General features: G+C 39.0%; 83 protein-coding genes and 3 pseudogenes. 36 read left to right on the top strand and 50 right to left on the bottom strand.

Annotated elements, in window-relative coordinates:
• Window positions 1-73 precede the first annotated feature (73 nt).
• The 3 genes from ABDW32_RS09500 to ABDW32_RS09490 all read left to right on the top strand — a co-directional run bounded on the left by ABDW32_RS09500 (window position 74) and on the right by ABDW32_RS09490 (window position 3,633).
• Window positions 74-640, top strand: coding sequence for a K(+)-transporting ATPase subunit C (locus ABDW32_RS09500; protein ID WP_343561739.1), 567 nt, complete (start codon window positions 74-76; stop codon window positions 638-640).
• Window positions 641-770: 130 nt separating this feature from the next.
• Window positions 771-1,892 (top strand): sensor protein KdpD, encoded by a 1,122-nt coding sequence (locus ABDW32_RS09495; RefSeq protein ID WP_343561737.1) that lies wholly within the window; start codon window positions 771-773, stop codon window positions 1,890-1,892.
• A gap of 1 nt (window position 1,893) precedes the next feature.
• Entirely contained in the window at window positions 1,894-3,633 is a 1,740-nt protein-coding gene (locus ABDW32_RS09490; RefSeq protein WP_343561735.1) for an ATP-binding protein, read from the top strand.
• A gap of 306 nt (window positions 3,634-3,939) precedes the next feature.
• Here ABDW32_RS09490 and ABDW32_RS09485 read toward each other — a convergent pair whose 3' ends face one another.
• A complete protein-coding gene (locus tag ABDW32_RS09485; RefSeq protein ID WP_343561733.1) occupies window positions 3,940-4,860 on the bottom strand; it encodes a pentapeptide repeat-containing protein in 921 nt (306 codons plus the stop codon).
• Between the two features lie 428 nt (window positions 4,861-5,288).
• Between ABDW32_RS09485 and ABDW32_RS09480 the strand changes: the two genes are divergently transcribed.
• The 6 genes from ABDW32_RS09480 (at window position 5,289) to ABDW32_RS09455 (ending at window position 11,729) form a co-directional block, all read left to right on the top strand.
• Window positions 5,289-5,591, top strand: a complete 303-nt coding sequence (locus ABDW32_RS09480) for a hypothetical protein (protein WP_343561731.1) — start codon at window positions 5,289-5,291, stop codon at window positions 5,589-5,591.
• 82 nt (window positions 5,592-5,673) lie between these two features.
• Window positions 5,674-6,450 (top strand): GLPGLI family protein, encoded by a 777-nt coding sequence (locus tag ABDW32_RS09475; protein WP_343561729.1) that lies wholly within the window; start codon window positions 5,674-5,676, stop codon window positions 6,448-6,450.
• A complete protein-coding gene (locus ABDW32_RS09470; RefSeq protein WP_343561727.1) occupies window positions 6,431-9,124 on the top strand; it encodes a hypothetical protein in 2,694 nt (897 codons plus the stop codon). Before ABDW32_RS09475 ends, ABDW32_RS09470 begins: the two co-directional genes overlap by 20 nt.
• Window positions 9,125-9,848: 724 nt before the next feature.
• Window positions 9,849-10,070, top strand: coding sequence for a transposase (locus tag ABDW32_RS09465; RefSeq protein ID WP_343561725.1), 222 nt, complete (start codon window positions 9,849-9,851; stop codon window positions 10,068-10,070).
• Between the two features lie 831 nt (window positions 10,071-10,901).
• Window positions 10,902-11,441, top strand: coding sequence for a TonB-dependent receptor plug domain-containing protein (locus ABDW32_RS09460; protein WP_343561723.1), 540 nt, complete (start codon window positions 10,902-10,904; stop codon window positions 11,439-11,441).
• Between the two features lie 30 nt (window positions 11,442-11,471).
• Window positions 11,472-11,729 carry a hypothetical protein gene (locus tag ABDW32_RS09455; protein WP_343561721.1) on the top strand — a complete coding sequence of 86 codons (258 nt, stop codon included), beginning with the start codon at window positions 11,472-11,474 and terminating at the stop codon, window positions 11,727-11,729.
• Between the two features lie 305 nt (window positions 11,730-12,034).
• On the opposite strand, the gene ABDW32_RS09450 is transcribed toward ABDW32_RS09455, so the two are convergent.
• From ABDW32_RS09450 to ABDW32_RS09410, 9 genes and pseudogenes are all read right to left on the bottom strand, one after another.
• Window positions 12,035-15,619, bottom strand: coding sequence for a glycoside hydrolase family 2 TIM barrel-domain containing protein (locus ABDW32_RS09450; RefSeq protein ID WP_343561720.1), 3,585 nt, complete (start codon window positions 15,617-15,619; stop codon window positions 12,035-12,037).
• 342 nt (window positions 15,620-15,961) lie between these two features.
• Window positions 15,962-16,576, bottom strand: a complete 615-nt coding sequence (locus tag ABDW32_RS09445; protein WP_343561718.1) for a DUF1565 domain-containing protein — start codon at window positions 16,574-16,576, stop codon at window positions 15,962-15,964.
• Between the two features lie 66 nt (window positions 16,577-16,642).
• The gene (locus ABDW32_RS09440) at window positions 16,643-17,959 is read right to left on the bottom strand and encodes an IPT/TIG domain-containing protein (protein ID WP_343561716.1); all 1,317 of its coding nucleotides are present in this window, start codon (window positions 17,957-17,959) and stop codon (window positions 16,643-16,645) included.
• A 30-nt stretch (window positions 17,960-17,989) separates the two neighbouring features.
• Complete coding sequence (locus ABDW32_RS09435) at window positions 17,990-19,858, bottom strand: RagB/SusD family nutrient uptake outer membrane protein (protein WP_343561714.1); 1,869 nt, start codon at window positions 19,856-19,858, stop codon at window positions 17,990-17,992.
• Window positions 19,859-19,878: 20 nt separating this feature from the next.
• The gene (locus ABDW32_RS09430; RefSeq protein WP_343561712.1) at window positions 19,879-23,253 is read right to left on the bottom strand and encodes a TonB-dependent receptor; all 3,375 of its coding nucleotides are present in this window, start codon (window positions 23,251-23,253) and stop codon (window positions 19,879-19,881) included.
• 163 nt (window positions 23,254-23,416) lie between these two features.
• A complete protein-coding gene (locus ABDW32_RS09425; RefSeq protein ID WP_343561710.1) occupies window positions 23,417-24,562 on the bottom strand; it encodes a FecR domain-containing protein in 1,146 nt (381 codons plus the stop codon).
• A 121-nt stretch (window positions 24,563-24,683) separates the two neighbouring features.
• Window positions 24,684-25,250 (bottom strand): sigma-70 family RNA polymerase sigma factor, encoded by a 567-nt coding sequence (locus tag ABDW32_RS09420; RefSeq protein WP_343561708.1) that lies wholly within the window; start codon window positions 25,248-25,250, stop codon window positions 24,684-24,686.
• 194 nt (window positions 25,251-25,444) lie between these two features.
• Window positions 25,445-26,565 (bottom strand): annotated as a pseudogene (locus ABDW32_RS09415) (IS3 family transposase).
• Between the two features lie 118 nt (window positions 26,566-26,683).
• Window positions 26,684-28,192 (bottom strand): carboxylesterase family protein, encoded by a 1,509-nt coding sequence (locus tag ABDW32_RS09410; RefSeq protein WP_343561706.1) that lies wholly within the window; start codon window positions 28,190-28,192, stop codon window positions 26,684-26,686.
• A 435-nt stretch (window positions 28,193-28,627) separates the two neighbouring features.
• Between ABDW32_RS09410 and ABDW32_RS09405 the strand changes: the two genes are divergently transcribed.
• Window positions 28,628-29,593 (top strand): IS110 family transposase, encoded by a 966-nt coding sequence (locus ABDW32_RS09405; protein ID WP_343561704.1) that lies wholly within the window; start codon window positions 28,628-28,630, stop codon window positions 29,591-29,593.
• A gap of 152 nt (window positions 29,594-29,745) precedes the next feature.
• Here the strand turns inward: ABDW32_RS09405 and ABDW32_RS09400 are convergent, their stop codons facing one another.
• From ABDW32_RS09400 to ABDW32_RS09390, 3 genes are read right to left on the bottom strand one after another with little or no spacing between them, the layout of a single operon-like run.
• Window positions 29,746-30,654 carry an IS3 family transposase gene (locus ABDW32_RS09400; RefSeq protein WP_343561702.1) on the bottom strand — a complete coding sequence of 303 codons (909 nt, stop codon included), beginning with the start codon at window positions 30,652-30,654 and terminating at the stop codon, window positions 29,746-29,748.
• Complete coding sequence (locus ABDW32_RS09395) at window positions 30,651-31,055, bottom strand: hypothetical protein (RefSeq protein ID WP_343561700.1); 405 nt, start codon at window positions 31,053-31,055, stop codon at window positions 30,651-30,653. Before ABDW32_RS09395 ends, ABDW32_RS09400 begins: the two co-directional genes overlap by 4 nt.
• A gap of 45 nt (window positions 31,056-31,100) precedes the next feature.
• Complete coding sequence (locus tag ABDW32_RS09390; protein WP_343561698.1) at window positions 31,101-32,465, bottom strand: IS110 family transposase; 1,365 nt, start codon at window positions 32,463-32,465, stop codon at window positions 31,101-31,103.
• A 1,185-nt stretch (window positions 32,466-33,650) separates the two neighbouring features.
• Here ABDW32_RS09390 and ABDW32_RS09385 point away from each other — a divergent pair.
• Window positions 33,651-34,790, top strand: coding sequence for a TlpA disulfide reductase family protein (locus tag ABDW32_RS09385; RefSeq protein ID WP_343561697.1), 1,140 nt, complete (start codon window positions 33,651-33,653; stop codon window positions 34,788-34,790).
• Window positions 34,791-35,326: 536 nt separating this feature from the next.
• On the top strand, window positions 35,327-35,980 hold the full coding sequence (locus ABDW32_RS09380) for an aminotransferase class I/II-fold pyridoxal phosphate-dependent enzyme (RefSeq protein ID WP_343561695.1): 654 nt from the start codon (window positions 35,327-35,329) through the stop codon (window positions 35,978-35,980).
• A gap of 395 nt (window positions 35,981-36,375) precedes the next feature.
• On the opposite strand, the gene ABDW32_RS09375 is transcribed toward ABDW32_RS09380, so the two are convergent.
• On the bottom strand, window positions 36,376-36,687 hold the full coding sequence (locus tag ABDW32_RS09375) for a winged helix-turn-helix transcriptional regulator (protein ID WP_343561922.1): 312 nt from the start codon (window positions 36,685-36,687) through the stop codon (window positions 36,376-36,378).
• Between the two features lie 1,014 nt (window positions 36,688-37,701).
• Here ABDW32_RS09375 and ABDW32_RS09370 point away from each other — a divergent pair.
• Window positions 37,702-39,480: a hypothetical protein gene (locus ABDW32_RS09370; protein ID WP_343561693.1), complete on the top strand. Its 1,779-nt coding sequence runs from the start codon at window positions 37,702-37,704 to the stop codon at window positions 39,478-39,480.
• A gap of 125 nt (window positions 39,481-39,605) precedes the next feature.
• Here ABDW32_RS09370 and ABDW32_RS09365 read toward each other — a convergent pair whose 3' ends face one another.
• The gene (locus ABDW32_RS09365) at window positions 39,606-39,752 is read right to left on the bottom strand and encodes a hypothetical protein (RefSeq protein WP_343561691.1); all 147 of its coding nucleotides are present in this window, start codon (window positions 39,750-39,752) and stop codon (window positions 39,606-39,608) included.
• A 135-nt stretch (window positions 39,753-39,887) separates the two neighbouring features.
• Here ABDW32_RS09365 and endOF3 point away from each other — a divergent pair, with 135 nt between their 5' ends.
• The 3 genes from endOF3 to ABDW32_RS09350 all read left to right on the top strand — a co-directional run bounded on the left by endOF3 (window position 39,888) and on the right by ABDW32_RS09350 (window position 46,567).
• On the top strand, window positions 39,888-40,856 hold the full coding sequence (endOF3, locus tag ABDW32_RS09360) for an endo-beta-N-acetylglucosaminidase F3 (protein WP_343561689.1): 969 nt from the start codon (window positions 39,888-39,890) through the stop codon (window positions 40,854-40,856).
• Between the two features lie 942 nt (window positions 40,857-41,798).
• The gene (locus ABDW32_RS09355; RefSeq protein WP_343561687.1) at window positions 41,799-45,065 is read left to right on the top strand and encodes a SusC/RagA family TonB-linked outer membrane protein; all 3,267 of its coding nucleotides are present in this window, start codon (window positions 41,799-41,801) and stop codon (window positions 45,063-45,065) included.
• A 5-nt stretch (window positions 45,066-45,070) separates the two neighbouring features.
• Window positions 45,071-46,567: a RagB/SusD family nutrient uptake outer membrane protein gene (locus ABDW32_RS09350; RefSeq protein WP_343561685.1), complete on the top strand. Its 1,497-nt coding sequence runs from the start codon at window positions 45,071-45,073 to the stop codon at window positions 46,565-46,567.
• A gap of 500 nt (window positions 46,568-47,067) precedes the next feature.
• Here the strand turns inward: ABDW32_RS09350 and ABDW32_RS09345 are convergent, their stop codons facing one another.
• Window positions 47,068-48,309 (bottom strand): S41 family peptidase, encoded by a 1,242-nt coding sequence (locus ABDW32_RS09345; RefSeq protein ID WP_343561683.1) that lies wholly within the window; start codon window positions 48,307-48,309, stop codon window positions 47,068-47,070.
• A gap of 78 nt (window positions 48,310-48,387) precedes the next feature.
• On the bottom strand, window positions 48,388-49,116 hold the full coding sequence (locus tag ABDW32_RS09340; protein WP_343561681.1) for a porin family protein: 729 nt from the start codon (window positions 49,114-49,116) through the stop codon (window positions 48,388-48,390).
• Between the two features lie 998 nt (window positions 49,117-50,114).
• Between ABDW32_RS09340 and ABDW32_RS09335 the strand changes: the two genes are divergently transcribed.
• The 3 genes from ABDW32_RS09335 to ABDW32_RS09325 all read left to right on the top strand — a co-directional run bounded on the left by ABDW32_RS09335 (window position 50,115) and on the right by ABDW32_RS09325 (window position 52,645).
• Window positions 50,115-50,765: a hypothetical protein gene (locus ABDW32_RS09335; RefSeq protein ID WP_343561679.1), complete on the top strand. Its 651-nt coding sequence runs from the start codon at window positions 50,115-50,117 to the stop codon at window positions 50,763-50,765.
• 873 nt (window positions 50,766-51,638) lie between these two features.
• A complete protein-coding gene (locus ABDW32_RS09330) occupies window positions 51,639-51,830 on the top strand; it encodes a hypothetical protein (RefSeq protein ID WP_343561677.1) in 192 nt (63 codons plus the stop codon).
• A gap of 218 nt (window positions 51,831-52,048) precedes the next feature.
• Window positions 52,049-52,645 (top strand): hypothetical protein, encoded by a 597-nt coding sequence (locus tag ABDW32_RS09325; RefSeq protein WP_343561675.1) that lies wholly within the window; start codon window positions 52,049-52,051, stop codon window positions 52,643-52,645.
• A gap of 198 nt (window positions 52,646-52,843) precedes the next feature.
• On the opposite strand, the gene ABDW32_RS09320 is transcribed toward ABDW32_RS09325, so the two are convergent.
• Window positions 52,844-54,304: a hypothetical protein gene (locus ABDW32_RS09320; protein WP_343561673.1), complete on the bottom strand. Its 1,461-nt coding sequence runs from the start codon at window positions 54,302-54,304 to the stop codon at window positions 52,844-52,846.
• 430 nt (window positions 54,305-54,734) lie between these two features.
• Here ABDW32_RS09320 and ABDW32_RS09315 point away from each other — a divergent pair, with 430 nt between their 5' ends.
• The 8 genes from ABDW32_RS09315 (at window position 54,735) to ABDW32_RS09280 (ending at window position 65,162) form a co-directional block, all read left to right on the top strand.
• Window positions 54,735-55,331: a sigma-70 family RNA polymerase sigma factor gene (locus tag ABDW32_RS09315; RefSeq protein WP_343561671.1), complete on the top strand. Its 597-nt coding sequence runs from the start codon at window positions 54,735-54,737 to the stop codon at window positions 55,329-55,331.
• Between the two features lie 106 nt (window positions 55,332-55,437).
• Entirely contained in the window at window positions 55,438-56,562 is a 1,125-nt protein-coding gene (locus tag ABDW32_RS09310; protein WP_343561669.1) for a FecR family protein, read from the top strand.
• 11 nt (window positions 56,563-56,573) lie between these two features.
• On the top strand, window positions 56,574-59,945 hold the full coding sequence (locus tag ABDW32_RS09305; protein ID WP_343561667.1) for a SusC/RagA family TonB-linked outer membrane protein: 3,372 nt from the start codon (window positions 56,574-56,576) through the stop codon (window positions 59,943-59,945).
• Window positions 59,946-59,959: 14 nt separating this feature from the next.
• Entirely contained in the window at window positions 59,960-61,447 is a 1,488-nt protein-coding gene (locus ABDW32_RS09300) for a RagB/SusD family nutrient uptake outer membrane protein (protein ID WP_343561665.1), read from the top strand.
• A 2-nt stretch (window positions 61,448-61,449) separates the two neighbouring features.
• Entirely contained in the window at window positions 61,450-62,229 is a 780-nt protein-coding gene (locus tag ABDW32_RS09295) for a DUF4843 domain-containing protein (RefSeq protein WP_343561663.1), read from the top strand.
• Between the two features lie 7 nt (window positions 62,230-62,236).
• Window positions 62,237-63,706, top strand: a complete 1,470-nt coding sequence (locus ABDW32_RS09290) for a PKD-like family lipoprotein (RefSeq protein ID WP_343561660.1) — start codon at window positions 62,237-62,239, stop codon at window positions 63,704-63,706.
• A 501-nt stretch (window positions 63,707-64,207) separates the two neighbouring features.
• Window positions 64,208-64,498: a hypothetical protein gene (locus tag ABDW32_RS09285; protein WP_343561658.1), complete on the top strand. Its 291-nt coding sequence runs from the start codon at window positions 64,208-64,210 to the stop codon at window positions 64,496-64,498.
• Window positions 64,494-65,162, top strand: a complete 669-nt coding sequence (locus ABDW32_RS09280) for a TonB-dependent receptor plug domain-containing protein (RefSeq protein WP_343561920.1) — start codon at window positions 64,494-64,496, stop codon at window positions 65,160-65,162. The genes ABDW32_RS09285 and ABDW32_RS09280 overlap by 5 nt, the downstream gene beginning before the upstream one ends.
• 298 nt (window positions 65,163-65,460) lie before the next feature.
• Here the strand turns inward: ABDW32_RS09280 and ABDW32_RS09275 are convergent, their stop codons facing one another.
• On the bottom strand, window positions 65,461-66,171 hold the full coding sequence (locus ABDW32_RS09275; protein WP_343561656.1) for a TlpA disulfide reductase family protein: 711 nt from the start codon (window positions 66,169-66,171) through the stop codon (window positions 65,461-65,463).
• A gap of 77 nt (window positions 66,172-66,248) precedes the next feature.
• The gene (locus ABDW32_RS09270) at window positions 66,249-67,247 is read right to left on the bottom strand and encodes a glycosyl hydrolase family 18 protein (RefSeq protein ID WP_343561654.1); all 999 of its coding nucleotides are present in this window, start codon (window positions 67,245-67,247) and stop codon (window positions 66,249-66,251) included.
• Between the two features lie 369 nt (window positions 67,248-67,616).
• On the opposite strand from ABDW32_RS09270, the gene ABDW32_RS09265 reads away from it, so the two are divergent.
• Entirely contained in the window at window positions 67,617-68,765 is a 1,149-nt protein-coding gene (locus tag ABDW32_RS09265) for a peptide-N-glycosidase F-related protein (protein WP_343561652.1), read from the top strand.
• Between the two features lie 68 nt (window positions 68,766-68,833).
• Here ABDW32_RS09265 and ABDW32_RS09260 read toward each other — a convergent pair whose 3' ends face one another.
• Window positions 68,834-69,661 (bottom strand): glycerophosphodiester phosphodiesterase family protein, encoded by an 828-nt coding sequence (locus ABDW32_RS09260; RefSeq protein WP_343561650.1) that lies wholly within the window; start codon window positions 69,659-69,661, stop codon window positions 68,834-68,836.
• 520 nt (window positions 69,662-70,181) lie between these two features.
• Window positions 70,182-70,376 carry a hypothetical protein gene (locus ABDW32_RS09255; protein ID WP_343561648.1) on the bottom strand — a complete coding sequence of 65 codons (195 nt, stop codon included), beginning with the start codon at window positions 70,374-70,376 and terminating at the stop codon, window positions 70,182-70,184.
• A 1,144-nt stretch (window positions 70,377-71,520) separates the two neighbouring features.
• On the opposite strand from ABDW32_RS09255, the gene ABDW32_RS09250 reads away from it, so the two are divergent.
• Window positions 71,521-73,662 (top strand): fimbrillin family protein, encoded by a 2,142-nt coding sequence (locus ABDW32_RS09250; protein WP_343561646.1) that lies wholly within the window; start codon window positions 71,521-71,523, stop codon window positions 73,660-73,662.
• A gap of 122 nt (window positions 73,663-73,784) precedes the next feature.
• On the opposite strand, the gene ABDW32_RS09245 is transcribed toward ABDW32_RS09250, so the two are convergent.
• The 14 genes and pseudogenes from ABDW32_RS09245 to ABDW32_RS09180 all read right to left on the bottom strand — a co-directional run bounded on the left by ABDW32_RS09245 (window position 73,785) and on the right by ABDW32_RS09180 (window position 85,812).
• Window positions 73,785-74,336, bottom strand: coding sequence for a glycoside hydrolase family 30 beta sandwich domain-containing protein (locus ABDW32_RS09245; protein WP_343561644.1), 552 nt, complete (start codon window positions 74,334-74,336; stop codon window positions 73,785-73,787).
• A 14-nt stretch (window positions 74,337-74,350) separates the two neighbouring features.
• Window positions 74,351-74,701: a hypothetical protein gene (locus ABDW32_RS09240; RefSeq protein ID WP_343561642.1), complete on the bottom strand. Its 351-nt coding sequence runs from the start codon at window positions 74,699-74,701 to the stop codon at window positions 74,351-74,353.
• 1,062 nt (window positions 74,702-75,763) lie between these two features.
• A pseudogene (locus ABDW32_RS09235) lies at window positions 75,764-76,189 on the bottom strand (redoxin domain-containing protein); the annotation flags it as partial.
• A gap of 202 nt (window positions 76,190-76,391) precedes the next feature.
• Window positions 76,392-77,246 (bottom strand): helix-turn-helix domain-containing protein, encoded by an 855-nt coding sequence (locus tag ABDW32_RS09230; protein ID WP_343561640.1) that lies wholly within the window; start codon window positions 77,244-77,246, stop codon window positions 76,392-76,394.
• A gap of 127 nt (window positions 77,247-77,373) precedes the next feature.
• Window positions 77,374-78,681, bottom strand: a complete 1,308-nt coding sequence (locus ABDW32_RS09225; RefSeq protein ID WP_343561638.1) for a spondin domain-containing protein — start codon at window positions 78,679-78,681, stop codon at window positions 77,374-77,376.
• Between the two features lie 600 nt (window positions 78,682-79,281).
• Window positions 79,282-79,803 (bottom strand): annotated as a pseudogene (locus ABDW32_RS09220) (cytochrome d ubiquinol oxidase subunit II).
• A 45-nt stretch (window positions 79,804-79,848) separates the two neighbouring features.
• The gene (locus ABDW32_RS09215) at window positions 79,849-80,166 is read right to left on the bottom strand and encodes a cytochrome ubiquinol oxidase subunit I (RefSeq protein WP_343561918.1); all 318 of its coding nucleotides are present in this window, start codon (window positions 80,164-80,166) and stop codon (window positions 79,849-79,851) included.
• Window positions 80,072-81,187 carry an FAD-dependent oxidoreductase gene (locus ABDW32_RS09210; RefSeq protein WP_343561636.1) on the bottom strand — a complete coding sequence of 372 codons (1,116 nt, stop codon included), beginning with the start codon at window positions 81,185-81,187 and terminating at the stop codon, window positions 80,072-80,074. Before ABDW32_RS09210 ends, ABDW32_RS09215 begins: the two co-directional genes overlap by 95 nt.
• 37 nt (window positions 81,188-81,224) lie before the next feature.
• On the bottom strand, window positions 81,225-82,298 hold the full coding sequence (locus ABDW32_RS09205) for an ABC transporter permease (protein WP_343561634.1): 1,074 nt from the start codon (window positions 82,296-82,298) through the stop codon (window positions 81,225-81,227).
• 132 nt (window positions 82,299-82,430) lie between these two features.
• Entirely contained in the window at window positions 82,431-82,949 is a 519-nt protein-coding gene (locus ABDW32_RS09200; protein ID WP_343561632.1) for a hypothetical protein, read from the bottom strand.
• 64 nt (window positions 82,950-83,013) lie between these two features.
• Window positions 83,014-83,400, bottom strand: a complete 387-nt coding sequence (locus ABDW32_RS09195; protein ID WP_343561630.1) for an ABC transporter permease — start codon at window positions 83,398-83,400, stop codon at window positions 83,014-83,016.
• A gap of 93 nt (window positions 83,401-83,493) precedes the next feature.
• A complete protein-coding gene (locus ABDW32_RS09190) occupies window positions 83,494-84,345 on the bottom strand; it encodes a biotin/lipoyl-binding protein (RefSeq protein WP_343561629.1) in 852 nt (283 codons plus the stop codon).
• 53 nt (window positions 84,346-84,398) lie between these two features.
• A complete protein-coding gene (locus ABDW32_RS09185; protein WP_343561628.1) occupies window positions 84,399-84,695 on the bottom strand; it encodes a hypothetical protein in 297 nt (98 codons plus the stop codon).
• 79 nt (window positions 84,696-84,774) lie between these two features.
• On the bottom strand, window positions 84,775-85,812 hold the full coding sequence (locus ABDW32_RS09180; RefSeq protein WP_343561626.1) for a TolC family protein: 1,038 nt from the start codon (window positions 85,810-85,812) through the stop codon (window positions 84,775-84,777).
• Window positions 85,813-86,936: 1,124 nt separating this feature from the next.
• Here ABDW32_RS09180 and ABDW32_RS09175 point away from each other — a divergent pair.
• The 6 genes from ABDW32_RS09175 to ABDW32_RS09150 all read left to right on the top strand — a co-directional run bounded on the left by ABDW32_RS09175 (window position 86,937) and on the right by ABDW32_RS09150 (window position 97,017).
• The gene (locus ABDW32_RS09175; protein WP_343561624.1) at window positions 86,937-90,212 is read left to right on the top strand and encodes a SusC/RagA family TonB-linked outer membrane protein; all 3,276 of its coding nucleotides are present in this window, start codon (window positions 86,937-86,939) and stop codon (window positions 90,210-90,212) included.
• Between the two features lie 11 nt (window positions 90,213-90,223).
• Window positions 90,224-91,657, top strand: a complete 1,434-nt coding sequence (locus tag ABDW32_RS09170; RefSeq protein ID WP_343561622.1) for a RagB/SusD family nutrient uptake outer membrane protein — start codon at window positions 90,224-90,226, stop codon at window positions 91,655-91,657.
• A gap of 24 nt (window positions 91,658-91,681) precedes the next feature.
• Window positions 91,682-92,431 carry a DUF4843 domain-containing protein gene (locus tag ABDW32_RS09165; RefSeq protein WP_343561620.1) on the top strand — a complete coding sequence of 250 codons (750 nt, stop codon included), beginning with the start codon at window positions 91,682-91,684 and terminating at the stop codon, window positions 92,429-92,431.
• Window positions 92,432-92,452: 21 nt separating this feature from the next.
• Entirely contained in the window at window positions 92,453-93,964 is a 1,512-nt protein-coding gene (locus tag ABDW32_RS09160) for a PKD-like family lipoprotein (protein WP_343561618.1), read from the top strand.
• 1,234 nt (window positions 93,965-95,198) lie between these two features.
• A complete protein-coding gene (locus ABDW32_RS09155) occupies window positions 95,199-95,504 on the top strand; it encodes a transposase (RefSeq protein WP_343561616.1) in 306 nt (101 codons plus the stop codon).
• 433 nt (window positions 95,505-95,937) lie between these two features.
• Window positions 95,938-97,017 carry an IS110 family transposase gene (locus ABDW32_RS09150; RefSeq protein WP_343561614.1) on the top strand — a complete coding sequence of 360 codons (1,080 nt, stop codon included), beginning with the start codon at window positions 95,938-95,940 and terminating at the stop codon, window positions 97,015-97,017.
• Window positions 97,018-97,634: 617 nt separating this feature from the next.
• On the opposite strand, the gene ABDW32_RS09145 is transcribed toward ABDW32_RS09150, so the two are convergent.
• The 14 genes from ABDW32_RS09145 to ABDW32_RS09080 form a co-directional block, all read right to left on the bottom strand.
• Window positions 97,635-98,417 carry a M12 family metallopeptidase gene (locus ABDW32_RS09145; RefSeq protein ID WP_343561612.1) on the bottom strand — a complete coding sequence of 261 codons (783 nt, stop codon included), beginning with the start codon at window positions 98,415-98,417 and terminating at the stop codon, window positions 97,635-97,637.
• A gap of 1,704 nt (window positions 98,418-100,121) precedes the next feature.
• Window positions 100,122-100,505 carry a hypothetical protein gene (locus ABDW32_RS09140; protein WP_343561610.1) on the bottom strand — a complete coding sequence of 128 codons (384 nt, stop codon included), beginning with the start codon at window positions 100,503-100,505 and terminating at the stop codon, window positions 100,122-100,124.
• Between the two features lie 53 nt (window positions 100,506-100,558).
• Window positions 100,559-101,722 carry a FecR domain-containing protein gene (locus tag ABDW32_RS09135; RefSeq protein WP_343561608.1) on the bottom strand — a complete coding sequence of 388 codons (1,164 nt, stop codon included), beginning with the start codon at window positions 101,720-101,722 and terminating at the stop codon, window positions 100,559-100,561.
• 114 nt (window positions 101,723-101,836) lie between these two features.
• The gene (locus tag ABDW32_RS09130) at window positions 101,837-102,424 is read right to left on the bottom strand and encodes an RNA polymerase sigma-70 factor (RefSeq protein WP_343561606.1); all 588 of its coding nucleotides are present in this window, start codon (window positions 102,422-102,424) and stop codon (window positions 101,837-101,839) included.
• Between the two features lie 312 nt (window positions 102,425-102,736).
• A complete protein-coding gene (locus ABDW32_RS09125; protein ID WP_343561604.1) occupies window positions 102,737-104,140 on the bottom strand; it encodes a thioredoxin family protein in 1,404 nt (467 codons plus the stop codon).
• A gap of 42 nt (window positions 104,141-104,182) precedes the next feature.
• Complete coding sequence (locus ABDW32_RS09120; protein WP_343561602.1) at window positions 104,183-105,658, bottom strand: hypothetical protein; 1,476 nt, start codon at window positions 105,656-105,658, stop codon at window positions 104,183-104,185.
• A 17-nt stretch (window positions 105,659-105,675) separates the two neighbouring features.
• Entirely contained in the window at window positions 105,676-107,166 is a 1,491-nt protein-coding gene (locus tag ABDW32_RS09115; RefSeq protein ID WP_343561600.1) for a RagB/SusD family nutrient uptake outer membrane protein, read from the bottom strand.
• Between the two features lies 1 nt (window position 107,167).
• Entirely contained in the window at window positions 107,168-110,839 is a 3,672-nt protein-coding gene (locus ABDW32_RS09110) for a SusC/RagA family TonB-linked outer membrane protein (protein ID WP_343561598.1), read from the bottom strand.
• Between the two features lie 305 nt (window positions 110,840-111,144).
• Window positions 111,145-111,561, bottom strand: a complete 417-nt coding sequence (locus ABDW32_RS09105; protein WP_343561596.1) for a hypothetical protein — start codon at window positions 111,559-111,561, stop codon at window positions 111,145-111,147.
• An 851-nt stretch (window positions 111,562-112,412) separates the two neighbouring features.
• Entirely contained in the window at window positions 112,413-112,835 is a 423-nt protein-coding gene (locus ABDW32_RS09100) for a hypothetical protein (protein ID WP_343561594.1), read from the bottom strand.
• Window positions 112,836-112,872: 37 nt separating this feature from the next.
• A complete protein-coding gene (locus ABDW32_RS09095) occupies window positions 112,873-113,463 on the bottom strand; it encodes a CHAP domain-containing protein (protein ID WP_343561592.1) in 591 nt (196 codons plus the stop codon).
• Window positions 113,382-113,768: a hypothetical protein gene (locus ABDW32_RS09090; protein ID WP_343561589.1), complete on the bottom strand. Its 387-nt coding sequence runs from the start codon at window positions 113,766-113,768 to the stop codon at window positions 113,382-113,384. The genes ABDW32_RS09095 and ABDW32_RS09090 overlap by 82 nt, the downstream gene beginning before the upstream one ends.
• Before the next feature lie 16 nt (window positions 113,769-113,784).
• A complete protein-coding gene (locus tag ABDW32_RS09085) occupies window positions 113,785-114,378 on the bottom strand; it encodes a DUF6266 family protein (protein ID WP_343561587.1) in 594 nt (197 codons plus the stop codon).
• 14 nt (window positions 114,379-114,392) lie between these two features.
• Window positions 114,393-115,037, bottom strand: a complete 645-nt coding sequence (locus ABDW32_RS09080; protein ID WP_343561585.1) for a DUF6266 family protein — start codon at window positions 115,035-115,037, stop codon at window positions 114,393-114,395.
• A gap of 114 nt (window positions 115,038-115,151) precedes the next feature.
• Here ABDW32_RS09080 and ABDW32_RS09075 point away from each other — a divergent pair, with 114 nt between their 5' ends.
• Window positions 115,152-115,313 carry a hypothetical protein gene (locus ABDW32_RS09075; RefSeq protein ID WP_343561583.1) on the top strand — a complete coding sequence of 54 codons (162 nt, stop codon included), beginning with the start codon at window positions 115,152-115,154 and terminating at the stop codon, window positions 115,311-115,313.
• Window positions 115,314-115,343: the final 30 nt, after the last annotated feature.

Below are 115,343 nucleotides of genomic sequence, written 5' to 3'. Positions count from 1 at the left end.
TCCATAAATCAAAGGCACTGGATCCGGAGGAACTTGTTCCCCCCGATTTTATCGCCATAAAAACAGAAATAAAATGAAAAAACACATTCTGCCAGCAATAAAGCTGACCATCATCCTGATTCTGTTCTTTACAGTTATCTATCCATTAACGGTCTGGGGGCTGGCCCAATTTTCCTCCAACGCTGGGAAGGGAAAAATAGTTGCATATGATGGTAAAAAATACTACGCGAATATTGGTCAGGCATTTACCGCCGACAAATATTTCTGGTCGAGGCCTTCCGCTGTAAATTACAATGCGGCCGGTTCGGGAGGCAGCAATAAAGGTCCTTCCAACGAAGAATACCTCAGCCAGGTGCAGGCACGTATTGATACCTTTTTAGTGCACAACCCCGGTATCAAAAAGTCCGAAATTCCTGTCGATCTGATTACAGCAAGTGGAAGTGGATTAGATCCAAATTTTTCTGTGCAGGCAGCCAAAGTTCAGGTCAAACGTATAGCAGCTGTGCGGGGGCTCGAAGAACAGAAAATAAATCAATTGATCGAAGACAATACCGAAGGTCCTTTATGGGGAATTTTTGGCCCTCAAAAAATCAATGTGTTAAAACTCAACATTGCCCTGGACAGGGCCTCTAGCAAATAAAAGGCGCTAGGCGTAACCTATCGAGTACTGTTTAAGGGGTATTTTGACTAAATAGAGCGGATCGATTAATAATTCCCCTTGACAATTTGTTTAAGGGGAATTTGTAAGTTTATAAAAGTTATCACATGCTATGGATGAAAGAAAAAGTGCGGAACATTTTTTAACTCTGATTCAGAAATCCCGAAGAGGTAAATTCAAGCTTTATATCGGGATGAGTGCCGGAGTGGGTAAGACCTTCCGTATGCTTCAGGAAGCACATGCGCTTTTACAGAGTGGTATCGATGTCAAGGTCGGCTATATCGAAACACACCAGCGTATCGAGACCCATGCATTGTTGGCAGGTCTGCCCTTTATCCCGAGACGGACTTTGTTTTACAAAGGCAAGGAGCTTGAGGAGATGGATGTACAGGCCATTTTAAATCTCAGCCCGGAGGTGGTTATTGTCGATGAACTGGCACATACAAATATAGAAGGTAGCAAAAACGAAAAAAGGTGGCAGGATGTCATGGATATCCTTGATGCTGGTATCAATGTGATCAGCGCGGTCAATATCCAACATATTGAGAGCCTCAATGATGAGGTCCGGGCGATCACGGGTATTGACGTGCAGGAACGTATTCCCGACAGCGTGGTTGCACAGGCCGATGAAGTGGTCAATATAGACTTGACGGCAGAGGAACTCATCAACAGACTGAAAGAGGGAAAAATTTATGAACGCTCAAAAGTAGCTTCTGCCCTCAACAATTTTTTCAAAAGTGAACATATTCTGCAGCTGCGGGAACTCGCGTTAAAGGAAGTAGCCTCGCAGGTACAGAGAAAGGTAGAAACGGAAGTTGTGCTCAGCCGAAATGTGCGAAAAGAACGTTTTCTGGCCTGTATCAGTTCAAACGAACAAACGGCCAAAAATGTCATCCGGAAAACCGCACGGCTGGCCAACTATTATAACAGCAAATGGTATGTTATGTATGTACAGGTTCCCAAAGAAAGTGTAGGCCGGATCGCCCTGGACAAACAGCGGCATCTCATCAATAACTTTAAACTGGCCACTGAGCTAGGGGCCGAAATTATTAAAGTGAAAGCCAAGAACGCCACAAAAGCCATTATTCAAGAATGTGAAGAACGTATGATCACGACAGTATGTATCGGTAAACCACATATCAATCTGATAAAAATCATTCTCGCAACTGATACATTCAATACATTATTGAATAAATTGTCCCGGGAAAATATTGATCTCGTAATATTGTCATAAAATGAAAATAAAAGCAAAATTAACATTTGGAGTGGGGCTCCTATTTATCTTGATAGTTGCCTTAGCTGTTATCAGCGGATGGTATGTTAATCAGCTCAAAAGAGACACGAATAATATACTTGTCGCAAATTACAATACCCTGCTCTATTCCCGGAATATGCTGCTTGCACTCGAAGATATCGGCAAGGATGCTGCGGCAATCGATACTTTTCAGCATAATTTGACCCTGCAAATGGGCAACGTCACTGAAATCGGCGAGATCGAAACGACAAATCTGATTGTCAGACATTTCAGTTTACTTAAAAATAAACCCGGTGATGCCCAGCTAAGCTCATCCATCCGCAAAGATATCACCGAATTGATGCGGTTAAATATGGATGCGATCAGCAGAAAAAGTAATATTGCGGATGATACCGCCCGCAGGGCAATACTCATTATCTCCTTTACGGGGGCTTTGTGTTTTCTGATCGCCGTCATATTGCTGATCAATCTGCCTTCCAATATTGCCAACCCCATCCGGGAACTCACTGAAAGTATCAAGGAAATTGCCAGTCAAAATTATTCAAAACGTGTCAACTTCGGTGGACACAATGAATTCGGGGATCTGGCCAGATCATTTAATACCATGGCCGAAAAGCTGGAAGAATACTCCGATAGCAAATTAGAAAAAATCCTCAAAGGTAAAAAGCGGATCGAGACCTTGATCGATAACATGCATGACCCCGTTATCGGAATCGATGAAAATAAAAAGGTACTGTTTGCCAACGACGAAGCCCTGAACATTTCAGGATTACGGAAAGAAGATGTCATTGGAAAAGCTGTTCAGGATATCGCAGTAACCAATGATCTGATTCGGGATATTATAAAAGATATCTTTCAACCGCAGACAAAAACAAACAAAGCAGAACAGCTAAAAATCTATGCCGATGGCAAAGAAAGTTATTTTGAAAAGGAAGTCATCGACATTAATATCGTCCCCACCGGCGAAACAGCAACAAAATTTATCGGTCAGGTGATCCTATTGCGTAATATCACTCCTTTCAAAGAACTTGATCTCGCCAAAACAAATTTCATGGGGACGGTATCCCACGAATTTAAAACACCCATTTCATCGATTCAGATGGGGGTACAACTCTTAGAAAATGAAAAGCTTGGGCTGTTGAATGGGGAACAAAAAGAGCTGATCAACGGGATAAAAGACGACACACAGCGCTTATTGAAAATAACGGGCGAACTGCTCAACATTACACAGGTCGAAAGCGGTTCCATACAGATCAATCTACTGCCGGCTGCAATCAAGCCGATCATCGAATATGCGGTCAACGCCAATAAGTCTGCCGCCGACAATAAAAATATAAAGATCGAGATTGAGATGCCCAATGAAGCTTTAACTGCTGTGGCCGACAGCGAAAAATCAGCCTGGGTACTGACCAATCTCATTTCCAATGCCATACGTTATTCCTATGAGCATGCTAAAATACAGATCAAAACAGAACAGGAGAATAATAGGGTCAAATTTTCAGTTTCGGATACCGGACAGGGCATACAGCCCCAATATTTAAGAAAGATTTTTGAACGGTATTTCCGTATTCCGGGTACCAAAAAAGAAGGCACGGGTTTAGGCCTGAGTATCAGTAAGGAATTCATTGAGGCACAGGGTGGTGAAATCTGGGTCGAAAGTGAATACGGTGCCGGAAGTACCTTCTACTTTACACTTAATATAGATAAGAAAACGGTATAATCCGATCGGCAGGGATTATTTGGCAATTAAGGCAGCGCGAAAGCTGTATCTATATATATCCGATTTAGCGCTTACTGTAGGACCAGGCCTAGTTTAAATAAACGGGGTAATCCATTCTTTTGGACTACCCCGTTTATCATTTATCTTGTTTATGTCCCGCCAGTCTTTTAGCTTAGCGATATACCGTGCAGGGCTTCACTCCTATCTTTCACAAGTTTTATTTTGTGCTTGCTTGCTTGCTTGCTTGCTTGCTTGCTTGCTTGCTTGCTTGCTTGCTTGCTATTGAAGTTTTTCAGACCAGATTACTTATTCCTCGATAAGCGTTATCCCCGTCAAATTTGCTTCGTTATTCTTCAGGAAAGCATAAGTTAGTCTGTCCACTTTACAATCGGAGAACTCCACTTTTTTAAATTTTCTATTGTATTTAAAAAAGGTATTCAAGATGGTGGCGCCCTGAAATTTGACTTTATAAAACCCGCAGCCCTCAAAATGACAGTCTTCGATCCTGCCTTCAAAGATGACGTCACTGATCTCCGTATTTTTAAATGAGGTGCGTTTTAGCACGGTATTGGTCATCTCATTGCGCTCAAAACAGCCGGTATCAAATCTGGCACCTGTAAAATCCGCACCGGAGAAATTACACTTTCCGATATTGCTTCTCGAAAAATCAGTATCGACAAACGAGCAATGGTCAAATTGGTTTTTGAGCAGATTAGAAGACTGTATCCTACTGCCTTTCAGGTCTGAACGGGAGAAGTCACATAATTCAATATTGTTCTTACCCAGTATCAGCCCCGATAGATCTGAGTTTGTAAACTTGCAATTTTTGATATTGGAAGAACTAAACTGTTCACCCAAATTCTTTAAACCGGAGAAATCAGCATTTTCCCAATTGCCTTTTGACATATCCCAGCTGCGGGCAGTCTGATTCTCGGCCTTGGGGTCCCTATCAGCCGGATAAGCTTGTCCCTCGGTTTCGACTGACTCATACGCCATAGTATCGACAGCCCCCCTATGAAAATTTTCGGAAAAATAATTAAGATCCGCGGCGAGTATCTCGGCAAGCCTGTTCAAGGTCATGATATCCGGCATGGATTCCCCCCGCTCCCATTTACCTACCGCCTGTGGACTAATGGAGACCTGCTGGGCAAGTTCGGCCTGTGAAAGATTGGTTTTCTTTCTTGCTTCAGCAATTTTATTGCCGATCGATTTAGAATTTAGCATCATGTTTTTATATTTTTTTTGATACCACAAAGTTATTTTGCAAGCCCACTTGGCAGCAAATAAACCGCGCTACCCTTAGTTGTATTTCCACTACTTATTGTTGTATTTGACAACAGCTGGTTGTATTGCTCTCATTTTATAAAATACAGGTCCTATTTTCCTGTCACACCACTCCTGCAGATTAGTCATGCTGCGTATAAGCCGCTTGGCGTTTGAATCATACATATACGATTTTATCGTTGTCTTATGCTACCCGATACCCAAACGAATAATAAGCCATGAACCACGGATAATGAACCAGCTGATACGGATACCAAGTCCCTGTTTAACGAATTAAAACTGTCGGCTATTTTTACTGGCATACAATAACGGCATGCCTCAAAAACATGCTATGGTTTAACACAAAATAATAAAAAACAATGAAAAAATTAATGATGAGTCTGGTCGCCCTAGCGGTGTTATCGACTGCAGCTTCTGCTAAGACAACGGAAAATGCATCCCACAAAAATGCAAGAGCAAAAACTTCGACTTACCGCCTTCCAAAAACAAACACCACGGTAAGGGTTACCGAAGAGGTAACAGAAATGCAGGATGGACTTACCCGCTGTGTTTTTGTGCTGACTTTTTTAAGTTCTGATGATCTACACGTTGTGGGCACGCATACTTCAGAGACCTACACCAACGGTAGCTGTGGTGAATTCTTCAGAGCATGCCGTCAATGGTGGGGTGTATAATGGTGGTTTTAAGGTCTAATCAGTGTTGATAAACAGCAACTGAAGCGGAGGCCAGTCCTCCGCTTCTCCAAAACAAAATAACATGCATAAAAATTATATATTCTTTCTGTTTTTGTTCCTTTCAGGATCTTCTTTTGCACAACGGCTTCATGCGGTATATGAATATATACCATCGGCTATGGCTACTTTTAAGGAACAGGTCTATTATGACGGAACGGTGAAGATCGCCGTCCGTGATTCGCTGCCCAAACGCAATCAAGATATCAACCAGGATGTCGACGGTGAGGTTGCATCCACATTTTCGATGACCATCGGCTCCGGCAAGTTATATAACAAGGTGGTAATACAACAAAATAATGCTGCCGAGCAGCTCGAGACCGGCTCTATCGAAGGTGTCAATTACCTGGTAACGGACAAATTTCCTCCGCTGGTCTGGAATACCAACTACAATGATGTCGATACCTTGGGCAAATATGTGTGTCACAAAGCGACAGCAGCATACCGCGGCACCACCTTGGTCGCTTATTATACCAACGATATTCCCGTGCCCGTGGGCCCATCAAAATTTGGAGGATTGCCGGGGCTTATCGTGATGCTATACAACGAAAGTGCCAATCCCAACTACTGGTACCTGAAAGAAGTAAACTATCCTTATGAGGGCAATTTCCCCATTAATGACAGCTATATCCATTCCCTGCCAAAACTTACACTGGAGGAATTTATCAAGAAAAATGACCGTATTACCGAAGAGCAGATGCGCATTTTGTACAGCAAAATCCCTGTGATGGAAGGTGTGAGTGTAGAGGGAAAAAAAGTCCGTGGCAGTGTAGAACAAGTGTATGAATGGGAACATCAATAAGCGGATACTAACCCTGTTGGGGTTCTGTCTGCTCTGTGTAGTGGTTCAGGCTCAGGTTGCGGTCCATGGAAAAGTCAGCTCTAATGGAAAAGCGTTGGGCAGTGTGCGAATTGATTTAAAGCGCGACACTGATGGCAAGATGCTAGCCTATACCTTTAGCGATGGCGAAGGAAAATACCATTTGCAAACAGCGCAAGGCGGAAAATTCACGCTACTATACAAAGCACTTAGCTTCGAGCCGGTCACTCTGCCGCTGACAGCTACACAGACCGATACCCTGATCAATGTGCAGTTGACGGCTGGCGGTGTGGAACGGTTGCAGGAAGTCATTGTCCATTCCAAACAGCCCTACCGTCGCGGCAGAGACACTATTGAACTGAGCGTGAAATCCTTTTTACAAGGCGACGAACGCTCGGTGGAGGATCTGCTCCGGAAAATTCCCGGTATCAATGTCGGTACGGACGGCAGCATCAAAATAGGCAATAAGGAAGTCGAAAAAGTCATGGTCGAAGGAGATGATTTTTTCGAAAAAGGGTATCGCCTACTGACACAGAACATGTCTGTTCAGCCCCTGGAAAAAATTCAGGTGCTGCAGCGTTATTCCAACAACAAACAGTTGAAAGGCATCGAAAACTCAAACAAGGTCGCCCTAAATCTACAATTGAAGGCGGAAAGCAGAGCACAATGGCTAGGTTCGGTAGATGTACAGGGCAGTCCCGTAGGCCCCACTAAATATTACCAGGCCAATGCCAACCTGATGAATTTTGGAAAGAAAAACAAATATTATCTATTGGGGAGCGCCAATAACAATGGGGTCGATGCCGTGAGCAGCATCAATCACCTGATCCAGTCCGGTTCGGCCGATGAGCCCGGACAGATTGGAGTAGGGATAAGCACCCCAAAATTGATTGACAATACCCCGAGCCTCCCTGGATTTGACTATAGGAGAACCAACTTCAACAACGACAAATTACTATCGCTCAATACCATTTTAAATCCAACTTCAACATTTAAAATCAAATGGCTGGGTTTTGCAAATCCAACAAAGAAATCATTCTATCGCAATACAGTGCAAAGTTATCAGCTGCAGGATATCCAGTTCACGAATACCGAAGACTATCAGTTTACCCGCAATATTGATAATTATTTCACCAAATTGGAATTACAGTTCGAACCCGATGCGTACACTACACTGAGCTATACCGGGACATTAGGGTCGCTTGGGCAAAATGACATAGGTAGCTTACTCTTTAATGGTGACCAGAGTCAGGAGCTGACCAAAAGCAAAGGCTACCTGACCAACCACAACCTTAGCTATAGCCACAAATTTTCGGAGCGGGAGGCGCTGGTCAGTTCCATCCGTTGGATAGATCAACAGTCCCCGGTAGACTACAGTATCGATCGGTACTATTACGAAGATCTGTTCGGGAAGAAAGATATCGCAGCCGTAAAGCAGCATATTGAAAATAACCTGCGCTACCTGGGTGCTACGACCCATTATCTAAACCGGCAAAAAAATGGCGATTTTTTTGAGCTCGCCCTGACGGCGGCCTATCAACTGCAGCAACTGAACAGTCGATTGATGCTACAGGCCGAGCAAGGAAAGACTGGGGAAAGCGACAGCTATCCGGAGGGATTTACCAATGAAACGGACCTGTCGGTATTCCAGACCAATCTTATTTCCAAATATACTTTTAAGGGGAAGAAATGGGAATGGACACCCCGTTTGCAGATCGGTGTTGTTCAAAACAGGCGAACAGATTTTGGCAAACGCAGCCGTAAAAACAGCCTGCAGTTTTCGCCAGGCCTAGTAGGCAGATGGGCCGTACACCGCAAAGGACGCATCGAAACGGAACTTTATTTTCAACAGCAAAATGCTACACTTACCGAGCTTGTCCCCCATTATTACAACACAGGTCTTCGAAATTTTATAAAAGGAATGGCGGATATGGCCACTTTAAACAGTTCAGGTGCAACGCTGACATACACCTATGGCAGTATGACCGACCGTTTTTTTGCCAACCTCCATGTCGGGCATCAGATCCTATTCGATTATGTAGGTACGGAGAGCAGTCCAAATCCCAACTTCAACCTCGCACAGCGGATATTGCTTAAAAACAAAAAAAGCAGCTTTTATAAAACCGACGTGAATTATTACCTGAAAGTATTCGGCGGAAATTTCCGGTTGGATCTGGGGACAAATAGCTCCGATTACGAAACCGTCGTGACCGGATTGGGCAACCGACAGATCCATACAGACACCTACGATTATGGACTGTCGTTCCGGAGCGCGTGGAAATCCCGGTTAAATATTTATACCGGATATACAATACAGTCGGTTACTTATCGATCAGAAAACAAGAATACCCTAAAAAATAGTCATGGCTTCCTGAATATATTTTTAAACATGGGCAAAAATATACAGTGCAATCTCAAGAATGAGTCCTATCGCTTTGGCAGTTTTTTGGGGCAAGATTCCAAAACCTATTATTTTTCGGATTTCTCCCTCTTTTATGAACTTCAAAAGCAGCGGATGAGATTTAACCTGACTGCAAAAAATATATTTAATACCCGCTTTTTCAGAAATGCGGAACTGACTGATCTCTACAGTAGCAGTACAGCGTATAAGCTGTTGCCCGGTTACATCAGCTTTGGCGTAGATTATAGCTTCTAGGATTTTCTTTAGAGGCTATAATTACTCCTTTTTCACTTCCCGTCCACAGGATATTATTTTCCTAAACTTTTTTGATAATTTGGTCACTTCCCCTACCTGTTTTTTTAACGTACATTGTAAACTTTCAGCAAATCTTTCGGTTCTCTTTTTTCCATTTTTAGGGGCAGTAATTTCCGATGCATTATAAAAGATACTACATCCTTTGAACCTAATGTATCTCGGGAATTATACCCGTATAAGCGCGAATATTTGGTTATTTCCCACGAATACTAATCGCCCATCTTCAGATAATAAATAACGCTATATCGAATACGCTTGGACGGCCTGCTCTGGAACAGAAAAAGGCACTTCGTGTTTATCGGAATATCGAGTTAAAACTTAGAGTAAAACGCAAACGTCGTATTCCGTCTCGAATCATAGAAAAACTGACGGTTCCGGCACGGTCAACGAAACCTGGTCAATTGATTTAGCTTCGCTGCTACTACGTGGTTATGAGTGATTCTCTAGCTAATGGACGTAGATTCAGAGAACTAAATGTCATTGATGACTATAATCGGGAATCATTGATAAATGAGGCTTTCTATTCCATACCCGGCGTCAGATTGATGCAGAAATTAAAGGAGCTTTTGTTATTTAGACCCAAGCCCAAACGCATAAGAACGGATAATGGCCCGAGTTTTTGTCAAAGGTATTTATTGAGTTTTGTCAAGATAACGGAATCGAGTTGCAGTACATCCAGCCAGGAAAGCCTGCGCAAAATGCTTATATCGAACGACTGAATCGGACATTTAGGGAAGACGTATTAGACGCATACTTGTTCGATTCACTGACAGAAGTCAATGCGTTAGCTTATGAGTGGCAGATTGACTATAATAGTAATCATCCACATAAATCACTAAACGGATTAAGTCCGTGGTTATATGCTAAGAATCCATTGGTTTCTTAAAGCATATTTTTTATATTTATTCACTGTTTGAAAAATGGTAAGTCTTCAGGTTGTATATAGAGAGATAACATTTATTTTTATAGCAGGCGCGCGCAATAATTTAGACACCCCTCAAAGAAAATTGTTAATCCTGCCGCAAGCTCAACTATCGCTTTATTTCGCCAACAGCATCTCCAGAGAGTGTAATAACCCTTCAAAAATATGAAATCCCATACTTTTTTGGTATCTCCCTGATACTGTCTTTGGGGACAAATCAATAATCCGATCCTCTATATCTATATCGTTGAACATAGTTAAAAAAAGCAGCAGGCATTTTTTTAATTGTTCGGGACAATTTTGATTTTGTATCGTCATATATAGTATATCCACCTCGGTGAATAATTACGTAAAAACGGTTAGTGTTTACCTAGCATTTTAGAAATGATAGGTTTTTGCATTCCTTGGTCAAATTATATTCTTTTTCGTCTTTGAAAATAAATGGAAATTCAAAAATTATAAATTAATAAAACAAATATATTGCTGCCAATAGGTTCCCACGTCAATTATGTTGCCAGACAAGAACTAACTTAATTAAACATGAAACAAAAATTATTCAGTATTATTTTGCTATGGATTCTGTGCATAAGCTTCTCTTATGCACAGAATCGCCAAGTGACGGGGAGGGTGACCTCTGCCTCAACGGGGGAAGGTCTTGCAGGTGTTACCGTACGAGAAGAAGGAGCGATTAGAGCTACACAAACAGATCAGAACGGAAATTATAGTATGCATGTAGGTACAACGAATGTGCGTTTAATCTTTTAGCTAATTGAATTCGCTGAGCTATCTCAATCCTTGAGGCAAGGTTGGAGTCTTGATATCGCGCTGTCTGAAATCACAAATGATCTCGATGAAGTTATCATTGTTGCTTATGGTAAGGTTAAGAAATCTGACTTTACGGGTTCTGCAATACAGTTAAGTGCCAAGGACCTGGGCAAAAGGCCAATCGCCAATGTACTAGAGGCTTTCCAAGGTGCCGGTCCAGGTATTCAAACGGCGGCACCATCGGGTGCACCCGGGTCATCACCAACGATCCGTATTCGTGGAATAGGATCTTATTCGGCTGGAAATGACGCATTGATTGTTGTGGGTGGTATTCCTTTTGATGGGGGAACGGCAAACATTAATCCTGATGATGTTGAGAATATCACCGTCCTTAAAGATGCTGCAACAATTGCAATCTATGGATCAAGAGGAGCAAATAGCGTTGTCATTGTGACAACCAAACGGGAAAAGAAGGTAAAAGCCAGTTTGATGCTAAAGTTCAATTTGGTTATAATCAAAATAGTGTGCCGAACTATAATACCGTTTCTGCCGGGGAGTATTATGAGTTGATGTGGCAGGCCTATACAAACAGTTTAGCTTATGGCCCCTCACCTGTTCCTCTTGGATGTAGCACGTCAAATTGGTTCGGGACTCCTGACTAGAAATAATGACGGCCAACAGCAATATAATGGAAAGACCTATCAGGATATTGTACAGTTTCTTGGGGGCTACAATGCTTTTAATATATCAAATGAAAAATTGGTAGACGTCAATGGAAAATTAAATCCCAATGCCCAGTTCAAATATAAAAAATTTCACTTCTTGGGAAGACGCGGCGGTAAGGAATGGCAAACGTAATGAATATAGCGTAAATTATTCTACAGGAATTAAACGTACAGATATTTATGCTACTATGAACTACTTGAAAGATAGCGGCTGGGGGCTTCGTTCTTCTATGGATAGGTTTCAGGCAAGAGTAAATGTGAATTCTAGCAAAATTGGAGTTTGTTTCTATTATTCAATTGAATATCAAATAGCCAAAAAGTTATTCCGGAAGCCTCAGCCCAGAATATAAAATAAAGTAATGTAAGAATCCCCGATCGTAAATCGTTCAGGGATTCTTATTTTTAATTTGTTGGATTTTGTGAAGAACTGTATTTCTACTATTTACTTATCCATGGTTCAATTCGAAAAGAATAAAAGGAAGGAGTATTGACTGGGATCATATATTGAGGAAGTGGCAATGGACCACAGCTCGCATTGCCTAAACCTTGTTGTATGCAATCTAAGCTGAGATATATTTTGTCTTTCCGAATCTTGGGCAGATTAAAATCATACTTGGCATTCCAGACATCCTCATCCGAAAAGTTCAGTGCTGTAAAACTCAGACGGTCTTTGGAAGTTATTTTTATTCCTTTGTTTTGCTTATTCAATAGTGTGATCCAGCGAATATCCTCGCGGTTGCCCATACTCTGGGCCCGTGTATAATGCTCTTCCTCCATATCAAGCGGTGTGGTAACATATTGTCCTATATAAGTTGACTGTTTGCGGTCGGAATAATTCTCGCCCGGCCCCCTGCCAAAATAGGTGATCCGCTGATAATCATTGGGCATAACCACCTGCAAACCTATGCGATGGACAATATCCGCCTGTGCGGGTAAACTAAAATAGCTTTCCACATCAATCTTACCATCACCGTAAATTGTATAACTGACCGTAAACGGTATCTGGATCTCTTTTTTAGAATAAATGGTTGCGATCGACTTCACCACAACATCTATTGATTTCTTAGATTCATCAAGGGAAACTGTTGCAATGTCCGATTTAAAAGTTGTTGGATAACAGCTCTGGTCCGTATATTTATCATTATTGACACTTCGGTACCAGTTGAACTTTAATCCTGCCGCGCTGTCGATTATTTCTCTCTGATGGTATCTGAGCGATGACATAACACCCTTTTTTTTATCAAAGACGACTTTAAAATCCTTTCCTTGTATGTTAACTGAGGCCTCATCTTCTTTTACAGATAACGCCGAAAGTTGCTGTCGATCAATTAATGGAGCAATTGATCGTGTTGTCAGTTCAAATTGATCGGATGCCACAATATGACCTTTTGCGCCCCAGTTATTGTTTTCCTTTAGCCGGATAGCGAGATTGAGGTGATATTCACTATTCGGAATAAAATTCCGCTCGAAAGGAAGGGTCAGTATCGTATCTTTACCTGGTGCTAACGCAAGCTGGTTGATATGACCGCTCTGTTCGACCACCCCATCTTTCAATACTTCCCAGTTTAGATCAAATTCCTTCAGGTCATTAAAATCATAAGCATTCCTGATGCTGATTTTGTTACCGGCCAGAGCCTCACCATTAAATTTCACATATTGATAAATCTTTTTGGTTTCAAGCAGTTTTGCTGTAACCCGCCGATCCGGCGTGGTCAGTCCATTATTAGAAAAATCACCATCGGTCGGCTTTTCACCAAAACTGCCACCATAATAGAAATGGTTTTTGGGTTGTCCAGGCATCAAATGGGCCTGATCGACCCAATCCCAGATACAGCCACCGATCATCCGCTGCGAAGCTCCTTCAATATAGTCCCAATATTCCTTCAAATTACCCATCGCATTCCCCATCGCATGGGCATATTCACAAAGGAAATACGGCTTGTCGGTGGTCTTTTGGTCAAAGCGGGTCATTACATCCAATGAAGGATACATATGCGAGTCAACGTCGGCAAGTTCATTTTTACCTTCATAATGGATCGGCCGTTGTTGCATATCAAGTTCCCTTACCCTCCGGTACATAAAATCAAAATTCTGTCCATTGCCGCTTTCATTTCCGAGTGACCAAAAAATAACCGACGGATGATTACGGTCCCTCAGCACCATCCGTTCAGCGCGAATTACATAGGCACCTCGCCAATTTTCATTATCGGACAATCCCATGTTCCCATGATTTTCGACATCAGCTTCGTCCATACAGTATAAACCATAATAGTCCATTAGTGCATAAAATTGAGGGCTATTTGGATAATGGCTTGTGCGAACTGTATTAATATTGTGCTGTTTCATGAGCAGAATGTCCTTTATCATAGTCTCTAAAGGAACGGTCTTTCCAAATTCGGGATGCGTGTCGTGACGGTTTACCCCCTTGAAAAATACCTGCTTTCCATTAATGTACACACGTTTATTTTTAATCTCTATTTTTCGTAAACCTATCTTGGTGCTCAAAGCTTGTATTTCCCGTCCAGCCACATCTGTTAAAACCATGACAGCGGTATATAGATAGGGCTTTTCCGCAGACCAGAGGTGCGGATCGGATACTCCCAAATGGAACGTGAGATCAAGCTGTTTACCTTCTTCAAGCGAATAATCCTTCAGCCTCTCAGCTACGGCGGTTCCTCTATCGTCGAGCAATGTGATCTTTAACTGTCCCTGCTTTAGTTTTGCGTCGTCATTTTTCAAAACGGTGGTAAAGTCCACTGTCGTCTCCTTAAAGTTATCGTTCTTTAATGTAGTCCTGTGATGAAAATCATAAACATGCATCTTTGGTATGCTGTATAAAAACACATCACGATGGATCCCTCCAAAACGAAACATATCCTGATCCTCTATATAGCTCCCATCTGTCCATTTATAAACCTCCACAGCGAGCGTATTGCTGCCTGATTTTACGGCCGCAGTAACATCAAATTCGGTGGCATTGTTTGAACCTTCGCTATACCCAATTTTTTCCCCATTTACCCAGACATAAAAACCCGAATATACACCATCAAAGTGTAATACCACTTTGTTCCCCTTCCATGCTTTTGGTATTGTAAAATCCTTTCGATAAGAACCTACAGGATTAGGTTCTTTCTCGCTGGTATATCCTTTTACGGGATAGATAAAGGGGGGACGGTTGGCAAAAGGATAAGTGACATTGGTATAGATCGGTGTGCCATAACCATTGACCTCCCAACAGGAAGGGACAATGATGTTGTCCCATTTAGCCACACTGTATTTAGGGTTATAGAAATCCGAAGGTCTATCCTTGGGCTGTGTGCTCCATTTGAACTTCCATGTTCCATTTAGCGACTGATAGTTGCTTGACCCCGGCTCCGTCCAAGGTTTGTCAAAATAAGGATCCTCCTTCATCTCTTTGGTATTTGGATAAGGTATGAAAGTTGCATGTCCTTTCATTTTGTTGAGCTCAAACAGCATTTCATTCTGCCATTCCTCCTCGCCCCGCCAAGCGAATCCTTTGGCTAGTTTTGGATCGATCTCCACGAGCTTCCAGTCCTGAGGTGGCACAGGGAGTTGATACACAATTGTACCTTCGCGGTCATCTTGCTGTGCCACAATGCTCATCCCACTGCCAGCATGACGGAGCTGTATGGCACCTGTTCCTGTAAATGTCAGTTTCCATTGCTGATTGGGATTGGATGGATTGGCCCCCCATTGCATGATCGGATTACCATTGCCCGAATATTGGTTACCATTGTCAATATTGGTTCCCGTAAAGGGGTTACTGATGGTATAATAACCATTGGTATTTCTTTTGAAACGCCAGAGCTGGCTCTTCTTTGTTTTTTCGGCCTTGTGCAGCATTATTTTTGCTCCATCATCAAATAATTCATTGTTATCCCAAGCCAGGCCATTGCTGTTGACAAGCAGATAAAGGGATTCCTCGTTAATCTCCTGTGCTGTAGAAGGCCTCCACAATAAGAGCGTGAGGACCAGCGCCAACATGAAATTCGTTTTGTTCATTTTTATATCGTTATTAAATAATTGTTGTTTCGAAAAGATTGTTTTTTGCGCATGTGACATAATTCCTGTTGCTTATCCTCATTCCGATGTTTGCATTTGAACTCCAAAAGCAAAGAGATATGATCAAATTGGCTAAGTTTGAGAAACTATTACAGAACTTGTTTTGGGTATTGGCATTGCATATATTCGGCTGAAATACAGAAGCAATATTTTTTATTTATATATTTCCAGAAATATATCAGGTGTTAAACTTGAGCTCATTTCCTCAAATTAATGTTTGGCTTAAAAATCTTCAATTTTATAATAAAATTGGAGATTTTAGTCTGCACGTTTACAACATCATTATTTGCTTTGATAAGCACCTTTGTCTAATAGCCCCCATTTCCCCATCACAAGTATAGCGTGACCACTTCGCCCATCTTGTGGAGAAGCGTTATTTTCGATACGCTGTACTGTATTTTTTCGAAGGGTGATATTCTTTGATCCTTTGTTTATAATTACCCCATTTATATCCATCCCTTTAGCCATCGTTTTGAAATTTTGAAAGACAAACCCCTCGATCTGGATGTTTTTGGCATTCTTTATGGCTAATAACGCCTCTGTTTCAGAAATTAAGAGACCATCCTTATCAATACGAACTAATTCATTGGAATGAGGGATAAGGACGATAGGTTTTTCAAGCGTACCGGAGTTTGAAACCATGACCTTTTCATGATAAGTGTCATTTCTGACGAATACAGCATCACCGGGCAAGGCAGCGGCGATTGCTTTTGAAATAGACTTAAATGGAGCCTTTCTGGTATCCAAATTGTTGTCGCTTCCGTTTATACCTACATCTTTATTTTTCAAAGTTATCAGGGGCTGCTTAGGAACTAAAGCGAGTTTCTTACAGGACGCAATGGACAGTACAGCGTTTGAAGCAACGAATAAAAACTGAAATAAATATTTTAATATCATTTAATACGATTAATATATTAACAGCCTCAGGTTTGACAGAGGCTGTTAGTTGAATTTATAGAATTTTTATTCTGATATGATTTTACGGATGCTATTGTTCTTTTTATCCAGAACATACACCGTCCCATTCTTATCGACTGCAACACCTGCCGGGACATTAAATGTTGCTGCCCCTCCAATTCCGTTTGTGAAACCAGATATATTTGATCCAGCAAAAGTACTCACGTTAAAGGTTCTATTATCTACAAAACGAATACTTTGATCGGGTGAACCACTGTCTCCACCGCTTGTTCCATTTCCGGCAATGTAGACATTATTTTGACTGTCGGCGGTAATTCCCCAGGGAAGTGCGAATTCAGCCTCTTTTCCTGGGCCATTCTTATAGCCATATTTGCCGGTTCCTGCAATCACAGTGTATTTCCATGTTTTGGGATCGTATTGGCGGATCTGATTGTCACCATGGAGACATACATACAGACGGCCATCTGATCCGCAGGCTAGACCCGCAGGATAATTCAATCCAGTGACAACGGTATTAGAAGCTGTACCATCCATATTGATCTGATAAATAGGCGCTGGCGAATCAACGACAGTGTAGTACAATTTTTTTGAAGTTTTGTCATAGGCGATAAACCATGGGGCACTATTGCCCCAGGCGACTACTTTGGTGGTTCCATCTGGAGAAATCTTACGGATATCCCAATTACCTGGGTCAGCACTATACAGATTTCCTTGCTCATCTATTGTAAGACCGTAAGGGAGACTGAAACGCGCTTCTGTGCCTTTTCCTTCTGCAAAACCACCATTTCCCGGTGAGCCCGCAAAAGTAGTTACATTTCCATTGGGATCAATTTTTCGTATACAGTGATTGCCAGGATCAGTCACATATACATTCAATGCATCGTCCACCGCAATACCGCTGTTGCGGTACCACCATTGGCCGCTGAAGTCAAACATAGCATCGGTACCTTTGCCATTGGCAAATCCTGCAGTTCCATTACCTGCTAATGTTGTTACAGTTCTTGTATAAAGATAGGTATATGTATCTTTTGAGGTGCCAGATTTTCCTCCGATCGAAATTTCAATAGGACCGGTACCTCCTTTTTTGGGCACAATTGCCATGATCTGCGTGCCATTAGAAGCGATCACCTTCAGGGGTACACCACCTATTTTTATAGCTATTGCTGCTGTATCTAGGGGGAAATTTTCGCCATTGATCAATATCTCCGTTCCCCCCGATCCCTGTTTTGGAAGAAAGTCTGTTATGACTATAGGTGAGTTGGGGTTAAATGTCAACCCATTATCGTCTTTTTTACAGCCAGATAGACCAAGGATAAGAAGAGCAAAAAGGATTGATCTAGTTGCGTTATATGTTAATTTCATAAATCTTTAAAAATAAAATCCATACTTTAGTTACCATCCTGGGTTTTGTACAAGCGCATTATTCTTGTCGATGTCATCTTGTAGGATGGGGAATAGATACATCTTGTCATTCCAATATCGGGTTTGCAGTGTCTGCCGTTTATAAAAGTCCTGAAAAGCAAAGCCCTGACCGTTATCGTTTGCGCTAACGTTCAGTCGATATATCGTCTGTACAGCGGGATTTCCCATCATTAGCCTACGGATCAATGTAAAATAACGGTCACCTTCAAAAGCCAGTTCAATCTGACGCTCGTGGAGAATCCATTTGCGCTGCTCATCTTTGTTACCGGCCACGTGTGGATAAACAGACTCAAGTTTTGGCAAGCCAGCCCGTTGTCGAACGAGATTTAAATAAATAAGAATATCAGGATTACTGGGATTAGCTTCATTGAGTGCTTCGGCATAGTTCAGATAAATCTCTGCGAGACGGATATGAATAAACGGACGGTAAGCTGCGCGGTCCTGACGGATGTTTGAAGCAGGGCTGACATTCTTTTGTCCGAGGTAGCCTGTTTTGTCAGCGCTATTAGAATTTTGACCGACGCCGGCTTTACCTGAGTAATAGAATTCAGCTCTACCGCGGCCATCTTTATTAACATCCGACGAGAAGAAGTTACGATCGTCCGTAGTTGGTGCTGGTAATATTGGTTTACCATTGTACAGGATATTGACATAAAATCGAGGTTCGCGATCTACATACATGTAGGAGTTTCCTGCAATATATCCTCTATTTACGCCGTCCCGTTGTTTACCATAATTAGCAGGATCATCTTGCTGTACAAATCCATCTTCTTTATAGCCCGAAGTAGGATCTTCAATGGTCTTTCCGTTGCGCATTAGGTGAGCGTCAACCACATTCTGGGTTGCATTCATCATATTGATACCACCCGGTTCAGGAGCACTGCGTTTTTCATGCCCCCATTGCCATGTATCTGCCCGGTGAGTGGAAAAGATAATCTCACTGTTAAAGTTAGTCAGGAACAGATCCCGAAAGGACAGATAAGGATCAAAACTGGAATCTCCTTGTTCCAGATTTGTAAAGAGCTTGTATGCATTTAGGTCGATGACTGCTTTAGCTGCATCTGCAGCGATCTTCCATTTGTTGGGGTCATTCTGCAAAGGAGCCAAAGCTTTTCCGTCTTTGTTCTTGAAGTTGGCAAAACGGGGATTCCCATTCCATAATGGACTAGCGGCCAATAATGCTACTTGGGACTTTATGGCAAGGCAGCTGCCCTTGCTGGGACGCCCATAATTAGATGATGAGGTCCAGACTACCGGAAGATCTGCAGCAGCAAGATCCATCATTTTATTGATATAATCTACACATTCCTGAAATGAATTTCGAGGGTACTTGTTATAATCATCATTTAGACTGAGGGGTTTATCCAATAACACAGCTGGACCATATTGGCGAAGCAGTTTCCAATAAAACCAACCGCGTAGAAATCTAGCCTCAGCTTTATACTGTGTCTTAAGGTCCGACCCCATAGCGCTTTCGGGAACTTTATCAATGTTTTCTTCAAAAACAAAGGACTGTCTGATTGCGCTATAGGCATTGTTCCAGTTTTCCTGCCAATAAGCACTTTGAGGATTCCAGTTACCGGCCACCATCTTGCGCACATTTACGCTTGGAATATTACAAGAGTTTTCGTCACTGGCTCCTAATACTGTGTAATCGTCCACTGGCATGCTTACATAAGCATAAATTTGGTTCAGATAACCTTCGGCATTTGCTCGGGTTTCCCAGAGCATGTCAGATGTCAATAAATTGTCCGGCTTCTTGTCTAGATAATTACAACTTTGCATTAAAGTGAGTGCTAATAGACTCAAAGCAATATATTTTGTTGATTTCTGTTTCATTTTTTAAAGATAAATTAGGTTTAAAACTGTGCTCTAACACCGAAGGTAATCATACGGTTCAATGGATATTTTGCCCCATTATCTCCTAACTCGGGATCCCAAATTTTAAATTTGCTAAACGTCAGTAAGTTTTGTCCCGAAGAGTATACATAAAGTGAGGTAAATCCGAGTTTGTCTAAACCTTTGGTCTTAATGTTATATCCGATTGAAGCCTGTTTTAAACGCGTGTAAGCGCCGTCTTTTAGCCAGTGGGTACTATTTAGATAGTTGTTGTCCGAGCTGTTTGCCATCGTCAGGCGTGGGTAATATGCGTCCTGGCGCGGATTTTCAGGAGTCCAGCGATCTTCGACAGTAGACATTGTGTTATTCGGGTAAAGCCCGATACCTGAAAACGGAATTACCCCTGCCCCCCGGGCACCTGCTCCAGGCCAATCGATGCCTGAACCATTGGCCATAATACCAACATCACCAATACCTTGAAAGAATACGGAAAGGTCAAAGTTTTTATAGGATAACCCAAATCCCGCGCCATATAGCCATGTAGGAAACCATGATTTTCCGAGATAAGTTTCATCAAAAGCATCGATGACATTATCATCTGCGGCATTTAGATTTTTGTACCGGATGTCGCCTGGAAAGACCGGATTGAATTTTTGTTCCGGTGCGTTTGCAATTTCCTCGTTACTGACAAAGTAACCTGTGGCGACATAGCCTTTATATTCACCAAAACGTTTGCCTGTTTCAGCTTGATAACCATATTTCCGCAGAGGTTCATCCGCGTAGACAATCTTATTTTTACTATAAGTTATGTTTCCGAATAAACGCAGGCCTACATTTCCGAATTTATCATTGTATTCTAGATTGGCATCCATTCCTGTATTGTTCATTTCGCCAAGATTCGCGAATACATTCATATTGTTATAGCCAGCAATGGATGAGATGGATCGCCTACGGATGAGAATATCCTTTCGGTTTTCATGGTATCTGCTCAGTACGATGTTGAGCTTGTTCCAGAGACCAATTTCTAGACCGATATCACTTTTATAGGATTTCTCCCATGTGAGGTTCTCTACACCTATTACGTATTCGGTTTTTCCTGGTACCCAGCTTCCGTTGAGGCCAAAACCCGTGCTGCCTCCATTACCGATCTGCGTTAAGTAAGGGAACCGCCCTCCATCAATGTTATCGTTACCAACAACACCGTAAGAACCTCTGATTTTTAATAAACTGAAGGTGTTTTTCAGCGGAGCGAAGAATTCCTCATTAGAAGCGACCCAACCACCCGAAATGGAGGGGAATAGACCAAATTTCTTGCCTTTCTCAAAATTCTCAGACCCGGTGTAGCCTGCATTGACCTCCACAACATATTTATCTCGGTAGCCATAAGTAATACGCCCCGCTAAACTCTGATTACGATAAGGAATGGCACCGATCACCGAACCGGACAGACTGACCAAGCGATTTCTCATATTATAGAGTAACATTCCTCCAATCTTATGATTATTGAAGGAGTGATCATAGTTTAAATTAGTTTCTAAGTACATAACACGCTGACCATCAGAAGACTGACTATAGTCCAGAAATTGCTGACCTACACGAGTTTGATTAAAGACAAGATCCCCCTGTGGTGTTCGTCCTATTGCTTGCCATAAATCATTCCTCCCGGATCTACGGTTATCAAATTCACCATAGCTGTCAAACGAAAAACGCGCATAAGCAGATAGGCCTTCAGTAACAGCATCCAATTTTTGATTAATGGTCAAAACCGACTGGATAATAGGCTTAAATTCGTCAGAGTAACCGTTGTTCTGAACTTCATTTAGCGGATTGCTGCCGCCATTATTTAAAGGTCCTGCCCATCTTCCGTCCGGATATTTGGTAGGGTAAGCAATAGGCGTAGTTGCGTAAGCTAAATACCATAGGTTGCCAGCCGATATTCCAGGATATCGTGAATTGACCAACATACCAGTCAGATTAAGCTGGACCATGGTGTTTTTGGTGAGATTGACGTCCACGTTACTTCGAAAATCGTAACGTTTAAAATCTAGATTAGGGTTATAATTATTTAAGTTGCTTACTTTGTAGGGACCTTTTTGATTGTAGTAAGATGCGGAAACATAGTATTTTACTGACTCCCCTCCACCATTGATATTGACGTTAAAATTGTTCAGGACAGAGTTTCTCTTGTAGACTTCGTCTATCCAGTTGACATTCGGATAAATATAAGGATCCAGACCACTTGCTGTTTTTTGAATCAATTCCTCAGAGTACACTGGAGTCAGGCCCATATTTACTCTTGCCTCATTTTGTAATTCCATATATCTGATACCATTCAGCATCTGCGGCGTTTTCGTGAAGCTTGAAAAGCCAGATTCTGCTTTGAGGGAGATTTTAGGTTTACCCGCGACACCTCTTTTAGTTGTAATGATCATCACCCCATTTGCTCCCTTAGCCCCGTACATTGCTGTAGCGGAGGCATCTTTGAGTAGTGAAATACTTGAAATATCTTCGGGATCTATATTATTATAAGATCCTCCAAATCCACCATTGACATCGTCCCTTTGTACACCATCGATGATAATCAATGGCGATTTATTCCCTGTGAAGGTACCAATCCCGCGTATGGTGAATGTAGAATTGTCATAGCCCGGTTCACCGCTGGATTGGACCGAGATAATTCCGGCCACTTTTCCCGCCAGTGCATTAGATAGATTCGGAACAGGAGTTCGCATATCGGCCATATTCACCGAACTTACCGAACCGGTAACCGTAATTTTCTTCTGTGTGCCATACCCCACAACAACGACATCATCTAAGTTGTTGCTCGCCAAGGTTAAGGTGACAGTCAGGGAGCTCTCGCGGTCTCTGTCAATTTTGCGCTCCAGCGTTTGGTAACCGACAAAACTAAAGGACAATGTTTGCTCTCCGGCTGGTAGGGAAATTGTAAAATTACCTTTGCTGTCCGTTGATGTAGTGATTTGAGAATTTTTCACTCTTACTGTTACACCTGCTAAAGGATTACCCTGTTGATCTTTTACGGATCCATTGATATCCTTTTGGACTTCAACCGAACGGTGGACGTTTTGATTGTCAGATTGTACCCTAGGGCGGATTATTAATGTTTTTTTCTTGACTTCAAATTCAAGAGCCTGTCCCTGTAGGATAGTTGTCATCGCATCATTGAGCGAAACTCTATTTAGATTGAGTGTGATAGGACGAACCGCTTTCAACAGCTTAGTATCATAGAGCAGGTCAACTTGCGCTTGTTTACTAATTTCAGCAAGCACTTCATCCAGCCTACTATTTTTAAAATGTAGGTTCACCACCTGACTGTAAGCAGGCGTGCCGGCCTTTACAGTAGCTAAAAAAGCGAGAAATATGTAAAATTTCATCATCAGGATTATCTTAGATAAGAACATAGCATGTTCCTTTCCCAATTTTATTTTCATAAATTTGTGAGGAATTAAAAGGTTATTAAGTTTTTGACTGAAAATTTTAAAACTTTATTCACGGCCAAGATGTTCCCGCATCTTGGCTTTATCTAGTTTTAGGACTTGATTATTTTTTGATTACATAGATCCTCCTTCCTTCGATCTTAAATTGAACAGATTTTGTTAATTCCATTAATGATAGGATTTCTTCAATTTTCTCTCTTCTGGATATGCGCACGTTAAAGTTGACATCATTCCAGTCATTACCCTGAAATATGATTTCTGCATCATACCATTGAGCCAACTCATTCATGACAGACTTGACATTTTCATCTTTGAAAATGAAATAGTTATCTTTCCATGCGATCTCAGTTTCTGGATCAAATTTGTCAATGGTAAATGTAGCAGCATCAATCTTCGCTCTTTCACCAGGTTTTAATATTTTGCTTCCGATGGCGGATGTTAGGTGTACTGAACCTTCGAGTAAGGCAACCTTTGAAAATTTATTGTTTTTTCTGCTTGACACGTTGAATTTTGTTCCCAATACACGGACTCCGAAGTTGTCCCCTTGAACAATAAATGGTTTTGTTTTGGATTCGGCAACTTCAAAATAGGCTTCACCATGAACAGTGACCAATCGTTGATCAACGGAAAAATGCTCCGGAAACTCAATACTACTTTCGGTATTGAGCCAAACTTTTGTTCCATCCTCTAGGTTGATCTGAAACTTTCCGCCTTTTGGCGTTCCTAAAGTGACAAGTTTTGGCGGACCACCAACATCTGCTTCCTTCTTTTTGTAGCTGATAACGCCTTCTTGTTCCATTTTTAAAAGCAATGTTCCGAACTGGATCGTATCGCCTGCTTTTTGTTTATTTAGATTGAGTAGTTCTCCTTTGTCATTCATCAAAACAGCTTTATCATGGGCCGGAAGTAAGAGCGCCTCCTTTGAAAGCTGTTTATCCGAATGAATAGAATTTACATGATTAAAGTATATTAACCCGATACATGATATAATAAATATTGCCGCGGCATATTTCAAATAATGTCTCCCTAATTTTGGCGTAGTATTTTCTTTTTCATTCCCATGTATTGCATCGAATACATTTTGTTGTATTTGTCTTCCAATCTCCTCATTGTACACCATTGGGTCTGGGTCAGAGAGCGCGCTGTTGTAAGCATCCAAAAGAGTCTGGTCAGCTTCTAGCATCTCCTTATCCGAAGATGTCCTGTTCAGAATTTTTTTTATTAAATAAACTAATCTCGGTTCTTTCATGGAATTGACAATTGATTCTATGTTATAGAGTACAATTTTTGATTTTACCCCCAAAAGAATTTTATATTTTTTTTAAAAAAAGTATAATATACTGATTTTCAGTCATATATTTTTTAAGATTCTATAGGAAAATAAAAAACAGTAAGTCTCTTTTGGCCATTTCCTGTTTCAATTTCTTAAGTGCGATAGAAATTTGGTTTTCTACAGTTTTTGGAGAGATGTTGAGTTGCTGTGCAATTTCTTTGTCCTTTAATTGTTCAATTCGACTGAGATAGAATACATGTTTGCACTTATCAGGAAGGTTATTGATCAATTGTTCGACATAGTCCAACAGCTCCGTATATTCCATTTTTAGAAGAGGATCGAATGAATCAATAGATTTGAAATCGTTATTTTTTAACTTATTTTGCTTTGTTGTTCGTTTAATTTCGTGAAAAACCTCATAACGAATGCAACTGAACAGATAAGTATGTACAGAGTATTTTAAAGTGATTTTAGCTCTACTCTCCCAGATTTTAATAAATACATTTTGAACAAGTTCTTGACATACTTCGGCATCTGGAAATGCATGGAAAGCTGTTTTAAATAGTTGCTGCCAAAACCGCGATATAATGATTTGAAGTGCCCGTTCATCACCGTTACAAACTAATTCAAAAATTTGTGCGTCTGAATAAGCTGCGTAATTCATAACCTATTATATTTAAAACTGGTAGTCAACTGGTCGAATTTAAATACAAAATAAGTAAAAAAACTTGACTTCTTAACTTCTTTTGTATTTATGCAAAATGTACTTTCCTTTTATGATATGTAAGCTATTATAAACCCCATTTTTGGTATATTGAGGCGTATACTATAAGCTATATTTGACCTCCTCCCCGTCGTTCAGACAGTCAAAAGTGGAGTTTGGGGCCTTATGAGCTGTAAGTTAACAAATTCTTTGGGCGTTAAATCATTCAGTGTGCTGTGCGGCCTGTAATGATTATATTCCCATCTAAAATTTTCAATCTTGTGTCTGGCATCTTCTAGTGACAGGAACCAGTTTACGGACAGACATTCGTCTCTGAATTTACCGTTGAAAGACTCCACATACGGGTTGTCAGTAGGTTTGCCAGGTCTGGAGAAATCCAGTGTTACCTGATTTTCGTAAGCCCACCTGTCGATATCTTTTGATATAAACTCACTGCCATTGTCACACTGGATTCTTTCCGGACGACAGCCTTCCACCAAAAAAGGCTTTGGTCAGTTCATCCACTACATCAGCACCTTTTAAAGACTTCCCAACCAGTAGACCATGGCATATTTTACAACAGTTATCCACTATAGCTAAGATACGAAAACGCTCGCCGTTAAACAGTGCATCCTGTAAAAAATCTACGCTCCAAACCTGGATTTATACCTGTAGTCTGCAATCGGTTCAACCGATGGGCAGCACTACGATTTCGTCTTGGCCTCTTGGTACGTAGGTTTAGTCCGCAAGTCTTATAAATACGGTAAACACGTTTATGGTTATCGGTAAAATCTTCCCGTCGAAGCAGAACAAATATACGTCCAAAGCCATAAGGGATATGTGCGTGGGCGATTTCATTCATCCGCATTTTCAGCAAACTATCCGGACGATGTCGGTAATGGATATAATAGTATATCGACCTGGAAAGGCATACACATCGACACGCCCGCTGGGCAGATACCCGATAGTTGCTGACCATCCAACAGGCCATCTCCTTTTTGTAGGCAGGCTTCACAACTTTTTTTATCAAATGCTGTAATATCTGCTTGTCCAAACTTAAATCAGCAGCAAGCATTTTTAGCTGGCCATTCTCCTCTTCCAACTGTCGTAGTTTGCGCAATTCAGATACACCTAAACCACTGTATTTTTTCTTCAAATTGAATAATGTCGCCTGTGAAACTCCCATTTGCCGGCATATTTCTTCCATTCGGGTACCGGTTTCGGACTGAAGTAGCGCAAAGGCGATCTGTACCTCGGTAAACTTTGATCTTTTTATCGTCTTTCCTTCTATTTAAAATTAGCAATTCGAACCCGAATTCTCTACTTTTAAATGTCCTGTTTTTTTGGGGAGGTCATTTTCTATCTTCTAGACTATCATTTTTTTTTATTTAAAATTATTTAGCTTTTAAAATATACGCTGAGGATGGAAAGTTCTTATCATCATATATATCAGATAAGCGCTGTGCCTCTGAATTTACATCATATACTTTTACAATTCGATCTTTGATGTTATATCTCGACCATCCCCCGCTGCCGAAAAAGTTATCTCTGTTTATAAAATGTACCCAGTCACGGTGGAGCTGCTGAGCTAAAGTATCATTGATATCATCTCCCTGTTTTTCTGCTGTAGGAAGATACCATACATATTTTAACTCATCCGTGTGCTTAGCTCCATACTTATTTTTCGAATAATCAAATCGGTACATCCAAGTTGGGTTACCTGCCTCTGAAAATGCTTTTCCCATTCGAAATGCATGCATATTGTACATATACTGGGATAATACAGAAATTGCAATCAATGAAGTATCAGTATTGCCAGTCATTTGTTTTTTAAAGGCCTTATAAACAATCGATCCATTATCTCCAAACCAATCTGCCAGTGCTTCCGGAGTAGGCCGATAGAGCCGTTTATCTAAATCCATAAAAAATCTTGCTTCGCTTTTATTGGCGCCGATTAATAGTCTGATCTTTGGCAACTTGTTGTTTGCAATATAACAATAAGGATCTTCTTTGTAAACAATCCCATCTCTGACCGGGCCAAAATAATTGGTGCCCTGAGCACCTGCGGTAACTTTTTCCTGTGCTTTTATTAATTCTTCAGTAGATATCGTCAAAATATCTTTCGCTTTCGTAATGCCAAGCTCCCTAAACAATTTTTTGCGAATAATAAGTGGGGTAATGGGGTCATGGATACATTGTACACCACCACTTTCCATGATGGCCTGATCAAATAATCCCTTAGATAAAGGGGTAACCACCAGTGCAGATACCAATTTAGCACCCGCAGATTCGCCCATGATAGTAACTTTATCCGGGTCACCGCCAAATTCAGCAATGTTATTTTTCACCCATTTTAATGCCGCCAAACAATCCAGTATACCATTGTTCCCAGAAGTAGCATATTGTTTGCCAATGTCGTTTAGTTTTAAAAAGCCCAGTACCCCCAATCGGTAGTCAATCGTAACAGCTACAATACTATCGTTATCTGAAAAAGCATGTCCATCATAAGTTTGACCACTGCCAACCAGCATCCCACCGCCGTGAATCCACACAACCACAGGATTGAGCTTTTTCTTATTCAAATCTTTAGAATAAACATTTAAAGACAAAAAATTACCCTCTTTACTAAAATGACCTTTTTGCGGTGCAACGGTGGCGAACTTGGTACAATTTAAAGTATCAGCCCATTTTTCATGTGGTAAAGGAGCTTTAAAACGTAACGCTCCCTTAGGCTCTTTTGCATAGGGGATGCCTTTAAAAACATAGGAATTTCCTTCCTTTAGTCCTTTAATATAACCTTCTGTAACACGAACTACAGGAGATTGTGCGCAGGCGAAGGAAATTGCAAAAAATAATATAGCTATACAGTAGATAGTATACTTGTTTTTTATTGTTAATTTCATGACAATAGATTTAAAATTGAACAATTGTTTTAGAAAACGATCTGGCTCCTAGTTTTATAATTTCATATATATTCCACTAAGATATTTAATTTTTTTCACGAGCACAATTATTTTTGATAGATCCAGCGGCTACACAAACTCTGCTGATACATTAAATTTCTGTAGTTGTGTTCATAATTATAAATTTACTATTTTAAGTAAGCAATTTAAACGACAGTTTTACTGTCTCGTCGTATGTTTGATTTAATCTCATAATATGTTTATTAGATTTGAAGAAAGCGTGGTTAAGGCAGCTGTCTCGTTGGTAGCAGGATACCGCTCAGGACGTTTCGTCACACGCTTTCTTTCATCTCAAAACTGGATAGTTCGATGGATCTTAGAATCCGCATTTACGACGATAGTTTTATAGATGTTATTTTATATTAAATCAATGCTATGAAATGGATTGGAATTGATGTAAGCAAAATCAGTTTTACGGTTGCTTACCCTACAGAAAACGCTTATCGTTTGGAAATCTTTAAGAACGATTGTAAAGGTAATAAACAGTTTATCACCACACTTAATAATGACAATTACCAATGTGTCCTGGAAGCTACAGGAACGTACAGCACTCTTTTGCTCTATTTGCTCCAAGAAGCACATATGGCTGTGTCCATGGTAAATCCTAAACAGATTAATCACTTTGCCAAGATGATGCTAAGTGTCACAAAAACTGATAATCTAGATGCTAAGTTAATTGCTATGTATGGAGAAAAAATGAAACCTGATATTTATAAGATTCCAAGCTTGGCCATTCAAAGACTTCGGCAAAAACGGACTCTACTTCGACAATTTAAGAAGCAATTACGTATGCTTTTAAATGTTCAGGAATCATTTCTCGCGCTACCAAAAGTCGACCACACGGCAAACAAAGCTCTAAAAAAGAGTATTGCTTTCATTGAAAAGCAAATACAAGAATTGAATCTTGATATAGTCGCCGTAACCCGTAACGAATTTTCAAAACAGCTGGATCACCTGACATCTATTAAAGGGATAGGAAATGGAGTTGCGACTGAACTTATAATGGCAACTGGTGGTTTTGAGTATTTTAATTCAGCCAAAAAATTCGCAAAATACATTGGCGTATGTCCCAGCTATCAGCAGTCGGGAACATCAATTAAAACTAAAGGAATCATTACTCGTCATGGCGATCCAGAACTTCGCTCGCTACTTTATATTGCCTCTTGGTCAGCAATCCGATATAATACCCAGTGTAGGGAATTATATGAACGTTTAAAAATTAAAGGTAAACCAAGCAAGGTGGCGTTAATGGCCGTTATAAATAAACTATTAAGACAGGCCTTTGCAGTTATTATATCGAATACGGATTACGTTGACAATTATACATATTCAACAGAATAAATAGTTATAAAAAATTTGGAATTTAATATAGTTCGTCCTGAAAAAACTTTACAGATTTAACCATTAGTCCTAAATAGATCTTACAGCATTTTTTGGTAATCCTGAAAATCCTTTACAATATACAAAGTACTTTTCACATCTAAAATCCCGATTTAAATTTCCGGGGTCGTAGCCACCGGTTTTCTAGGATATCGCTTCCATCTCTTTTTTATTTCACCAGTTTTAGAGTGTGCATTTTCGGGAGTCCGGAAATCCAAACTACTGTGTGGGCGCTGCAGATTGTAAACTTTAATAATCTTATCAATGCTTTTGGCTGCATCCTTATGATTTTGATATACGCGTTTAGGATAGAATTCATTTTTAATAATACCGTTAACACGTTCAGCTAGAGCGTTATCGTAAGGACTACCACTCTGCGTCATGCTGATTGCAATGCCATAACGCCGGAGCATTTCTGTATATTCATTGCAACAATACTGGATACCCCGGTCGGAATGATGGATGAGATAAAATGGAGATAAATGCTTCCAACCGGTTATCGCCATTTCCAATGCCTTTAAGCAACCAATCGCCTCTAAAGTTGGATGCAAGGAATAGCCGACGATCATTCTTGAGTAGGCATCTGTGATTAGGCTAAGGTAACTAAACCCATGTAGAGTCCGAATATATGTGATATCGCTTACCCACAGCTGCTCGGGGCCTGTTATAATTAACTCCTTTATAAGGTTTGGATACCTTCTAAAAATATGATTGGAATCTGTTGTATGCGCGATACGCTTGCGACGTCTGATCAACAAGCCATGAAACCGAAGTAAATCAAAAAGTTGGTCTCGCCCCATTTTAATGCCATGTTCAACTAACTTTGGTTCTAGCATGTACATTAGTTTTCTTGTCCCCAACATTGGCATCTGCGCCCTTATTTCCTTCACCAGCGTCAGCACCACCATATTAGCAATAGTAGCTTTCTCATCATGTCGGATAGCATCATAATAAGCTTGTCGTGTTACGCCAAACAGTGCACAGAGATCCCCTAGGCTTACATAGGGATGGCTCTGCCTCATTCTTTTGACTGTTTGGCACCATGCTTTTTTCTTATTTTGATCTTGAGTTCTTCCTCGCTAAACTGGATTAAAGTTTCTAATCCATCTATTTTTAGGTTGGCTTTTTCCAAGGCTTTCTGCAATTCTAAAACTTGTTTTGATAGTCGTTTTATCTTTGAGTTTTCATTTGGTTCCTTCATCGGCTTTGCAATCAATCCATTACGCTTTAAAGGAAGTAAAGAAAACTGAGTAATCCAACTGTCAATTGTTTTCCGATTAATCTTATAAGTCCTCTCTACTGCACGTTGACTGAGCCGACCGCTCTCAACTTCTTGCACGAGCCTCTTTTTTAATTCTTCCGGATAAGACCTGCCAATTCTTTGGAACGGCTTGGAATTATCCACATTACTCTTTTTTGTCATATACTTTACAATTTGATGTAAAGCTATTTTCTGTACAACACCTCTTTAAGTTTGGGGCAGACAGCACTGTATAAGCTTCGCAAATTCCTGTTGACTAAGATTTAGATTGTGGATATTCTTCTGGACCTGGTTTAATCTCTTCAATCTAAATTTTTCCTGATCAGCACTTATTCTTTGAGAGGAATATTGTTCCGACTTGATTATCATGTTCCAGATTATAATCGCAATTTTTCTGGCTGTTGCTGTAACAGCTGCGACACGTCCCTTTTTGAACGCTATTCTTTTAAAGAAAGGTAACAGGTCGTGGTCTTTCTGATTACCGATAGAATTTGCAACATGTCTTAATGCTATGGCAATGGTATTCTTACCTTTTCTAACTCTACTGCTCAAAATCCGCCCACCGCTAACTTTATTGTTCGGTACCAGCCCTAGCCATGATGCAAAGCTTTTTGCTGTCGGAAATTTATAGATGTCATCACCGAGATTGGTCATAAGGCATAAAACTGTATTGTGACTTACTCCGCTAATGGCAAATAGATCTGTCCGAAAAAATTGGTACGCCATTTTTGCTATATTGAAAGATGGCGCATTCTTGGTCTTTTTTCTATTATAACTCTTAAATCGCTTTTCCTGTTCTTTAGTAATAGGGCGATCAGGTGTATATTGAATCAGAAGTCTTTCAATCACATCATCACATTCCCCCAGGGATTTGTTAAAATAATGATAGAGATCCAAACATGCCTTAAGTTCAAACAATAATTCCGATCTCCAAGTGCCCTCCAGTGAATCTGCGATTTCCTCCTTTGTCTTTTTTATACGTATGTCAACTAAAGATGATAGATACTTCGGATCCCTTTTCCCCACCAATATCGCCTCGATAATATTCATACCTGATCTCCCGGTAATATCACGCAATGCGACATCCAATCTCACATTCATTAATCGAAGTGATTTCTGCATTTTGAGTGCGTAGCGCGCAATCTGTTCGATCAGATGTTGGCGATGGTTAAAATAGGTTCTCAGCTCCTGCATAATATCATTGGGCAAACAACTGCCCGATAACAAACCTAACGAATGTAGTTTCTGGATCCAGATAGCATCGATTACATCCGTTTTCTTTCCTTTGACGTTCTTGGTCTGGTTCCCGGAAACTAAAATAACTTCAAATCCGAATCGCTGTAGGGAACTAAAAAGTGTCTGCCAGTAACTGCCGGTACTTTCCATCGCCACTGTAGTAATATCATGGCTATGAAGATATTCGATCATTTTATTGTGATCTTTGGTATACACTCCAAAGGAGCGTACATTGTCAACATTTTGATCTACAGCAACAACGTGCATGGTGGATCCAACATCAATACCTGCGGCTCTAGGATTGACGATCTGTAGGGAAATCATGTTCTTTTCCATAATTTATTGATTAAGAAACGAAGGGGATATATTCTCTGAATCAAAAATTTTCTGTACTGGATTCCACTATGGATCACCAAATAATTCGTCAAGCACCTAATTATAAAACATAGGTCTATATATCCGAACCAGATTGCAGGTAGGACTCAAATCTAGTACCATTTAGATTTCCGGCTTCTTACCCAAGTTTCAAAAACCAATTTAGGAATTAGCTAGGTAAGTTGTCTACTTTATTCGATTGAGAAACCGAAATATTGTGATTTCAGGACAAGACAATGTCATAAATTTTTAATCTCTAAAAAAACTAGCTCTATTTCTTGTTTTGGTATCATTTTATAAAATTACATCACAAGTTTCAACGCTAACCATCTCTCCTGTGGACGTCATTTCTGACCAAAGCCAATTAAAATACTCAATCACCTGCCGAGCAGGGATCGTGGTCTGTCAGCAGTGGTATGTCCATCACCAATTACAGTAATAGAATAGCCCTTCGTCAAAGCCTATTTTATTGTAGCATCCACACAAAATCTGTGGCACATCCGGTCAAGACCAATTCTGTCACGCCGCTGCTGGTCAATATATAGTTTCGATTGTGTTTTTTACTTTAATGTAAAAGTATGAAAAAATATTTTTTTTCGGGACAATAGCTCTTTTTAATCGTCCTCTAAGTATAAACATATTCTAAACTAAAGATTGTTTGGGCATTTTATGAAAATAATTTTATCTATTATCGCTCTTTTTCTGTCGATCGTAGCATGTAAAAATGATTATTCTGAATTGAATAGTGAACAAAAGGAGATTAGTCTATTACGAGCCGATTTTGAAAAGCAGACAGGTTACGACCAATCAAAGGAATATCTTCTCACACCTGCTTTTCGAACTAGCATGGACACTTTTTCTTTCCGGCGGAACCCAAACAGCTCAGTGGCGGTGGATCGGGATCAATTATATTTGTCATCATTGTTGTCATATTTCTTGTTGTCATGTTTTCAAATCGAGGCGGTGGCGGAAAAGGTGGCTGCCGTGTGATGAATGGTCGTGGTTCTTCATATATTTTCTGATGGACATTGCTTAATGGTCTAGGTGGTGGTGTCTCGGGACGTTAGCAACAACTTTGTTAAATAAAGTTAAACAATATATTAATAAAAAGAAATTATTTTATTCTTAAAGAAAATACATATAATTATGAAAAAGGGAATATTAATGGGTTTAAGCTTTTTACCAGCCTTATTGATGGCACAAGAAAGCTATACGGTTACAGGAAAAGTCAGCGCTGCTTCTGACAAAGCTAAAGTATTTATGCAGTACGCTAATAATGGTACACGTCAGCTAGATTCGGCAGCAGTAGTGAAAGGTGAGTTTAAATTCAACGGTCAGGTAGCTTCTCCTACGAAAGGTGTCATGTTCTATTCTCCCGAAGGGCTTTCCTTTGGAGAACTAAGAGGTGCTCAAAAGCAACCTGAAACTTCACAATTGTATTTGTCTAAAGGCGTTATCAATGTAGATGCGTCCAAGGGATTTAAAGATGCTGTCATCACTGGTACAGCGATCAATGATGATTTTACACAATACAAAGCTTTTGTAAAACCATATGCAGATCAATTTGAGGCATTGAATCAACAATATTATGCGGCGTCTGAAACTCAAAAACAAGACCCGAAATTTATTGAAGGGCTGCAAAAACAAGCTGGCGAGATTTCCGAAAAAATGGAAAAGGCAAACGCCGAATTTATCAATAGGAACCCAAAAAGCTGGTATACATTGGATCTGCTTGCCGAAAACGTGAGTGGCGAAAATGTGAACGAATATATAGCTTCTTATGATAAATTGTCTCCAGAATTAAAAAATTCAGAGAAAGGTAAGGAGTTGGCAGAGCGTATTCAAAAATTGAAAGCTGTTGCTATTGGTTCAGTTGCACCTGATTTTACATTGCCAGATACTACAGGCAATAATATTTCTCTTTCTTCATTGAGAGGTAAATATGTGTTGTTGGACTTCTGGGCTAGTTGGTGTGGACCTTGTCGTCAAGAGAATCCAAATGTTGTTGCTGCATTCAATAAGTTCAAAGATAAAGGATTTACTGTCTTCGGTGTGTCATTGGATAATCCGGGTAAGAAAGATGCTTGGGTGAAAGCAATCCATGATGATAATTTACAACAATGGCCACATGTCTCTGATTTACAAGGTTGGAAATCTGCTCCGGTGAAATTATACGAAGTACATGGAATTCCGCAAAACTTCTTAATTGATCCTTCCGGTAAAATTGTTGCTTCAAATCTACGAGGCGAGGCTTTGGAAGCTAAATTAGCAGAACTGTTAAAATAACGGCTTACAGTAGTAAGGATCATACGGAACACTTATTAAAAACCGCTTCTTGTTGAGCGATTTTTAATAGGTGTTTTTTCTGTTAATTAGGCTCCTATTTTATCTTTTATTTACATTTTCACAAAGACGAAAAATAAACTTACAACTTCCTACCTGAATTAATATCAAATATATTAGTTTTATAAACAAGATCGTAAAACAGTTCGGTTCAAAATCATTAAATTTGTTATTATAAGTTATACAGATTGTTCACTTTTAAGACTGCTGAGGTTTTTTATAGTGCGATATAAGATCTGGTATAGTGCCCTGGACAACTAAGTACACACTAACATATTTCAAGATTATGAAGTTAAAAGAATTTTCCGTAGAACGTTATTTTGCTAAATATGAGTTTACTGCCAAATATATGTTGTCCAGTTCTGACTGTGATGGTTTCTGATTAAATGAGGTATTAAAATTAGCAGGTCCAAAAGAAAAGGATTTATGGGATAATTTGCATTTAGGTTATACCGAAACCCTCGGAGCTCCTTTTTTGCGTGAAGCAATTGCAAAAAAAATATGAAACCATTCAATCAGATGAAATTTTAGTAGCAAGTCCGGGAGAACTCAACTTCATTTTAATGAATGTACTCCAAGAAAAAGATGATCATGTCATTTGTATTGGACCAGCTTATCAATCCTTATATCAAGTCGCTATGGACCTTGGATGTGAAGTTTCGTTCTGGAATCCGAAAATAGAAAATGACAAATGGGTATTCGACATAGAAGATTTAAAACAATTAAAGAAATCCGACACCAAGCTGCTTACCACTAATTTCCCTCATAATCCGACAGGCTACTTTCCTAATCAGTTCATCTTCGACGAGATCATCAAGTTTGTCAAGAATTCTGATCTTTATCTGTTTTTTGATAAAATGTATAAAGGCTTACATTACAGGAAATATAATGATCTTCCCTCCGCATGTGATGTATATGATAAAGCTATTTCATTACGGGGAACGGCGAAAACTTTTGGACTTGCAGGTCTTCGACTGGGATGGATCTGTACTAAAGATAAAAAAATACTGCAGAAAGTGTCTAACTTTAAAGATTATCTTTCAATATGCAACAGTGCAACAAGTGAAATCTTAGGTACTATTGCACTAAATAATATGGAATATTTTACAGAAATTAATGTCCAAAAAATTTAAAAAAACCTTGCTCTTTTCCAAGATTTCATATCAGAATTTAGTCCGTTATTCACCTTTGTAAAACCTGACGCGGGATCTACTGCTTTTATAAAAATTCACATTATGGAAAATACATTAGATTTTTCCCGAAAATTAGTTCAAGAAACGGGCGTTAGATCCTACCCGGCGAAACTTTCGATAGCCATGATAATTTTTTCAGAGTTGGATTTGGCAGGGAAAATTTTCCCGAAGTTTTAAAGGTTTTTGGAGAATTTCTTAAAAAATACTATCTAAAATAAACGCTATTCTTCTGCCGGGAAATTTCATATAATCAGTCATGAAGATCTGTTAAATATATAAATAATAGAAAAAAAAGAAACAATCGCGGTGCTCAGTTAAAATCTCATTTCCTATCTCTATTTGTTATTTATTTCCTTCAAAAATTCCCTCTTGTCCAATATTGGCTGATTGCCCCATTGGGTAATTGCCTCCAAGACGGGGACAAGGGTCGAGCCATAGTCGGTTAAGCTATATTCCACCTTAATAGGTGTTTTTTTACCCTGGACTTTTCTGGATACCAGTCCGTCTTTCTCCAATTGTTTGAGCTGTAAGCTCAAGATCATCTCGGTGACCGAGGGTATCTCTTTCCGGAGTTCACTGTACCGTTTGGCGCCATCTTTCAAATGATAAAGAATTGCTGCTTTCCATTTGCCCCCGACAAGATCCATCGTCAGGCTTAAAGTAAGTTGCAAAACAAAAATCGCCTCATAAGTTGGGGCGATTAACAAGAAAATGGTTGCTAATGGCTATTTTTTGTCGGGCATTAGAACGAACCGTGGGAAATTTTGCCATCAAGATACTGCTAGGCCATTGCTTTGATATCTTGTGCATTAACTGCATGTCATAACGATGAATTTCATCAAAGGTTCTTGATTCTACAGCTGATCCTTCAGGTAGGCGACCCTGAACCAATTGCTCCGCAAATCCGTTTCACTGGTTGCTTTGAGCTCGGCACGCCATTCTGTGCAGGACCTTTAGTACCTAGCTTGTTGACTTCATCCACCTAAGCAATGTCGGACTTCATTCAATGAAATCTTAGCATTGACACAATCCTATAAAGCAATACCATGTCCATGTTCTCCAGCTGGAATTATTTCCTCGGAATTAAGTGGGTTAGAAATAATACTCGGATAAAGTTGATAGGATTGAATATTAAATGGTTACAATAATCTAATAGATTTATCATCAATGAGAAAAAGACAGCTATTAAAGTGGGGACAAAAGCTGATGAAATTTGTCTGTTTTGTCAGTTTCAATTTTTTAAAATGAAAATGAACAGAAAAATCAGGCAATGCTTCTTTCAGCGTCGAAGGGCTTCCGGATGGAGATAAGCATCCCGTTTCTTACACCGATAATTTTGGGAGCACTAGATAATGTTAGTTTGAAATACAACGGTAATTCCCGACCTGATATCTAAATATCCCGAGTTGAAATATTTAACGAGAAAATTGCTTCATTCACATAATATCTATTAAAACAACCGATTTATAGAATTATCCCCATCTTTCTTTTTTCAATATTAACAAACCTCTTAAAAATGAGGGACAATTACCTTTCATAGCCGTCTTAGTATAAAAGACATCAGCAAATGGGAAATACGATTATAGCACAGGATAATATTCAAGATGATGTACTGTGCAAAATGAATTCCTTTGAAGTCAGAACATAAAATAGATTGATAAATGATGAAAAACTGTAAATTATTATGGAGCCTTTTGTTGGCAGGATCTGCGTCCACAATCAATGCACAAAGTTTAAAAGATGCAAGAGCAGCCATTGAGGTCGAAAACTATGGTAAAGCAAAAATATTGCTTCAGCAATTGGTGGTCAAACAACCAAAAAATGGAGATAATTATTTCTATCTCGGCCAAATTTATCTGGTAAATGACAGAGTAGATTCCGCCGCTGCAATTTTCAGCCAAGGATTGGCTACAGACCCGAAGTCTACAATCAATAATGTTGGCCTTGGTCATATTGATTTACTGAAGAAAGATAAAGCCGCCGCTGAGTCTAAATTTGCTTTGGCTATTACCAAATTAGGTAAAAAAGAGTATGAGCCATTATTGGAGATCGGTCGTGCCTATATAAGCACATCAGATCCTGATTATGCCAAGGCACTGGACTACTTGACACAAGCAAAAGCGAAAAATTCAAAAGACATTGCTATTCCATTGGCTATAGGAGATGCCTATCGTGGTCTGAAAGAAGGCTCCTTGGCCTATACAAGTTATGGAGATGCCATGGATATAGACCAAAACTCTCTACGCGCAAAAATCGGTCAGGCCATTATTGTACGTGGAGCACATGCTTTTGATGAAGCTATTAAACAATTACAGTCCATTGCGACAGAGACACCGACTTATGCGCCTACCTATCGCGAACTGGCAGAGACTTACTACCAATGGTCAAAAATGTCTGGCACATCAGATGAAAAATATGTGGAACTGAACAAAAAGGGTGTTGCAAACTATAAAAAATATTTAGAGGTCTCAGGTGACAATTCATTAGACGCGAAAATCCGCTACGCTGATTTCTTGGTTTATGCACGTCAATACGAGGAATTGAAAACTGTATCGGAAGAATTGGCGAAAAATCCCTCCATAGATCCAAAAATATATCGCTACCTGGGCTATCTTGCTTTTCAGGGGAAGAACTATGCAAAGACACAAGAATATTTAGATCAAATGTTTAGTAAGATGGAAAAAGATCGTATTATACCGTTAGACTACATGTACCTGGGCATATCCGAAATCGCAAGTAATGGCATACCAAAACGAGACATTACGACAATACCTATATCTTCGAAAAACAAGACAGGCAGTCAAAATGGAATGATGCATATAAAAAAAGCAATTGACCTAGATAAAGAGTTGCTGGCTGAAACAGCTGAATTTGGCTTTGCAAAATATCAGGATCGCGACTTAGAAACCGCAATACCATTATTTGAACTGGTAGCACAATATAAAAATATTACGACTTATTTATATGATGCTAACTATTTCGCAGGAGAAAGTTATTATCAAGTCGGATTCAAGAAGGATACAGAAAGTAAGGATCCGGAAGGAAAGATCGTCAATCAGGAATTAAGAGACCAGGCTCTTGCCGATTTTCAAAAAGCTCTTCCGTATTTATCTTTTATTGACACGACAACGAATAACGAAGCACGTGACAAATATCTGATAAATGCCCTATATTATAAATCACTCTCAGAGTTAGGTTTAGATAATCTGGAACAGCCAAAAGGTGACTTTGTCCAATCATTCCAAAAATTGATCAGCACCATTAATGAACGTGGAACACGAGAAAAAAATAAAGCTTATTTGGTAGATGCACACACCTATATAGGCTTGTTCTATTATTTAAAGCAGGATATGGCACATGCCAAAGAAAACTTCCAAAAAGTATTAGAAGTCGATCCAACAAACGAAGCTGTTAAAGGTTACCTGGGCATGTCTAAATAATAAAAACTTTAACGTCATTTAACTAATCTCAACATTTTGGCTCAATTACCGCCTTGGAGGAATGATAATTGAGCCATTTACATAATCTATTTTTACCCAAATATTTGTAGATTTATTCAGGTATTTTACCAATCTTTATGGTGAATAGCTTCGTCATAGACAAGCTCATCATTAAATAGCGACTTCGTCATCAGTTTCAACTGTTTCAATCGGAGGTCAATTAGAAATCTATTAGAACTGCCGGTACCTCCCCTTCCTTCTTGCGATCCCATCGTGATCTAATTCATCCAGTCGCTCTCAATTCGATTCAGGGTCGAGATGCAAAAAAATATTATTTTTTCTGGGACAAACAGGCAATTCAACCGTCAGCCTGTTCAAGAATTAAATAACATTTAAAAACTTTTATTATGCAAAACAAACTTATTGCCTATGCCCTACTTCCACTCTTATTAGGTTTAGGCTGCTCAAAGAAAGCCCAAGAGTTAACATTGGAAACAAAACCGGCAGAGGTGCCTGGTAAAACAAATATCTGTATTGGATATTATATTACCGACGGGCGAAATCCTTCCTTTAAATTGTCTGATATTCCAAGCGATGTAGACAAAGTAATTGTATTTGGCCTAAAATACTGGAGCCTACAAGATACATCAAAGCTAAAAGCCGGAACCGGTATGATGACCAGCTTCAAATCCTATCAAGACCTTCACGATCAAATTCGTATACTCCAACAGCGCGGTATTAAAGTACTGCAAAATGTGGACGACGACAAAAACTGGCAGACAAGCTCGCCAGGAGGATTCAGTTCTGCAACAGCCTTTGCAGATTCACTTAAATCCATATTAATTGATCGCTGGGGCTTCGACGGGATCAGCTTAGATATTGAACATAACGGCACGAAACCTAATCCTATACCACCTTTTCCAGGCTATGAGGCCACAGGTTATACCAGTTGGTATTCTTCAAGTATGGCGGCTACACCTGAATTTTTGGATGTTATTCGCGCATTTACCAAATATTTTGGCACCACAGCACCCAATCAAAAGGAACTACACATCGCCTCTGGAATTAATGTCTATGCCTGGGATAAAATTATGGAAAATTTTGGAGAAAATTTCAATTATGTCCAACTACAATCCTATGACAGAAAATTAGAAGATATTAAACGTATGATGAAGTACCTTACAAGTACAAATAAAATACCCGCTAATAAAGTAGTATTCGGCGCTTATGCGGAAGGTAACCGTGGTTTAAAAAATGATATTGAAATTGCAAAATGGAATCCTGATGAAGGAAAAAAAGGAGGTATGATGATCTATACCTACAATTCAAATATAGTCTATGCGGACTCCGTAAAACGATCTGTCAAAGGTTTATAACTACTTCCCAGTACTCAAAATTTCATACGATTTGACCTCAGAAGCTTATATGATCTTCTGGGGTTTTTATTTTTAATGCATTGGTTTTAGCATTCACTCTTGTTGAGATTCTACATTAGCAGGTAAAATTCAGTCTATTTCCTTTGAGGAAATATTACGAATTGGCCATCAAATCATCATGTTAAAAGCGAAATATCACACTTATCCAATGGATCAGACGTATTAGACGCATACTTGGTCGATTCACTGACAGAAGTCAATGCGTTAGCTTATGAGTGGCAGATTGACTATAATAGTAATCATCCACATAAATCACTAAACGGATTAAGTCCGTGGTTATATGCTAAGAATCTATTGGTTTCTTAAAGCATATTTTTTATATTTATTCACTGTTTGAAAAATGGTAAGTCTTCAGACTGTATATAGAGAGATAACATTTATTTTTATAGCAGGCGCGCGCAATAATTTAGACACCCCTCAAAGAAAATTGTTAATCCTGCCGCAAGCTCAACTATCGCTTTATTTCGCCAACAGCATCTCCAGAGAGTGTAATAACGCTTCAAAAACATGAAATCCCATATTTTTTTGGTATCTCCCTGATACTGTCTTTGGGAACAAATCAATAATCCGATACTCTATATCTATATCGTTGAAGATAGTTAAAAAAAGCAGCAGGCATTCTTTTAATTGTTCGGGACAATTTTGATTTCGTATCGTCATATATAGTATATCCACCTCGGTGAATAATTACGTAAAAACGGTTAGTGTTTACCTAGCATTTTAGAAATGATAGGTTTTGCATTCCTTGGTCAAATTATATTCTTTTTCGTCTTTGAAAATAAATGGAAATTTAAAAATTATAAACTAATAAAATAAATATATCTCTGCCAATAGGTTCCCACATCCATTACTATTGCCAGACAAGAACTAACTTAATTAAATATGAAACAAAAATTATTCAGTATTATTTTGCTATGGATTCTGTGCATAAGCTTCTCTTATGCACAGAATCGCCAAGTGACGGGGAGGGTGTCCTCTGCCTCAACGGGAGAAGGTCTTGCAGGTGTTACCGTACGAGAAGAAGGAACGAATAGAGTTACACAAACAGATCAGAACGGAAATTATAGTATGCATGTAGGTACAACGAATGTGCGTTTAATCTTTTCGTTAATTGGATACGCTGAGCTATCTCAAGCCTTAAGGCAAGGTCGGAGTCTTGATGTCGCGCTGTCTGAAATCACAAATGATCTCGATGAAGTTATCATTGTTGCTTATGGTAAGGTTAAGAAATCTGACTTTACGGGTTCTGCGACACAGTTAAGTGCCAAGGACCTGGACAAAAGGCCAATCTCCAATATACTGGGGGCTTTGCAAGGTGCCGGTCCTGGTATTCAAACGGCGGCACCATCGGGTGAACCCGGGGCATCACCAACGATCCGTATTCGTGGAATAGGATCTTATTCGGCTGGAAATGACGCATTGATTGTTGTGGATGGTGTTCCTTTTGATGGGGGAATGGCAAACATTAATCCTGATGATGTTGAGAATATCACCGTCCTTAAAGATGCTGCAACAATTGCAATCTATGGATCAAGAGGAGCAAACGGCGTTGTCATGGTGACAACCAAACGGGGAAAAGAAGGTAAAAGCCAGTTCGATGCTAAAGTTCAATTGGGTTATAATCAGAATGGTGTGCCGAACTATAATACCGTTTCTGCCGGGGAGTATTATGAGTTGATGTGGCAGGCCTATACAAACAGTCTAGCTTATGGCCCCTCACCAGTTCCCTTGGATATAGCACGTCAAATTGGTTCGGGACTCCTGACTAGAAATAATGACGGGCAACAGCAATATAATGGAAAGACCTATCAGGATATTGTACAGTTTCTTGGGGGCTACAATGCTTTTAATGTATCAAATGAAAAATTGGTAGACGTCAATGGCAAATTAAATCCTAATGCCCAGTTCAAATATAAAAATTTCACTTCTTGGGAAGACGCAGCAGTAAGGAATGGCAAACGTAATGAATATAGCATAAATTATTCTACAGGAATTAAACGTACAGATATTTATGCTTCTATGAACTACTTGAAAGATAGCGGCTGGGGGCTTCGTTCTTCTATGGATAGGTTTCAGGGAAGAGTAAATGTGAATTCCAGTATTACTGATTGGCTGAAAACAGGTATTAATATGAGTGGAGCAACAAATAAATATGACTATGCTTACACATCAGGGGCAATTAATAATCCTTTTAGTTTTTCGAGAGGAATTGCACCGATTTATCCGGTTTATGTCCACGATCCTGCTACTGGAGAATTGGTATATGATCTATTGGGGGCAAAAAGATATGACTATGGGAATTTAGTATCAGAGTTCGGGTTGAATCGCCTCTATAATAGTGGCCGTCATGCGATAGCAGAGACCCTAATGAATAAGAGTCGTGCCGACCGGGATTTTGTATCTGCAAGGGCTTATATCGATGTCAACATCTTACCATGGCTGACCTTTAACGCTACTTTTAATCCGGACATTCAAAGTGTCCGTGAGGAGGGGTATGAGAATACAGAGGTCGGTGACGGTGCGCCTGCAGGAGGATATAACCAATATTGGTCTCGGCAATTCAGTTATACATTCAATCAGATTTTGCGGGCAAATAACTCTTTTGGAAAGCATAATTTAGAGTCACTTTTGGGACATGAGTTCTACTCGTTTAAGTTAGATGAAATAAGTGGGATGCGAACCGGGCAGGGATTTGAGGGTATGTATGTATTTTCAAATTTTACTGATATCAGTTCATTAGCCTCCGAGCTATCTGAAGAATCTATCGAAAGTTATTTTGGACGAGCAAACTACAACTATGATAGGCGTTATTATTTGAGCGCTATGATTCGTAGAGATGGAAACTCCCGCTTTCCACCTGACTCAAGATGGGCTAACTTCTGGTCTTTAGGTGGAGCATGGCGTCTTGACCAGGAATCATTCTTCAAAAATGAATTTACTGATCTTTTGAAATTACGAGCTTCTTATGGAAAGCTCGGAAACTCACAATTGCTGACATCGTCGGGAGCTCAAAATTACTATCCATACGAGCCGGGCTATAGCATTGGATTTAATAATGCATCTGCATCTGGAGCGGTATTCACCTCTTTAGGCACTAATGATTTGACTTGGGAGTCACAAAAGCCATTCGATGTTGGTGTTGATTTCTCGTTTCTAAAAGGTATAATCCTTGGATCTCTTGAATATTATCATAGAAACTCGGATGGTCTTCTTTTCAACGTAAATCAACCCTATCATAATGGAGGAAGTACATCCGACTCCTTTAACATTCCTCGAAATATCGGAAGCATGACAAACAAGGGTGTAGAGCTTTCGTTAACAGGTAATCTAATACGTAAAAAGGATTTTAACTGGAATCTGACATTAAACTTAACCACCATTAAGAACAAAATAACAAAAATGCCAGCAGAGACACCCGAAATAGTTTCTTCTCCTTATAAGCGGGCTGAGGGCAGATCTATTTATGATTATTATACAAGAACATATTATGGTGTGGATCCAGAAACTGGCGGGGCACTTTATCTAGGATTGGACGAAAAAATAACTTATGATCCAAATAATGCGGATCATAAATTGATAGATAAGGGAAATGGGGTGATCGACACAGTAACTTTTGATCATAATGCAGCAAGGCAAGGCTGGATTGGCAAATCTGCCTTACCACCAGTGTATGGAAGTATTGTTAATAGTTTTTCATACAAAAACTTCGATTTTGGTTTTGTTTTAACCTATAGTCTAGGGGGATATTTCTATGATCGACAATATGCAGGGCTGATGAGCTCAGGACCTTCCAATGGTGCTAATTTGCATAAGGACTTGTATGGTGCCTGGAAGAACCCCGGGGATATTACGGACATCCCATTAATGGACTTAAACAGAACTGCGCAAAACGGAGCAACATCAACGCGTTGGTTACAAAAAGCCTCTTACTTGAACCTGAGTGCAATTAATATCAGTTACTCTTTGCCGAAAAGCTTGATAAGCAGAGTCGGTATTCAGCGCGCACGACTGTTTGCGAGCGCCGAAAACCTCTATTATTGGTCTGGTAGAAAAGGGTTTAATCCAGCTGGTGGGATATATGGACCATCGACGTCATCGTCATATACGCAAGCGAGAACAATCAACTTTGGACTTAACTTTGGATTTTAGAAATTATGAACTTACAACATAAAATACATATCAAATCTATTCTGGCAATACTGGTCATCTCGACCGCTGTTTTGTCATCATGTAGTAAAGAATCTCTACAACACGAACCGACCTCGCTGATTTTGCCGGCAACCGTATTCGCTACAACGGGCAATGCTTATGCCGCTATAAATGGTATGCATAGGTTAATGTACACGCAATGGTACGGCAACCAGTCAACGGGAGGGCAGAGTGGTAATATGCTCTATATGGAGGTCTTGGGGGATGATTATGTGATGACAGGGGCTGCTAACGGTTTTTTCAATAGCGAATATAAATGGCTTGCTCACAGAGATAATACAGCAAGTATCTTGACATTTAATTATGGTTTTTACTATGCGCTGATAGGTAATGCTAATGAAATCATCGTTAATATTGACGGAGCAGTGGGGCCACAGGAAGATAAAAACTTTATTAAAGCACAGGCATTAACATACAGAGCTTGGTCATACTACCAAATGGTACAACTTTTTGGTAAACGTTATGTGAAGGGAGGTGATAATTCATCATTGGGTATGTCACTCATTTTGACAAAGACGGTAGGAGCAGTTCCTAGAAACAAGGTTGAAGAAGTTTATACCCAGATCAATAAAGATTTGGACGATGCAGTAGCGCTTTTCAGCAATGCAACAAAGAGGCCGGATATTTCGCATTTAAATGTTAATGTTGCAAAGGGTCTCAAAGCGCGTGTTGCATTGACCCAACAAAATTATGAACTAGCGGCCCAGTCTGCGAAAGAGGCTCGCACTGGGTTTACACTGATGAATCAGAATCAGTATCTAAATTCTTTTGTTGATTTTAAAAATCCGGAATGGATTTGGGGCATATTGCATCGAGAAGATCAGTCAACGAATTTTTTCTCTTTTTATGCATATGTTGGAAACTATAGTTCTACAAATACGCGCGGTAATCCTAAAGCAATTAATTCTTTGCTTTACAATAAATTATCGAGTACAGATATTCGTAAAAAACTATGGGATCCAACAGGAGCTGAGGCAAACTTTCCGGTAGCAGCAGGTGGCGTCAGGAAGCCCTATATGACTCGAAAATTTACCTTGGCCAATCCAGCCAATAGTAACGGCGACCTGATGTTTATGCGGGCTGCAGAAATGTATTTGATCGAAGCAGAAGCACTTGCTCGATCAGGGAAAGAGGGGGATGCTCGACAGGCACTCTTTGAATTGGTTAAAACAAGAGATGCTAATTATACGCTTTCCACAAATAGTGGAACAGCTCTGATAGAGGAGATCTTAATACACAGAAGGGTTGAGCTGTGGGGAGAAGGGTTCCGTTTCTATGATTTGAAGCGTTTAAACGCTCCTTTGGATAGAAACGGGGCTAATCATAGCACCTCACTCGCCGTGACCATGAGCGTACCAGCAGGAGACAAACAATGGGAGTTTTTGATTCCTCAGGGAGAGATTGATCGGACACTTGGAGTTGTTGCACAAAATCCCTTATAACGGTTCCAAACAAACCTGCGCTGATTCTAGTCGCATAAATAAAAGAGGCTGTCTAAAAAGGTCTCATAAAAAATAACCCTGTCATTAAAATGGCGGGGTTATTCTGTTTTTTGTCCTTAAGATTTCGTATATTAAGGTGCACAAAAAAACGATATGGCAAACATATAATTCAAAGGGCTTCCATCCATAATATTATAGATTAATTTTATCGAAATTATAGTTGCTATCCTGTCCAGACATCTGTTCAATGGACAGGTATCTTTTTTTATTATAAGGATACTGTTGTAAAAAATATTCGTACTTTTTATATATCCAAAAAGTCTTAGATAATCTGTCCGATATTTACATAGGCAATGGTCAGGTAAGTCTACCATTTGGCCTGAAATAATTTTAACAATACTGTTTTCTTAAAGTAATCAAAGAGAATAAAAAAGCTGAAGCCGCCAGAACGGGGAGTTCTAAACGGCTTCTCAATCTATGTTGCCAAATGAAAAATAATTTTATCTTGGATTCTCGGATCGGAGACTTTTATTATCCAAACTACCGATCAGATCAATCGCCTTCTGTAATTGTGGATCTTGCTGTGCAGCAATAGCCGCACCATTAAATTTGACCTCAACATCCGGGCTAAAACCTACTCCTTCATAGACCTTTCCATCTTTATACTTAAACATAAGTGATGAAGTATACACATTCAGACCGTATGGCAGCAAGTTTCCTGCAACATCAAACTGCCCACCATTATAATATATATTTGTGCTTAAAGGCCCTGTGCCACCCCATGTACGCTCGCCAACAAAATAGCCGTTCGGCAGGCTTTTTATGGCCATGGTAGTAATTTCGGACATACTAACAGAGTGGGCATCGGCCAACATGACAATAGGGCAAGTAACCTTTTGACCATCTTTTTGCGGTGCCACCAAAGCGGGCACCCAAGGTGTGTAATCCAATCGTCCATTGTTCACCTTCGATCGTGTGTAACCTATTTGCAAGGGCGATGAAATCATCCGTCCTACTAAGAAATCCAAATCCGATAAGTTCCCTCCGCCGTTACTTCTGACATCAATAATAACACCTTTTAAGGTACTGTCTTTTAATTTAGAAAAAAAACTCTCCAATGCGTTTCGATATGTCCTAAATTTGTTAGCATACTTCGCTAGCGCAAATTCATCAAAACCAAGATATAAAATATCACGCTTTATTGTCCCTGTAACAATACGCTTAGTAGAGTTTGTAAAATCAGGATTTAATATTTTTAAGGCGACTACTTCTGCTTTTTCATCAAGATAATTATTTGGAATTGCATTTAGAAAATGCCCCATTCTGATCGGATCATGATACGCCGAATCTAGTATTTTTCTCTCAAATGAAGGATTAATAAATATTGAACCTTCTTCCAATTGGGGCAAATTCAGGGTCAAATTATAATGTCCATCAATTAAATCTTTCGACATTTCCTTAAAATAACCACGTGCTATGCTCACATCGGTGCTATCGTTAATATTTAATTTTGCAAACAACGGTTTGTACTGCTTATAGACCGCATCCCAATCGGTTTTTTCGATATCCCAAAATATATAATTATTGTTCATCCCATTCCAGTATGACTCAAAAATTGTTTCAAAATTTCCCCCTATATAAGTTTCAGGACTTTCCAGTTCGGGATTTTCTTTACGGCAGGAGGTCATTGTGGCTACGCCCAGCAAAATCGGGATAAGCAGCTTATAAAATATAGATTTCATTTTTGTGGTTTTACGTTATTAGAAATAATTTATGCGATGATACAATAGGATCTGTTACTGTGAAGACAAATCATTGTCTTACAATTGATATAAAACACCGATCTGTATACCTAAGGTATTGTTGTAGCGAGAAATTTGATTGAGCATGTAATCTTTTTGGTTATCACTGAGGCCATAATTATACCGTCCTTCCGCAACGAGTTTATACCGCTCCAAAATTTTATATTCAATCCCCATTCCGCCTATCAATCCAAACTCAAGTCGCTTGTCACGTCTCTTGTCAAAGCTGTATTTCTCATCATATTCATACTTTCCCCTTATTTGATAGATCGAGTGGAGTTGCGCCATGTCATCCAAATCTGGTGGATTGTCAAATACGGAAGCAGTAGCCCCTTTTACTTGGCTGCTCCCCCAATACGCAGCGAATCCACCGGCATTCATAAATCCCCGCAAGCGGCTTCCCCCGAAAGAAAAATGTGCTATTAATGGCAATTGAAAATAACCATTTCGTACCTTATGGAATACCCCCTCAAAGAAATCGTTCCGTTGTAACTTATAGTTCTTCTGGATATAAGATGGCTCCGCCTGTACAGCAAACCATTCGTTTATGTTGTAACGAACAGGTATCCCCAGCTGAAAACCCGACCTCCCCTTGAGGTTGGTAAAAACACGGTATCCGTCAGTTGTCGTCAATACATTATGTGTATAACCACCGCTGATACCGATTTCAAACTTGCTCTGTGCATATGTGCTCGCGAAGACAAAAGTCAGCCACAACACTGCAAACATTTTTTTTCTAGATGTCATATTAAATCATTATTTAAAATTGGTTTAATCCAAAGCGTTTATTACTTCTCGTAATGACCGCCTTACATCAGATAAGACGACCATCTTTATTTATTGTCCCAATTTTTTTTAAACTTTAAACCAGTACGACAAAATCGTTTGCGGACCACTATCCGAATTGTCTTTCCTGGTAAACATATTCATTCCAATGAGCAATAAGTTTTCAAAAAACAAAATGACAAACCAACCTATTCAGTTCATCACTGACTGGAGACGCGAAGGCCGTAACAACAGACGCTTCTTGTGGGATATCCCCTTACAGATAAGGCAAATTAATACCTCATTCCACATCATACATTAACACTACACCTTTACAAATAATACCGTCCAAAAAACATTCACACCATACCTGTGTATGACACATCAAAATCAGATACAAAAACACCCACGTCTGAAATTTTTCTTCTCTATATTCGCCAAAAAAATCGCCGACTTGAATCTTCAACAACTCAACAACGAGCATTTATTAAATGTAAATTAAAGACAGCTCATCGGACATATGAAGCCCTATTCGGACGGACACGAACAGGAAATTATATCAATAAATTAAAGCATCAAACTATTTTATCAGTGTAATTATAAAAGAAAGGACAAAATAACGTCAAGATAATGGTCTAGGTCACCAAATATCTTCAAGGACAATCATTCTATAATAGCGCCAGGTTAAATACGGCTTCTGTTAATTACAATAAATATTAATTCAATTTAAAAATAATACACATTCACAATGAACAGACATTAATTAATTAATTAATTAATTATGCTCGGTGGGTAATACTTCCGCTATCTCTATTAATTTTAACTTTCTCTTGTAAAAAAGACATTGAACAAGCACAAACCATAAAAGGTGGAGTGGCTGAGGTCAAAATGAACCTGCAACACATAGATGACGTGCCGGAAACATTAACCAACTACGGGCCAAAGGAAACAGTTCCATACTTTCGGCAGATGATGAAAACATGCCACAAATCCAACCTTCAGCAGAAATAGCACGGATTCCACTGAAAGACAATTATTTTTTAATCGCGACAGTAACCGACGGTAATATGGGTACAGCGGACAATGCAAGTCGGCAACTCAAAGCTTCCGCCGAATCAGTGGGAGTCAACTGCACCAATACACTGACCAATGGAAGCAAATATCGCGCGTTGGTATACGACGATAAAGGTAAATTAGTCGTGCAAAAAGTTTATACCGTAGGTAAAAATATACCGGACGATGGTGAGGACCTTCAGCTTAACGGTGGTAGTACCTACAAATTTATTGTTTATTCCTACAATACATCAGAGGTACCGGCAGCTGTGAATGCAACCGATGCTACTACGAATGTATCCGGCAACAAAGATCTTCTGTATTTTACGAAAAACATAACAGTTTCTGGTGGTGCAACAAATGATCTAGACATCGTATTCAAGCACAAATATTCAAAAGTAAATATTAGCATAAATTCGAATGACATTGGACCTATATCTAAAATTCAGGCTAGTTTTACCCCCCACTATGTCAGTAATAGAATCAATCTGTTGACTGGAGCAATCGAATACGATAAAACCGCTGTTAATTTACCTATAGACAACTTATCCGGGGACTACGTAACCATTCGATATTAGTAACTAATGGGGGACGTCTTTATGAAACAGGAGATAACAGCCTTGGACAGCTAGGAACAGGAGACTTTAACCCTGTCAATAGCTTTACACGTGCGGCGGCTTTGGATAAATATTATATAGATGATATCCTTTTGGGAACATTTGCAGACCAAACTATCATAATTGCCAGAAACGGAGAAGTATTTGGAACAGGTTCAAACACAAGCTTCACCTTGGGTATCGGAAAGGTGCGTACCAAGATTAACACGTTCAAGACTTTACATTTAAAAATCAAATAATTGATACCTTATATTATTTATCAATAACATAAAATTAAAACTAGATATACTATATTACACGATATTCATTTCCCCTACACTAGTTTATTTTAGTATAAATGCCGGATAAGATTATTCTTATCTGGTTTTTTATTCTTATTTAAAAGCGCCCCTTCGTAAACATAGTTGGAGCTAAACAGCTTCATATTCATTTAGCATATTCTCATTTAAAAATATAAATGATCGCCAAACACGATTCAATTCCCTCGATTTCATGGATAGTTTGAAGAAGAAAACGGCCAATAATGCATTTACCTCCAAATAATGGCATTACCAAAAAAAAAAAAAACAACCCTACAGCAACTATACACAAAGCAAAAACAGGTGATAAGCTTAGAAGTTTAGAGCCATTCAAATATTACTCACATCATACTTAGGCTGTATGGACGGTAAAGTGTATTGATTATAGTTGGTTAATTTAATACCTTCACCCCAATATTTCGTTCTTCAATTTGCGTGTTAAGCAAATCTATAAGCTGGAAAAACACGAAGAACCGACAAAATTATATCGTCTTTAATATTAATTTTTCGAAACACAGTTAATTTATTACAAAAAATGGAAACAAAATTCAGAAAAAAAAATTTAGAAAACTTCGAAACAAACTATGTCTCTCCTAGGATTGAAACCAAACGTATTGAAATGGAGTATAGCGTTGCAGCTGGGTCTACAGTTGTGAGACCAGCTGCCGACCCATCGTCTGAATGGGAAAGCTCAGAAGACCAAACACAGGTTATTCCTTGGGACTAAACTTAAAACCAAAATCAAGAGGCTGAACATGTAACAGCCTCTTGCTACTCTTTTAATATATCCTGAAATCAAACTTAATTAGCTCTTTCGTATTCAAGGAGAAAAGTATTTTTTCCAAAAAGAATCAAACCCATTACTGCTTGTTTTGTTTAAAGAATATATACCCAAAGTATCAGGGATATTTTCAAAAACTAAACTAAACTAAACCAATTTATTACATGAAAAATCTACAGGTAAACAAAAAAATCTTTATAGCATTGTTCTTTTTTTTAATTAGCATTAAAAATAGTAAAGCCCAACAGGGAGGCAATATATTTTTGGGCTATGGTGTAGCTTCATCCCGTTCGATTGAAGACGTCATTACCGACATTTTTGCTGCAACAACAACAGGCGGAAATTACAAGGTTACAGATTCAAAATACTCGGGAGCCATATTTGGTGGATATCGTACCTTTGTCAGCCGTAAAACCGAATTGGCGGGGACATTTGTCTATGAAAGGGCAAGTAAGGATATTGCATCGGATACAGAACAATATGACAAAATTACCAGCAATACATACGCTGTTTTGGCCGGGCTAAAATATAATTATATTAACCGCCCTAGCTTCAGGTTACATTCGGGCTTGGATGCCGGCATTGCGTTCACAAAAAATTCGACCGCAGTTAAAATTGTACTCGATAGCGACAAAGAAACCAATTTCGCCTATCAAATAGATGCCATCGGATTAAGTTATGGACGTAAGCTTTCTTTTTCTTTAAATGTAGGCTATGGATTTAAAGGAATAGCAAATCTAGTATTGGCTCACAAATTATAGAAAGACCGGGCTTAAGCTGTCCTTTTATAGGAAAGAGTAAATTCGACAAAAAGAGCTCATTACAATAGATTTATATATATATTGATATGGTTAGGGTTGGCCGCTCAGGATTTTTGATCCTAGCGGCTTTTTTTTTATGAATTATTCTCCAATGCCAATGCAAACATCACCACCGCGCACTCGTCAAATAGGGTTGCCTTATATCGTAAGGTTATCGAAATACGTATAGAGATCCACATCACTGGAAATCCCCAATCTCTTCCTCAGTCTTCTTTTGCGCTGCTGGACAGACATAGGTTGTACAAAGGTATAAGTTGCAATTTCTTTTGTTGTGAAACCTAATTTAATATATGCACAGAACACCTGTTCAGAATTCTCCAATGTCGAATTTTTAATCAACAAGGCTTCAATAAATTTGGGATAGAGATCTTTAAATCTACTCAAAAAGGCCGAATTATTCTCTTTTGCTAGTACCATCACCTCGTCGTACCGTTTATCGTGGATGGTTTTGATGAAATCTGCTGTTTGTTTTCTCGAAGTTTCTTTTGTCAATTTGTGTTTTTTTATTATTCGAAAAGTAAAAAATACAATGAATAAAACAAGGATAGATAACACTAACATTAACAGACGCATTGTATTATTATCATGCCGGTCCTTATGAGTTACCTCCTCCAGAAAGCTTGCCATAGCCGGCTCATAACTTTCATAGATATATTTATTCTGTTGCATTCTAGCTAACTTCCATTTCGTGATATAATACTTCTCCTTTTTTAAATCCCCTCTTTTATAATAGATATCTGCCATATTTTTATATAAATCAACATCATTATAGCCGAGAAAAAATTTTGTGGAATCTAAAATTGAAATAGACTTTAGGTAAGCATTCTCCGCCTCATTGAATTGACGTTGATTAAAAAAATAATCCCCTGAAACACGGTTAAACATCAACATAGCATATGAAATTGTATGTTTTATATCTCCTAAATGTTCCAACTGAGTTAATTTTGCCTTGGCAGAGTCAGGCTTATTATCCTCCAAATATGCTTTTGCTAACAGACAATCCACGATGACGCCCGGTTTCAGCAAACGTGACTTGTAATAGTAATAGTAAGCTGAATCAGATTGCAATAAATCGGCATAAATTTTACCCTTTATCTTATAGGCTTCAGCCAGTAAGTTATTTTTTATTTCGTTATCGTTGATTTTTTTTGCATTCGTTAGCGCTTTTTGGGTATAATAAAAAGCATTATTAGGCATATGGATGTCATTGTAATATTTAGCATATGCCGTGTATAACCGTATCATCTGGGCAGCACTCTTCGAACCCACTAATTTTCTTTTTGCTTCGTCCAAAAAGATTAGATAATTTTTTGGATCGGCAGAAAAGCAAAGTTGAGCCAAATTAATAAAACAGGTGGCTTCTCCTGCCTTATAGCCGTCTGCATTGAATGTTTTAAGAAAAACATTCTGAAGGGTTATACAACTTTCTAAATGCCCCGTACGCTCCAAACTTTCACTTTTTTCAATGAGAGGCAAATCAATTGCTTTAAATTGCTCCTCTGCATTGGGTGTACATGACGTCGTAGCCAATAGCAATAGAAAAATTCCGACAAAATACCCGATTTTTTTTTTCTGTGACCGATTTACCTGTATGTTCATCTCGTATTAAATTAATTTAGCATGCTCAGTTTATGTAAAACATGCACTTATTTGATTCTTCACATAAGACGATCTCGACAGTAATTTATCCCGCAAAATTTTTACTTTGCAGAAGAAAACTAAAAGAAGATGCTTACAGACTGAATCTGTCTTGTAAGGAGAAAGTAATCACCATGTACTGCTTTTTTTATTAAAAAAACTGAAAATGTATGATCTATGTACATAACTCATATACGAAAAATTATTGCCGGTCTGCATATCTTTTAACCTATTACAATAGGATATAAAAGAATATAAAAATTAGCACCTTCCCCCCTACTGAACAAGAAATTAAAGCAAACGCTAAAAAGTATATCACCATCACATTTTTTGTTAGTAGGAAATTTTACTGGTAAAATTGTATATTTGAGTAGCAGTTTTTTCAATCTACATGTCGCAACCATTATATAAAGAGACCGATGAGATCCTCTATAATTATGTAAGAGCAAACAATCAAAAAGCATATAACATATTATATGATCGTTATAAACGTCCCCTATCTGCATTTGCTCTAAAAAAAGTGAGTATCGAAGAAGCAGAAGATATCGTCCACGACGTTTTGGCGAAGCTATGGACAAACAGGGATTCGATTATCATAAAAGAGAAATTATCGGCTTACGTTTTTCGATCACTACGCAATAGGATCCTCGATCACATGGCCAGGTCAGATCATTACCAGCGTTATCGCGACTCACTGGTGTCATTCGCTGAAGACCAGAGATCCTCCTTTGCTGCGGACTACTCCATCAGGGAAGAAAGTTTCCTTAACTCAGTTGATGCAATTTTACTGCGGCACGGCCCCAAATCCCAGACAATAATCCGAATGCGCATGCAAGGTTATAATAATCACGAAATTGCTGAAAAGCTTAATCTTTCAGAAAAAACTGTTCGTAATCAGCAATCTTCGATTCTTAAATATTTGCGGTCGAAATTGCCCATTTTTATTTTTTTATGGTTAATAATTATTTTGCAGGTACTCCTAAGATGATTCCTATACATGCCTACCCGTTTTGTAATCTGTGTTCTTTCTATTAGACCATTTATTAAATTCATTTACAGCTAAAAACAAAAAATAATACTTAATTTTGCTACGTATGAAGATAGAGAAAGATATATTACAACGCTATTCTTCCGGACAATGCAGTGATGATGAGCGATCAATCGTAGAAACTTGGTTTGACCAATATAATCTAGAAAAACAGGTAACTGAAAAAGAGCTCGACACTGTTGTTGCGGCCTTAGATAAGCGGATTGGGGTACAATCGCGAAATACGCGCGTGTGGTATAGTGCTGCGGCAGCAGCCATTATCGGTGTTTTCGTTGCCTCTTATATGTACACAAAAAGTCTTCAACATACGAATCCTCGCCCAAATTATACTGAACTTACTGCAATTAAAGCCCCTAAAAAAGGGTCGCCGAGTATTATATTGGAGGACCAATCTAGTTTTATCCTGGACGATTTTCATTCAGGAGACACGACTCAAATCGGTAAATATACGATTACAAAGTTGTCTTCAGGCGAAATTAGATATCTTAATATGCCAGATTCGGCAGATCCAATATACCACACGATTAAAGTACCTATTGGAACCAAAGCAGGGATTCAACTTGCCGATGGCTCCACAGTCTGGCTGAATGCAAATGCCGAATTAAAATATACCGCCAATCCAATGAGCAAACGTGAAGTTGCCCTGCAAGGTGAAGCCTATTTTGAAATTAGCCCTGCTAGTAAACAACCGACCAATTCACCATTTTATGTGCGGGGGCAGGCGCAGACCATTAAAGTGTTAGGGACTAAATTCGATGCGAATTTTGGCGAACAGCCGCGGACCGCACTTCTGGAAGGAAAAATTGCGTTTGCCAATAAAGGCACGGAAATTAATTCTCCTACTGATATTGACTATGGCCTGACAATGCTCCCTAATCAACTGTACGATGGCAAACAATTGAAAACTGTTGACCACATTGCTGGTTATATAGACTGGAAAGATGATAATTTCAACTTTACGGGGTTAAACTTGAAAGAAATCGCCCAAAAGTTGTCCTCTTGGTATGACGTGACCATAGTAGTTGAGCCTAGCCTGGAGAAAAATACATTGTACGGAAAAGCGAACCGCCAAAAAGACCTTATTGTTATCCTTCAAATGATCAATAAGATTATCCCGATTCGCTATGAATTAAAAGACAATAAAGTTTATATCAGCGATGCATCAAAATAAATGGATAGCCAATGGGGAAACGAGGCTTATTTTTCGGTACTGTCATCAAACGTAGCTGTCTTTCATCGTCAACTACGTTTACGGGAAAAATAATCCTTTTGTTATCCGTTATGGTCTGGGCTTTCCCGACCATAAGGGCCCAGACCATTACGCTAAAAGTAAAAAAAGAATCACTACATGCTGTTCTGGAAAAAATTCATCAACAAATAAAATCCGATATCATTGGCGATATGGATGTACTCGAGCAAGCAAATCCCGTGACTTTAAACGTCAAAAACAAAGATGTCAGGGAAGTACTTAAAATGCTCTCAGCCTCGCAAACCATGAGCCTGTCATTTGAAAACAATACGATATTTATCCGGTCCAAACTTCCTGAAAAAATTTCCCCGACGAAAAAAAAAGATGCAAATTCCGGCCTGTTGCGGGGCACTATAACTGATGAATCACAAGGTCCATTGAGTAATGTTGTCGTTCGTAATCTCTCAAATAATCCGATTCATACAACAATTACGGATAAAGAAGGTAAATACAAAATAAACGCTATACCAGGGGATATCGTTTCGTTTTCCATGGTGGGATATGCTGCTCAACATATTGTTATTGGAAAGCAAAGCCAGCTAAATCTGATGTTGCGGCAAAAAAATAATATGATCGAAGAAGTCCTGATTAACACAGGATATACACGCCGGAGAAAATTATCATTTACGGGCACTTCGACAGTTATTACACAACAGGAACTTGAGCAATTTAATAACAGCAATATTTTTCAAATATTGCAGTCACTTGATCCTACGCTCAAGATCGATGAGGATATTACTACAGGTTCGAATATCAATGTACTTCCCCGAATCACCATCAGAGGTATAAATAATATAGGAGACTATGCTCTAAATTCACCTTTGGTTATATTAGATGGTATTGAAATCAGTTTAGAAAGGCTCTATGATATCGATATTAACAGAATTAAGAGTATCACATTGCTGAAAGACGCAAGCTCGACTGTCTTGTATGGTTCCAGAGGTGGAAATGGTGTCGTTGTTGTAGAAACCGGTCCCCTTAGCGAAAAAAGATTCACATTATCCTATAATCTCCGATCTACCCTTAGCGCTGTAGATCTCAGCGACTATAAATTGATGAATGCCGAACAGAAATTGATGTACGAAAAAGTTGCCGGAAAATATGATATTATTCCCGGAACATGGCCAACACCCGAACAGGATAACCTTGCGCAAGTTGCACTGGAGAAACTTTATGCCAACCGAAAAGCCAACGTCATCCGCGGGGTCAATACCGACTGGCTATCGCAGCCCGTCAGAAATTCGCTTACTTTAAACCACAGCTTACAGCTAGAAGGCCAGATCCCAAAGCTTCAATATCGAGTAGATGGAAATTATGGCACTGTACAAGGTGTAATGAAAGGCTCCTCTCGACTGCGTGCCGGCATAGGGCTCGATCTTATCTATCATATTCCAGATGTACTTACCTTACGCAATTACATCAATTATTTTTTCACAAAAGCGACCAACTCACCCTATGGCCCCTTTTCGCTTTATGCACGTATGAACCCTTATCAGCCTCTTTATGATAGCCAGGGATCCCTAGTGAAAAAATATCCGGATGAAAAGCTAAACGAAGTGGGAACCAATCCCCTGTATAATGCGACATTTATTCCCAAAGATTACCTACAAAATAAAGTGCTCTTAAATAACTTTGCTGCCGAATGGCGCATTCGTCAACATTTTGTATTGAAATCTGTTATCGGCTTGGAGAAGATCAGCCTTTTGGGAGAAAAATATACAGGTCCTTCTCATAGTCGCTTTGATAGTGTATCACAAGATAGCCGCGGTGAATACTACAATACACATGGAACTGGGATAAACTATTCCGCAAACTTAAACTTAGGCTATAATTACTTTACGCCACAACATAGCGTTCAAACAAATTTTATCGGAGAAATTAGATCCAGTCAATTTAATCAAACCGAAAATACGTGGGCAGGCTTAACTTCCGACAGTTATCAAACTATGGATATCATCGCCGCGCAGGCAAAAACAAATAGCCGCAATCACACAAATCCTCGTAACCGCCTGTTAGGCCTGTTATTCACCGGAAATTACCTCTATCGTCAAAAGTATTACCTCGATATATCCTATCGTTTGGATGGTTCTTCTAAATTTGGAAAGAACAGGGCATACGATAATTTTTGGACAGTTGGTATCGGGTACAATCTCAATAAAGACATCTTTTTGAACAGCAAATGGATTGATGAGATTCGCTTTTTTGCCAACACTGGAGTCAATGGAACCGACGCTTACCTGACCAACTTAACACTTTCTTCCTACGTACATTCTCCAGAAAAAAAATACTATAGGGAAACTGGCTTAACTTATGCCAAAGAAGGCAACGATAATCTACGTTGGCCCAAGATACGTTCATGGACGCTAGGAACCACAGGCAAACTCTGGTCAAAACGATTCTTATTTACAATAATATATTATAATAAAGTAACCGATCGCATGATTTCCCTGGTCACCACTGCACCCTCATTAGGCCTACCCCATAACGCTTATTATGAGAATTCGGGCAAGGTACGTAATAAAGGTTTTGAAACTAGCTTTTCCTTCAAACTGATAGAAAATCCTGTAAATGGATTTCGGTGGGATTTGACGGCCACCGCCATTCGTAACCAAAATAGGTTAATTGAAATATCTGAGGCACTTAAAGGTCTTAACAGTGACAATTTAAAAAAGGATAATAAAGGCAACTATTTACAAACAACCTATTATCAGCAGGGGACTTCTATACAGAATTTAAAAGGAGTACGATCAATCGGGATTGATCCGGCATCAGGCAAGGAAATTTTCTTGGACAATATGGGTGGAATAAGTGATAAGTGGAATGTCAATGATATTACCGTTATTGGCAACCGTGAACCCAGTGTATTTGGTTCATTGCGAACCTCACTCAGTTATAAAAATCTTTCAATACAGGTATTTTTTAGTTACTCATTGGGCGGAGATATTTATAATCAGACCTTAGCGAATCGCATTGAAAATACGAGCCCTTGGTTGAACACAGAAGCACGCGCAGGCGCTGACCGTTGGAAGGCGCCGGGCGATCAAGCCTTATTCAAAAGTATCCGTGATGAAAGCCCTACGCTATTATCCAGTCGATTTATTCAACGAGAAAACAAAATTAACTTATCCACACTGATCCTTAATTACGAAATTCCAACTAAAAAGATACAAAAATATGGCCTCAGCCGCTTAAAATTTAATATGGCCTTAACCGATATCGTGACGATCAATACTATAAGGATGGAGCGTGGATTGGATTATCCCTTTGCACGTACTTTTAATATGGGGATTATGGTACAATTTTAATAAAAATTGACAATATGAAAGCTTCTGTTTTTTTTTCTTTTTGTACATTATTATTCCTGTTAGGGAACACCTCCTGCAAGAAATGGCTGGATACCCGGTCTGATAAAGACCTTTATGTAGAAGACGTTTTGACCAACCGCCAAGGCTTCTCAACAGCCCTGGCAGGCATCTATGCAGAGTTGGGAGATAAAGCCTTATATGGAAGGGAAATGGAATTTGGAATGTTGGATGTACTCGCCGGTTATTGGCAAATATACCCACAGCATATTTATTACCCTGCGTCAAACTATGACTACCGTGCAGCAACTGTAGAAAGTAAAATTAATGCAATTTGGTCCGGTATGTACCGGATTATCCGACAGTGCAATATCATCCTTGCGCAAATTGACAATATCAAAACCGATCCAAATTATGCTATAATTAAAGGCGAAACACTGGCAATTCGGGCTTTCTGTCACTTTGAATTGCTAAAGCTATTTGGTCCGGTGATAAAAACAGAAGGACATGATACGCCTGCGATCCCCTATTACACCACATCGGGAAAGTTACCGGGGCAATTTTCAACAAGCCGGGTCTGTTTTCAACATATTGAAGCAGACTTGCAATTGGCTAAAACACTATTGGCTCAAGATCCCATTCGTAGTAACGATAAATATGCAAACTTAAACAAAAACAATGACTACAACTTCTTACTGGACAAAAGAGGTATTCATATGAATTATTTTGCTGTATCGGCCTTACTGGCGCGCAAATCATTATGGGAAGGCAATATGACCGTTGCATCAGATCGGGCCACGCAACTTATGAATGAACTGCCAAAAAATACATCTATTCATTTTGTTAACGATGACGACCTCCCTGAGTACGAACCTAATTCGTTTAACAATTGGAATTTTCGTTTCACAAGGGAAAATATCTGGGGACTATATATAAATAATATGAAAGATCTCACTACGGGATATGTATCTCCTGAATACTATACAAATGGGCGCCTAGTTCCCGATTATACACTTTTTTTGTCCCAGCTTTATACCCAAGGTACGGGGTCGATTAATGACATTCGTTACTGGATGTGGTTAAACTCCGGAACTACATTCTACAAACTTATTTATCCTTCATTTCCCGATGATCATGAATACTACGACAAAGATCTTGACAAATATCGAGAAGCTCAGCTGATCAATCTTCCTGAGATCTACTTTATCTTAACCGAAACCTATCTAGACCAGGATTTAAAAAAATCGCTCGATTACTTAAATATCGTCCGCTATAATCGCTCGCTACCGCCAATAGCTTGGACACACAATATTACTAAAAATGAAGTTTTGATGGCTTTAATAGATGAAGTACGCCGTGAATATATCGGTGAAGGTTTTCTATTTACTTTTTATAAACGACTTAATCTCCAAATTTACCGCAGCAAAAATTCCCCCCCTCCTATTAAGGAAATTTTTAATTTTCCAGTTCCCGAAGATGAACAGCTTTACAACCCCAATCATTAATTATGAACAGTATCTCGATATACAATCTATTTTTATCCGTTATATTTCTCTTTTCGAGCTGTGACAAAAGCGACGAGCTAACTGGTTATAATACAACGGATGCATTTTTATATTTCGGAGAGCTGAAGCTCAAAAATCAAGAGCCACAACAAACAACTGACGCTATTAATTTTTCGTTTGCCTTGGAAAACGATAGCACCTCAGGTATGACTTTGGCCCTCCCTATTATTCTTATCGGGCAAGCAGCCAAAGAAGACCGAGCCATAAGCGTGGGCCTGATTGCCAATGAAAAAGAATATCCGTCCGATTTAGTCCAAATTTCAACGCCAACCTTGCGCAAAAACCACTTCCAAGATACCCTATTTGTTTATATCAAAAGAGCTCAAGAGCTCAAGCAAAAGATCTTTTCCTTTCAAATTTCCCTACATGAAAATGAAAAATTCAAGTTGGGGCCAGCATCGAAAACCACTTTTAAACTGTCCCTCACCGATCAATTACTCGAGCCCCACTGGTGGGTAGGATGGAAAGATTATTTCGGAGAATACAAAAAAGAGGTATATAAAAAGTGGATTGAAATATATTATCCGGGAGCGGATCATACGCCCCCTAGATTTACTGGGGACAAACCAAATTTCGCCTGGAATAACATGCCTCCTTATCCCGCTATAACATTGTACCCAGTTACCTTTTATTTCATGGAAGAATTGAAAAAATATTTCAGAAATAATGTGGTGTATCCAGATGGTGATAGCGATAAACCCAGAATATATTTACCTGAATAAAATAGTTATGAACAGTAAAAAATACTACATCGCGCTAAACTACATGTTCCTTATACTTATACTTGGGGCCTGTTCAAAAGATAAGGGTAATTATAACTATCATGAAATTAACCGGATCATCACGAAAGATCAGGATGGGTCACCGATAGATGGAAAGGAATACTTAATCAGACAAGGAAATTCCAAACTTTTAGTTTGTTCGGTCTCTAATACCTTAAATCAGGCGAAACAACGCGTCGATTTTACCTGGATTATCAACGGCGATACTGTCAGTCACACCGATAAATTATTGATCGCTGCCCATGCCTACCCAGCAGGAAGACATACGGGAAAGCTATTGGTCAAAGATCTACAAACATCGATTACCACAAGTGACGCTTTTACCATTGTTGTAATAAAAAGCGTTGGTTTGGGGTCCTATATTTTAACGGAGAATAATCTAGGGGAAAGCACGCTGGTCATGCGGAGCTTGCTTGACCGGGACAGTTTTCTGTATCAAAAAAACTTTGAAAATATAACACTTGGCAAAAAACCCGTCAATATTGATATTAGCTATGCATTAGATAATAATGGAACCAGAAAATATAAATGTATCCTAATTACTACATCAGAAGGTGATTATCCGATGATGATTTTAGATTTCTTCTCGCTAAGACCTAATTATACCTACTCCGCCACAAAAGCCGTTATCTCAGGTGAAACTCTTCGCCCAACTTTTTCCGTCGCCAACAATGCCTGGACAGACTTTAATCAGCATATCTTTGATGGATTGGTTTTAATCAATGGAAAATGCCACAATATCCTTGCCGGCCTGATCAGCGGCGATGTGTTTCCCAACGATACGCTCAATTACCATTTTGGGAATACTGCGCTTGTTACCAGTTCCCCAATCAACGGATATCGTCTCGCAGGATTTGATTACCGCAATCAAGCCTTTCGTATTTTCTTCAATTCCAATCTAAATTATGGCCTTTTTAACTATAGTGTTGACTTTCCATTTAACACAAAAGAACTTAAAAACCATCACTTTATAGCTGGGTCAGCCAGTAATATTTTTTGGGTATTTATTACACACAGTGATAATGAGATTTTCAGACACTTGATCTATCTAAATAGCTACCAATTAATAACCTCAGCACCAAAAACAATCCCGGAGGTAGTCGATGGAATAAATTTTACTTTTATAAATAACTACTGGTATTTTGCGAAAGGCCGTGTCATTTATCGGCTGTCTTCACAAGACTTATCCCTCACACCTTTTATTACTCTCCCCGCAGATCATTCCGGCGATATCGTCGCTTGGGATTTTAACCTTCCTTCAGATGCCACAACAAAGGTAGGTATTGCGACATTCGCCCCACAAGCTAGCGCGATACATAAAGGGTCTTATTACCTCTATGATCTAACCACAAATAAATTTGAACAGAAACTGCTCGGAGTCATAGATAAAGCAGTTGATCTTGCGATCTGCCTTTAAGACATCGCCCAATAGATTCACGGTTTTGATCGAATGATTTCCCGATAGGCCCTTCCCAAATTATAAGGCATCTATAGGGCAAAACTTATAGCCTATTTTTCACACAATACGCATACCTATTGTCTAGTTTTTTATGCATCTATAAAAACTAACTTTTCTATTATTTCTTCCAGCCATAAGCCCGCGTTCTAGTCGATAACTCGGTTCAGTAGCTCGGGATAGGACCAGGATACGCCTTTCATGGTCGAATAATTTAACCAGAACATTTTTTTTGTTTCATTTCGGGACAAATATCGACTCAAACCGTCTTACTACCATTAACGCCAATAAAATTCATAACTCTATACAAAATAAATAGACACATTAACCAATGACTAAATTAAAATTTCTCAGGGGTGCCCTTTTCATGTTAATGGCTCAAAAAAAGCCAGGGCGAGCAATCCACAATTACAGAATTTAGTGGTCAATAAACCTTTGCGGCTCCTCCTTTTCTTGGGCGGTATGAGCATTGCTGTACCTCTTCAAGCACAATCGCCAGATGATCCTCCGAAAAAGAAGCCAATTCTTAGCCATGCCGGAGTACAACAACAGTTACGTATCTCGGGTTCGGCCAAAGACAGCCTGGGCAACTATCTGCGGGGTACCGGTATATTTGTTAAAGATAATCCAAGCATAGGTACAACCACTGATCTAAACGGGCTCTGTGTATTGAATGTCCCTAAAGGTGCAATACTGGTATTTCGGATGGCTGGATATGCCATTCAGGAAGTAGCGCGACAGAAAAACGATTGACGTCATACTCCGTGAATCAAATCAAGCGATTGATGAAGTTGTCGTCACTGCCTTTGGGCAACGTTCAAAGAAAAGTGATATCATCGGATCCGTATCCTCCATCAGTCCTAAAGAGCTGCGCGCGCCGGTAAGTAACCTGACAACAGCCTTGCAAGGTAAAATAGCTGGAATTGTATCTTTTCAAAGGAGCGGAGAACCAGGGGCTGACAATGCCGATTTCTTTATTCGGGGCGTAGGTACTTTTGGAGCCAATAATAGGTCCCTAATTTTAATTGACAATATCGAGGTAAGCGCTGATGTTCTTACCCGTTTGCCGGTGGACGACATTGAAAATTTTTCAATCTTGTGGGATGCCACAGCTGTTTACGGATCCCGCGGTGCTAATGGTGTTATGCTCGTGACAACGAAAACAGGACGTGAAGGTTCGGCTAAGATCAGTTTTCGCACTGAACAACGCATTTCGACGCCCACGCAAAAATTAAAAATAGCTGATCCCGTTACCTGGATGAAAATGTTCAATGAGGCTGTAACCACCCGCAACCCCTTGGATCTCGAACCCTATTCACAAGCTAAAATTGAAAACACCCAGGCCGGAAATGCCCCCATCGCCTACCCCGCTGTGGACTGGTTAAATGAATTGACCAGGCAAAGCACGACCACCTAGAACTATAACCTCAATATCTCAGGTGGGGACAGGTGGCAACATATAATGTCAGCGCCAACTTTACGAACGATAATGGGCTCTTAAAAATAAATCTATTAAACAATTTTAACAACAATGTCAACTTCAAACCTTACTCAAGGCCTATCTGGTTTACCCTTAATTTTCAATTGATGGTAGTCAATACGCTCAGTACCTCGTAAAATAGTTTTCGTTACCGATTGTAAAAAAATAGGCGCATTAGCATGTTTTATTAACAATTCGTTACCAAACATGCTCGCTTTTTTTTCGTCGATATATGTTAAAAGTGCATATTTCCATCCGATATATATATATCCATGTCATACGGTATACTCTCCAAAAATTTATCATTCAAACCAAGCGCGCCTTCAAAATTTTTAGAATTCAACATTTTCTTAAAATCCTTATTCATAAGTTTAGCTGCTTTTTTACGGGCGGCCCATACACTATCTATACCCGCTCCACTATGCGCATTCAATTTGCCTTCAACTGATAGTTTCATGGCTTCTTCAAGTCCCATAAGAGGGTGGCCGATCCATCCGACCTTACCATCACTATTGATCACAAAGGCAACTGGTATTCTAGGATTATAGAGAGGGCGAATCCAGTTATCTGCAATAAGGCCTGGTTTAGCATACCCCACAGCATCGTCCATCATCTTCCCAGACCTTTCGACAAATTTCTTCGGCAGATTAACATTATCATAGGACTCAGAAGCCGTAATACTAATAATGGGGATTTGCTTATACTTTTGAGCCAAAGACGGCAAATGTGGCATAGCCTGTATACAGGGGCCGCACCATGTCGCCCAAAACTCGACGACGTGTGTTCTACCGTCAGAAAGATTTACATCAGCGCTTCCCTTCAACCATTGATCAATAATAACTTGGGGAGCGGGATCTCCGGCCTTTAACTTAAAAGGGTTAACATCCTGTGCTAAGGTGATTGAACTATACAAGCCAGCAATAAACAGTGCTAATATTTTTCTCATACTTTTGAAATTTTAATTTTTCTTTTATTCATACAATTCTATGGAAAGGCCCAAAAGCTTAGCCTGCCCCATGCGCATTACCAATCCTTCCGGTGAACAATTTCATCATAGACGAGCTCATCATTAAACAGTGATTTCGTCATCAATTGTAATTGGTGCAATTGATCATTGAAATTTCCGCGGGTTTGATCCAATGCAAATATCATATGTGTCCCATTACCGTTACTTTTGATAGACTCATAATTATTTAAAAAATAACCACGTGCAAATTCTTCGGAATCAGTACCATAATGTGTGTTGGGCACACCCGGAAATCTTTCCAAACCAACATTAGCAAAGTAATCGTTTACGACATAGTCAATGTATTCTCCCGCCTCTGCTTCCACCAACGCATTGCTACCGGAAAAGTCATTCGTCCGGCTGTAGGCATATACAATATTTATTCTGTCCGGCATCGCCTTTTTGATTTCGTAAAATAAACGGGCAGCAGCTTTATTTGAAGGGGACACAAAGCCTGCAGGTGGCGGATATTGGTAGTTTGAATATTCATCATCCAACATAATACCATCTAATTGATAGGTCTCGCATACCGTTGCAAGTTCCTTTGCAAAAGACTTCGCATTTTTATCGGACAAATTAGCAACTCCAGAGCGATCGTGATTTCCCAAGATACTAAGTACGACTTTAGTACCTCGATCTTGCAATGGTTTGATGTATTTCATTCTATTTTCCAATAGATGTTTAACATTCTCGTTAAGATGAGCATACACTCTTCCAGCCTTTTCATCATAATTAATATTGGCCGAAAAAAGAACGACAATATCAAATAAAGGCTTGTTTTCCTTCTTCAATTTAAAACTTGTATGGAGCAACGGATTGGTATCATTGGCTTCGATAATACTAATGATCTTCATTCCGGTCTTTTTGTCCGCATTTGCCTTTACCTCAATAGATGGCGGATCGACAGGCTCAATTTGAACGAGATCCTTTTTACAGCCCGTCAAAGCGAATGTAAGAGATACCATCAGACAACATCTGCTGAAAGTAAGTGATTGGTTGTTTTTACGTATATTCATAATTTTTGTTTTAATTTTCCAAGTAATTTTAACCGGTTCGTATAAAAAAATAAATCGCTTAGACATGAGTCATTCTTATCCAAGAAGACGGTCACATGATCTATTTGTCCCCAAAAAAAACGTTCATAATTTAAAAGCTGTTTCATTTTTCAACAATCCTGTCCACAGGCCACAAAAACACTTCTCGGGTATTATCTAATAATCTTTATTTACTCCAGCATTCAATTCAATAACAGATTATTTTAAATAAAATGGGACAATTTTCTTAACAAACAGTCTTCATTATATGCATGTAAAAATCCAAGACAAAATCTCTAAACATGGATTTATTACGAAATCATTATTTATAAACTAAAATCGTCAGACATTATGAAAAAAGTATTATTTTTTATCTTCGCGATGGCCGTAGTCGTCCTCTCTTGTAAACGGATTTCCATGGAGGCTGTTGAACCGGAAAAAGAGGCTCAAGGAACGCGACAGCAATTAGAGATTGTTCCTAATTCAATTCAGATCGCGGACCAGGCAGCATTCTACGGATTTTACACCTCCGAAGATCAATGGGGTAAATGTTCCATACTTTCTCCCAATACCATTCGAATCAGCCAGACCAACTATGTCAGAAAATTAACAGAGGAGGAAAAGAATAAGATTGGAGATTCAATTTCTTTTCGCATAGAACTGTATGCTGCATACGATGAATGGGACAGAAATGCAAATTCATGGTATTTTAAACTACCCAAGGGGACATCCATCACAAAGGACACTGATTTTAAAAGTATTGGAAGATTCCCCTTGATCATTTATACTACCCCTTATTTTTATTACAAAGACCGATTCAATCATATTACCTATCAGCGTAATATTAGCGCCTATGCGCAAGACTTACGTGATCCGAAGTCAGATATATATATACAGTATGAAGTTGGGGCAAATCCTCAGAAATACAAGACAGATAGTATCCCGTATTGTGACCAGCCGGGATTTAAGGCAGATCTATTCATAGATACGAAAGACGCAGGAACAATTGCTAATCAGGAAAAGGACATCTATGTACCATTGATAAGTCGTAATTTACAAAAAGGAGAAGAAAAGCTATCCTTTAGTTTTGAACTTAAAGAGGATCTGGAGAATGGCTACATCTTATATACTTCCAGTGGCCATGGTGATTTGGAAGAGGCTAGAACGAGACAACATAGCCTTTCATTGGATGATAAAGTAGTATCAAATTTTGACTCGAAGATATCCTGTAAACCCTATGATTATTATGACAAGATCAATCCTCATGGAAGAATATGCCCTACCTGTACATGGAGATATCCGACGAGAAACTGGTGTCAAGGTGGTGAAATTGTACCTCGACGCATCAATATCGGAAACTTATCCAAAGGTCAGCATACGCTTTTACTCAATGTAGAGAAATTGACCGGTGAACTCGAAATAACAGGGGTTAATCGGGTCGCCGAATTAAAAGGTTATCTGAGTACCAATATGGTCATTATTGGAAGCAAGAAAAACTAATCAGCTTGAAATTAAATTCTCAGTTATCCCCCCACAAGTTGATGATCAAATTTGTGGGGGGATACTTATTATAAAGCCAAAATTTCCATTAGTCGTTGCGGCTCGTCGGTAGTAATAAAATCTACTTTCTTATTAATCATATTTTTCATCTTAGATTCATTGTTAACAGTCCAGACATTAACCTTCATTCCTTTTTTGTGGGCATCTTTTATCCAATCGGGGCGAAGGGACAATACTTGATACGAATAACCAATACCGTTGATTCCTGCTTTGAAGACTGTTTCGGGAGATTTATCGCCCCCTAGGTATTGAATATTTGCTTCAGGCGCAATTCTATGTATTTCCTTACACACATTGAAATTAAAGGAAATAAAATCCGTTATATCTGCTACATCCAGTCGTTTTACCATTTCCACAGCTTTTGTGGCGACTGCAAGTGTCCGCTTTTCTCCAGCTTTACTTTCTTTTATTTCAAGTATAAGACGCATTCCACTAAGCTCTCTGCCTATTTTAATATATTCCTCCAAAGTAGGGATATGCTCCCCATTCGAGAGTTTTTTTTGCAGTAGCTCATTATAATTCCTTTTAGAAATATCCAAACCCTTGAAATTATTATCATGGTTTACGACAAGCACACTATCTTTGGTATACTGCACATCAAATTCAGATCCATAAACCTGAAGTTTATGAGCAGCTTTCAAGGCTGAAATGGAATTTTCCGGGATCTCATCCTTATTCCATGCACCTCTGTGTGCTATTACTTTAGGCGCAATCCCGTCGATCGGCTCTAATTTAACCACTTCGTTTTTACATCCATTGAATTGCACCGCTAAAAAAGCGATTGAAATTCCATAAACAGCTCGCTTTGCCACTGTTTTCCATTTGTAATTTTCCATCTGTATTGATTTTAAATAGATTTTTTTGTCATAACAATGATGACGGTTGGAGATCGATTTTATCCCAAAAAAATATTATTTTAATAGTATTGTGCAGTATCTTAGGGCGGATCTACGCTATGTATTGACTAATACTCTTTAAAAAAAGTAATGAACAATCGGAATTGATTGTTTGAGTCTAACCATCTTATTACTTATCTAAATTGAATATTTAGATATGGCAATAAAATCTGAAAGAAAAGGTCGTCAGGAAGTAAATACTCACGACCACAATCTAATTAAAATATTTATTAAACAAACTAACAAGTAAGACTGTTATGGAAACGTATTGTCCCTATATATTAGGAAATTTCTAACAATTCCTTAAGGTAAGAAAGGAGGTAAAGAAGCTCTCAATTATCTAAAGCAACATTCATCTTCTAAATATACCAGAACTTTTACAGATTTGCCATTTTAGTCAATAAATGTAATCTTCTTTTTGAATAACTGATAGGATTTGCAGAAAGTAACTATACGGATCCTAAGCCCAGTCCAAACGATAATTTTGATAGCTTGCCCCAATATTTGTACGCAAGGAGAGGCGGTCCTCGGTAAAGGTATGCTTCATACCAGCAATCAGATATAGTTTTTTGGATGTGTTGTCTCCTCCGATAATAGTCAAATATGGAAGCATATAAACCCCAGGTGCCCGCTTATCAGTCGCTTCACTATCCATGTTCAGATAACGGGCGATAAAGCTTCTAAAGTTTACAATTTACATAGAGTGCTCTTCATCATTCAAAAGTTAGTACAATACGGGCCCTTTCATAGAACAGACCCCATATTTTTGTTATTTTCTTCAAAATAATTAAGGTTACCCAGACACAGTGCTTTCCATTGGCATTTTTCGACAAGGGCTTTAACGCCATCTAAAAAATAATATTTATTAAAGGCGAACATTCTCAAAATAAATATCGCTTAAGCTCTCTTTGCAAAATCTATCTCCAGTTGCCAAAAATAGAAATCGACAATAGCTATTTAAATCACGGATAAATTTTATTAATACTTCTTTTGAATACCTACCATGACTTTAATTAGTTAATCCAAAGCTAACAAACAAATAGAAAGGTTTTCCTGTTTGTGTGTTTTTCAACAATTAATTTATAGCATGGCTAAACAATTACTACAGCATTATTTACTCCATACTTTCGCCAGTTAGACGACGATTATTAAAAATTGTCGTCTAACAGTTGTTTTTATAACCAAAGAAAATAAAATATCGAAAAAACAAATTTGAATCCCTTAAAGCCACTAAAATTTCAATGCATTTGTTGTCCCTCTACACAAGATGAAAGGAATATAGCATACAACTTCCCGAAAAGAAGTATAATAAACATCAACCCAGCTACACACCCTACATTAGTAGTACACATATCAATTTTTAAAACACTCGCCCCCCTATACACCATACACACATAATACAAGTATACAGACCCAGCACATACTACTCACAACCAACTATTTTCTTTTCTATATTCGCCCAAAGTATCGTCTATATATGGCTGCAAGTAATCGACAATAAACATTTGCCACAGCGTCGATTAATGACAGTTTATGACCCGAGACTTATACGGTATAATGTCCAACACATCAAATTTATTAATTTATTTTAATCGGTTTAATTATAAAAAGTTAAAGAAATCAATCCGAGCTATTAGTCTAGGCCACTATATAGCTCAAGAAAGAATGAATTTATTCTCTCATATACAGATATACAGGCTGAGAATCAATATCGAGTGAGCTTCTAACTGTAGATCTCTCAACTGCTAAAAAAGGAAAAAATCTTCAAATTTTAATTAAAAAAAAACAAAGTACGAACAATGAACAGACAAAAATTTTTAAAGTGTTCCACTTGGATCTTATTACCACTTTTTCTTTTGGTTATTACCTTCTCTTGCCGTAAGGATAATGATCAAGCACAAACTATCAAAGGTGGGGTTGCTGTAATAAAGATGAATTTAAAAGGCATTGATGATGGCAGCGGACGCGATAACCAGCTCCAATCAAATAGCATTAGTACGACATCAGCCAGTAACTTTCCCTCTCAAAAAGAAAATTCAACAGAAGTAGCACGTATCCCATTAGAGGATGATTACTATCTAATTGCAACAGCAACAGAAGGCGATCTCAGTTCAGATAATAGTGCAGCTCAGCAACTGAAAGCTTCCGGAGGATCGGTGACTGTTAAAAACACGAAAACAATTACCAATGGTAGCAAATTTCGCGTTCTCATATACGATGATAAAAATATCTTGGTTGACCAAAAAGTTTATACGGCAGGTAATACCAAACCGGACGACCATAAGGAACTTCAACTAGAAGGCGGTAGTACCTATAAATTTATTGTTTATTCCTATAATACAACGGAAATTCCTCCAGCAATTAGTGCTTCCGATCCAATAGTGGATGTTTCAGGCAACAAAGACCTACTTTATTTTACGAAACAATTTACTGTTTCAGGCGAAACAGTAAATAATCTGGACATCGTATTTAAGCATAAGTATTCAAAAATCAATCTTAATATAAATTCGGAGGAAATCGGGCCTATCACCAAAATACAGGCCAGCTTTACACCGCATTATGTCAGCAATAGCATCAACCTTCTGACGGGCATGATTGATTATGATAAAACTGCGGTCAATCTACCTATAGATAACTTTACTGGTATTAATACTACGACACTCACAGCTTCAAAGCTCTTAGCCACACCAACAAGTGTCGATTCGGCAACGTTGGTGATTGCTTCGCTTACCGCCGGGGCAACAGCACAAGTCAACAAAACCGTCAAGTTTGCAATAAGGCCTGGTGTTGAAACCACGATCGATTTTCGTGTTTCCAGAATTGCCACAGTTAATATTCAGCAAGTCGCTAGCGGAGAGTTTCATACATTAGCCATCTCGGCCGGCGGTGAGGTATATGGTACTGGCAAAAAAACTAATGGATCAATGGGGGCGACAAAGGGATATGATTATACTACAGGATTTTTCGGAATCGGTGCTGACCAATATTTTTTGTCATTTCGTAAACTTATTGGACCAACAAATATAAAACGCATAGCGGTAGGCACCGAATCTTCATTCGTTCTAACGAACGATGGTGAACTCTATGCTACAGGGTGGGGAAACTCTGGTCAGTTAGGTCTAGGCAACACAAAAAAAATAAATAGTTTTACAAAAGTTAATTTCCTAGGGGGAACAATCAAAGATGTGGTAGCCGGTTTTAGATCGACCTATATCCTCACAGAAGACGGTCAAGTATTTGCTACAGGGCGTAATGTGTCGGGTCAATTGGGACTAGGGGATGTTAAAGACAGGAATAATTTTATCAAAGTAAATAGTCTTGACACCTATAATATTGTCGAAATCGCCACGGGTTACGATCATACCATTGTCAGAACAGCAGATGGCAAAGTCTTGGGATCCGGTTTGGACACTAGGGGTCAACTAAGCGGCATTGGTGACCAAACAGTTTTCAAGGAAATTCCTGTTAAAGAAAAAGCAAAAGGTATCAGTACAGGTACAAATCACTCTTTTGTACTAGGAACTTCAGGAAAGGTGTATGCTACAGGACAAAATTCAGAAGGACAATTGGGTATTGGAAATACTACAGATCAGAAAGAACTTATCCAAGTAACCTCCGTTAACGAAAGTGTAAAATTAGTGCGCGGGTTCAATTCACATTCATTCATATTGACCACTACAGGACGATTATATGGAACAGGAAATAACGCAGAAGGTCAGTTAGGCACTGGTGATAATATTTCTAGTAATAAGTTTAGCCGTACAGCGACTTTAGACAAATATTTCTTCACGGATATATTAATTGGATCCGGTTCAAGGGCCACCATTGTCACTAGCACCAATGGAGACATTTTTGGTACCGGTTACAACTTAGGTGTACTCGGAATAGGCAGCCGTCCCAACGTAAACACATTTAGAGTACTGCCACTAAAATTAAAATAACAAATATAAAAAATTGGTGTTGATATATCTCTCTATGCTGTTATTTAGATTTATGTCCTAACAGTTGATAAGTTCATTTTAGCACACAGTTTCCGGATGAGAGTAGGTTCTTATCCGGTTTTTTACCTACATTTTTTCCCTTCCAATGTACTCACACTCATCGCTGGGATCTTCACGTTAAATACGCCGTTTTTATCTGCGGCTATTTTCCCGGCTAATCCCCAATGTTGAATAGTGTTGTCCGTTGTTTGATAATTTGACAAATCTCCACTCATAAATCCAGATAAATTGATCTTCAAAGGGATTTCCTTACCTGTAGGATTTGTGACAACCAATACAAACTTACTCGTCTGCGGATCCCTGTAAGCCGAGGTAAGCAGACCAAAATCATTTGTAACAGTGATACCAATCCTTTGGTAATCTTTCCGTATAAATCGAGAATACAGCCCCATTACATCATATAGCTTGGGGAATGTCAAAGAGCCACTTTCCGGTAGATGCCATATTAAAGCTTCCGTGTTTTTTTGATATGCCATGCCTAACCACCAGACATAAGCATTAGCGTTAATTGTTGTCATAAACTTATGCAAACTTACCGCTAGTTTCATGCTCGTCTTCATACTACCATCTGTACCGCCACCTCCGGTGATACCTGCCTCTGAAGCTTCTGTCATCCAAATTGGCTTTTCTATATTTGTATGCGCACTGTTCCCGGCCCCTTACTCTTCAAGTCAATTCGAGCATCAATGCGTGTCGAATCTATTTTCATATATAATGGCGGTGTCCATGTACTCGCAAACATGATTGGTACTTTGTATTTATTTGCTGCCTGTTTTAGTATCCAATACTGTCCTATTTCATCTCTCTTGAAATCAGGCAGTCCATTAAAGATTGTTTTATTAACGTTATCCAGATCTTTTGGTATCCCTTGAGGCCAAATAGAAACTTTACCGGTTTTTTCATCAAAATTGTAGGTATGAATGACTTTTCCACGTATAATATTGAGTTTAAGTCCATTTTCGCCCCATAATAGGTCCATGATACTATCCCGTTTGCTCGATTCAAACAAAGCTGCTGACCGCCCAGCAAATGCTCCAAAACCATCGATGCGCTGATACGTATCATTCTAATTTATGGTCACCATCGAATTCGTCTCAAGCATTGCTTCGGTGGCTGTTTTTTTACAGGCAGTCGCTAGCGCAGCCACAATCATCAAGCATGTCAATTTAGTTCTACTTTTATTCATTACAGTTTTATTTAACATCAAAATTGGTTAATAAACTTGCTGCATTTCCAGTAATTCTATTAAAGATTACAGCATCTATTTCAATAAATTTGACTTTTTCTTTGTACCATTAACCTCCGCACTCCTAAAAGCGTATTATTATTTTAATAGGTTTAAAATAATGTATTTAAGAAATATCAAAAAAAACTTTAATTTCTCCCACGCTCAAGTTGTTTTTTTTTCTCCCTAATATATTTTCTAAGCCAGGAAACTACAACTCGCCTGTCGGTTATGTGATATTTATCCATTGCCTCCTCCATCCAGAGCTCGCCATTAACAATCGAATTAACGACACTTTCTTTGATCTTTTTGGAGTAACGCATAATCTAATTGTTTTTATTTACCATTCCTTAACCACGCCGTAAAAGCCAGTTTCTTAGGTTGACGAGTAAAAATCAGATTTGTCCCAAAAAAATTTATTTAAGTATCCAAAAAACGTGGGAAGGGACCATGAATTAGGCTTTTAACCACTTCATTGCATGCGCTCAACAAGAGCGCTCCTTTATAGCGGAAAAAGTAACAAATAAATTATCCCATTTATTTTAATATAAACCTTCGTTGAGATGGCACAAGTCCTAAAAGCGCATCTGACATATTATAACTACAATTGGCAATTTTTGGACAAAGTTGGGGATTTGGTGCCTACGGATTTAATAATGGATCGGCTCCAAAGTTACACAATTTATAAAGAAATGATTCAGGAATTGAATCCGTCAAAATAAGTCCACAGAGACCTAAAAGTTCAATCCATAAAGGAGACATCCAAACCGACTGGACGCCGCCTTAAATTGATTGATGTTAAACAGCGAGATAAAATTAGAGTTCTGGATAAACCTCTTTAGCAATTGCTTTTAATAATCCCGGATTTATCCGTTGTTTAAAGTCCGGATTAATATATTCGTAATGGATCTTACCCATTCTATCCACGATAAAAATCGAAGGTACAGGCAACAAAAGATCTTTATCCCAGCCGCCTGTAGTTTTAGGTAGCATATCCCAGTATTGTTTAGGTGCCTTATAAGCAATTCCAAACTGCTTCGCAGCATTCAAGTCTGCATCAGAGAGGAGCGTGTAGGTTAAGGATCTTTCCTGAATGGCTTTATCTAATCCAGTTGGACTATCTGTACTGATGGCAATGAGCTGATAACCGATTTCATTTAGTTCGGGTAATAGTTCCTGTAGAGCAGACAATTGTTTTGTACAGTATGGACACCATCCGCCACGATAAAAAACAAGTACTGAAGGTTTACTTGTTACAGCCTGATTTAGGCTAAAATCCCTACCCGAAAAATCTTTAAGATTTACTGGGGAATCATCTCTCCGATCAACAAAGGATGAATGTCTTCCGCCCGGGCGGGATAACCCGCAGTTGCCGTTGTCTGTGCCCGTGTATATTGCATTGTAGAAATAAGAGGCAAAAGAATTAAAAATAATATTCGTATTTTTATTTTTTGTTTGAGATTAACATATCTTCACGAAAACTCGAGATACTAACACCTGTATGCTGTCTGAAAAAACGGCTGAAATGTGCTGGACTAACAAAACCGAGCAAGTATGCCATTTCCTTGGCCGACTTATCGGTATAATTAAGGAGACGTTTAGCTTCCAAAATAATCCTATTCTGTATAATCGTAGAAGGTGGGGGGAATCGTAGCAATGCAAATACATTCGAGAGGGTCTTGGGAGATTTATTGAGTTGGCCCGCATAAAACTTCACTTCATGCTCCATTTTAAAGTTGCTTTCCACCAACAAATTAAATTTTCTCAAAAGATCCAACCGATCGTCACTAATTAACGCACTGTAGGCGGTCTGCTTCCTAGCCAATCGTGTGGTACTTATAATGATGCGCTTGAGTAATGTTCGTAACATTTCACTCTGCATACGGTCCCTGACAGACATATCTTTTTGACAAAAGCTTTCGATTAGTTTGACATCAGCAATATCGTTTTCAGAAAGTTTTACAAACATCGGATTGGTAATTCCATAGAACAGGAAACCCACACACCCGACCTCTGCGTCGTGGTCTACGATACAATAGAATTCGCGATTGAACTGCCAGGCAATCAATTCGCTGGGTTGCTTAAATCTAAAATATTGATTGGCCATCAAAGGTAAAACCGTATTCTTCGGAAAAACGTAACGTACTTCGTCTATTATTGCTTCCTGGTCCTCGCAGAAATTAAATACGATGGAATTAATAGTGTCTTCCCGAAAAGCACTTGATTGAGTAAGCATTTGCCTATCATTTCCCAAAAGAAATACTTCTTTGGTTTTTTCATTTTTAAATTCCCATCTCATAACGACTAGATTTCTTAAAAATTAACAGCAATATAAGGAAGATAAACAATTTGTAATGAAACAAAAGAATATAACGGACAGCATTAAGTTTGAAGCCTATGGCTATCCGTTATAGCGTTCAATTTGGTTAATGGAGTGTTACTTTAACGATATTTGGTAGTGTCGTAAATGCATTCGGGTTGGGGACAGCTTTAATAGGTTCACTTTGTGTTAAAGACATTCCCGGTAAATCGACACGTATATTCGCGCCCGGATACTGGTCTTTTTTTGTTCCATTATCGTATAGCGCAATCATGTTAGAAACATCTCCTTTCTGCAATGCATCTATTCCATTTCCCTTTGTAGCAAAAAACCAATCATTACTTAAACCATACATGGTGGCTATCGCTATTCGGTCACCTTTCGACACCTCTAATTGTTGCATTACTTTTCCACCTGCATTGGTACCTACTTGAGGTAATAGCACCGTACTGGTCACTGCTTTTAATACATAGACCTGTTTTACACCGGTTTTGGTTTTAAGTACAGTAGCAAGTTTATCGGCGTCGCCCATCTGCGCAAGATCGCTCAACCCTTCGCCTCTATCTTTTTCACCTTCCTTGTAGAACGGATTATTATTGCCTGAATAGACAACGACCAGTACGGGTGAAAGTGGTGTAAAAACTCCAGTCATACTTTGTAAATAGGTATCCAACACCGTATTATCACCCATTTCAGCAATATTCGTTAAACCATTTGCAGTAGGCTTTCCAGAAGTATAGATCGGCATTTTATTCAAGATGTCCCCTCCGGGTGCATAGGAAACAGTCCAAACACCCGGACTAAATGGTGTTTCGTTGGGTGTACCACCACTTTTATTCTCAATAGTCAACGTAAACCCTGAATTACCAGTGTACTTCAATGTCGCTTTCATTAATTGTGATGCAGCCAGATAGGCATTACCTTGGGCATCTGTTCCTTTCACTTCCATCACATTTTTTGCAGTGGTTTCTGCGACCCCTGGGTGCGTTACTTTCATCCCTGGAGATTGATTGATACGGGTTCCATTGTCCCATAGTTTAATCTGCGCCGACACATCTCCAGTAACAGGTGTGCCATCGGCATTATATAGGTTAATTCCAGGGTTTTCCGGAGCAAAAAACAAGTCATTACTCCAACCATACATGGTAGCAAATGATAATGCCTGCCCTGCGCCAGCATTAAAACTAAAACTAACCGAATGTCCCGGAAGAATCACTGGGGGAGTTCCAAACCCTTTAAAAGTTCCTGATTGCACCAATGGCTTGCCATCCAAAACATTCTCGATGCTGATGGTGTTTTTGGGACCGACCTGTGATCCCGCCATATTATCGTCATCACTACAGGAAACTGCAAGCATACCCATAAAAAATAATGATGTTAATGATACCCTCTTGATAGCTGTAATCGTTCTCATAATAATATATTTAAATTTATAAGAACAAAGCTAAGTGCGAAAACGCTATCGGGAAATATCGGCATTTCCCGATATGATACCTAAATTTCCCGAAATAAGTCTATCATTAGATTGCATTTATTACTTAAGACTTTTAGACGGACACTTATGTCGAAATTTTGATACCATGCAGGTCAATGATGTACTTCCTGTGCGGTATAGTAACCTTTCAAGATTTGCAAAGAATTGATATTCGTTGTCTGATGCATCTATACCCAGCCCCAGCTCGGAAATGTTATTTTTTCTTAGGACAAGCAGGCAATTCAGCCGTCAACCCTGTTGAGGATTAAATAACATTTAAAAAATTCTATAATGAAAAACATTAGAATATATCAACCGTATGATGAGCTACCTTATGGCAACAAACAAAATACCGATCAATAAAATCGTATTCGGCGCTTATGCGGAAGATAATCTCAGTTTGAAACAAGACATTGAAATTTCAAAATGAAATACTGATGATGGAGGTAAAGGCGGTATGATGACCTTCACTTACCTTTCAAATCTAGTCTATGCAGATGCTGTAAACGATCTGTCAAAGCTTTATAACATCCTTAGCACTCAAAATTTCATGCGATTTGACCCCAGAAGCTCATAGCATCTTATGGTTTTCTTCTTTCCCCAGCTATCCTGAAAGGTTTGCGCGGCAGGATCAATTCGTCCAGACAATACGCTCCCACCGATAATACCTAAAAATAAAGGTGTAATTAGACTTGAATACATAAAAGTCTTCGTATATAGAATCTGCAAGTTATCGTGTATTGCATCGTAATGCCAAAAAGTAAAAGCTGTTCCTCTGGCAATGATACCCAGCAATATAATGAGGATCGGAATGTGCAAAGTCGTTGAAAAGGTACTGTAGACAACGGGAAAACCTACAAACAAAATCACAACTACGATAATTAACTACATATAATTAGCTTCCCAAATAGGACCGATGGCATCGTACATAATCTGTCCGGTACGGGAACGTTTGTCCTTTGTAGAAAATAGTTCTAAAATACCAGCCCCAAAATCGGCTCCGCCCATCAAAATATATAGTAGCATAGCTACCCACAAATAGGTTATCACTACATAAAACATAATCAAGAGTTTTAAATGTTATTAAAAGATTTTAGATCGTATGTGTTAATGCCCTTGCGGTAAATTATGGTCATCTTTAACATCATATAATTTGTCTACCATTTTAATTTGTCGATACAACAGCATGGCAACCATAAAGCTCAGAAAAACATAGAGCGCGCTAAAGAGATAAAAAGAAAAAGCAATGCCCGGCATTGGCGTGACGGCATCCTTTGTCTTCATAATACCATAGATTATCCAGGGTTGCCGTCCAACCTCAGTAACAGTCCTACCGGCCTCCACAGCAATAAATCCAGCCGGAATAGCCAATACAAACAACTTGAGCAACCAGCGTTTTATGGAATTCTGTCGATTTCGCCAGATCGAAATCAGATAACAACCTCCAATCCCCATCATCAGTGTTCCTGATATTACGGCCTAATAGCGTACCTTGCTGAATGGCAATCTGAGCCAGCTGGGGATATCCATTTGGGTATTTTTCGTCTGTAGTCTGCAGGCATTGATCACCAATTGCAAAAATATTTTCAGTATCCTTTACTTTGTTATAGGCATCTACTAGAATTCGACGCCCCCTTCCAATAGCTGTTTCCGGTAAGCCAGGAGCTTCCCAGGCAATGACCCCCGAAGCCCAGATCAAACTTTTCGTAGGGATTTTGGTGCCATCACTCAAAGTCACAACATCATCCACATACTCATTGACGAGTGTATTTAAGATAATTTCAACACCCAATTTATGCAGCACCTTATAAGCCTCTTGCTGCGCTTTAGCGCTCATAGGACCCAACAATACCGGAGCACCATCAATCAGATAGATTTTGCCACCCTGCTTATCTAATCTAGGGTAATCCTTTGCAATGATGCTGCTTCCCATACTTGCAATTTCAACACCTGTGGCACCACCGCCAGCGATTACTATTGTTCGGAGTTTTTCTTTCTCTATCACATCAGCTGTACGGTCGGCGCGCTCCATATTGATCAAAATATGATTGCGCAAGTTGATCGCATCATCGATAGTTTTCATGGGAAGAGCCTGATTCATGACATTTTTATTACCAAAAAAGTTGGTCTCTGTCCCCATTCCCAAAACCAAATAGTCATAATCCAGTATTCCAGTATCCATTTCAACCTTATTTTGTTCTTGATAAACTTTAACCAGCGAACCCAAATGGAAATTTATATTAGCGTTGCCCTGAAACATTTTTCTAAAAGGGTAACTGATACTGGACATTTCGATAAATGCTGTAGACACCTGATACAATAAGGGTGGAAAAAAGTTATAATTATTACGGTCCACCAAGACTACTTCCAGCATGTGACTACCAGCTAGCTTTTTCGCTAGATTTATCCCTCCAAATCCACCACCTACAATGACTATTTTTTTCATGTTAACACATTTTATACGTTTACAATAAATAATTATATTAATTAAGACTCTTTGTTTGTGTTGTGACAGATTGCACCAGTAGTCTGATCGTAACAATTGCAAGGATGAAATACACAAGTACCTGTATGTATTGCATCTTCAAATATTTTTGTATATCAGCAAATCCACCCTGCTCTATCAGCAAGATGTGCAACGCATTGACCGATGGCATATATGGGAACAGTTTACTAAACCACTGTGCCAACTGTCCTCCTTGTTGATCATAAGGCCAGCTAAAGCCCGAAGCTATATAGATCGGCATCGATAAGATCATTAATGCCTGTAGGCTTTTCAATTGTTCTTTGACCAATGTCCCTACAATAATCCCAATCAGCGCACAGGCGATCACAAAAATTGCATTGCTCCAAAGTAAGGCTAAAACATGCGTCGGATAGGGCTGCCGAAACAGGTAAAAATAAATGATGTAAACTAGCATGGATACCAGGGACAGCAACAAATACGGAATAAGTTTTCCAGCCAACATCAATGGTACCGAATTTCCGGCTTGAAGATACAGGCTTCCCAATGTGCCGTTTTCTTGCTCAGCCGCAAAACTCAGCGCAAATACGACCATGACAACAGCCTCCAAGACCAAGAATAAATACGAGGGCCAAGCAAATAAAAAATAAGTTCCCGATGGATTGAATAGTCTATAGGTGTTTAAGTGCAACGCTGCTAGCGGCAGCCCCATAGCGCTTGTCTTCTTGGCATTTAACGTAGCTACAACACTCGCAATCGTGCGATTGACATAACCGGACGGTAAAAGATTCACATTATTGATATAAGTATTCACTTCTGGAGACTTTCCCTGCATAACCTTAGCTTCAAAATCTACCGGTATATCGACTACGGCGTAAGCTGCTTCGCCAATAAAAGTTTTATTTATCCCAACAGCCTCAGGTTTTATTTCTTTTATCCGTAGTAATTCTGTTTGTTCCAACATATCAATTAAGTCTGCGCTGGTCGCAGTATTATCTTGATCGACCACAATAATTGGTAATTCGATGAGCTTGCCCTTAGAATAGACAGAACCATACAATACGCCATAGAAAATAGGCCAGATAATCAACATCGTCACCATAATTTTATTGGCGAAGAATTACTTGAATTCTCTTTTTATGATATTTAACAGCTTCTTCATATTACAATATTTGTGGCTAAACAACACTATTATCTATCGTATCCGGGCTATCCATAATCTTGTTTATCTTGCGCCGGAGTACGAACCAGGCCAGACCGAAGTATACAGCAAGCAATATAACCTGATGTTGCAAGGCAACCGTGACATCCGACCACTCCCCCCCTTGTGTAAACTATAGGTCATCGCCAAGAAAGAAGCCCCGGTGATCAACAGCAATTGTGAGATCAATAATACCTCCGGGTGCTTTGGCAATGGTATTCCAAAAAAGATTGATAGTGCAAAATAAACCGTTACGTTAAACAAACTCATAATCAAGTAGGGAAAAAATTTGACAATCAGCAGTATGATCGGGGATCTGGAATAGCTCAGCAATCCTTTTTTGTTAAATGTTCCCATGGCGAATTCCTGCGAAAAACTTAAGGCCAAGGCTAATAAGATCAATTGATGTAAGACCGAAAAAATAAGACCTGGCCACAAAAAATACAGATAGTTTCCCGCCGGATTATATTGATAAAATAGATTATGCCTGAAGGCTTCATATTGTTGGCTAGCCAATGAGGCCGGAACACCAGTCTTCCCCAAGGAAGACTGGTGTTCCGGCGTTCAACGTACCTATACATTGTGCAATCGCCGCACCGACTGTTGACTAAGTCATGGTAAAGAACATATTCAGGTAGCAATTGACCTCTGGTCTTTTTTGGGACAACAAATTGGCTTCAAAGTGGTAAGGAATCACAACCACTGCTGTAGCTTCCTGCTTTAGCATGGTATTTCTTAAATCCACCAGTTCGTATTTCGTCTCTACAACTGCTAATTTGCTACTTTCATCAAACATATCTATTAGACGCGCACTGGATGGACTTTTATCCAAGTCTACTACAACAATAGGCAACTCCGTAAGGTGTCCATTGCGATAGACATATCCCAAGATCAAGCATAATACAGTCGGCATTGCCAGAAAAGCAACAACAAATACTTTATTAGGCCAAAAGAGCCTAAATTCACGTATCAATAAGCGGCCAAAGTTTTGCATAGTATTATTTATTATGTGCTTGATCGATTATTATTGTTGCGTTAAAAAGTAGGGCATTAGCTTGTTGGTCGGTAATATGCTCTGGGACAATCTTCAACTCATATACCGCGTCATCCAATCATAATCGGGATAGGCTGTCGTGATATCAGCATAACGGGGCATCTGTTTAATAGTACGTATAATGCCTTTTATATTTAATCCATTGTAAGGGACGTTCACGACAACCTTTCCGCCATGCTGATATCCTTTGATTTTGCTTTCGGGGATGGTAAATCTAAACCAGATACTTGCGGGCAGAAAACCACTAAATACTGGATGTCCAGCTACGGCCAGCTCACCCTCCCGCAACGCGATCGTCTCCAAAGACATATAATTTGTCGCAACAATGTACCGTTCAGAATACGCGATCTCCGCCTCGACCAGGGAGCCTTGAGCCTGATCTTGTTGACCTTGAGCCGTCAGCTTACTTTCAAATCTTGTTCCGACGACCTCAGCTTCGTTTAGCTCGGCGGCCACAGCATCCCGTTGCGCCACCGCATTCCAATATTTTGAATAAATCCCGTCGTAATCCTGTGGAGATATCAGGCTATCATTGTACATGGCTTTAGCCCTGTCATAGGATTTTTTTGCAAATACCAATTGCTCATCTGCAGTCTCATATTTGGCCCGCAATTGCTTGAGTTGATTCTGTGTTGCACCATTATCTACCAATAGGTTTTGGGCCGCGGCGAATTTTACGGCACCTTTTGCCTGTGATAGTTTAGCGGATACTTCCGGCACGTCCAACATCGCCAATATATCACCTGGTTGGATTTTATCGCCCTCCCGTACATATAGCTTCAAAATACGTCCCGTCACCTTGGGTGTAAAGGTGATGGTTTCCTTTTTTATTTTACCTGTCAATCGTTCTTTTCCATATCGTTCCTGACATGAGCAAAGCATCATACCCCCTGCAAAAAAATATCCAAATAACTGGTTGAAATCTCATACTTAATTTGTTAATCATTAATAGCTGATAAACTTAATTTTCCTGTAGCCGAAAGTAAGGCAACAGCAGCCCTACGTTGCATGTATATCCTGTTGATAGAGTCCAGCAGGCCTTCTTCGTAATCATGTTCAGCATCGATGAGCTGTAAAGAATTGACTAATTCATTACGAAATTCCTTTGTCGCCTGTATCAGCGCATTCTTTGCCGTATTTTGCTGGGCGGTCTTGGTCAGAATTTGTGCAACTGCTACAGCATAATCCGTTTTACATTTGGCAAGGTTTAGTGTCAACTTATCTGTTACGTCCATTTTATTATTTTGTGTTTGTTTCAATTCCAAATTCTGCTTTCCGGACTTCCTGACGACCTACTTTACCATCAAAAACATCCTATTTTACGCCTATACCAATACTGGTCATTGGAAAAATATTAAAGGTAGGAGCATCTGCAGAGAGGTTTCTTCCCCCTTCAACCAAAGGTTTTGAACTACTGATATGCCGATCAAACATCCCCAAATAACCCACTGATCCCGACAGAACAACTTTGGGCATAAACCATGTCTTTTCAGCTTGTATCTTATACCTACCTGCCTGGATCACCGCATCTAACGATTTAATCTCGGCCCGATTTTCAATACCTTCCTGTTGCAAACCGAGGTCTATTGTCTGCAGGTCATTGTCCATTAAATTCAGCCTTTCCTGCTCAATATTGCTCAGCAGGGAGAGCTGCTTCAGCACGAGTTCGCGCTTGCCAAGGTAGTCTACAAGCTTCGATGCCAACTGGGCCTGTGCCACTTCAATCTTTTGATGTTCATATTTGGTCGTCAATCCATACGCTAATGCTTTATCTGCAGTTTTCTTGTTTTCGGCCAAACGCACAGCAGCCTCGTCCAATACATGTTTTACCTGTTTGAGCAGGGCCACTTGATCATAAGCTTCAATAACATCACTGATGATTTGTTGTCGAGTTGTCTCCATAATGAGAGCCTGTGCCTCAGATTTTGCGGTCAATGCTTTTTTACTGTAGGGGATCCTGTTGCCGGAATACAGCAACATGGAAATTTCAGCTCCGGCAGTGAGTGTATTAGATGACATATTAAAGCGATTTTCAGCGGTTTTGATATCTATATTCAAAGCTGGTATGGCCAGTTCCTTGCTCGACACTCCTATTGACATATAAGAAAAGGCATCCCGGGCCGCTACAGTTATCCTCGGTAAAAAAGCATCTTTTGCTTTTTGCAATTCAACATCCGTCATGGTCAGATCCAATTGTTTATTGCGAAGATTAAAATTTTTATAAATTGCGCTATCAACAAGTTCCTGAAGCGATGGTGCAGATATTGCTACCGACTCCTGACCAAATACCCTCATGATCATAAATAATGAGATAAGTTTTAACAAACTGAAAGCGAGAATCTGTTTTTTCATCTTTTGTTTATTTTGGTACATGCAATAACCGTTGGTGTTCGGCACCACCAGTATTGTTATGTATAGGCATTACGATGTTTGAGAAAAAATTACCCCATACAAGAATATTTACCCTCATTTTTAAGTGTTTTTTTTGAAAAATTCTCGCTCGTAGCAAAAACGCCTGTTACCATGTGTGACAGTAAGATGAAAATTTGGCAAAAAAAAGCCGCCGGAACGGGGAGTTCCTGGCGACCTCACTAACTATAAAAAACATTTAATTATGAATACGATACTTATAGGACGATCGCAAGTTTCAATTGTCACTAATTTTTTTACGACATATATATATTTCAGTCGTCTTCCGAGAAATCACCCCCATAAAAGAAGATAAAACCTTATTTGGTTTAAACAACAAGAATTTGGGTATTGCAGGTCCCCTATTAAAAAATGCCATAGAGAGGTTCATTCCAATCAGAAAAATTTAGGTTTATAAGGGCTCATTTTGAAGAATTTCCGATCGAAAAAAGTGCACATTAATGGCAATCAGCAGCAGTGGCTGTTATAATTGATGGCTGTACAACAGAAGTATTGTGCTAAGCCAATAAGTACCGCCGCTCAATTAATTGATTAATATCAGTTCTTTGATAATGTCCATCCCTATAACAAAACTTTTTCGGGACAATCTGTCTCCTCACCTGTCTTTATGGATAATATATATAAAATTGAGCTAAGAGTTAAGCTAAATGGCGAAACCTATTTTGAAATTTTTAAGAATAGAGACCAACCTTTTATTGTAGAAAGTACGGGCCAGCAGGTAGTGGTGATCAAGAAATCTTTTCTTACTACAAATAAGGATCAAGTCAATAAATAACACAGAATTTTTAAATTAAAAAAAGGAGATTACTATGATTAAATAACTAAGACCGATTCGCCCAAACTACAAAAGTCAGAACTGTGGCGAAATATTTCAGACAAAAGTATGGCATTAATTCATAAAATTAACCAATTAAACCTCAAGTGTAGTAAGATTCAGACCAATGGCACTTTTGGTATTAACAAAAACCTAACAGATGTATAAAAATTATACAAAAAAAATCTCGGGGATTATGCGATTAACCACTGTTATACTCCTTCCATTGTCAATGAAAGTAAGTGCAGCTTCTTTTAGCCAGCGCTTTACCATTGACTACAGGCAGATATCTTTAAAAGAAACGTTAAAGGAAATTCGAAAAAAGAGCAGTTATGATATTTTATATGGTCAAAGAATAATTTCTGGCACAAAACCAGTCAACATTTCTTTAAGCAATTGGACTATAGAAGCAATGCACATCGCGCTTTCAAAACAGCATTTGGCTTATACTATAGACGAAAAGATGATCACCGCTGATCAGGTAAAAAAAATACTCTTGGATAATAGAGTAAATTTCATGAAATCTATCACTGTAAAAGGACGTGTAGTTAATGAAGTAGGTGCTCCTCTTGTAGGTGCTACTATTAGTATAAAAGGTTCTAAACAATCGGTACTTACCGATGCCAGTGGAAGTTTTCTGATTGGGAACGTAGAAGAAAAAAGTGTATTACTGATTTCTTATGTTGGATACGAAACCAGAGAGGTGAAAGCCGCAAGCGATTTGGGAAACATCAAGCTGGAACTTGTGAGCGGCAAGTTGGATGACGTGGTTGTTACGGGTATTGTAGAAAGAAAGAGAGGAAGTTTTACAGGAAGTGCGGCGACGATTAGCGGCGAACAATTGAAATCTGTCGGAAATCAGAACGTTATACAGGCTTTGAGAAGTCTTGATCCCTCTTTTATTGTCGTGGACAACAACCTAAAGGGCTCGGATCCGAATGCACTAGCAAGGATTGAACTCCGTGGAAAAACTAGTATCACAATGAATACGAATGCGGGGACACTGACCGATCAGTTTGCAATAGACCCTAATATGCCCTTATTTATATTAGATGGCTTTGAATCTACCCTACGTCAGATTACTGACATGGACATCAACCGTATTGCCAGTATCACTATTTTGAAAGATGCAGCATCTACCGCACTATATGGTGCAAGATCCGCAAACGGTGTAGTTGTGGTAGAAACCATTAAGCCCAAAGCTGGCGAGTTGCGAACAACTTATACTGGAACTTTTAGCGTAAATGTCCCCAGTTTGAGCGATTATAACCTGATGAATTCAGAAGAGAAGCTTGAATTTGAAAGACTTTCAGGTAGGTATACATCCAATGGAACTGGCAATGAAGACTTTGTAAAGCTGGAAGAATTTTATAACAGACGTTTGAAATCTGTACGTGAAGGTGTAGATACCTATTGGTTGAATGAGCCTTTACGTGCTACAGCATTCGATCAGAACCATTCTGTGTATGCCAACGGTGGTAGTAACGAATTCCAATTCGGTGTTGGCATGAATGCCCAGACCATTACCGGTATAATGAAAGGCTCGGATAGGAATAACTGGGGTGCCAGGGCTGACCTCACCTACAGAAAAGGTAAGCTCAATGTAACGAACAGGATATTTATCAGCGGGACAAGAGCTGACGAATCACCATATGGATCCTTCACTACTTATGCTAAAATCAACCCATATTATAAAAAAGAGATCGCAGGAAAGTATGTTGAAAAAATTCCAGCCGGATATGACGGACGTGATTTTGCTAATGTAGCTAATCCGTTGTACAATGCACAGCTGAATTCTGAACGGTACAGCAAAAGCTTAACCCTGCAGAATAACTTTGGTTTTAATTATGATGCAAGCAGGTCGATCAGGATATCAGGAGCTTTTCAATTGGCGAAAAAAATTTCGACAGCTATAAACTTTATCTCTCCGTTGAACACTCAATTTGACAACACTGCGTTGTTGGAAAAAGGAAGTTATTCCAATGGCCGTACAGAAGATTTCAATTTTAGTGGGAACCTTGGGCTAATCTATAACAAAATCATTGAAGAAAAGCATGTGCTAACCGGTAATGCGAGAGCGGAAGTCCACGAAGTCAACAGTAATTTTATAGAACTTACGGCTGTAGGCTTCCCAACAGGAGTTAAGGGAAACCCAAATTTTGCCTATAGTTATCTACCAAATTCTAAGCCACAGATTTCAACCCCGCCAAAAAAGCGGCGGATCAATGCATTGGCAAGTATCAACTATGTATACAACAGCCGCTATTTTTTGGATGCAACTTACAGGATTGATGGGTCAACAGCTTTTGGTACCACCAACAAGTATACACCCTTCTGGGCTGCAGGACTTGGCTGGAGTTTGCACAACGAGGAATTCATTAAAAAAGTGAATTGGATCAATTCCTTAATTTTGCGTGGAAACATAGGTTCTACCGGTAACCAGAGTTTTGGGAGTTTTGCTTCTGCCACTGTATACAACCTGGAGACTAACAGCAATTATTTTGGCCAAGGTTTATACCATACCGGTCTGGGAAATCCGGATTTGAAATGGCAAAAAACATTGCAAACCAGCCTCGGTTTGGATATGGGGCTAATGAATAATCGCCTGATAGCAAATTTTAATGCTTATAAAAAGCTTACGAGTCCGCTGATCGTGACCGTAGATGTACCTGGTTCCAATGGTATTTCTAGTTATCCGATGAATGCCGGTAATATGACTGTTAAAGGTCTTGAAACAAATATTAAATTTTCTCCAATTTTTAATATAAATAAAAGGATCATATGGACTTTGGGTGTAACCGGAAGTATGTATACTAGTAGGTATGCAGGTCTTGGTAACGTGTTAAATGGCCTGAATGCGGAGCAGCAACGCAGTAATTCGATCCAGCGCTTTACCGATGGGAAGAGTCCAGATGATATATGGGCAGTTCAGTCTCTGGGGATAGATCCGGGAACAGGTCTGGAGGTATTCAAAAAAATAAACGGTGACTATACTTTTGATTATGATCCTGCCGATATTAAGGTGATCGCAAATTCAAGACCTAAAGTAGAGGGCGTTTTAAGTTCATCTCTAAGGTTAAAAGCTTTTACTTTTAATATATATATAAGGTACAGCTTAGGTGCTTCAAGAATGAACAATGCTTTGTATGAGAAGGTTGAAAACATAAGTTTTGCTGATCTTTCTAATAATCAGGATAAAAGAGCACTGGATATGCGCTGGAAACAAGCGGGAGACATCGCCCAGTTCAAAGGTATTTCTGTAACAGATTATACACCTATTTCTTCCCGTTTTGTTCAAAACGAGAACATAATTACTTTCGAATCTATTTCAGCAGGTTATGAATTGCAGTCGATAACCACACCGTGGCTTAAAGCCGCACGTTTACAGAACCTGAAGTTCTCGGCAAATATGAACAATATTTTCAGATTATCTAATATCGTTTCGGAGCGTGGTATCGATTATCCGTTTGCCAATACGATTTCATTTAGTATTAATGCATCATTTTAATTGATATATCCATGGAGATAACGAAAACAAATACACTCGTACTAGTTTGTGTGTTAATGATCATAGGTCTAGTATCCTGTAACAAATTTCTGGACGTAAGACCCGAAGACCGGTTTCTTTCAAATGATGTTTTTAAAGATGAGACGGCTGTCTACAATGCACTGAATGGTATTTACCTGAATCTTGCGAAGCGAGGATTATACGGTGGGCAGCTGACGATGAGTACCGTTGACGTGATGGCTCAATATTATAATCCTGGAGCTTTCTGGAAGCAAACCGCAGACTATAATTATAAAGATGCTACCTTACAATCTACCTATAGTTCAATATGGAGGTCGGCCTATGTTGCAATATTAAATGTCAATAGTTTCCTAGCTAAAATAGACCAGTCAGCGAGTGTTTCCAATGAACGTAAAAACCTCCTTAAAGGTGAAGCTTACGGAATACGTGCTTTTGTACATTTCGATTTACTTAGGTTATTTGGCCCTGTATATACTATCGATTCAGATAAGAGTTCTATCCCGTATTTGACTGTCCCAACAGAAAAGATACAATCGTTGTTACCGGCCAAAGTCGTAGTAGATAGTATTCTTGCAGATCTTGGTCGGGCGGAACTATTGTTGGAAAATGATCCTGTGCGTACTCAAGGCATCGTTCTAGGCAGTGGTACAGATCGATTGTCTGATTTTGTTACACTCAGGAACAGAAGGTTAAACTATTATGCCGTATTGGGTATCAAGGCCCGAGTGTTGCTTTTTAAAGGAGATAAGGTTGGCGCATTAGCCGCAGCGACCAAGATAATCGACCAGGCCGGGAAATGGTTTCCGTGGACAGTAGATGGGCTTACCTTACCAGGTATCCAGAATCCTGATAGGACATTTTCGTCAGAAGTGATATTTGGTCTTCAGAATTATGATCTGTATAACCAACAGAAAGAACTGTTTTCTGCCGTTTTAAAAGAAACAGTTATTCTTGCACCACTTACTGAACGCTTGTCCGAAGTTTATGAAGACAACGGAAACGATTACCGGTTACGTATCAATTGGGTACCAGGCGCGGCTTATGGAAAAACCTATAAAACTTTTGTGAAATATGATGACGTGATTAACAAAACCTTACTATTTAGAAACCTGCAGCCATTGCTCAGAATTTCTGAACTATATTATATAGCTGCAGAATGTACGACCGATCCAAATGCGGCTTTAAAGTATGTGAATGAGGTACGAAAAAACCGTGGTTTGACAGAACTGAGTGGTAATGTGGTGTTGCGTGATGTTTTGCAAAAGGAATACCGGAAGGAGTTTTGGGGCGAAGGACAGCTATTTTATTACTATAAACGGAATAATGTTGCCAGCATCCCGAGTGGTGTTAGTGATAAGAATACTGCGATGACAGCAGCAAAATATGTGGTACCACTACCTCTATCAGAAACCCAAAACAGATAATTTTCACTAGAAAAAAATAAAAAGATGAAAAAATTTTCGATATATATCTTAGTATTTCCCAGCTATATGCTTCTTTTTTCCTGTAAAAAGAGCGATCTGATTACCTATGAAGGATCACGTGCTCTTTATTTTTCTGTTGCATCTACAGATTCGATAAGTATTGACTTTTCTAAACTTTCAGATGATGTAACGGATACCATCTTTAAAATCCCGGTTGGACTTTTGGGGCGGCCGTTGGAAATTAAAGAAACATTTGAGGTAGCCGTAAATGATTCGATTACTACAGCGATTAAAGATTCAGAATTTGAACTACCGGAACAATTCAGCTTTCCTTCAAAAAAAAGTTCTGATACCGTTGCGGTGAAATTCATTCGTACAGCAAGAATGACGCAGAGAGAATTTGTATTAGCCCTCGAATTAAAATCAAACGCGCAATTTGACAATACACTCTACGATATTAACAAGGCAAAAAACCGATCTAGGAAGATTAGAATTTTCGTGACAGATATTCTAAAACCTACTCCAAAATGGCTGAATACACCAGATGTTCTTGGAACAGAACATTATCTTGGCCGGTTTACAAAAAAGAAAATACAAGTACTTGTGTCTGTCTATGATAACTGGTCTTTTAATGAAATTTACGACAATATTGATACATATGCATCATATTTTGGAGACCTCTTGAATCACTATTTAAAGGCCCAAAAGGCTACCGGTACGCCAGTACTGGAAGATGATGGTACTTTGATGGAAGTAGGTCCTTTTTATAAATAAACCAACATTATCACAATTAAAATGAAATATTTAAATAAAATTAAGATTCATATGCTGTTGGCCGGGATTATTGCCTTCGCGTCATATGCCTGCAAAAAAGATCCCGGAAACTACGTTTACACCACCGTAAATGAAGCCATGGTTAATGGCCTAGACACTTTTTATAGGGTTAACCAGGGAGAGGTTTTGACCATTAAACCAACGATTTCCTTTACCAAGGATCAGATTGCAGACAAGGCGAATTATAAATTTTCCTGGTTAAGCATTAAGCGTGCAGGATATAATTCCGGCATACCAAAGGTAATGGACAGCACCCTAACTTTTAATGTAAAGATGAATGAAAATGTGGGAGTATATGAATATGCCTTTCGTGTTACCGATAAAAAAACCGGTGTATGGAAAGATACCCCCTTTAAGATATTCGTTAAAAATAAAATCTATGAAGGTTGGTATATTTTATCTGAAATAACAGGTAAGCAAAGCCGGCTAGATATGTTGAGTTATAGGGAGGACACAAAAAAATATGAGTTTATTTCGGATGTACTAGTAGCCTCGAAATCTTCCCTTAAGTTGAAAGGAGTACCTTCGTTTGTTACCTTTTTCAATACCAATTCGGTACCGATTACAAATGGTACTTTGGATGCACTTGTGGTAGGAACCTCGGAAATGGCAACATTTTTAGGTGTAGATACCCTCGAATATAAACCAACCTATGACTTTTCATTTTTTGTACAGAATAAGACTAATGCGGGCATAGGCGTAGGGTCAAAATTGGAAGGAAGACCCTTAAGTGTATTTTTATGGGCGAATGGGAACGTATATACACATCAGAGATCTGGCCCGATATTTCCTGTCAATCAAATGGCTACAGGAATTGTAACGCCATTTAGAGCTGCTCCCTTTGTTTCGGGCTGGAATGACGCAATTCTATTTAACGAAACTTTGTCAGAATTCGTATGGTATCCCGGAAATGGTGCTAAATCTTGTCAGAAAATTGAAAATGAAACTCTTTTTAAGAATAAGATTGATAAAAATTTGCTTTTCATGAAGCTTGTTGCCTATAATGGGGGCGAGACTTTTGCGATCCTGAAGGATAAAACCGGGGGAAAAGTATACCTGGCCCGGTTTACGGTAGGCAAACAAAATTATTTTGAAGAAATTACGAACACTCCCATAGTCCAGGCCGAAAATTTTGAAGTGAGTGAAGATTTTGGTTATATTTTTTACAATGTAGGTGGTAAGATATATGAATATGATTTTAATGTAAAAGTAAATAAGCAAATGGCAGATTATGGTTCTAGAAAGATCAGTCTTTTAAAATTTCAGTACGTCAAAGTTGAGACGAAGAACATAAACCAACGGTATCTTGCCATCACCAAAAGGCTGGCAGTTGGCAGTTATGACGAGTCGAATTTGAACTCTTCAGGAACTTTGGATCTCTATTCGATACCACCAATTAATGGGCAACTGGTCAAAAAAGAGTCGTTTAGTGGTTTTGGGAAAATTGTCAGTACTACTTACCGGTCACGTTAAAAAATAAAGCTTTGTGACTTCCGGGATGTTGAGTCTGATATGTTCTCTAATTTGGAGGCCGCTTTGGGTGTAGTGGGTTGATTTTGTGATTACAATTTTTCTCGACATCCCAAAATCAACCCTCCTTTACATTTTTCTTTTGATATTGTTAGGCCAGTTCATCTACCCTTCCACTTATCCATTGTTTACTTTAGTTAACTGTGATTTACCACATAGCAACACCTTTAAGGTTCCAGTTTGATTTTAGTATTTCTCATATCCCGTTTATCAACATATAACTCCTTTGCAGAAAAAGCTTATATCATCTATCTTCGGCTTAATTCGGTACTATAAATCGTAAGCAATTTGTATTCATCTGTTGTCAGCACACTGATATCATATAAACTAAAATGCGAAAATTATGATGAGAATTTTAGTAAGAATTCTACGATTGTTGATTCTGTCAAACCATTTGTAGAATCAAGGAAAATGTTCTGTCAAAACATTTATTGATTACACTTATTACATTCTTAATTAGATTTTATTTGCTTTGAAGGCTTTAGAAAATCCCATTTTATATCCTGGTATTTGGTAACCCCAACAATAAGATTGTTACTTGTCTATTGGAAGAATCATTTGTTTAGAACAGGTAACATTTTATAAAAATTTATTCTAAGGCAAAAATTCCGAGTACGGGTCAAACCAAAAACTTCTTAACATTTTTGGTCATATCACGGATGTTACACTCATTGCAATCAGTCCAAAGATAACAACCATAGCGTCGCGGAACACCAATTTACTCTTCCCAAAACGTCGATTACGGCGCTCCGATCATCAACTACGCGTTATAACTTCAAAAAGAACAGAAGCTATGCTACTTAGATAGCGCCAAAAATTTACAATTCTTAAAGATTCTTCACTAACCTAGGGCAAAAATATGCAGTTATCAGTAAAATTGTAACGACAAAATTCGGTTTAAAAAATGAGCAACATCTTGTATCGCTGTTCTTAAAAAAGTTCATTGATTATCTCATTTCTCTCCGGATACAATTCTATCTTTACATGTACCCACCACCTGTTTTTAAATTGCCCGCTGTAAGTTGTTCCCCTTTACCGAAATTCCCTACAGGATCATCCGCCCCACTGACGAACAAAAAGTGAAATTCATTAAAAATAGTTTTCCACCAGTTTCTTCCGGTCGTTTGCCAGGACTAAGAAAACGAAGAGAAAAGGCATTAAAAGTGAATGGCTTCCGTTGAGATCGTCGTTAACAACAACATCCGTTGTCCCTCAGATCAGAAATGCTTATAGATATGTTGTATGGAAGGATAATAAGGCGTTTACAGCGGACATGAAACCTATCTATGATCCCCTCAATAAACAGGCGGTACAGTCAGGGATGGCAGAGTTTGCAGATAGATTGGAATTTAAGTATCCTTATACAGTAAGATCATGGAAGGAGAACTGGGACGAACTGACCGTCTTTTACGACTTTCCACTTGATCCGAAGAATAATCTATACGACCAATATCATCGAAAACATGAATGGGAAGATCCGTGAATACACAAAGAATAAACCGTCATTTCCCAGCGATGATGCCGTACTGAAATCTGTATATTTGGCTTTGAGAGAAATCTCTAGAAAATGGACAATGCCCATTCGTAACTGGGCTATTATCCTAAATCAGTTCTTGACTTTATTTGAAAAACAGAGTCCGGTTATAAGGAACATAACTGAACTCCGTATTTTTTATTTACACACTCATATTTTTACATTAAATACTAAATAAAGAAACAGAGCTAAAACAGCAACTTGTTTACACACTAGGCACATCAATCAATGATGCTAACGTAAAGAAAAGCCTGCTTTAGTTTCTTTCTGAAAAGAGCCAGGATAGTACTTAAGGATATTTACAAGTTAGATAATCCTGTATAAAACATGAGTAATGGTTGTTCAGGAAATCTGTTTTTATTAATGTTAAAATAGGATGATTATGTTAAAGTATTCAGTTAGGTTAGACATCTCTGCCAAAGAAATCCATTGCTGTTTCTCGACAATTGACAACAAACAGAAGGTAACAGTAAAGGCGAGTCGCAAGATCAACAATAGTCCGAAAGGATTTAAAGATCTTGTAAATTGGATGATACGACACAGGAAACAGATAGATATTCCACTGGTGATCTGCATGGAGGCTACAGGCGTCTATTATGAGAACTGTGCAATGTATCTTGACAAAGAAGGATTTTTCGTTTCGGTAGTTCTGCCTAATTATGCAAAAAAATACTTGCAAGCGTCAGGTCAAAAGTCTAAAAACGATAAGATTGATGCGCAAGGGCTTGCACAAATGGGAGCGGAAAAGGCTCTTGAGCCATGGGTGCCAATTAGTGAGTTTTATTATCAGTTGCGATTGATAACTCGAGAGATTGAACGTCTTCATGAGAGAAGAACAGCTATTGCCAACCAACAGCATGCTCTTAAGCAGGCCATGTATCAAAACAAAGATGTCAACAAGGCACTAAAAGAACAGCTGAAACTAATAGAGAAACAATTGGAAGTTATGGATAAGTTAATCCATAATCATATTAATTCCAACAAAGAAATAGCAGATAAGGTGGCTAAGATTTGCACATTAAAAGGTGTGGCGACAAGAACTGTAGCAACCTTGATCGCAGAAACGAACGGCTTTCAATCATTCAATAACTCCAGGCAGTTGGTCAGTTTTGCAGGATATGATATTATTGAGAGCCAGTCAGGAAATCATCGAGGAAAAACTAGAATCTCAAAAAAAGGTAATAGTCACATTCGAAGAATCCTGCATTTACCTGCTTTTGGCGTTGTAATATGGAAGGTAAAACCTTTTGAGGATTTATACAAACGAACATTCGCTAAGCATGGCATAAAAATGAAAAGTTATGTAGCCGTACAGAAAAAGCTCTTGGTCGTCATTTTCTCACTTTGGAAAAGAAATGAACAGTACAACCCCGATCACCAAAATATAAATTACAAAGAACAGGAATCGGAGTTTTCTCTCGGGCTGGAGGTGCAGCCGACCGGAGTATTAGAAAGACTATAAAGCAAATCGTGCCGACAGTTATGCCGACACTACACAAGGTAAACATCACAAGTGAACAATCACAGTATGTTTCCTCTAGGGCGGAACAAAGTTAACAAAGATGGATGAAAAATAAATGAAATAATAGTTGTATTTGATTATAGTACCTTTGTGGGACAGTCCCCAGGAAAGCCACAGCCCCTAAGTAAATGATTAATGAATGTCTATAAATTTCTGTCATTAGCTGGCGCAAAATGAATCAAAATAAACTCTATATCTTTTCAAAATTGAGTACTAAGTCTCTTTTCCAGCGTTTTATACAATCAAAATAATGGACATCGTTCTTGAAAAAGAGTACCATGCATACTATAATCAGTACACAAACTCGGCCTTCAATTTTTTTACCTCTGCATTTTATCATTGATCTCTGATAACTCCCCCCTATCACACTAACGAGACTATAGGATTGTTCATTTATCTCTCTAATTCTAAATAGATATCTCTGCCTAAGAATCAAATAACTGCGGAAAATTATGAGGAATATCACGTAAAATTTGTACGTATGATATCCGGTTCGGCATCATATAAGTCCCACAGGCGAAACTGGGGTACCTTCTCTTATTTTTCCCTACTAATTGTTATTTCTTGGTTAATATATTATTGACTTTAATTTGCTCAGGAATTTTTGGATAAACCTTCTGAATAAAATCTTTGTCTGATTGAGAAAGTTCCCCTGAATAGGTATATGAAATTATTTGAACACTATTCTTAGTTTTATCAGCAGGTATGCCATAATGCATAATAGAATGTATATCATATGGCGTATTCAAATATTTAGAAATAGCAATTGAGTCTATAACATTTGTTTTTCTTCCCCCAATATTCATATTATCATCCCAGCTAACCAGCCCGTCAGATCGCAGTTGTTCATGCGATAATCCTAGCATATGTCCAAACTCATGTCGCACTGTAGCTATCGCAAATACACCTGCGTTTTTTGGGGTACCTAAAGCCCCATACAAAGTCATTGTTTTTCTTGTACTGTCGATACTTATATTAGCATTATAACCAATAGCACTATTTCCCGATTTATTATTTGGATCAAATTTTATTCTTATTTCCGATCCTGACAAACTATCCTGATAAATAAAAGATAAGTTGATCAAACTATCCCATACTTTAGCGTATTTTTTAACAAAGTCATGTTGTTCCTTAGTCCCATTCATAAAGGCAATTTTTATCCCATGGCTTTGTGGCCATTTAATCTTTTTACTCCCAAGGGAATCATCAAGCATTATCGCTCCTTTAGATTTTATTCTCTCAAGAGATGGACTGATCTCAGATTGTTTCTTACAACCATTCAGAAAGACAACGGTCAATACGAATAATAAACAAATAATCCTTTCCAGTTTTTTTTTCATTTTTCCACGTTTTAAGTTCACTTATATTACACATATATAAATATAATAAATTAAAAGCTAAAAATAAAATATTAATCAAAAAGACTTATAAAATAAATACGCATAGAAAACATAGTAAAAAAACAAAAAAAAATTCACCTATATTAATATATTGTCGATTTTTTTAAGATATAACCTAGAAACAAATTAAAACTTCCCTTGCAGTAGTAGATCCGGCTATCAGTAAGCAGTATAAAGGGAATCCCGAAAGGTCTTATACGGTTCTTAATTACAGTTTGATGGATGAATTGATAATATCAATTCATTTGTTTTTTCGCAAAATTTTGTATTTTTTTCCACAGTTTTTCTAACGCTTGATTAATGGTACATATTTTATATGTGCTACCGCGGGAGTTAGAAAATCATAACTCATGTGCAGACACAAATGATTATATCACTCTATACTTTTATTCTCTTCCAACAGAGCATCACTTCCTAAAAAAACACTCTTTTGAGTCTACATTTTGTTTTTAAAATGCCATTAATTTCCATCGGTACGGGCAAAATTTGAAGCTGATAAAGCTAGTTTTTCAGAAAAGTCTTTTAGAACCACCAGAGAAAACATTTCTAGATTCACTCATTGAAATCATTGACTGGGACAAAGGAACTGTAAATGGGACACTATTTTTGCCTCAATTTACTATAGATTACCCAAAGGCATGACTTCTGCTTCGGGAAATAATTATCTAGATGCTGAGAAATGGCTGCTGGCAATACGGAGTGGAAACGATGGGGATTATAAGTTTCAATTGCTCGATATCTATAGGAAAAAAGGACAAGTATCCGAGAAATTGAGTGCAATGATAATTCTATAGGACTATTTCACAAAGTCAGGTTAAGCATCTTTTCAGCTTCATTCCAGAAATTGCGTGTAGAGAAATCCGCTGTAATTTTGTTTCTGTAATCATTTCTGTATCTCCTATCGAATCTGCGATTCTCATATTGTGTTCAACATAACGTACAGCGGAATCGGTTTTATATGATCGATATTCATCACACAAAGCTTTATTAACTTCATACACATCTTGTATACGCTGGTCCTGACTTATCAAGCGAGCTTTTAGCTGATTAATCTTCCGCTCTTTACGGTCCAGGTACAATTTATTATTTTGTATGGTCTGATCAAGTTTCTTTACTAATGACTTCAACTCTGACTGCTCAAAAACACACATAGACAGACTCGAGAATAAGAGAAGAAGAAGAGATTTAATCATTTTTAGTCAATTTAAACAGCAGCACCGATAATCTCCATCATCATTGTACCAAGACTGTATGAATGTGACTAAATAATTTGGCAAAATAATTTGATAACGAACAAATTTCCCAATTGGTTAATTTACCTGAACAAGCTATAATATAACTATGTTCTTTTGGCCCACTTAATCCAAATATATCATGGAATATAATTAAATAAAAACTACCTTAAAAAAAGCAGTCAAACAGAAATATAATTAGTTGATTAAAACATGTTACACAAATAAAAAACAGTAAAATTGTAGTTAGTTTAATTCTGCAGACGTGTAGTATGATGCTTATAAAACAGCATTCCTACTTTGTCAACAAATAGAAATAGTCAAAGGAACTGCAAACCCGATATGGCACATATCGCGATTGGGATCTTAACAAGACAAGACAACTATAATAAACAACGGTCGAATATCTTTACTAAAAGATCGACAATACCGCCAGCTCTTTTGCTAAAAATTCTTCTTCGGACTTGGACAATAGTAATGTTCCCTGAAAACGAGTCAGCAATATTTCGGCTCGGACAATTTTCCTTTGCTCATTTACAATCCATTCTATAACCTTGATTTTGGCTATTTTAAATAAGTAGCGGTATAGTGGTAATTCAAGCGTAATTTTTTGCCGTTGATTCCATACATAAACAAATATTTCTTGTAAAATATTCTCACTTTCTTCCACACAAGAAACCCGACGGTGAACAAATCGAAAAAGTATCTCCGAATAGCTATTGACCAATTCAGAAAATGCATTTCGGTCACCTGCTTGAATTCTGTTCCATAGCTCGATGTCACCTAAATGTTTCATAGGAATAAATAGAAAGACCGAAAAAAGTGCAATATGCTGGAAATTATCTAATATTAAGGAAGGATGATTAGTTTATTCCCTTCTATCCGATATCTTACTTTGGTATCAGCAAGACCTTTCATAACCTGAGTTAAAGTCAAGTTTCTGTCAATTTCACCTGAAAACAAATCCTTAGGATATCCCTCATAGATCACTTCAATATCATACCATCTTGATAATTCTTTCGTCAGTCCTTTTATATCAACGCCATCAAACGAGAAGAATCCATTTTTCCATGCCACTGCTGCAGCCAAATCTATATTTGATAACATCTTAATATTCCCATTTGAAACCTGAGCTTGTTGTCCTGGCTTTATAAGCTGTTTTTTCCCTGCAACAGAAACTTTAACACTACCTTGCAATAAGGTGGTATTAATACTGCCTTGATCCCCATAGCTGTTAATGTTAAAATGTGTTCCCAACACCTGCACATTCATACCATTCACAGTTACCATAAATGGTTTTTTCGAATCATGTGCCACTTCAAAATAAGCTTCACCTGTCATGTTTATTTTCCTTTCCGCACCAACAAACGCAGTAGGAAAAGTAATAGAGCTAGCTGCATTCAACCAGACTTTGGTTCCATCGCCTAGTATTAAGGAAAATTGTCTTCCTTTTGGTGTCGTCATGGTGTTCAACTCGACCTTTCTTTCACTACCATCAACATAGGAAACTTGGTTATGATCCTTTACCGCAACATCGGTCAATTTTCCGTCCTGCGAATCATCCAAAAAAATTTTCTTTCCATTTCCTAAAGTCAGAATCGCACCATCGTGTGCGGGGACCACATCTATTTTGGAATTTACATTCGCGGTGGGCACAGAGCTTGCTTTATCCCTTAACGTATTAATCGTTAATGCAATGACAGCGAATCCTATAACTACGGCCGCGGCGATCCATCCCAGTGAGCGCTTGAACCGGTTTATCGGAACTACCTTAGTTTCTGCGCCTATTTGCATAAAAAGTTCCTTTTTTGCAGCCTCCTTTTGCTCCTTTTCTAAAACATGAAAAGCTTGCATTCTTCTTTGAAGCACATCCATATTGGTTAGTTCGTCAAACAGCGCCTTATTTTTATCGTCTTCAACGATCCATTGCTGCAATAACTGCTCTTCTTCCGGACTTATCTCGTTCTTTAGAAACTTTAATATCAAATCTTCTATTCCTTGAAATTGTGCCATCTTATGAATTTTGCTTGTTATTAACTATGTTAGGTATGAATTGTATTATATTCTGTCTAAACGACGCCTGGCGCCCTAATGTCAAAAGAAAATAGAAATATCTGTTGTAATGAGCTAAGTTTTTACATTCAGGGTTAAAAGGAAAAAATAAAAAAGCAAGAGATTCTTATCTAAAAGGGCAATTTTAAGTAATTGGATAGCTCTGGTCCTTTGGCTTGTCACATTTGAAATGGATACGTTGAGCTGTTCCGCAATTTCGCCAGAGGTCAATCCTTCCAGATAAGTCAATTCAAATATGGTTCTACATTTATCTGGAAGTTTAGCCGCCTCCGCATAAATTTTTCGCAGCAATTCGGCTTCGATCTGTTTTATTTCAAAATCCGCCTCAAATTTTTCTGCCAGCATTGAAAAACTATGCTGGTGTGCCAAACGGCGCCCATTTGCTTTAAGAAAATCAAAACACGAATTCTTTGCAGCAAGATATAGCCATGACTTAATATGTTCCTCCGTATGAAAATTCTCCCTGTTTTTCCAAAGCTTGTTAAAGGTTATCAGAACAATATCTTTAGCATCATCTTCGTCCTGAACCAGTTGGTCCGCGAAATGGCATAAAGATGTAAAATATCGGTCAAATAGAATACTCAGGGCTCGATTTTCTCCCTGTCGCAAACTACTAATAACATCTATATACGCTGATTGCATTACTATTGCGTGCATTAAAAATGACAAAAGACATACGAATATACTTCATTGCGACAAATTCTGGAATAGGCCTGAATACAAAGATTTACCATAAATAATTAACAAGCTCTTTTTTTTTGATAATTTGATGGCAAGCGGTAAGGTATATATTCAAATAACGAAGCTTACCGAATTCGCTGTTGCGAAATTTTCGGTAAGCTTGGTAGTTAAAGACAGAAACCCTACGCCACATAATGGCTAAACAGCCTTCTATAATCCGCTCGTCAATTGAAACAACAGTAGATAATAACCATTGCTATCCAACCTATGCCATTAGACCTTCTTATTTATAATATCTCTCTTCGCATTTTCAAGACTCTTTACGATACGCTCTTTATTCTTGATAACCGTTTTATTAAATAATATGATGGTTTCGTCTAGTAATGTCAATGCTTTCTTTCTATCACCCGTTCTGTTTATCAGCAAAGCCGCATCTATTACTAATTGGGACTGCAACGGATTAAGCTGTCCCGCAAAAAACGCCCAATTTGAAACGAGCTGCTTCGTCTTTTTATCGGATGGTGAATTTCTCCAGAAATAATCTATCCAATCAATAGCACTCTTCATCGAAATGTCTTTGTAACCCTTAAAGAGCATATACAACATATCATTGAAACCACCTTTTTGGTCAGGGCGATTCAAAAGAGAATTCAACTTTTTGTTTGCACTATATGAGCTAGAATCCTGCATTAAACGATCCATGTAAGGCACTAGCATCTGTGTAAACATCGCCGGATTATCATCGTTGACAAACATATACTGGAGTTTCAAAAACTCTGAAGATGCAAAACCGATTCCACGACCATTTTGTAGGTTGGCATCGCCGTCACGATTTTTGTAAGCATGATTTGGCCATTTTTCCTGATAAGTCACCAGATCATCAAACAGTTGTTTATTCGGTTTTGAAATTGCGGCATTTAAAAAATCGCGAATTTTCAACTGAACATTAAATGCAACTCCCAGACTATAACTTTTGGAGATTTTCATGCCACCGTCAACACGTTTCCCAAGCTCTTCTGCATAATGGTAAAAAAACTTCTTATCAAACATATTCACAACATCAAGCATATCACTGATATTGGCAATAGTCTTTTCGTTCTCCTGATCAAAAAGCTGGTCGTCAGGCAAGCTATTTAAATATTGAAGCGCAACTTTAGCCCTCATTGGATCCTTTTCAGGCAACAGATTATAAAAGTTCAACAAGAAAGTAGGATCGCTCGCCCCATTTCTAAATTGCTGGGTCATTGCTTCTATTCCACCAAATTCCGAAGACTTATCAATACGCTCAATTTCCTTCAAAAAGTCGGCTTCATTGCGATAGCCAACAATGGTGTATGCAATTTTACCTTCCCCATCCAACCAAAACATAGTGGGATAACCACTTACTTTATATTTTTTGGCAAGCTCGATTCCTTCTCCTTTTTCTGCGTTTACTTTAATTGCCAGAAAACGATCGTTAAAAATTTTTGTAACTGAAGGAAGTGTAAAAACTTCAGCAGCCATTCTCTTGCAGGGTGCACACCAGTCTGTATAAAAATCAACAAATAAAAGTTTATTATCTTTCTTGGCTTTTGTCAAAGCCTCTGAAAACGTGCCGTGCTCGAACGAAATGCCCTGTGCACGTAATGTGCCGGCTATTGCGAAAATAAGCGCAACTAAAAAAAATGTTTTTTTCATGTGAATTAAATTATATTGCATTATAAACTAAATTGATTATTATTATCTTGCTAAAGCGGATGGATTTTTCCACGACTGCCTTCCCGGCGCATTTTCCAATACCCAATTAATCCGTGCTGTCTGTTGTAGGCTTATGGATGTGCAATTAGAACCTACCTCCATAATATTAGAAGAGGTATAAACTTGCGGACTACCGGTGATCTGACCGTATTTGGCTGTCGGGCTTCCCATACCCGCGGGTTCAAACCCACCATTTTCAGCTGTTGCATACCATAAATTATACTGCCAAGTATCCGCACATAAATCGTCATACCATTTACGGACCGATCCTGTCGGTGGCAAAAGATAATTGGCTGTGGACAATAGCGGTGCATTGGGTATCAAACCCAGAAATGCGCCCATCGGCTGAACCACATTGACACGATCCTTGATTGTCAAAAGAGAAGAATCAAACAATAATCCCACTTGCTCAAGCTCACCAATACCCGCTGCCCCTCCAGGATTTAGTTTCCATGCATTTAGTTCTGTTTCGTTAAGCTGCTTTACAGCCCCCTGATAATCAGGCGGCAAAGAAAACGCAACATTACTCCAAACGCCTTGAGGAAAGACAAGCGGCATTGATTTTTTAATATAATTTTGCCACACCGTAGTTGGAAGTTTGGAAGAATTGTAAGATATCCAAACGTTCAGATACCGATCGCAGTTCCAATAAAAGGTACTCGTATTAGACCATATATGGGATAGCGGCGAAGCCTCAAAAGTAGTCACTTGCGCGTCTGTCAGGATAACTTTATGAATACCAGGCCTATCAAGTAGTCTTCCAGCAGGATCCTTTATCGCAGGGACAAATTCAATATTTGGATTTCCACCATTGGGGGACCTATCGTTTTTACGGCCAAATACATTGTTCCACTGATTAATCATATCGTACAGAACAGCCTCGTCCAAACGTTGGTAAGCATCCTCGTAGCGCTTTGGATTAATTACATGAAATATGACCGGTATTTTTTTGACGCTCCCAACGGCAAGCGGTTCCTTAACTTTCACCTCAAAAAATGAAGGCTCATTTTGTGGCGCTATTGGTGTAACTTTACTGCCAAAAGGTGGAAACTCACTCAAATGTGCCGCAACTGATTTGGTCGAACGAATGCCATCTACGGTGGCATAAAACTGTAATTTATCTACCGCGGAAGAAGCTATTTTAAACGGTGAGGAAACAGGTGTGCCATCGGCAAGAAAAAATTTGATTTCATGATCCCGCCAACGCTCTTTAGGTACTTCTCGGTATGCAGTTCGTTCAACAGAGTCAATATCTGTATAAGTTCCGTTCTCTATATATATTTTTACGTTTAAATCCAGCTCTGATAGATCATCAGCGACCAGTACGCTGCTGCTTGCCTGACAGGTCACTTTCGCTATGCTATAATCGTTCAGTTTATAGTCGAACGGCTTTTCTTTCTTGCATGAGCAAAACGAAAGCGCTACGATCACTGACATGAATAATTTTATATATCTCATTTCAATTGATTTAAAATTTATTGAATAATAATAACATCGCTCCAACCCGGATTCTGCTTGATTCCAGGATTTTTCTCAGTCTCAGAATCTGGGATCATAAACTGGTATCTCCAGTCATTGCCTTCTAGTTTGGATTGATTTCCTTGAACGGTTCTTATTTCCGAAGTATGAGAACGTTTCATATCCAGCCAAAGAATGTCTCCTTCCAAAATAAATTCTCTTTTGCGTTCTTTTAAAACTTCGGCAACCAACTCCTGCGCGGTTCCAGGGCTGTAATAACCATCGGCATCACCGCTATAGCGTCGAGACTGCCATACTTTCAAAACCTCTTTTGCCTTATCAAGGTTAGTATGGGCTAACGCTTCAATCCATATCAGATATTGCTCCGAAAGGCGAAATGCCGGAAATTTGCGATAAGGCCCCAAAGCAGCCAATTTATTGGAGATGGGATTTATGTCTGCTGGAGTAAGATCAGCAATAGGCGTTGTTTGTTTACTAGCGGGTAGAAACCAAGCTCTCTTACGCAGATCATTATCATGATATAAAGAATTCCATAAGTCAAATTTATACCCATAATTGGTATAATTTGCAGTAATCTCATTCATGTTAAAAATTGACTCTGGGTAACCATCAGTACCTATAGCCCCGGTCACAACAGAACCCGTGAAACAAAGGCGTTTCAAATTTGGCAGATCCAATGGCAATGCCCCAGCAGCAGCTTTTTGATCATTAATAGCCAGATCGGCATATTTCTCAGCCTGTGCCCAATATTCAGTAGATCCAGAGACGCTTGCATACCAGTGATACACTTGCGCCAACAAGCGATATATAACATTGTAATTATAAAATATATTATAAGAAGTTCGTGGCGCAGTTCTATTGATCATTGCTTCCGCATCCCCTAGGTCATTGATAATTTGGTCAAATACTTCTTTTTGGGATTTCCTTGATAAATCTAGATCTTTGTAATTTGCATCAATGCTCGTATTCAATGGAATACCCAATGCAGGATCATCAACTGGGCTATAATATTGCAACAACTTAAAAAGTGAAAATGCCCTGTGCACCAACGCCTCCCCCACCACATAGTTCTTCATCTCTTCGTTATCCTTGGTTTTTAAACCCTCGGCGATGATAAGGTTCATGAAACCTACTATAGCGTAGTGGGACGCCCATTCAGGGTTATTTAGCTTCGTTCGGTCAACAAGCCTTTTCTCAACCTCGGTTAATGCGGATGGTTTTGTATCTAAATTATAAAAAGACCAAACATCAGCATATTCAAGATATGTGGTACTATAATAGCAGTCCCGTAACCAAGGTCCTGGTGCATCCCCTACAAATTTTGCATTACGCTGGAAATTATACAAGTAAGATGCAAGCGTTTGTTTTATGGATTGCATATCAATCAGAAACCTTGTATCAGCAGGGGTATATTGCAAATATTTTTTACAACCTTGTGTTAAAGAGGTTGCAAGTAATACCATGGTGATTAGTATGTATCTTTTCATCTTAAAATGATAATAGCAGGTTTAATAAATACATTTTCGTTCTGGGATAGCCAAAAGCATTACGTGTCGTGACATCCACAGCTTCCGCTCCGGTTAGCACAAATAAGTTTTGCGCCTGTAATCCGATCTGCGCAGATTGAGCGCCAATCTTTCGCACAAAAGATTTATTCAGATTGTACGTAAGGGCTATTTCTCTTAGATCAAGATAATCACCTTTCTGAAATTTGTCAGATGTCAAATAATAGGTATAAGCATCCTCATTGGTGGTAATGGCAGGAACATTGGTAATGTCCCCCGGTACTAGCCAGCGATCTTCTACATTCATTCGCCTATTCAAACGCGAAGTATATATCCCTGCTGCTTGACCTGGGCTATTGGAAATTGTAAAATCTCTTTCATCAAATTTCCGGATCAAATGTCCCACAGCGTAAGAAAAGCTCGTGCGCAATTCAAGTTTTTTCCAGTTGAATGTTGATGTAAAACCTCCAGTATAACTAGGAGAAGAAGAGCCCAATTTCACCATTGAACGATTCAGCCATTGGGTCCGGTAATCTGTAAAACCTCCAGGATTCACATTCAGACCCCATACTGTTGGGACTTCATCAATAGGTATATTCTTTACTTCGGCATACATATTCCGTGATTCCTCTGACAAGACGACTTCTACATTGCCGGTCGAAGGATTTACACCTGCATACCGATAGCCGAATATGGTACCGAGAGGATACCCCTGGATATTCGTCGCACTTGGGATACCCCCAAAAATATTACGGGTAGAATTGGAGGGGTCATTCCAGTCTAACGGTGAAGGGTAAGGACCGCTCAAAATACGATTGGTGTTTCTTGCAGCATTAAATGAGGCAATCCACAACAAATCTTTTTTGAATTTGACACGAAAATTTAAATTCAACTCCACACCTTCATTTTTGATGGAATGTATGTTCATCGCTAGATGTGGAACGCCATACGAATTTGGTAAGTTAAACACATCACCGAGTACATCATGGGTAACATTATTATAGTAGTTGATCATACCACCGAACCTATTACGGAAGAATGAAAAATCAAGTCCTACCGACCGTTCCTCTTTTTTCTCCCATTTTATGCTTGGGTTGGGATAGCTGACCATCCCTGCGGTATACTCGTTATCATAAGATCGGTTAGTTAACCTGATATATGCATAAGGTAATGCTGATTTATTGATATTGCCCGTAAAGCCATATACTCCACGAAAAGCAAATTCAGATACAAAATCAGGAATCCAGTTTTTTATAAATTTTTCGTTGTGAAGATTCCATCGACCACTAACAGACCATAATGGTACAAACCTATTTTTGGGGTCAATTGTAGAACTTCCATCAAAACGCAGATTCGTATTTACTACATACCTATCGTCATAAGTATATGAAAAAGCGCCAAAGAGACTTCCTGTACGATCCTGTCCGCCATACAAATAACTAGAAAGCGCACCAATATTTTGAGTCAGTCCGGAATTCAGGATCGGATTCCATGGAAAATCCGGAAAACCACCAAGGTTGTTGTTAAAATCATACATTGGTAACTTGAACGAAGAATTCCAGTTTCTTTTATCTGTAATTTCAGCTCCTAAGTAGACATCAAAGAAGTGAAGATTACTGATATCTTTTTTATAGTCAAAGCCTGCTCTTAATGAATAAGCGGGGGAACGTCCAAACCCTGATTTCAGATAACCTTTATTATACTCTGCCGGCACTTCATATGGTGGAGCAAATGCGGTAGCGAAAGGAAAATTTATATACGACGCATAGGTATTTGGCGAAGCCCCGGTCTCGTTATTTAATGTAGAATACGTGAAACTCCCATATACTTCTCCTTTAAGCTCGGGGGTGATCCGCCAAGTTAAATCCAACTGGGAACTCAGATCAGAAGCAATATCTTTTTTATAGCTTTCTTTTAACTCCCTGATGATGTTGAAGGTATTATACTCGTTGCTATTATAGTTTAAATGACTTTTGTTCAAAGACAACCAGGTCTGATCCCAGGCATAAGAACCATCGTCGTTGTACGCTTTTTCATAAGGATTGGCAAATACTGCATATTTAAATGGATCAACTTCCGACGAATGGTTTTTTGATTCCCGATAAGACCCACGAATGGTAAAATTTACACTGACATTCTTATGCGGACGATAGCCTATTTTTGATGAGATATTGTACTGATTATATTGGTTTGAAATTAACGCACCTTTTTGATTTGTTATTCCCATTGAACCATAGAACGATAATTTATCACTGCCACCTCTCAATGAAAGATTGTGATTTTGATTAAAACCTACCCGGTATATTTCATCAAACCAGTTTGTATTTACATTCTTTAGTTCCTGTATCCTAGCCTGGTAGTCTTCTGTCGAAATAAGTCCTTTCTTCCAGTCGCTCCTTAGCCATGCTGGTTGTCCAAGCTCACTTGAAAGATTGAATTGCTCCGCCAGAGCAAGCTCGTGATCTACCTTCTGCTCGGCATTCATAAAATTAAATGCTTTCATCTTAGGTGCTGAACTCACAGCAAAATTACCTTGGTAGTTAACCACTACTTTTCCAGCAGTGCCGGATTTCGTTTTGATAACAATCACACCATTTGCGGCACGCGAACCATAGATAGCGGTAGATGCCGCATCGCGAAGGACAGTAATGGATTCGATATCCGTAGGAGCTAATGCACCTATACCATGATCCAGTATGGATTGCTGGATATTACCAGAATTGATCCCCTGGATAGACATTACCCCACTTTGCAAAGGTAACCCATCAACCACCCATAAAGGCTCTAAATTTCCGGAGATGGAGTTACTCCCCCTGATACGAATATCGGCAGCGGCCCCTGGCGCACCATTTGTCGTGATCGCGTCCATACCAGCTACCTTTCCAGCAAGCATTGACGTAATACTTGTAAAAGGAGTTTTATCAACATCTTTTATGGTCGTTGCTGATCCCCCGGTTCTGTCTTTGATAAGCTCCTGATATCCGGTTGAGACAACTGCAACCTGGACTTCATCCAGACTATTGATTTTTGTTTTCACCCCCACAATAGACAAATTCTTTTGTCCATTTACCTTGACCTCCAACGTTTCGATATTACCTGCTGAAATTACCAATGTGGCATCATCATCTACACCCTGCAATGTAAAATAACCATCCTTGTTGGTAGGCGTCCCTTTTTTTGTACCCTTTACCACAACACTGGCCAAAACGGGTTCACCGGCTTCATTGGTTATACGGCCCTTGGTATCGATGAAAAGCGAAGAATTAAGCCCTTTCGTTTCTTTAGGCTTTTCATTGGCCTCTTTGCTTTTTTCCTTAATAAATACCGTCCGGCCATTAATGCTAAATGTTAGATTCTGGTCTTTCAATACTATTTTCAAGGCCTCCTCCAAGGGAATATTCTTTAGATCAACAGATGCTAACAGCTTGTTTTCCAAATCGCTCAGATTGTAGAAAAAAGACATTCCCGACTGTTTCTTAATTTCCCTAAAGACTGTTTCGAGTTTTACCTTTTTCCCCGAATAGGTGACTTTGCTTTGAGCTATGCCCTGTGCATTTACTTCTAAAAACACAACCGTTAAAAGCGCAAAAGTCAACTTCGAAACTTTCCATGTATGCGATGTGGATTTCCTCCTACCGCAGTTAATTAATTTCATAATTTTACTTAATTTTTGGTTATGATAATGCCTTGTGAGTGGAAGGCCTGCATTTAGTTTGTCTTTTCTTCATAGATTCATGTCTGCAATCATTTCTCTTCGTTAGGATTTATTTATTTCTCTACAACTCGTCTATCAGATCCCCTAAATCTAATACAAGTTGTAATATGTATATATACGACGCTCAAGAATGTAATGTCAAAAAGAAATTTGAAAATATTTTTGTGGCGTCTATTTTTTGTCCTTTTTAAGGTTAAAGGATATAAAAAAAAGAAGCCTTATCGACTTCCTTTTTGTTTTTGAACTTATTTTACTTTATGTTGTATTGCCTTGTACAGGTATTTTCGAAATTCTTGTTCCACTTCAAAAAACTGGGAGGCTCGGGCATGGCCAATAATCTTTGCAAATTTTAGCCGATATTCCTTTTTTATCTGAAGTTCCCTGGCGTCATATTGCAATATATCCCTGGAACTGCCTCTTACACCTTTCCGGGGTATACCACTCAATTTTTCTTTCCGGATATCCCAAAGCATTTCGTTATATTCATTATACAAGGGGAAAAACCGCTGTGCTTCCATTTGAGTCAAATGTAATTCTTTAGTAACATAAGTTATCTTTTCATTTTCGATCGCCTGAAATCTATTTTTGTCCTGCGCGACACATAGGACAATAGAAATTATACTAAAAAACAATGTTATCCATATATTTTTTTTGTTGAACATATTTTTGAAATGGTATAATGTAAAAAGTATTTTAGCTGCTTTTAAATATTTTATTATTAAAAGCTCTTGTTGAAGTTTTGTTTCATCCATATTTAGGGGATATGGACTATGTTATACACTAGATAAGATCAACCTCATCAGTATATTTAAATCATGTGAATTGCGCTAAACTTCTTGTCATTAAAGAAGGATTGTGCGCAACACTTTAAAATTCTGACTAAATTTAACCTCACAATGGTACATGACATTTTCCTTCATAACGCTTTTTTGAATATACTTTTGTGAAAAGGTTTAATCTTGATTGTAAAATTAACATTCTTTTTACTTTCCGATAGAGGACCGTTACAGTCAAAATTTATAAATATATCTTTTCAGATTTTTTTGTTGAAATTTCTTCGCCAGCAGTGCAAGTCATTCATGAGCACACTGGGATTATAGTCTACCCGATTAAGGTGGAATATCTGGTTGACGGTGAGAAAACAATATTTAATTGTGTCTGTACCTCTGCCTGGATCAATGAAGATGGCCACTGGGTATGTGCCATGCATACAGAGACAGAATCGAAAAAATAAGTTGACAACCGATCTTTGACCGGTTATAAACGCGATATTGGAGTGAGGGGACTAAAATTTGAAACCCTCAACCTCGGAAGTTTTGACGGATTTCCCCTTTCTTTTCCGATGCTGACCTAGGGCAATGAAAACAGTCAATCATTTATTGCATTATACAATAGAATTAACAACCAATTGTACACAAAAGCAGACAAATCTCAATTTTAAAAGAGTTGCCTGCTAAAGTGTCCAGGAGCAGGACCAAAAATCATTTGCCTACACCCTTCTTTCAATGGCTTTCTAGAGGAACCGAGGGGATCTGCTCCATCGCCAGACGATCAGCAAGACCAAGACAATGCCTACCAGCCAGAATTTGGCAGCAAATGGTTGCTTTTTGCTACGCAGTTCACGCTCGGTTTCCTTTTCCCTTCCTTGTCCATTTTTGCGGGTAAGGTCTTGCATATGCTTGCTCGTGCTGCCTGTTGACTGATGTCCCAATAAGCGTCCTGACTGTGCGAACAGTCCACTGTCCGCATGAAAGCGAAAAGCGGTGTCCGTCCAAAAGTACCATGAGCGGGAAAGTGTATCCTGCCGAAAGGTATATAGCCGCTGTCGCTGTTCAAGATTCTGCCATTGTAATTCTGCTACCTTCTGTCTGTCGCGCTGTTTATTTTCATAGATCTTACAAGAAGACATCGTAAGCAAGACAATGTGTATAGACAAAATATGAGTTCTTTTTATTTCCATAACCTCCCTCCCCTCAGTCCAGCCAATTTGAAAAAGCATAAATAGTAGCCAACGGACGCCGCTTGGACAATACCCGATTGTGTACATTTCCTTCCACCGTAAATACCCAGCGGTTGTTGCTCTCGCGGACGATCCCCACGTGGTCTATCCGCCCAAGCCGCTGGTTATAAATGGCAAAAAGATCCGCCCGTTGGACGCTGCCCTGCTCCACCTGCTGCTGCGTATACCGTCTAGCCAGCGGAAAGAGCGCCGCACTCCAGGCATTCCGAGGCGCAGTAAGCCCAGCCTGTCCGTAACACCAAGACACAAAAGCTGCACACCAGGCATGTCCCTTACCAAGACCCGTGTAGGCTAGATATTCTTCGACACGAGCACCATCGTTTTTGCCTGCTGCTTCCCTGACACCGATCTCCTGTACGGCAATGTCCACAATGCGTTGGCGAAGAGCGATCCTGCGATCCTGATGCCCAGGTCTGGCCCCCATAGCCATAGACCTGGGCTGATCTTCTGCTATTTCTCGCTCTATAGCACAATGGCCAACACTGCCAAGAAAGAGAACAGCGACAAAAAGAACACCGAGAAGTAAATAATGCATTGTTGCCATGATGTCAATTGATTAAAATGATAACTAAATTGCTGACGAAAGAGCTTAAAAGGCTGCCAGAGAATCTCCTGCAACCAACAGCAGCAGTAAATAGCCAGCATTCCGGCCAATACCCCAAAGACCAATACTGAAACCACACCGATATCCAGTACGCCAGCTGTGGGATCTATCGCCTGGAGCAGAAGACCTGCTGAAATAAATAATATGCAAAGACAGGCTAGCACAATTCCGAGCAGCTGCCGATTTGTTAAAGGCCAATAGATATCCTCGATATCCGAGACCAGTTGTTTTTGTAATGTTTTCATTTTTTTGCTGTAAAAATTAATTAATCTGATAGGTACCCAAATACTGACTCCGGGCATACTTTATACCATCTCTTTCATTGCAGAGCATATACAGCAGGAGCTCTTTCCCGATCAGCGATTCAGGTATGTCAAGGAAAACTTGCTTTTCACTCCGCAAAGCGAGGGACTGACTCCGTATAGCCACACCTTCCTTTACCTGATAAGCGATGAGCCTGACATGGTCATCCCATGCGCAAAAAGAAGCAAAGCTAGTATAGGATACACATATCCTACTTCCTTCTATTATCACGTCCAAGACCAGCAGCCCAGGTAGATTTCCATCGGCGAGCCAAGCTTTCTCCGGATCCAGACTGGGTACACCTGATTGGTCGGAAATCGCAACCTTCAAAACCTGTGACATGGCTAGATTAAATGGATAGACAAACCGTTTCTTACGTTTGGCTACAAATCTGAAACCCTCGTCAATGATCTCTTTCAATGGTCTCAAAAAACTGACTGCCAGTGCAAATCGTTTTTGCTGTGCCAATTGCGCAGGTGTTTTTTTATTTTTTCTATTTTTCTTCATGATGTATTTTGATAAGAATGGAATACCGTCCCTAGCGGACGGCATTCCAACATTAAAACCTAGCTGAGCTGTATCAGTCCTAAATAACTGCTTTTGGATACTCGCTTTTTCTTGCGGTCAGCCATAAATATCCACATATGCAGCTCGCCTCCGAGCAGGTGGGCCGGCACACCAAAGGTGACCGTTCCCGCACTTCGTGTCGGGACTGAAGCCGGTGCCAAAAACTCATCCTGCTCCGGATGATAACAGATGATGTAGACACCGTCATCATCTGCGGTCTTGTAGACATCATTGTTGGTCATCTCCCAACTTACGGTAAGCTCCTCATTTGCGTAGACCGGCGCTTGCGGCGGCCCTAAATAGAAAGCACCGTCCGCAATACGTATTTTACTGTAGTCCAGTGTAAAACTTGGATAAGCACCCTGGATTACCAGCGGCAGATTAAACTGAAATGCCGCATTGAGTGGCGTCAGCCGATCGGCCTTTTTCTGACCGAATCCCACCTGTAAATAGGAGGTGATCGGTAATAAAAATCGCATCACCAGCTTGAATTTCGCCTGCGTGATCAGCTGCTCTTCGGTAGCTGGTTTGTTGCTCTTTTTGTAGAGCCCTTTGAGGTAGTTGATACTCTTCCAGCTTGACCCTATCACGGAGCCGGTTTTACCACTTATTCCCCCATTTATTCCATTTACAATTGTTCCCATTTTTTTCTTTTTTTTAAAATTTAACCATCGTCAAGGGCTAAGACATACCGGTATTTAAGCCTGACAACACAAACGTAAAAACTTAAAAATCAAAAATATATACACAAAATCAGCTTGACAGAGTATTGGCAGGACGACTTCGGCAGATTAGCAGGAGTATGGCAGGGCATCCAAAAACAACTGCCTAAATCACAGCATGACCTGACCAAGACCAGTCCAATTCCTGCCGCTTTACCAGGCCGCGACAGTCGTGCCATAAGATGGGTTCGGGTCTAGCCTGAACAGCAGTATTGACTCACCCGAAGA

This window comes from Sphingobacterium sp. (assembly GCF_039596235.1).
In the GTDB taxonomy this organism is placed as follows: domain Bacteria; phylum Bacteroidota; class Bacteroidia; order Sphingobacteriales; family Sphingobacteriaceae; genus Sphingobacterium.
The sequence above is the reverse complement of the archived record's forward strand: the minus strand, read 5'-3'. Positions and strand labels throughout refer to the sequence as shown.

Excerpts from the sequence above, each read along its gene's own strand:
- ABDW32_RS09500 (WP_343561739.1), top strand. The coding sequence starts at position 74 with ATGAAAAAACACATTCTGCCAGCAATAAAGCTGACCATCATCCTGATT.
- ABDW32_RS09495 (WP_343561737.1), top strand. The coding sequence starts at position 771 with ATGGATGAAAGAAAAAGTGCGGAACATTTTTTAACTCTGATTCAGAAA.
- ABDW32_RS09490 (WP_343561735.1), top strand. The coding sequence starts at position 1,894 with ATGAAAATAAAAGCAAAATTAACATTTGGAGTGGGGCTCCTATTTATC.
- ABDW32_RS09485 (WP_343561733.1), bottom strand. The coding sequence starts at position 4,860 with ATGATGCTAAATTCTAAATCGATCGGCAATAAAATTGCTGAAGCAAGA.
- ABDW32_RS09480 (WP_343561731.1), top strand. The coding sequence starts at position 5,289 with ATGATGAGTCTGGTCGCCCTAGCGGTGTTATCGACTGCAGCTTCTGCT.
- ABDW32_RS09475 (WP_343561729.1), top strand. The coding sequence starts at position 5,674 with ATGCATAAAAATTATATATTCTTTCTGTTTTTGTTCCTTTCAGGATCT.
- ABDW32_RS09470 (WP_343561727.1), top strand. The coding sequence starts at position 6,431 with ATGAATGGGAACATCAATAAGCGGATACTAACCCTGTTGGGGTTCTGT.
- ABDW32_RS09455 (WP_343561721.1), top strand. The coding sequence starts at position 11,472 with ATGGCCCCTCACCTGTTCCTCTTGGATGTAGCACGTCAAATTGGTTCG.
- ABDW32_RS09450 (WP_343561720.1), bottom strand. The coding sequence starts at position 15,619 with ATGAACAAAACGAATTTCATGTTGGCGCTGGTCCTCACGCTCTTATTG.
- ABDW32_RS09445 (WP_343561718.1), bottom strand. The coding sequence starts at position 16,576 with ATGATATTAAAATATTTATTTCAGTTTTTATTCGTTGCTTCAAACGCT.
- ABDW32_RS09440 (WP_343561716.1), bottom strand. The coding sequence starts at position 17,959 with ATGAAATTAACATATAACGCAACTAGATCAATCCTTTTTGCTCTTCTT.
- ABDW32_RS09435 (WP_343561714.1), bottom strand. The coding sequence starts at position 19,858 with ATGAAACAGAAATCAACAAAATATATTGCTTTGAGTCTATTAGCACTC.
- ABDW32_RS09430 (WP_343561712.1), bottom strand. The coding sequence starts at position 23,253 with ATGATGAAATTTTACATATTTCTCGCTTTTTTAGCTACTGTAAAGGCC.
- ABDW32_RS09425 (WP_343561710.1), bottom strand. The coding sequence starts at position 24,562 with ATGAAAGAACCGAGATTAGTTTATTTAATAAAAAAAATTCTGAACAGG.
- ABDW32_RS09420 (WP_343561708.1), bottom strand. The coding sequence starts at position 25,250 with ATGAATTACGCAGCTTATTCAGACGCACAAATTTTTGAATTAGTTTGT.
- ABDW32_RS09410 (WP_343561706.1), bottom strand. The coding sequence starts at position 28,192 with ATGAAATTAACAATAAAAAACAAGTATACTATCTACTGTATAGCTATA.
- ABDW32_RS09405 (WP_343561704.1), top strand. The coding sequence starts at position 28,628 with ATGAAATGGATTGGAATTGATGTAAGCAAAATCAGTTTTACGGTTGCT.
- ABDW32_RS09400 (WP_343561702.1), bottom strand. The coding sequence starts at position 30,654 with ATGAGGCAGAGCCATCCCTATGTAAGCCTAGGGGATCTCTGTGCACTG.
- ABDW32_RS09395 (WP_343561700.1), bottom strand. The coding sequence starts at position 31,055 with ATGACAAAAAAGAGTAATGTGGATAATTCCAAGCCGTTCCAAAGAATT.
- ABDW32_RS09390 (WP_343561698.1), bottom strand. The coding sequence starts at position 32,465 with ATGGAAAAGAACATGATTTCCCTACAGATCGTCAATCCTAGAGCCGCA.
- ABDW32_RS09385 (WP_343561697.1), top strand. The coding sequence starts at position 33,651 with ATGAAAAAGGGAATATTAATGGGTTTAAGCTTTTTACCAGCCTTATTG.
- ABDW32_RS09375 (WP_343561922.1), bottom strand. The coding sequence starts at position 36,687 with ATGGATCTTGTCGGGGGCAAATGGAAAGCAGCAATTCTTTATCATTTG.
- ABDW32_RS09370 (WP_343561693.1), top strand. The coding sequence starts at position 37,702 with ATGATGAAAAACTGTAAATTATTATGGAGCCTTTTGTTGGCAGGATCT.
- ABDW32_RS09365 (WP_343561691.1), bottom strand. The coding sequence starts at position 39,752 with ATGGGATCGCAAGAAGGAAGGGGAGGTACCGGCAGTTCTAATAGATTT.
- endOF3 (WP_343561689.1), top strand. The coding sequence starts at position 39,888 with ATGCAAAACAAACTTATTGCCTATGCCCTACTTCCACTCTTATTAGGT.
- ABDW32_RS09355 (WP_343561687.1), top strand. The coding sequence starts at position 41,799 with ATGAAACAAAAATTATTCAGTATTATTTTGCTATGGATTCTGTGCATA.
- ABDW32_RS09350 (WP_343561685.1), top strand. The coding sequence starts at position 45,071 with ATGAACTTACAACATAAAATACATATCAAATCTATTCTGGCAATACTG.
- ABDW32_RS09345 (WP_343561683.1), bottom strand. The coding sequence starts at position 48,309 with ATGAAATCTATATTTTATAAGCTGCTTATCCCGATTTTGCTGGGCGTA.
- ABDW32_RS09340 (WP_343561681.1), bottom strand. The coding sequence starts at position 49,116 with ATGACATCTAGAAAAAAAATGTTTGCAGTGTTGTGGCTGACTTTTGTC.
- ABDW32_RS09335 (WP_343561679.1), top strand. The coding sequence starts at position 50,115 with ATGCCACAAATCCAACCTTCAGCAGAAATAGCACGGATTCCACTGAAA.
- ABDW32_RS09330 (WP_343561677.1), top strand. The coding sequence starts at position 51,639 with ATGGAAACAAAATTCAGAAAAAAAAATTTAGAAAACTTCGAAACAAAC.
- ABDW32_RS09325 (WP_343561675.1), top strand. The coding sequence starts at position 52,049 with ATGAAAAATCTACAGGTAAACAAAAAAATCTTTATAGCATTGTTCTTT.
- ABDW32_RS09320 (WP_343561673.1), bottom strand. The coding sequence starts at position 54,304 with ATGAACATACAGGTAAATCGGTCACAGAAAAAAAAAATCGGGTATTTT.
- ABDW32_RS09315 (WP_343561671.1), top strand. The coding sequence starts at position 54,735 with ATGTCGCAACCATTATATAAAGAGACCGATGAGATCCTCTATAATTAT.
- ABDW32_RS09310 (WP_343561669.1), top strand. The coding sequence starts at position 55,438 with ATGAAGATAGAGAAAGATATATTACAACGCTATTCTTCCGGACAATGC.
- ABDW32_RS09305 (WP_343561667.1), top strand. The coding sequence starts at position 56,574 with ATGGGGAAACGAGGCTTATTTTTCGGTACTGTCATCAAACGTAGCTGT.
- ABDW32_RS09300 (WP_343561665.1), top strand. The coding sequence starts at position 59,960 with ATGAAAGCTTCTGTTTTTTTTTCTTTTTGTACATTATTATTCCTGTTA.
- ABDW32_RS09295 (WP_343561663.1), top strand. The coding sequence starts at position 61,450 with ATGAACAGTATCTCGATATACAATCTATTTTTATCCGTTATATTTCTC.
- ABDW32_RS09290 (WP_343561660.1), top strand. The coding sequence starts at position 62,237 with ATGAACAGTAAAAAATACTACATCGCGCTAAACTACATGTTCCTTATA.
- ABDW32_RS09285 (WP_343561658.1), top strand. The coding sequence starts at position 64,208 with ATGAGCATTGCTGTACCTCTTCAAGCACAATCGCCAGATGATCCTCCG.
- ABDW32_RS09275 (WP_343561656.1), bottom strand. The coding sequence starts at position 66,171 with ATGAGAAAAATATTAGCACTGTTTATTGCTGGCTTGTATAGTTCAATC.
- ABDW32_RS09270 (WP_343561654.1), bottom strand. The coding sequence starts at position 67,247 with ATGAATATACGTAAAAACAACCAATCACTTACTTTCAGCAGATGTTGT.
- ABDW32_RS09265 (WP_343561652.1), top strand. The coding sequence starts at position 67,617 with ATGAAAAAAGTATTATTTTTTATCTTCGCGATGGCCGTAGTCGTCCTC.
- ABDW32_RS09260 (WP_343561650.1), bottom strand. The coding sequence starts at position 69,661 with ATGGAAAATTACAAATGGAAAACAGTGGCAAAGCGAGCTGTTTATGGA.
- ABDW32_RS09255 (WP_343561648.1), bottom strand. The coding sequence starts at position 70,376 with ATGGATAGTGAAGCGACTGATAAGCGGGCACCTGGGGTTTATATGCTT.
- ABDW32_RS09250 (WP_343561646.1), top strand. The coding sequence starts at position 71,521 with ATGAACAGACAAAAATTTTTAAAGTGTTCCACTTGGATCTTATTACCA.
- ABDW32_RS09245 (WP_343561644.1), bottom strand. The coding sequence starts at position 74,336 with ATGACAGAAGCTTCAGAGGCAGGTATCACCGGAGGTGGCGGTACAGAT.
- ABDW32_RS09240 (WP_343561642.1), bottom strand. The coding sequence starts at position 74,701 with ATGGACCTATTATGGGGCGAAAATGGACTTAAACTCAATATTATACGT.
- ABDW32_RS09230 (WP_343561640.1), bottom strand. The coding sequence starts at position 77,246 with ATGAGATGGGAATTTAAAAATGAAAAAACCAAAGAAGTATTTCTTTTG.
- ABDW32_RS09225 (WP_343561638.1), bottom strand. The coding sequence starts at position 78,681 with ATGAGAACGATTACAGCTATCAAGAGGGTATCATTAACATCATTATTT.
- ABDW32_RS09210 (WP_343561636.1), bottom strand. The coding sequence starts at position 81,187 with ATGAAAAAAATAGTCATTGTAGGTGGTGGATTTGGAGGGATAAATCTA.
- ABDW32_RS09205 (WP_343561634.1), bottom strand. The coding sequence starts at position 82,298 with ATGTTGATTATCTGGCCTATTTTCTATGGCGTATTGTATGGTTCTGTC.
- ABDW32_RS09195 (WP_343561630.1), bottom strand. The coding sequence starts at position 83,400 with ATGCAAAACTTTGGCCGCTTATTGATACGTGAATTTAGGCTCTTTTGG.
- ABDW32_RS09190 (WP_343561629.1), bottom strand. The coding sequence starts at position 84,345 with ATGATGCTTTGCTCATGTCAGGAACGATATGGAAAAGAACGATTGACA.
- ABDW32_RS09185 (WP_343561628.1), bottom strand. The coding sequence starts at position 84,695 with ATGGACGTAACAGATAAGTTGACACTAAACCTTGCCAAATGTAAAACG.
- ABDW32_RS09180 (WP_343561626.1), bottom strand. The coding sequence starts at position 85,812 with ATGAAAAAACAGATTCTCGCTTTCAGTTTGTTAAAACTTATCTCATTA.
- ABDW32_RS09175 (WP_343561624.1), top strand. The coding sequence starts at position 86,937 with ATGAAAGTAAGTGCAGCTTCTTTTAGCCAGCGCTTTACCATTGACTAC.
- ABDW32_RS09170 (WP_343561622.1), top strand. The coding sequence starts at position 90,224 with ATGGAGATAACGAAAACAAATACACTCGTACTAGTTTGTGTGTTAATG.
- ABDW32_RS09165 (WP_343561620.1), top strand. The coding sequence starts at position 91,682 with ATGAAAAAATTTTCGATATATATCTTAGTATTTCCCAGCTATATGCTT.
- ABDW32_RS09160 (WP_343561618.1), top strand. The coding sequence starts at position 92,453 with ATGAAATATTTAAATAAAATTAAGATTCATATGCTGTTGGCCGGGATT.
- ABDW32_RS09150 (WP_343561614.1), top strand. The coding sequence starts at position 95,938 with ATGTTAAAGTATTCAGTTAGGTTAGACATCTCTGCCAAAGAAATCCAT.
- ABDW32_RS09145 (WP_343561612.1), bottom strand. The coding sequence starts at position 98,417 with ATGAAAAAAAAACTGGAAAGGATTATTTGTTTATTATTCGTATTGACC.
- ABDW32_RS09140 (WP_343561610.1), bottom strand. The coding sequence starts at position 100,505 with ATGAAACATTTAGGTGACATCGAGCTATGGAACAGAATTCAAGCAGGT.
- ABDW32_RS09135 (WP_343561608.1), bottom strand. The coding sequence starts at position 101,722 with ATGGCACAATTTCAAGGAATAGAAGATTTGATATTAAAGTTTCTAAAG.
- ABDW32_RS09130 (WP_343561606.1), bottom strand. The coding sequence starts at position 102,424 with ATGCAATCAGCGTATATAGATGTTATTAGTAGTTTGCGACAGGGAGAA.
- ABDW32_RS09125 (WP_343561604.1), bottom strand. The coding sequence starts at position 104,140 with ATGAAAAAAACATTTTTTTTAGTTGCGCTTATTTTCGCAATAGCCGGC.
- ABDW32_RS09120 (WP_343561602.1), bottom strand. The coding sequence starts at position 105,658 with ATGAGATATATAAAATTATTCATGTCAGTGATCGTAGCGCTTTCGTTT.
- ABDW32_RS09115 (WP_343561600.1), bottom strand. The coding sequence starts at position 107,166 with ATGAAAAGATACATACTAATCACCATGGTATTACTTGCAACCTCTTTA.
- ABDW32_RS09110 (WP_343561598.1), bottom strand. The coding sequence starts at position 110,839 with ATGAAATTAATTAACTGCGGTAGGAGGAAATCCACATCGCATACATGG.
- ABDW32_RS09105 (WP_343561596.1), bottom strand. The coding sequence starts at position 111,561 with ATGTTCAACAAAAAAAATATATGGATAACATTGTTTTTTAGTATAATT.
- ABDW32_RS09095 (WP_343561592.1), bottom strand. The coding sequence starts at position 113,463 with ATGGCAACAATGCATTATTTACTTCTCGGTGTTCTTTTTGTCGCTGTT.
- ABDW32_RS09090 (WP_343561589.1), bottom strand. The coding sequence starts at position 113,768 with ATGAAAACATTACAAAAACAACTGGTCTCGGATATCGAGGATATCTAT.
- ABDW32_RS09085 (WP_343561587.1), bottom strand. The coding sequence starts at position 114,378 with ATGCCGTCCGCTAGGGACGGTATTCCATTCTTATCAAAATACATCATG.
- ABDW32_RS09080 (WP_343561585.1), bottom strand. The coding sequence starts at position 115,037 with ATGGGAACAATTGTAAATGGAATAAATGGGGGAATAAGTGGTAAAACC.